This window comes from Stutzerimonas stutzeri, from assembly GCF_038561965.1.
GTDB lineage: Bacteria > Pseudomonadota > Gammaproteobacteria > Pseudomonadales > Pseudomonadaceae > Stutzerimonas > Stutzerimonas stutzeri_AA.
The window spans coordinates 4,679,741-4,791,658 of the sequence record NZ_CP139348.1 but is presented as its reverse complement, the minus strand read 5'-3'; the positions used below and the strand labels follow the sequence as shown (position 1 = coordinate 4,791,658).

Genomic DNA, 111,918 nt, shown 5'->3' with positions numbered 1-111,918 from the left:
ATTCTCGCCGCCGGCCAGGGCACACGTATGCGTTCGGCGCTGCCTAAGGTGCTGCACCCGGTAGCCGGCAAATCCATGCTTGGGCATGTCGTCGACACCGCGCGTGCGCTGCAGCCAAAGAGCATTCAGGTGGTCATTGGTCACGGTGCCGAACAGGTGCGCCAACGGCTGGGCGGCGATGACCTCAATTACGTGGTTCAAGCTGAGCAACTGGGCACCGGGCATGCCGTGGCGCAGGCACTGCCACACCTGTCAGCCGAGCGTGTGTTGATCCTCTATGGCGACGTACCGCTTATCGAAGTCGAGACATTGCAGCGCCTGCTGCAGAAGGTTTCGCCCGAGCAGCTGGCGCTGCTGACGGTAGCGCTGGATGACCCAACCGGCTATGGCCGGATCGTTCGCGACGAGCGCGGCGAGGTGCAGGCCATCGTCGAGCACAAGGATGCCAGCGATGCGCAGAAGGCGATTCGTGAAGGCAACACGGGCATTCTCGCTGTGCCAGGCAGCCGCATCGGCGAATGGTTGGGCCGCCTGTCCAACAGCAATGTCCAGGGCGAGTATTACCTGACCGACGTGATCGCCATGGCCGTGGCCGATGGCTTGCGCGTGGCCACCGAGCAGCCGCGCGATGCCATGGAAGTGCAGGGCGCCAACGACCGAATTCAGCTTGCCGAGCTCGAGCGGCACTACCAGCATCGCGCCGCACGCCGTTTGATGGCCCAGGGTGTAACGCTGCGCGATCCGGCGCGCTTCGATCTACGTGGTGAGGTCAGTGTAGGACGGGATGTGCTGATCGACGTGAACGTGGTGCTCGAAGGCACGGTGGTCATTGAAGACAATGTGCAGATCGGGCCGAACTGCGTGATCAAGGACAGTACCTTGCGCCGCGGCGCGATCATCAAGGCCAACTCCCATCTTGAGGGCGCGGTAGTCGGTGAGGGCGCGGATTGCGGTCCGTTCGCACGGCTGCGTCCCGGCAGCATCCTAGGTGCCAAAGCGCATGTGGGCAACTTCGTCGAGCTGAAGAACGCGACGCTGGGCGAGGGCGCCAAGGCCGGTCACCTCAGTTACCTGGGCGATGCCGAAATTGGTGCACGGACCAACATTGGCGCTGGCACCATCACCTGCAACTACGATGGCGCGAACAAGTTCAAGACGGTGATGGGCGAGGACGTTTTCATCGGTTCCAACAGCTCTCTGGTGGCGCCATTGACGCTAGGCGATGGCGCGACAACCGGCGCTGGTTCGACCATCACCGAGGACGTACCGGCGAACACTCTTGGGCTGGGCCGCGGGCGCCAGCGCAATATCGAAGGTTGGCAGCGCCCGGTGAAAAAAACGTAATTTGTCGTTGAGGCGGAACCGTTCTAAGCGGGTTCAGAGTGGGCTCGGCCCACCGACCCGCCGGATGAACCGGTTGGCCTGTACGCTTGCTCGCCGTACCGCAAGCTTGCGAGTTATCCATCCTTATGTTTTGATTCGCGGCATTAACTTTCGAATCGAAACATTCAAATGTCGAAACGCAACACTCCGCAACGCCGTCACGCCATTCTTTCGCTGCTTACCGAGCGTGGCGAAGTCAGTGTGGACGAGCTGTCGCGGCGTTTCGAGACCTCGGAAGTCACGATCCGCAAGGACCTTGCTGCGCTGGAGAAGAATGGCCTGTTGCTGCGTCGCTACGGCGGTGCTGTGTCGCTGCCCCAAGAGCTGATCGGCGACAGCGTGCATCCCGTCTCGCCGTACAAGCAAGCCATTGCCGGCGCCGCGGTTGGCTGCATCCGAGAGCACGCACGAATCATCATCGACAGCGGCACTACCACTGCGGCGATGATTCCGCAGCTAGGCCACAAGCACGGCCTGGTGGTGATGACCAATTCGCTGAACGTGGTCAACGCCCTGCGCGAACTTGAGCATGAGCCCGTACTGCTGATGACGGGGGGCACCTGGGATCCGCATTCAGAGTCGTTCCAGGGCCAGGTGGCCGAGCAAGTGCTGCGTTCCTACGACTTCGACCAGCTGTTCATCGGCGCCGATGGCATCGACCTGGAGCGCGGCACTACCACTTTCAACGAACTGCTAGGGTTGTCCCGAGTGATGGCCGATGTGGCACGCGAAGTCATCGTGCTCGCCGAGGCCGACAAGATCGGTCGACGCATCCCCAATCTCGAGCTGCCCTGGGGCAGCGTACACACCCTGATCACCGATGAGCGCCTCAGCGACGAGGCGCGCACCAGCATCCAGGCCCGTGGCGTCAAATTGATCTGCGTGGCCGTCGAAACCAATCTGGAGACCTGAGTATGTGTGGCATCGTTGGCGCCGTCGCCGAACGCAACATCACCGCGATCCTTCTCGAAGGCCTGAAGCGCCTGGAATACCGTGGCTACGACAGCGCCGGCGTTGCCGTGCTGAATGACAGCGGGACGCTGGAGCGCCTGCGCCGCAACGGCAAGGTCGCCGAACTGGAATTGGCTCAGCAGCAGACGCCGCTGGTGGGGCGCCTGGGTATCGCGCACACCCGCTGGGCGACGCACGGTGCGCCCTGCGAGCGCAATGCCCATCCGCACTTCTCCGGCGACGATCTGGCCGTGGTGCACAACGGTATCATCGAGAATCACGAGGCGCTGCGCGCCCAGCTCAAGGGCATGGGCTACGTGTTCCTGTCCGATACCGATACCGAAGTCATCGTGCATCTGCTGCACCATAAGCTCGAAACGCTCGGCGACCTGACCGCTGCGCTCAAGGCTGCGGTCAAGGAGCTTCACGGCGCCTATGGCCTGGCGGTGATCAATGCCAGGCAGCCGGACCGCCTGCTTGCCGCGCGCAGTGGCAGCCCGCTGGTGATCGGCCTCGGGCTGGGTGAGAACTTTCTCGCCTCGGATCAGTTGGCGCTGCGTCAGGTTACCGACCGCTTCATGTATCTGGAGGAAGGCGACATCGCCGAGATCCACCGCGATGAAGTGCGGATCTGGGACGTCGACGGCCAGCCGGTCCAGCGCGAGGCCGTGCAGTACCACGAAGGTGCCGAAGCGGCGGACAAGGGCGAGTATCGCCACTTCATGCTCAAGGAAATCCACGAGCAACCCAAGGTGGTGCAGCGCACCCTGGAAGGCCGGCTCGGGGACCATCAGGTGCTGGTGCAGGCGTTCGGACCGCAGGCCGCCGAGCTGTTCGCCAAGGTGCGCAATGTGCAGATCGTCGCCTGTGGCACCAGCTATCACGCCGGCATGGTGGCCCGGTATTGGCTCGAAGAGCTGGCTGGTATTCCGTGCCAGGTCGAGGTTGCCAGTGAGTTTCGCTACCGTAAGGTCGTGGTGCAGCCCGACACCCTGTTCGTCACCATCTCCCAGTCTGGGGAAACCGCAGATTCACTCGCAGCGCTGCGCAATGCCAAGGCGCGCACCGAGCAGGAGGGCCGTTATCTGGCCAGCCTGGCGATCTGCAATGTCGGTATCAGCTCCCTGGTGCGTGAATCGGATCTGACGTTGCTGACGCAGGCCGGCCCGGAAATCGGTGTGGCATCGACCAAGGCATTTACCACCCAGCTTGTCGGTCTGTTGTTGCTGACGCTGTCGCTAGGGCAGGTCCGTGGCACCTTGTCCCCGGTGCTGGAAGCGGAGCTGGTGGATGAACTGCGCCGCCTGCCGACCCGTCTGGGCGAGGCGCTGGCGATGGATACAACGGTGGAGAAGATCGCCGAACACTTCGCTGAAAAGCACCACACCCTGTTCCTTGGCCGCGGTGCACAGTACCCGGTGGCGATGGAAGGTGCGCTCAAACTCAAGGAAATCTCCTACATCCATGCCGAGGCTTATCCGGCTGGTGAGCTTAAGCACGGGCCGCTCGCGCTGGTGGATGCGGACATGCCGGTGGTCACGGTGGCGCCGAACAACGAGCTGCTGGAAAAGCTCAAGTCCAACCTGCAGGAAGTGCGCGCCCGTGGCGGCGAGTTGATCGTCTTTGCCGATCGTGAGGCAGGCATCGAAGATGGCGAGGGCACGTTCATCGTCAGCATGCCGCATATCCACGATGTACTGGCCCCGATCCTCTACACGCTGCCACTGCAGCTGCTGTCGTATTACGTGGCCGTCCTGCGCGGTACCGACGTCGACCAGCCACGCAACCTGGCCAAGTCCGTAACGGTGGAGTGATCGCAGGTTCTAGCCAGCAGAGAGCGCGCGCGAAAAATTAAAAGGCCCTTCGGGGCCTTTTACATTTAGCCGTATTCGCAGCCTCGCTCCACTACCGCGGCGTCGGCGAATAGCTCGAAGGTCGCTTGGGCAGCAGCCAGCATCGGCTCCCAGGCACAGCCGGGCGCCGCCTGTTCCAGCCGTGTGAGAAAGTTCGGCCAGAGCTTCGAGACGTCGCCATGCTCGAGGTAACGAACCGGTGCGCTCGGATCGGCCTGCCGTATCCGGCGGGCGAGTACGCGTCCGCCCAGCCGCGATCCTTCCAGCACATAGGCGACGCCCCAGCAGCTGGCGATGCCGCTTATCTGCGGCGCCTGCAGCGGCGGAGGGGAAGGGCAGTCCAGTTCAGCCAGATCGGCCAACAACGCATGACGACGTGCACGTGTCGGCCAGTCGTCGAGCAATTCGGCGATACCGGCCCGCTCCAAGGAGAGTTCCGTGGCGTTCAGCACGCGGGCGTGAGCACGTAGAAAGCGGCGATAGTCGTCCGGCTGATCCAGCGCGAAGCCGGAGAAGGCGGAATCGACCTGCTCGTGCAGCGTTGCCGTCGCCTGTCTGAGGCGCGCCCGTAGCTCAGCCATCGGCCAGGCTGCCTTCTCGTAATGCGAGGTGAATCTTGCTTGCCAACTGCTCTTCACGAAATGGTTTCTGGATGATCGAGTATCCGACCAGGCCCAGTTCGCACAGCTCGGCATAGCCCGTCACGAATATCACCGGCAGCTCGGGATAACGTACCCGCACCGCCCGTGCCAGCTCGCCGCCATTCATTCCAGGCATGGCGAAGTCGGCCAGCAACAGATCCACCTCGACGCCTGTGCCGAGTAGCTGCAAGGCATGCTCACCGCTTTCCGCTTCGGTGACTGCGAAGCCAAGGTTCTGCAGCATCTGCGCCGTCACCTCGCGCACGCTGTGATCGTCATCCACCAACAGAATACGGTGCTGACCATTATCCTGATGGGTGTCGGCGCTTATCGCGGCGCTCGGCTCCAGTGTTTCTGGCGGCTCGGTGCGGGGTAGGAACACCTTGACCGTGGTACCGGCGCCGGGACGGCTTTCGATGCGTGCACCACCGCCGGACTGCTTGGCAAAACCGAACACCTGGGCCAGCCCCAGCCCCGAGCCCTTGCCGACTTCCTTTGTAGTGAAGAACGGTTCGAAGGCCTTGCTTAGAACCTCTTCGCTCATGCCGGTGCCGGTATCGGTCACTGACAGCACGACATAGTCCCCTGGGCTCGGGTCCTCGGCGCGCAGCGCCGGTTCGGTAACCGCGACATTGCGCGTACCCAGGGTCAGTCGACCGCTGTCGCCCATCGCGTCGCGGGCATTGATCGCCAGGTTGAGAATGATCATCTCGATCTGCGTCGGGTCGACCAGTGCGTGCCAGATATTGGCCTGGGTGTCGGTTTCGATGCTGACGCTGCCACCGAGGGTGCTCTTCAGCAGGCTGAGCAGGCTGAGCAGGGTGTCGTTGAGGTCGATCGCAGTGGGTGTCAACTGCTGACGGCGGGCAAAGGCGAGCAGCTGGCTGGTCAGTGTGGCGCCGCGCTCGCCGGATTCGCGGATGTACTGCAGGCGTCGCAAGCTGCGTTCCAAGGGGGCGCCTTGTTGCAGGTCGTTCTGCAGAAAGCTCGCGCTGGTCAGGATGACGGTGAGCAGGTTGTTGAAGTCATGAGCGACGCCTGCAGTCAGCTGACCGACCGCTTCGAGGCGCTGCAACTGCTGCAATGTAGCTTCGACACGCTCGCGCTCCTGAATCTGCGCGCGCAGCTCACGGTTGGCTTCAGCCAACTTGTCGACCGCGGCGATCTCGCTGGTGATGTCGCGCGCCGCCGAATAGATACGGCCAGCGTCTGCTACCGCGGTCCAGGACAACCAGCGATAGCTGCCGTCGCGATGGCGCAGGCGATTGACGAAGCGATTGGTGACCTTGCCGCGCGCTACGCGAGCGTTTTCATCCAGGGTCGCTTGCAGATCGTCCGGGTGCACCAGCCAGGTCAGTGAATGCTGCATCATACGTTCGAGCGGAAAGTCGAACGCGAGCTCCCACATCGGGTTGAGCGCCACCGGCATCATGTCCAGGTGAGTCACTGCCAGCAGATCGCGTGACAACTCCCACGTGCGGTCGCGCTCGCGAGTTCGTTCCTGTACGCGCTCGCCGAGGGTTTCGTTCAGTTGCTTGAGTGTCTGGGTCGCCAGCTGTTGCTCAGTGATATCCATCACCACGCCAACGAAGCGCGTGCATTGCCCGCCTTCGAAAAATGCCTGGCCGCGGGTTTCCATCCAGCGCAGGCTGCCGTCATCGAACAGCACGCGGTAGGTGGTGCAGAACTCGCCTGCGTCTTCACCTGAAATGGCGCGGTCGATCTGTTCGCGTACCTGTCCGCGATCCTCCGGGTGGCAGAGCCGCTCGAACAAGGGCATGTCCACCGCTGTGTGAGTATCCAGGCCGAGCATCGCTCGACAGCGTGCGTCCCAGATCAGCGTTTCGCTCTGCGGCTCGTAGTCCCACATGCCCAGCCGCGCCGCGTCGATGGCCAGGCGCGCACGTACTTCCACTTCCCGCAGCGCCTGCTCGGCCTGCAGCCGGCGGCGACGTTCGTTGACTTCGGCGAGCGCCCGTTCCACCGCTTTGGGCAGGAAACCGAGGTTCTGCTTGAGCACGTAGTCGACGGCGCCAGAGCGCATCATATTGACCGCATGCTCCTCGCCGAATACCCCGGAGAGGAAGATGAAGGGCGTCTGCGGCGCTAGCCGCTGCGCTTCCTGCAACGCCTCGCTACCGGAGAAACCGGGGAGGATGAAGTCCGCCAGAATCAGATCGAACGATCGTCGCTGCAGTGCTTCCACGACACCGGCGTGGCTGTAGACCAGTTCGGTATGCAACGTGTAGCCACTGCGCTCCAGAGCCAGCTGGGCCAGTTCCGCGTCGTGCGGGCTGTCCTCGATGAACAGGACGCTGATGTTCTTTGACGCTGGCATATCTATCCAGTCGAGGATGCAGGAGTCGTAACGGCCCGCCAGACGGTGACGGGCAGAGGCTCGTTCAGTGCTTTTCTTCTTTGCTGCGTACGCGCTTGAGTCGCAGGGAACCAGGTGGCGGCTCGTTGAGCACCGCCCAGAAAATCCCGAGGTCGGAAATTGCAGCGACAAAATCCTTGAATTCGACCGGTTTGACCACGTAAGCGTTCACCCCGAGTTCGTAGGCTTTCATCAAGTCGGGTTCTTCCCGCGATGAGGTCAGCATGACCACCGGAATGCTGCGCAGCTCGGCGGTGTCGCGTACCGTTTTGAGCACTTCCAGCCCGTCGACCTTGGGCAGTTTGAGGTCGAGCAACAATACCGCTGGATTGCCATCGGCCCGCTCGGCATAGGTGCCGGTGCGCAACAGATAATCCAGCGCTTCGGCGCCGTCACGCATGATCACCACTTCATTGGCCAGCTGGCTGCGCTCCAGCGCGATCAGCGTGAGTTCCAGGTCGTGGGGATTGTCTTCAACCAGCAGTATCGGTTTCAGCATTCAAATGTCTCGGTCCGGAAGGGACGACGTATAGGTCAGTTTAGGTAGCGAGAAATAGAAGGTGGAGCCCTTGTCCAGCTGGCCTTCAGCCCAGACCTGGCCATCGTGACGCTCGATGATTCGGCGCACGCTTGCCAGGCCGATACCGGTGCCTTCGAACTCTTCCATGCGATGCAGCCGCTGGAATACGCCGAACAGCTTGCCGGCGTACTGCATGTCGAAGCCGACGCCGTTGTCGCGCACGTAGACCACGACCTCGCCGGAGCGTTGCTCGGCGCCCACCTCGATCACGGCCACATCGCGGGTGCGGCTGTACTTGACCGCGTTGTCGATGAGATTGCGCAACACCATGTGTATGAAGGCTGCATCGGCCACGACGATCGGCATCGGCAACAGGTGCCATTCGATCTGACGGCCCTCACAGTCAGGCGCCAGCTCCTCACGAATCGAGGCGACCAGGGCAGCGAGATCGACATCCGACAGACGCAAAGCCGAACGGCCCATCTGCGAAAAACTCAGCAGGTTGTCCACCAGGGTGCCGGCGAAGCGTGCCGCGTCGGCGATGTTGTCGAGAAAACGCACGCCGCGCTCGCTCAGCTGGCCTCCTTCGGTTTCGCTGAGCAGTTCGGTATAGCCAGCGATATGCCGCAGCGGCGCGCGCAGGTCGTGGGAAACGCTGTAGGAGAACGCCTCCAGTTCCTTGTTGCTGGCGCGCAGCTCGCCGGCCAGCTGGGCCATTTCCTCGGCCTTGCGCAGGACGATGCCGAGCACGGCGTTACGCAGTTCCAGCGCGCCTTCGATCACCACCTGATCCCAGGGTTGCGCATAGCCACGCAAGGTTTCCTGCCACTGCTCGAAGCTGTGCCGCGGGCTGAGCGCGCCGCTTTCGCGGTCGATGCGCTTCTCCGGCTGGCCGGCCCAGTTGACGGTCTTGATTTGCTCGCGGCGGAACCAGATCAGGTAATGCGCGTGCAGACGGGAGATGGAGATGGCCATGATCCCGGCGCTCTGCTCGGCCAAGGCCGGCATGTCTGGGATGTCACGACTGATGCAGTCGCTATGGAAAATCAATTGGTCGCGCCGTTCGCCCAACCAGCGCGTCAGCTGCAGGATCTGCTCGTTGTCGGGTGTCGTGCCGACGGTTTCGCATTTGTCCGCAGAAATGATCGCAGCGCCGTCAGCAGCAGCGAAGCCCAGCACGACTTCGGGCAGGTGGCGAAAGCCCGCGACCACGCTGTCACGGTCGGCCATGGCCGAAAGCAGATGCACGATCTGCTGGCGCAATCCCAGCTTGCGCTGTGACAGGGCTTCCGTTTCCCGTGCCTCGATCTGCAGCGAGAGGATGCGCCCGAGCAGCTCGCAGGCGGTACGGGTTTGGTAGCTGACCGCGCGAGGTTCGGCGTCATGGCAGGAGATCAGCCCCCACAGCCGGTCGCGGATGACGATGGAGATCGACATCGACGCCAGCGTGCCCATGTTGCGCATGTACTGCAGATGAACCGGCGATACGCTGCGCAGCGCGGCGAAGCTCAGGTCCAGCGGCGCACGCGAATTCGGATCGAGTGCCGGCACCAGAGGCGAGGGCGTGTAGTTGGCATCCTGAATCACGCGGATCAGGTTTTCCCGATACAGGCGGCGCGCCTGTTGCGGAATGTCTGCTGCAGGAAAGCACAGCCCCAGGTAGCTCGGGTAACCGGGATCGGCGACCTCCGCCAGCACCAGCCCGTTGTCCTCGGCGTCGAAACGGTACGCCTTGACGCGGCCGAAGCCAGTGATGCGCTTGACCTCTCGGACTGCCAGGTGGCACAGCGCTTCGAGTTCGCGCGTCTCCTGCAGTTGAACGACAAAGGTGCGCATCAACGGATACAGCTCATCGTAGGCCTGATGTGCGTTGTCGGCGCGCTCAAACTCGAGGATCAGGCGGCCGCCGTGGCGATGCCCGAGCAAGGCGAAGGTCTGATCGGCCGAACCCTCGAGGCGGAAGTTCACATCGCTCAGGTGGAACGGGTTGTGGTCATCGTCCGTCAGCACTTTCAGGCCGGCCTCGATACGCGGCGTCGGTAGCAGGGTGGAAAGCGGCTGGCCGAGCAGTGACTGGGCGTCGATCCCGAGCCAATGCCGGATGTTCTCACTGGCCTGCTGCACGCGCAGTTCGGGCTCGCTGACCACCAGCAGAAAACCGTGGGGCTGGATGCTGCCGGGAATATGGATGGGTTCGTCAGCGCATCGGTCGATGGCCTGGCGCAGGTCCGAGGCTTCGGTAGTGGTCATTGCGTGTCCTTGTTCAGGCCGGTACGGACCGGATATGACGGGCAGGCACCAATGCAAGTTGCTACCTAACGTCTGCGATTGTGCAGATTGATCGTGCGGGTTGCAGGGAAAGTCTTAACCGAGTGTTTTGCTTGGCTATGCACTTTAACGCGACAGAACTGGCTCGCCAATCCAGCGGACTGTATAAACGGGGCCTTGCCTGGGGGCATACGACAGGAGGTGGGTGTGGAAGAAGTTATCGAACAGCTGCGCGAACTCAACGAGCCGGTACCGGTGCCGCTAGAGCTGCCAACCGACGATCTGCTGGTGGAGATCGAAGAGCAGCTGTTGATCAATCTGCCGTTCGGCTTGCGTGAGTTCTTGCTTGAGGTCAGCGATGTGATTTACGGGCGCCTGGAGCCGGTCACCGCCACCGACCCGCAGTCGCATACCTACCTGCCGGAAGTTGCCGCCAACGCTTGGGACGCCGGTGTGCCGCGCGATCTCATCCCGATCTGCCAGGACGGCCGTGACTACTACGTGGTCGATCTGGACGGCGAGGTCACGCTGTGGAGCGGCGACGAGACCGAGCTGACCGAGGAAACCTGGGAGTCGGTCTGGCATTGGGCTCGCGACGTCTGGCTGGAAAGCTGAGGCGGATGAACGTCAGCATCGGCACGGCAGCTCGGCGACCGCCTGCTAAGCTGTGCGCCCGCCGGTCACTTTCCGAAATCCCATGCTGACTCTGAGCAATCTTTTCCTGTTCATGCTGCTGGCAGCGGCCGGCGCCTGGCTGTGGCACTCCCATGGCATACGCGAGCGTGCCCTGCTGGCGGTACGTCGGCACTGCAAGAAGGTCGATGTCGAGCTGCTCGACGGCAATGTCGCCTTTCGCAAACTGACATTGCTGGCCGATGCGCGTGGCCAGCGCCGGCTCGCGCGCATCTACGGTTTCGAGTTCACCGTCACCGGTGAGCAGCGCCATCCGGGCACCATTGTCATGTTCGGTGCGCAGGTCGGTCGTATCGAACTGGCCGCTCATCCATTCCAGCCCAAGGAGGAGCCGGGACGGGTGATCCAGCTGGACGACTGGCGCCGCCCAGGCGACTGAGCGCTCAATCGCGGATACGACAGCCTTCCATGGCGCGTTCCAGCTCGGCCTGTGGCTGAGGCTCGCTGAAGATCAGCTCAAACCTCGAATCTCTGCGCCACTCGCTGCTTTTGAACGTCAGGGCCTGGCCGTCCAGCGCATTGGCCGACTGCCAGCCGCTGCGGCCATGGACGACCAGCTTGGCGCGAAGCCAGGGCCAGCGCGACAGCCATTGCGCAAGCTGGTCGAGATCGAAACGCTGGCTCGGGTGCCAGCGCCAGCCGATGCTCCAGTTATCCGGTGTCGCCTGCACCTGGCAGATCGGCTGGGTGGGGTCGAGCCAGATATGCGGCAGCGTTGCCGGGCCCGTCGGCAGCGTGGCTACCTGCGATTGCTCGCTGGCTCGCGCGTCGATTCCCGGCAGCTTGTCGATGGGCAGCCGGCCTTGGCTGGTCCAGAACAGCGGGCGTTGCGGCAGTTTTTCAGTCAGTTCTTTGCGCGTTGTTTCGTCGAGCGATTCGCTCTTGTTCATCAGCAACAGACCGGCGTCAGCCAATGCATGTTGTTGGCTATCGGGTAGCGCCTGGCCGCGGCGCAGGGCATCGGCATCCAGCACCAGCACGGTCGGCTGAACGGCCAGCACCGTGAGCCACGGTGCCTGCCCGAGCTGGCGCAGCAGCTCGGCCGGATGCCCCAGGCCGGAGGGTTCGATCAGTAATCGATCCGGTTTTGCCTGCCGCAGCAGCCGGGCAAGCCCAACCTGGAATGGCACACCGTTGACGCAGCACAGGCAGCCGCCGGGGATTTCGGCCAGGGTAACGCCGTCTTCGCCGGTACTCAGCAGCGCGGCGTCCAGGCCGATCTGACCGAATTCGTTGATCAGCACCGCCCAGCGCTCGTCAGCCGGCTTCTGGCTGAGCAGCTCACGGATCAGGCTGGTTTTGCCGGCGCCCAGCGGGCCGGCGATGAGATGGGTCGGGATATGTTCGAGCATGGCGGCTATGGTGCGCATTTTGCGTTGCGGCTGGAAGGAAAAAAGCCTGCCCGTGATAAAGTCGCCGCGATTGGAAGAGGGATGAAATCGTGCGGTTACCGTTCTTGCTGACAGCCGTTTGCGGCGCGCTCGTTACTGGCGACGTCATGGCCGAGGCCTGCGTCATTCACAGCCACGACGACAGGGTAGAAGTGACGCTGTGTCAGGCGAATATCAATATTCCCGCCGAGCTGTTTCGCAGCGGCTTCTGTCAGCCGCAGCTGAAGGATCACGAGGTCAAGGTGGAGTTCGTCGAGCAGTGCCCGGATGGCGCGTTCGGCATCTGCCGCAATGCCCAGGTTTCAAACATGCCCTATCGCCAGGACATCCATTACTACGGCGTCGCTAGCGACGCGCGTTTTCTCCAGCCAGCATGCGAGCAGAACAGCCAGGGCGCATGGGCGGACCAATAGCTCAACCCCAGTATCCATGGGGGTTTCACGTGGAACCTAGGCCCATCGGCGCTCAGCGTGCCGGCTTCAGCGTGCCGCAGTCCTCGGCGACCCACCGCGCATGGGATTCGATCCGTGAGCTTCCGGTCTCGGTGCCCTGACGGTATTCACTGCTCACGGTACTGACGAATTCCTTGTTGCTGACAAAGCGCGTCTCACCCTGGCCGCGAGCGTCGGGGCATTCGAAGCGGAACTTCCACATCTTGTCGCTGCGCTCGGTGATTTCCTGGGTACAGGCCGGGTCGTCCTGGAAGGGCAGTTCGTCCGCCTCGACCTGTGCCTTGCTCAGGCAGATCTGCACGCCCTTGCTGCCCAGCTGTACGCCCTGTGCCGCCAGCATCTCTTCCATCATCCGGCGCTGATCGGCAGGCAGGTTCTGCATCTGCGCCAGCATCGCGTCCATGCCCGGCATCTGCTGTCCATCCACCTGAATGTCGCCGCTGCTGAATTCCCAGAGGCCGGGCAGGATCTTCTGTGCGTGGGCGGGCAGCAGGGTCAGTGACAGGGCCGCAAGAACGGCCAGGCGGGGCAGGTATGTCATGGTGCTTTCTCCGGCAATCGTTGGTTTCTTCAAGCCTAGCCGAGCTTCGGCAACGCGGCGCCAGGATCGCGGCCGATCATCTGGTCGATCAGCTGCAGCGATTGTTCGTGGATTTATGTTGTTGAGAAGCGTTAGCATTAAAGCCTGCAGCGCTCACGGGAGGCGGCATGGCCACTGAAGGTATGGTTCGGCAGCAGATGCTGCATCGGCTCTACAGCGATCATCACGGCTGGCTGAACGGCTGGCTGCGGCGCCAGCTGGGCTGCAATCAGCGGGCCGCCGACCTTGCACAGGATACTTTCGTGCGGGTAATGACCAAGGACGCGGACATGAGCGCCATCCGCGAGCCCCGAGCGTATCTGCATACCATCGCCAAAGGCTTGTTGATCAACCACTGGCGGCGTCGGCAGATCGAGCAGGCCTATCTCGACGCGCTGGCGCTGCAGCCCGAGCCGGTGGCGCCGTCGCCGGAGTCGCAGGCGCTGATCGTCGAAACCCTGCTGCAGATCGACGCCATGCTGGCCCAGCTGCCGGCCAAGGTCCGCAGCGCTTTTCTCATGTCCCAGCTGCAGGGCATGACCTATGCCGCAATTGCCGTCGAACTCGGCGTGTCCGAACGCATGGTTAAGAAGTACATGGCGCAAGCGATGTTGCATTGCTTGATGCTGGTAGCGGAGGACTGATGGGCATCGACTACCGCGTGCTGCAGGAAGCAGCGAAATGGTTTGCTGTGCTGCAGTCCGGTTCGGCCAGCGCTGGTGAGCGGGATGCCTGGGCTGCGTGGCTGCAGCGGCCGGAGCATGCCCAGGCCTGGGCCAGAGTCGAGCGCATCAGTGGCCAGTTCCAGCCGTTGGCAAGCGATGCCGTCGGGCGAACTGCTGGGGTCATGCTGCACGGCCACCAGCCGAGCCGGCGGCAGGCACTGAAAGTGCTATCCGTGCTTTGTGGCGGCGCTGCGCTCAGTCTGGCTGGCGGCTCGCTGCCGTGGCGACAGTGGTCCGCGGATGAACGCACCGCGGTCGGCGAAGTGCGCGATCTACGTCTGGCTGATGGCTCGCACCTTTGGCTCAATACCGATACGGCGGTTGATATTGCCTTTGACGCGAACGCGCGGTCGTTGGCGCTTTACCGCGGCGAGCTGCTGATTGATGCCCCCGCCAGCCAGCGTGCGCGACCGCTGCTGCTTAATAGCCGCGAAGGGCGTGTGCGCAGCGAGCAGGCAGCGCGCTTCTCGCTGCGCCAGGAGGACGGCAGGACCCGCCTGAGCGTGTTCACTGGCGTGGTGGATATCCAGCTCGATGGCTTTGCTACCACCCGCGTGAGTGCCGGCCAGCAGACCGACTTCGGCAGCCGTCATGTCGCCCCGCTGACGGCAGCCCGGGCCGAGCATCAAGCCTGGGCCAGCGGCGTATTGCTGGCCGACAACCAGCGCCTGGAAGACTTTCTCGCTGAGCTGTCGCGTTATCGCCACGGCTACCTCGGTTGTGACCCGCGGATCGCCGATCTGCGCGTAGTCGGAGCCTTTCCCCTGGGCGACACCGAACGTGTCCTGGAGGCCCTGGCGGCGACCTTGCCGGTGCGCATCGAGCGGCGCATGGCCTGGTGGGTCAGCCTCGAACCTGCCGCGAAGCGAGTCGATGCATGACGCAATACGGACGCGAATAAAAAATATTCGCATCCGCAGTTCCCTTTCTTGAATCTGGTCGGGCATAGGGCTAAATCCGTCACTCGAACAGGAACACCCATGCGCTCGACCGCCTTGCCGTTCATTCCCAATCGCTCCCGCGCCCTGGCGCTCGGCATTCGTGCCGCGCTGCTGTGTTTGCCGCTGGCTAGCGTCGTGCCTGGCGTTGCTCTGGCTCAGTCTGCGACCCAGCAGACGGTACGCAGCTACGACATCCCCGCCGGCCCGCTATCCAGCGCGCTTAGCCGCTTCGCCGGCGAGGCGGGGGTGTTGCTCTCGGTGGACGGCAGCCTGCTGCAAGGCCTGCAATCGAACGGGTTGCAGGGGCAGTACGGCGTTGACGATGGTTTCGCCGCGCTGCTGCAGGGCAGCGGCCTGCAGACCGTACGCGACGGCCAAGGCAACTACTCGCTGGCGCGCCGCACGGCGCAGACCGGCGCCGTCGAGTTGCAACCGATGACCGTAGAAGGCTTCGCCCTGGGCAACGCGCTGGGCTCGATGGAGGGCTATAACGCCACGCATAGCAGCGTGGCGACCAAGACCAGTATGCCGTTGGTGCGCACCTCGCAAAGCGTTTCCGTGGTAACGCGCGAGCAGATCGACAAGCAGGGTTCGATGACCGTTGCTGAAGCTGTGCGTTACACCCCGGGCGTACTCAGCAACCCCTATGGCAACACGCGACGCTACGACTACTTGGCGATGCGCGGGATTAATGATGGTTCGGTCGACAACATCATCATCGACGGCTTGAAGTCCATGGGTGATCCTGGCTCATACAGCAGCTTGCAGATTGATCCTTATTTCATCGAGCGTATCGACGTGCTCAAGGGGCCGTCTTCGGTTCTGTATGGCCGCAGCAATCCCGGTGGGTTGGCGTCGCTGACGACCAAGCGGCCGCAGTTCACCGATGCCGCTCGCATCGATCTGACTTACGGCAGCAACGACTATAAGAGCCTCGGCTTCGATGTCACCGGACCACTGAATGAAAATATTGCCTATCGCGTAGTCGGTGTGGCGAAAGACGCTGATAGCCAAGTCGACTATGTCGAAGAAACCCGCTACACGCTTATGCCTAGTCTGACGCTGAACCTCAGTGAAGACACCAGTCTCAATCTCTATGCCTATCTTCAGCGCGACCCCAACGGTGGGTATCACGGAAGTCTGCCGGCTTCCGGAACGTTGGATAAACGTAACGGCCGTCGCTTATCCGGTAGTTTCTTCGAAGGCGATCCGGATATTGAAGAGTTCAAGCGTACGCAGACCATGGTTGGCTACGAGTTCCAGCACCGATTCAACGATGTATGGAGTGCGCGGCAGAATGTCCGTTATCTGGATGCGGAAGTTGAAAACAGTCAGGTCTGGCAGAGTGGTTATTACGGCGCCACGAGCGACCTGCTATATCGCGGTTTCAGTGGTGGCGAGGAAAGTTTGCATGCATGGATAGTAGATAACATGCTGCAATCGGAGTTTGCCACTGGCTCAGCACTTCATACTGTCGTGTTCGGTCTGGATTATCAGTACACCAAGAACAAAACACTTGATGAATTTGATTTCACTTCGGTAAGCCCACTGGACATCGCTAACCCAATTTACCCAGATAACGCGTTGTCCGACCTCGCTGTCAGTAGTAATGCATTACGTCGACAGAAGCAGGCCGGACTATATGTACAAGACCTGATTGAACTGGGCAGTTGGAATCTTTCGTTAGGCCTACGCCAAGACTGGTATGACGTCTCGATCGATGATGCGGTTCGCGGCAAGGATGCAAATCAGGGCGAGAAGCTTAGCGGCCATGTCGGAGTGCTCTATGCGTTTGAAAACGGCATTTCCCCCTACCTGAGTTATTCGACTTCTTTCAATCCGACGTCCAACTATTCCAGTGGCGCTCAAATACTGGAGCCGACTACTGGCAAGCAGTGGGAGACCGGCGTGAAGTACCAGCCGGTCGGCAGTGACGACCTGTATACCCTGTCATTCTTCACGATCGACATGGAGAATCTATTCGCCAAGGAGAACAGTCTAGTCACTGATAACTTCTATAAAGGCGTCGGCGGTGTGAAGTCGCGAGGAGTTGAGCTTGAGGCTCGGGTAAGCGTAACGCAAAATCTGCGTTTGCTCGGCAGCGTCACGCTTAACGATGTGGAGTACAGCAAGAGTTATTACGCCTATAACTCGGCGGGTGGGGTTGTTGACGCAAAAGGCAACACCCCATATCAAACACCGGAGCGCATGGCGAGCCTGTGGGCTGACTACAATTTCGCCGATGAGCTGTTGGCGGGTTTGAACATTGGTGCTGGCGCGCGTTATGTCGGTTACAGCTGGGGCAACGATGCGCATGATTTCAAAGTGCCGTCCTACACACTGTTCGACGCCTCCATCGGCTATGACCTCGGTCGAGTCGGGCTGAAAGGCACATCCGTACGCCTCAACGCCAACAACCTGACCGATGAGTACTATGTGGCGTCCTGCTACAACGCGTCCTCGTGCTACCTAGGTGCGGAGCGCAATGTCGTGGCGACCATCACGCATCAGTTCTGATCAATAAACCAGCCGCCGGCCCTGACAGGCCGGCGGCTTTGTGCTTTCTGAAAGACGGACAACCGACGATGCGATCAATTCTCGTGCTTGTGCACCGCTACATCGGCCTGGCCACCGCGGTATTCCTGTTTCTTGCCGGCATAACCGGCAGCATCTTGGCCTTCCACCACGAGCTGGACGAGTGGCTCAATCCGGAGTTCTACCACACCACCAGCGAGGGGCCAGTGCTGGCGCCAGGGACGTTGGTCGAGCGGGTCGAGCAGGCCAACCCGCGCATGCAGGTCTGGTACATGGAGTTTCCCAGCGAGCCGGGTCACGCCGCGTTGATGGCGCTGGTGCCGCGCAATGATCCGGCTACCGGCAAACCCTTCGCTGAGCGCGCCGTAGTGCATTATCTCGACGTGGTAAGCGGCGAGCCCGTGGGCACGCGTTACTGGGGCGAATGCTGTTTCTCGCGCAAGAACTTCGTGCCGTTCATCCTCGAGTTCCACTACAACCTGTCGCTGCCGGGCAACTGGGGGCTGTGGCTGATGGGTATCGTGGCGATCGCCTGGGTGATCGACTGCTTCGTCTCGCTCGTGCTGACCTTTCCCCGTGGGCGGCCGTTTTTCAGCAAGTGGTGGACGGCCTGGAAGATCAAGCGTCAGCGGATGAATCATGACGTGCATCGTGCCGGTGGCCTGTGGCTATGGCTGCTGCTGGTGCCGGTGGCCGTTAGCAGCGTGGCGATGAACCTGCCGGAGCAGGTGTTCAAGCCCGTGGTTTCGCTGTTCTCCCCGGTGGAGCCGAGCGTCTACGAAGCCCGCGGGCGGATGCAGGCGGAGCAGCTGGGCACAACCGCCTACGACTTCCATCAAGCCTACGACTACGCCATGCAGCACGCCGCCGAGCTCGGCCTGACCGAGGCGATCACCGAGCTGTACTACAGCTTCGAATACAACTTCTACGGCGCCGGTTTCGGCGAGCACGACAGCAACCAGGGCAACGCCTGGCTGTTCTTCCATGGTACCGATGGGCGTCTGCTCGGCCAGGAGATTCCCGGTCAGGGCACGCTGGGTCAGCAGTTCCACCTGCTGCAACCGGCGATCCACGGCGGACGCATCCTCGGCCTGCCGGGGCGCATCCTGATTGCGTTGCTGGGCGTGGCGATTGCGGTGCTGTCGGTGACCGGCGTGGTGATCTGGTGGCGCAAGCGCCGGGCGCGCATCAGCGCGGCGCTGCGTGAACCGCGCAGAGGAAGTGCGGCCTCGGGTGATCCGGTCGGCGAGCCATGATGGTATGAGGCGAATCGAGGATCATCCCCTCACCTCAGCCCGCTCCCCAAAGGGGCGAGGGGGCGGGCGGTTAAGCCCAGTGCCAGGTGTCGTCTATACATGCAGATGAAGCGAGCCATGCCGGCGAGCTCGCGGCCTCACTGCGCCCGGTTGACCAGCTCAGGTAGTTGCTCAGCCAGCTTCTGCACCCGCAATGGCGAGCGGACAAAGCCCTGCTGGCGACCGTCCGGGCCGATGAGGACCAGATTGCCGCTGTGGTCGACGGTGTAGTTCTCCTTGCTGGTGTCGCCGGGGATGAAGGGGATGCCGACACCGTTGGCCAGCGTCTGGATATCGTCCAGCGGGCCGGTCAGACCCTGAAACCCGGCGTTGAAGTAGCCGAGATATTCCTTGAGCTGGGCCGGCGTGTCGCGGTTCGGGTCGACGCTGACCAGGATGATGTGCAGTTGCTCGCGCACCGCCTCCGGCAGCATGCCATTGAGTTGGCGCAGCTCGGCCAGCGTCGTCGGGCAGATGTCCGGGCAGAAGGTGTAGCCGAAGAACAGCAGCGTCCATTGCCCCCCAAGTTCGTCCAGCTTCACCGCTTCGCCGTCCTGATTGGTCAGGCTCAGCGCCGGCACCGTGCGGCTCTGTGGTAGCAGAACGATGCCGGCGTCGAGCAGCTGGGTGGGGTCGAGCTGACGCTGGCTGTTGAGCACCTTGTAAACCGTCAACCCGACGACCAGCGCGATCAGCGCAACGAGGATGAAGACGGTTTTCTGGATGCGGGTCATGAACGTCCTTAGGGCAGCTATCTAGAAATCGAGCAGCAGATAATGATCAACCAGCAGCGCGATGAACAGCGCGAACAGGTACCAGATACTGAATTTGAACGTCTTGATCGCCGCATGCGGCCGGCTGTCGCGGTATAGCGCAATGGCCCAGTAGAGGAAGCGCGCACCCAGAACCGCTGCCGCGGCGAGGTACAGCGGGCCGCTCATGTGGATGGCGAACGGCATGAAGCTGACTGCCAGCAGCACGACGGTGTAGAGCAGGATGTGCACCTTGGTGTAGTGCACGCCGTGGGTCACCGGCAGCATCGGCACGTTCACCTTGGCGTATTCGTCCTTGCGGTGAATCGCCAGCGCCCAAAAGTGCGGCGGCGTCCAGGCGAAGATGATCAGCACCAGCAGCAGCGGTTCGGCGGTCACCTGGCCGGTTACCGCGACCCATCCGAGCAGCGGCGGAGCAGCGCCGGCGAGGCCGCCGATGACAATATTTTGCGGCGTGGCGCGTTTGAGAAAGCCGGTGTAGATCACCGCGTAACCGATCAGCGAGGCCAGCGTCAGCCAGGCGGCGAGGGCATTGGTGAAGGCCAGCAGCAGGGCCAGCCCGCTGACGCCCAGGATGAAGGCGAAGGTCAGCGCTGCCGTGGGTGACACGCGGCCTTCAGCCAGCGGGCGCTTGTGCGTGCGTGCCATCACCGAATCGATCTGCCGGTCGACCACGTGGTTAACCGCGGCGGCACCACCGGCACACAGCGCGATGCCCAGGTTGCCGAACAGCAGCACCGTCCAGGGCACGCCGGCGCGGGTGGCGAGGAACATGCCCACCAGCGAGGTGATGAGCATCAGCAGCACCACCTTCGGCTTGGTCAGCTCCAGGTAATCGCGCCAGGTGGCCTGGGCGCTGCGTTCGCTGAGTAGAGTCGCCATGGGGGATCTCCTTGTGGTCATGCGCCGGGCAGGTCGAGCCGGCCCGTCTCGTTCGAAATGGATGCCGAATGCGTGGCGTGCTGAGCGGCGTGCGCGGGTTGGCGCAACCGGTAATTGGCCAGCACCAGCACCAGCAGCAATGCGGCGCCGCCGCCGTTGTGCGCCACCGCGACCGCTAGCGGCAGATTGAGCAGTACGTTGCTGATGCCGAGGCCGACCTGCAGCGCCAGCGCGGCGAGGAGCAGGGCGGCCAGCCGGCCGAGGCCGCGACGCCAGAGCATGGCGGCCAGCAGCAGCAACACCAGCGTCACGCACAGCGCGCCGATCCGGTGGGTGAGATGAATGGCGGTCCGCGCCTCGCCATAGAGCAGGCCGCCGAGGTAATTGGGACCGATGTCGTGATGGGTCAGGTTGAAGGCGTTGGCGAAGTCCATCCGCGGCCACCATTCGCCGTGGCAGGTGGGGAAGTCCGTGCAGGCCACGGCCGCATAGTTGCTGCTGACCCAGCCGCCGAGGGCAATCTGGATGATTACCGCCAGCATGGCGAAACCAGCAAAGGTACGCAGCCGGGTATCGACAACCGGCAGCGGAGCAAAGGCGCCGGATAACCGCAGGCAGAGCAGGAACAGCAGGCTCAGGGTCGTGAAGCCGCCGAGCAGGTGCGCGGTGACCACCTGCGGCCAGAGCTGCAGGGTTACCGTCCACATGCCGAATATGGCCTGGGCGATTACCACGGCGAGCAGCAGCAGTGGCAGTTTAAGCGGCTGGCCGGGCTCGCTGCGGCGGCGCAAGGCCTGCGCTGCCATGGCCAGGATCACCAGCCCCAGCGCGCCGGCGAAGTAGCGATGGATCATCTCGTTCCAGCCCTTGGCCACCTCCAACGGCGCCTCGGGAAAGCGCAGCGCGGCGATGTTCTGCTTGTGCTCGCTCATTGGCACCGCGAGGAAACCGTAGCAACCGGGCCAATCCGGGCAGCCGAGGCCGGCGTGGGTCAACCGCGTATAGGCGCCGAGCAGCACGACGACCACGGCCAACGCAGTGGCAATCAGGGCGAGGCGGTATCCGGGTTTGGCCATCGGTTTCTCCTTGGGCGGCCAGTTTGGGACCGCAGCGAAACGGCAGAGTGCGTCAGCCGATCTGCGAGATCTTCAGCAGGTATTTCAGGTCATCGAGAATCGCCTTGCCGTCGGCTTCGGCGTCATAGCGCAGCACCAGATTGCCGTGCGGGTCGACGATCCATAGCTGCGGCGTTGCCGGTGCGTCGGGGTTACGGGCATAGACGCTGGGGTCGAGAGCGTGGCGCTGCAATTGCGGGTATTCGCGGCGCAGGCGCTGTTCGTAGGCCTCGTCCAGGTTCGTCGCGCTGGCCAGGGCGTGGCTGGCGCGGGCGGCTTCACGGGCCAGGCCGATATTGATCTGGCGGGCCAGATAGACCAGCTCCTGGCATTGCGCCTCGCAGCTTTGCGGGGCAGTGACCAATAGCTCCCAGCGCCGTTCGGAGTCGGCTGCGGTCACCCCGATAGCCGCGCGGTCCTGGCCGTTGGCGATCAGTACACCGTCATAGCTGCGGGTTTGCGGTACCCAGAAACCGAAGCGGTACATCGCCGAGGCCAACAGCATCGGCCCCAATACCACGCCGATGATCAGCAGCAGTTGCAGCCGGCCGCGGCCACGTTTCGGCTCACGGCCGGCAAGGGTCGGATTCATCGTTTCCACTGTGTTTCTCCCGTGCCTGGTGCACGCCGAAGTAGATGAACAGCGCCAGCAGGGCGGCCGCCAGCGCGAACCACTGCGCGGCATAGCCCAGATGTTGCGACGGGCTCATGCTGGTGACCACCCAATCGGCGCGGTACGCGCTCGGGCCGGGTTCCAGGCGTAGCTCGTGGATCTCGCCTTCGCGGTCGGCCTGCTGCCACATCGCTTCGATGTCGACATGATTGATCAGGCGCGGCCAGCCCTCGGCTGTGCGATGACTGAAAACGAACGGCTTGCCCGGCGGTACGTAGACCCAGGCGGCGAGCTTCAGTGGCTGCGTCGGCGTGTCGAAAGCCGGCGGCACGCGGCGGTCCGGCCAGGGTATCCAGCCACGGTTGAGCATTACCCAGCGGTCGCTGAGCTCGTCATGAAAGGGTTGCAGCAGCTCGACGCCAACCTGTCCGTCACGGGTGCGGCTGTCGAGCAGGAAGCTGTGTTCGGCGTCGAAGCGCCCCTGCAGATGGACGCGGGCGAAGGCCGGCTCGTTAAGCCGCTCGATTTCATTGGGTGCCAGTGGTGCCGCCTGCTGGCGTGCTTCCTGCCGTTCCAGCAGGTCGCGTTTCAGCTCACCGCGCTCCAGTTGCCAGAAGCCCAGCCACACCAGCACCGGCAGCATGGTGAAAACCAGCAGGGTAGGCAGCCACCCGGGCCTGAAGCCGCTCATGGCCGTTGCCCTGATATGTCGATACGGCTGGCTATACTCCACCCCCAATACCCCTGTCGTGGAATCGCTCATGCTCAAGGCGGCGATCGTTCTGTTGTTAGTGGCCACGCTGGTCAGTCTGTTCAGTGGGATGTTCTTTCTGGTCAAAGACGAGGGCCGTACCTCCCGTGTCGTCACGGCCCTGTTCATCCGGGTCAGCCTCAGCGCACTGACCGTTGCGCTGATCGGCTGGGGTTTTTATACCGGCCAGCTACGCCCGGCTTTCAGCTTCTAGCAGGCTGTTGAAATGACCTGCGCTGCCATCGCTGCGTTGAGACATGCCGGGAAGCGGCGCGTTTTCGACTGTTGTGCACGTGCCACCTTGCTTGCGCTGCTGCCTCACGAACGTTTCAACAACCTGCTAACTCCTCGCTAGATCACGTAGACGAAGACGAACAGCGCGATCCAGACCACATCGACGAAATGCCAATACCAGGCTGCCGCCTCGAAACCGAAGTGCTGCTCGGGGCTGAAGTGCCCGCGCAGGATGCGCACCAGCATCACCGTCAAAATGATCGCGCCCATCGTCACGTGGGCACCGTGAAAGCCCGTGAGCATGAAGAAAGTCGCGCCGTAGATGCCCGAGCCCAGGGTCAATCCGAGTTCGGTATAGGCATGAATGTATTCTTCGATCTGCAGGATCAGGAACGCCACGCCGAGCAGTACGGTCAGCGCCAGGCCGATCTTCAAGTGCTGGCGGTTGTTCTTGCGCAGCGCATGGTGCGCCCAGGTCAGGGTGAAGCTGGAGGTCACCAGCAGAATGGTGTTGATCAGCGGCAACCCCCAGGCGCTGATGGTGCCTTCCGGCGCCGGGTAGAGCTTGGGGTCGGGGTTATTCAGCAGCGGCCAGCTGTACTCGAAGCCGGGCCAGAGCATGTTGCTGACGCCCTTGTCGCCTTCGCCGGCCAGCCAGGGCCCTGCCCAGTAGCGGATGTAGAACAGCGTGCCGAAGAAGGCGAGAAAGAACATCACTTCCGAGAAGATGAACCAGCTCATGCCCCAGCGGAACGAGCGGTCCATTTGCGGGCTGTACAGCCCCGCGCGGCTTTCCTTCACCACCGCACCGAACCAGCCGAACATCATGTAGGCGATCAGCAACGCCCCGACGAAGAAGATCATCGGCCCGCTGGATTCGTCGCGCCCGGCCTTGAGGTCGTTGAACCAGCTGCCCAGGCCGTAGAAGGTCACCAATAGGGCTACGGTGGCGATGATCGGCCATTTGCTTTGATCAGGAACGTAATACTGCTCGTGGGTGGTCTGTTGGCTCATTGCAGACTCTCCTTGGCCGCGGTCGCCGGCAGGGCGGCGACGGGGGGCTGGCGGGACGTGATGTCGAACAGCGTGTAGGCAAGGGTCAGGTTGTGCACGTCGGCGGGCAGGTCGCGATCGACGATGAAGCGCACCGGCATTTCGATGCGTTCGCCCGGCTGCAACACCTGCTGGGTGAAGCAGAAGCATTCGGTCTTGTGAAAGTAGGCGGCTGCCCGCGACGGCGAAACGCTCGGTATCGCCTGGGCTGTCATCGGCTTGTCCGTCGGGTTGTAGGCGACGAAGCGGATTTCCTGGCTGGCGCCCGGATGCACGCTGATCTGATCGGCTTGCGGGCCGAACTCCCAGCGCATCCCGGCAGCGTTGGTGGCGAGAAACTGCACCCTTACCGCACGCGCTTCATCGGCGCTCTGCACGCCGGTGTAGGCGCCAGCCGTCTTGCCGTTGATACCGAAGGCCTGGCACATGACGTCGTAGATTGGCACCAGCAGAAAGCCGAAACCGAACATGGCGAATACCACCAGCGTCAGCCGCAGTACCAGCCGGCGGAGGGGAAGCTCAGTGCTCATAGCAGGCTCCTCGGCAGGCGAACGGGGTGCCTGTCGTTTGGTACCCAATTACCGCGACTTGGTCGGCTGAGGCGGAACGCCGCGCGGCCCACCCTATAAGCAGGCGCAAACCCCCGTAGGGTGGACTTCAGCCCACCGCCACCAACGTTCAGACATGCTGATCGGCTCAAGCTAAATCCTGCCTGGCCCAGGCTGCCAGCTGACACCGGTGCGAGCCTCAGGAGTGGCACTTGCCGGATAGGCCAGATGCTCACGGCGTCAGCTCCCCGCCGGTGCCCTTGCGGTGTTCGTGCACATCGCTCATGTCCGGCGGCGTCTGGAAGGTGTGGTACGGCGCCGGCGACGGCACGCTCCATTCCAGGCCTTCGGCGCCATCCCAGGGCTTGGCCGGGGCCGGTGCGCCACCGCGAATGCACTTGATGACGATGAACAGGAACAAGAGCTGGGTGGCGCCAAACATGAAGGCGCCGACGCTGGAGACCATGTTGAAGTTGGCGAACATCATGTTGTAGTCGGGGATGCGCCGCGGCATGCCGGCCAGACCAACGAAGTGCATCGGGAAGAACGCCAGGTTCATGCCGACGAAGCTCATCCAGAAATGCAGCTTGGCCAGCGTCTCGTCATACATGTGCCCGGTCCACTTCGGCAGCCAGTAATAGGCCGAGGCGAAGATGCCGAAGATCGCCCCCGGCACCAGCACATAGTGGAAGTGGGCCACCACGAAGTAGGTGTCGTGGTACTGGAAGTCCGCCGGTGCGATGGCCAGCATCAGCCCGGAGAAGCCACCGATGGTGAACAGGATGACGAAGGCCACGGCGAACAGCATCGGCGCTTCGAACGTCAGCGAGCCGCGCCACATGGTCGACACCCAGTTGAACACCTTCACCCCGGTCGGCACCGCGATCAGCATGGTCGCGTACATGAAGAACAGCTCGCCGGTCAGCGGGATGCCGACGGTGAACATGTGGTGTGCCCAGACGATGAACGAGAGAAAGGCGATGGCGCCGGTCGCGTAGACCATCGAGGTGTAGCCGAACAGCGGCTTGCGGCTGAACGCCGGGATGATCGAACTGACCGCGCCGAACGCCGGCAAGATCATGATGTACACCTCGGGGTGGCCGAAGAACCAGAACACGTGCTGGAACAGCACCGGGTCGCCGCCGCCGGCCGCGCTGAAGAAGCTGGTGCCGAAGTGGATGTCCATCAGCATCATGGTCACCACGCCGGCCAGCACCGGCATCACCGCGATCAGCAGGAACGCGGTGATCAGCCAGGTCCAGACGAACAGCGGCATCTTCATCAACGTCATGCCTGGCGCGCGCAGGTTGAGAATGGTGGCGATCACATTGATCGCGCCCATGATCGAGCTGATGCCCATCAGGTGGATGGCAAAAATGAAGAAGGTCACCGATTCCGGCGCATAGGTCGTCGATAGCGGCGCGTAGAAGGTCCAGCCGAAGTTCGGCCCGCCGCCCTCCATGAACAGCGTGCTGACCAGCAGACCGAAGGCCGCCGGTAGCAGCCAGAAGCTGAAGTTGTTCATCCGTGGCAGGGCCATGTCCGGCGCGCCGATCATCAGCGGGATCATCCAGTTGGCCAGGCCGACGAAGGCCGGCATCACCGCGCCGAACACCATGATCAGGCCATGCATGGTGGTCATCTGGTTGAAGAATTCCGGCTGCACGATCTGCAGTCCCGGCTGGAACAGCTCGGCGCGGATCACCATCGCCATCGAGCCGCCGAGCAGGAAGGCGCAGAAGCTGAACCACAGGTACATCGAGCCGATGTCCTTGTGGTTGGTGGTCAGCAGCCAGCGCGACAGCCCCTTGGCCGGGCCGTGGTGGTGGTCATGCCCGACATGACCATGGTCGTCGATCACTGCACTCATCACCGAATCCTCTTACTGGGTGGCTTCTTCGGCCTGTTTGAAAACGAGCACGTCTTTCGGCGTGACCATGTCGTCGGTCTTGTTGCCCCAGGCGTTGCGCTCGTAGGTGATGACCGCGGCCAGATCGACTTCCGACAGCTGCTTGCCGAAGGCCGCCATCGCGGTCCCCGGCTTGCCGTTGACCACGATGTTGATGTGCGCTTCGATGTCGCCGGTAGCGATGGCCGAGCCCTTGAGTGCCGGGAACATCGGCGGAATGCCTTCACCGCCAGCCTGGTGGCAGGAGGCGCAGGCGGTCTGGTAGACCTTCTGACCGCGCTCGTTGAGCTCTTCCAGGGTCCATTCCTTACTGGTCAACTCGGCCAGCTTGGCCGCTTCGGCCTTCTTCTCGCCGAGCCAGGTGGCGTAGTCCTCGGCGGACTTGACCTCCACCACCACTGGCATGAAGCCGTGGTCCTTCCCACACAGCTCGGTGCACTGGCCGCGGTAGATGCCGGGCTGCTCGACGCGGGTCCAGGATTCGTTGATGAAGCCGGGGATGGCATCCTTCTTCACTGCCAGATCCGGCACCCACCAGGAGTGGATGACGTCGGCCGCGGTGATCAGAAAGCGCACCTTGGCGCCGACGGGGATCACCAGCGGCTCGTCCACCTCCAGCAGGTAGTGCTCGCCCTTGGGCGCCTGGTTGTTGATCTGGTCGCGCGGGGTGGTGAGGTTGCTGAAGAACTCCACATCCTCGCCCAGATACTTGTAGTGCCACTTCCACTGATAGCCAGTGATCTGCACGTCGACGTCGGATTCGCTGGAGTCGTAGATGTGGATCAGCGTGCGCGTCGCCGGAATCGCCATGCCCACCAGAATCAACAGCGGGATGACCGTCCAGAGCACCTCGACGCGGGTGTTCTCGTGGAAGTGAGCGGAGTGCTGACGCTTGGAGCGACGGTGCGCGATCATCGAATAGATCATCACGCCGAACACCAGCACGCCGATGACCACGCAGATCCAGAAAATCGCCATGTGCAGATCGAACACCGACCGACTGACGTCGGTGGCGCCGGAGCGCATGTTTACGTCCCAGGCCGCCTGGGCCTGGCCGAATATTGCCGAAAGCCCAAGCCCCATCCAGATGCATGGATGTCGAGACATTGCGGGTTCCCCTTATGATTCTTGTTATCCCGCCGACCGCCATCGCACCGCCGAAAATCGGCTGGCCGGGGATACCATTCCCGTCATGCCAGCTACGTTTTCGATCAGTCCGATTCTGCCCAGCGCTTCCACGAAACCTTCGTGGATGAGCTGGACGCTTGCACGCGCAGTCGGAACTCAATCAGGTACGCCTACGATTCGGAGTATAGACAGCGATCTCACTCTCGCAATTTAAGCGCGGGGCGTGTCTGGCTCGGGCTGTGTGGGGGCATCGTTCTTCTTCACCCCGCGCAGGTTCATCAGCGCCAGGCAGACCTGCAGCGTAATCAACGCCCAGGCCTCGGCGTGCCAGCCCCAGATCACCCAGAGCAGGTTGCTCAGCAGGAAACAGCAGAAGCCGACGAAACGCCGGCCGGGTTGCAGCGAGCCGATCAGCCAGGCGGCGATCACAGTGACCACCATGGCCGGCCATTGCAGCAGATTGATATAGACGTCCAATTCGATCCTCCAGAAACGCTGCCAGCGCGCCGCTTTGCGAGGTGCGCTGGCAGCAACGTGCACGCTATGCGCAGTCATGCCTGGAAGATGAGGGGGTTGAGCGCCTTGATTAGTTCCCGTTGTTCGCAGCGGCAAGATGCGCGGCCTGTCGACGACGACCTTCCACCCGCCGCGTTAGCGCGTGTGGCTCGATGATCAGCCGGGCGCCACTGGCCTGGTTGGCTCGCTGCCATTCCTCCAGCAACTCCATGCAGGCATGGTCGATGTATCGCAGATGCGCCATCGGCACATGCAGGCAAGCATCCTGCGGCACGGCCTCCATCGCGCGGGCCAGCTGTGGCACCTTCAGAAAGGTCGCCGCGCCCTGCATGCGCAGTTCGACCCGGCGGCCGTCCTGCACCACCGTGACCTTCAGCCGCGATGCCTGCCAGGCCAGTTGCGCCAGGGTCAGGGCAAATCCCACCAGCACGCCGGTCAGCAGGTCAGTGGCGACGATGGTCAGTGCTGTCGCGACATGGATCAGCATCGCCATGCGCCCATAGCGGCCAAGCTGGCGCAGCGCGTCGAGGTCGATCAGCTTGAGCCCGGTATAGACCAGCACACCCGCAAGGCTGGCCACCGGAATCTGCTCCAGCAGGGTAGCGAGCAAAACCACCGCCGCCAGCAGCCAGAGCGCATGCAGCATGGCCGACAGTCGTGTACGGGCACCCGCCTGCACGTTGGCCGAACTGCGTACGATCACGCCGGTCATCGGCAGTGCGCCGAGCACGCCGCAGAGCATGTTGCCGATGCCTTGCGCGGTGAGTTCGCGGTCGAAATCGGCGCGGGGCCCCTGGTGCATGCGATCAACCGCCGCAGCGGATAACAGGGTTTCGGCACTGGCAATAAACGCCACGGCCAGTGCTGCGACCAGCAGGCTGGGGTCGGCGAACGCCAGCAGATCGGCTGGGCGCAGCCAGCTGATGGCATCGGCAAGGTTATCCGGCACTTCGACACGTCGCACATCGAGGCCAAGCCACAGCCCCGTCAGCGTTGCCGCCGCGACACCGAGCAGCGCGCCTGGCAGCAGGCGCAGCCGTTGCGGCTTCAGCCGATCCCATGCCCACATGCAGGCAATGGTCAGCAGCCCGAGGGAGGCGGCGGCCAATCCGTTACCGCTACCGGAAAACGGCAGCGCGCCCCACAGCGCGGCGGGAAAGGCGCCAAGATTGTCCAATCCGGAGGCTTCCGGTTGCCCATCCATCATCACGTGCAGCTGCGACAGCACGATCAGAATGCCGATGCCGGCCAGCATGCCGTAGACGACCGCCGGCGCGGTCACCCGGAACCAGCAGCCCAGTTTCAGCCGTCCGGCCAGCAGTTGCAGGGCGCCGGCCAGCAGCAGGATAGGCCCGAGCATGGCCACGCCGTGTTGCTGCACCAGTTCGAACACCAACACCGTGAGACCGGCGGCCGGGCCGCTGACTTGCAATGGCGCACCGGCCAGCCAGCCGACCACCAGCCCTCCGACAATACCGGTGATCACGCCCTTTGCGGGCGGTAGCCCCGACGCGATAGCAATGCCCATGCACAACGGCAGGGCCACCAGAAATACCACCACCGACGCCATCAGGTCGCGCGGCAGCGTTGCTTTGATCGTTTCTGCATTCATTCGAAATCCTCACGCGGGGACGCTCCTGGGGCGCCCGCTGTAGCGGTAGCCAATGCCTGACGGCTGGCGGTTCAGGCCTGCAGATAGCGCGGCGCCGGTGTCGCCACCGGAAGCGGGCCGTCACCATCCAGCGGCGCGAAGCGGCCCGTCGTTGCGTCATAGGCGAGGATTTCGCTGGTCTCGATGCAATACACCCAGCCGTGAATCGACAGCTGGCCGCCGGCGAGGCGTGCGGCGACCGAGGGATGAGTGCGCAGATGGTCGAGCTGGGCCACCACGTTCTCCTCGGTAAGCACACCCAGCGCTTCGCCCGCGGCGCAGCTGCAATTCTGCTCGACCAGGCTGCGCGCCACTTCGCAATGCCGAAGCCAAGCCTTCACCGTAGGCATCCGTTGCAGCCCACCGGGGTCGAGCACCGCTTTCATCGCGCCGCAATCGGAATGGCCGCAGACGATGATGTGCTGCACGTTGAGCGCCATCACCGCGTACTCAATGGCGCTCGATACGCCGCCGTTCATCTGGCCGTAGGGCGGCACTACATTGCCGACATTGCGGGTGACGAACAGGTCGCCGGGCGAGCTTTGGGTGATCAGTTCGGGAACGATGCGCGAGTCAGCGCAGGTAATGAACATCGCACGCGGCTGCTGGGCCTTGGCCAGACTGGCGAACAGGGCTTGCTGCTCGGGATAGACCTCGGTACGGAAGCGGCGAAAGCCATCGACCAGATGGGCGAAGGATTCGTCGGCGCTTTCACCGCGTGCGGATGGGTCGTTGGCTTGGATGCGGGGAGTGAAGATTTCACGCATGGGCGGTCTCCTGAGGCAGGGCAAGGGCATGCCAGCACTCACACAGGCAGGTCACAGTCTGCGTGACTGGCTGGTCACATTTGCCTCGAGGCTAGCCATCAAGACTTAACTGAAACTGAACGAACCGCTCTAGTACGGCTATTTCTGACGAGACGCCGGTTACCAAAATGATGGCGCAGCCGTCTCTCGAGCGACGTCAGAGCAGTGACATCTGCGAGCCCGGCACAACGAAAAGACTGCAATCCAGGCCGTAATTCTGATCCCGGCGGTTGTAGCCCAAACGCTTGCAAGCCAGCTGGAAGCGCTGGGCCAGCAGCTGCGCAAACTGGCCCTCGCCACGCATGCGACTGCCGAAGCGGCTGTCGTAATCCTTGCCACCGCGCGACTGCCGCACCAGGCTCATGACATGCGCGGCACGCTGTGGGAAATGCTCCTGCAGCCACTCATCGAACAGCGTCGCGACTTCATGTGGCAGGCGCAGCAGCACATAGCCAGCCGAGCGTGCACCGGCCTCGCGCGCGGCTTCGAGCATGCGCTCCAGCTCCATGTCGTTGATCATCGGAATCATCGGCGCGCACATCACGCTGACCGGCACGCCCGCGTCATGCAGCGTGCGCAACACCCGCAGACGCGCCGTCGGCGAGGCCGCGCGGGGCTCCATGATGCGTTTCAGCTCGTCGTCCAGCGTAGTCAGGCTGACCGACACGCTGACCAGCCGTTGCTCGGCCAGCGGCACCAGCAGATCGAGGTCGCGCAATACCAGCGAGCCCTTGGTGATGATGTGCACCGGATGCTTGAAGCGCAGCAGGATTTCCAGCGCCTGGCGCGTCAGCCGTTGTTCGCGCTCCAACGGCTGATAGGCATCAGTGTTCACACCCAGGGCGATGGGCTGCGGAACATACCCCGGCTTGCTCAGTTCGGCTTCCAGCCGCTCGGCGAGGTTGGTCTTGGCGATCAGCTTCGTTTCGAAATCGATGCCTGGCGACAGGTCCCAGTAGGCGTGCGTCGGTCGCGCGAAACAGTAGATACAACCATGTTCGCAACCGCGGTAAGGATTCACCGAGCGATCGAAACCGACATCCGGCGACTGATTGCGCGTCAGTACCGACTTGGCGATTTCCCGGCGTACCTCGGTGGCACGGGTCGGCGGCACGTCCTGCTCCCAACCGTCGTCATAGGCCTCGCTGCGCGTGGGGGCGAAGCGATTGTCCGGATTGATTGCGGTGCCGCGGCCGCGTGGTGTGGCAAGGCGGAAGGTCATGTCGGATCATCAATTGAGTACTGTCTGGATATACAGTAATCGCTGCTTTGACTCCGCGCCAGCGCAGCTGATCGGTGGCGCTCGCTACCGCTCGTCGGTTCGCTGGGGAACATTTGCGCTTTGCTTCGGACAAAAGGGGGCGTTTGGGTATCGCTGGGCAGACCAGCGGCGCCCGAAGATAGAGCCGGCCGGCAGATAACAAGGACGATCGGGTGCCTAGACGCCCGATCCGGCAGTACCGGCATGCACGCTTCCCGTGCTCTCCCGCGTTTCAGCCACTGCCGTCAGCCAGGAGCAAACCATGCATCCCACCGGTTCCTTCCACGCCCGGGAAAACAATTTCGATTTCCTGCGCTTCTTTGCCGCCGCTCTGGTGCTATTCGCCCACAGCTATCCATTGGTCGGCCGCCGCGCAGACGAGCCGCTAACCCTGCTGACGGGGTACGAAAAGGGCGGCTCGATTGCCGTCGGTATCTTCTTCGTCATGAGCGGCTACCTGATCGCCTCGTCCTGGCTGGCCAGCAGCAGCCCGAAAAGCTTCCTGCTAAAGCGCGCGCTGCGCATCTTTCCAGCGCTGATCGTCGCCGTTCTGCTGACGGTTTTCTTCATTGGCCCGATGGTGACTCAGCTCAGCCTCACCCGCTATCTGGAGGCCGACGGCACCTGGACCTACCTGCAGAACATCTTGCTGGTGACGCGCTACGAGTTGCCTGGCGTGTTCACCAGCAACACCTACCCCGACGTGGTCAACGGCTCGCTGTGGACGCTGCCGCTGGAAGTGTTGATGTACATCGGCGTGATGATTCTCGGGCTGACCGGCTTCCTCAAGCGCCGGTTGATCTTCCTGCCGATCGCCGTGCTTGCCGTCGGACATTTCTGGCTGCTCGGCAAGCTCGGCATCGAGTCCTATTTCATCAAGAACATCTTCAAGCTGGGCCTGCTCTACTACAGTGGCTCGGCGCTGTTCCTCTATCGCGACGACATCCCGTGGCGCGGCTGGATCGCGGCGCTGTTGTTCGTTGCGCTGGTCGCGACCTTCCGCACCGCTATCGGCCCGCTGGTGTATTTCGTTGCGCTGCCGTATCTGGTGCTCTATCTGGCTTACGCACCGCTGCCCTTGGTCTCGCGCTTCGGCAAATACGGCGATTTCTCCTACGGCCTGTATATCTACGCGTTCCCCTTCCAGCAGCTGACGATCTACCTGTTCGGTCCGCAGGTTGGCGTGCTCGGCCTGACGTTGATTGCGTTCGTACCGACCGTGATATTCGCGGCACTGTCCTGGCACCTGATCGAAGCGCCGGCGATGAAGCTCAAGCGCCTGTTCGCCTCGCCGCCGCAACCGGGGCGGGCAACGCCCAAGGTCGAAAGCTGACCCGGCTTGTTGCAGAAAAGAACCCGCCGAGTGCGGGTTCTTTTTTATCAGCCGTGCGGCAATGGCTGCCCTTCATAGAAGTTGCCGGGCGCCAAGTGTTAACCGCGAGCGGGCGGCTCGGTGTTGAGGCTTGCGCGGTCAGGACCGCTGCCACAGAAGCCCCGCGCTATCGGCTGGCGTATATGCAGAAGTAGCACTGGAGGCTATTCGTAGAAGGGGACGGAGACCGAGTCTTGGCTGCGATACAGGCGACTCGCTGTGGTGTGTTTTTGCCTTCAGGACTTGGCTTACTGGCCATTCCCACCTGGCGCTAGTGCTGATCGACGCACCTGCAGGTCGCGGTAACCGGCTACGGGGTCGCCCTGTAATTCCAGCTGCCCAGCAAGGGCCAACTCGCGGGCGCGCCAGTAGAGGAAGAAGTCGGTGGCGAAGAAACCATCGCAATGCCCCATGACTTCAGCCATCGCACGTGCCAGCGGCGCGTACTCGTTCTTGCTGGCTGCTTCGAGCGCCACATCGATTGTCCGATAGCCTTCGCCCTGGAAGATCCCCTCGTGCCAGCGGCGAATAACATGCGGGTCGGCGCATTGCTGATGCCAGGCCGCAGCAAGCTCGGCTTGGCGCGATGCTGAAACGGCCTGCGGCCTGTACAGCGCGGCCAACGCTTCGGGCGAATGCATGGACACCGCCTTGCGTTGGCTGACGCTGCTGTCGCCCGTGCCGCAAGCCACTTCGTGCAGTGTGCAGGCAGAACCCTGCAGCGCCGCGGCGACCCGTGCCAGCAGCAGCTGCTCGGATGCACTGTCGCCGTGCCAGACGGTCACGGCCACGGCGTGGCCGGGCAGTTCGGCCAGCCAGACGGCGTCGGCGGCCAGATCACTGGCGAACGCCGGGCGCGGTGACACCTCGTCCGGCCAGACTCGCTCCCAGAACGCTGCACGAGCGGCGCAGGGCGCGCGGTCCACGTCGCTCAGCGGCCCTACAGCCAGGTCATCACGCAGCACTCGCACCTGGAATCCGGATTCGCACTTGGCCAGCAGCGCTTGCACGCTATCGCCAGCCAGGTCACCGCAGGTCAGGTGCAGCACGATGGTTACTCCGGCTTTTTCAGCTTCGGATTGGGGAAGAACTGCACCGACTGCACCTGTGGATTGGCCGGTTTGGGCTGGACCTTGTTGACCCTCGTGCCCAACTCCATCGGCACAGACTGGCCTTGAGCATTGAGGGTGTCGGCGTAGCCGCAGTCGATGCACTCGCGATGCGGCACGCCGTCGACGTCCCACATCTTGATGCAGTCGGTGCCGCTGCACGCCGGGCACACGGCCCCGGCGATGAAGCGCTTGGTGGTAACCCGGGTTACTTCGTCGTTCATGCCGCGGCCTCCGCTACCAGCCCGAGGTGGCGGAGCAGGGCGTCGATGGACGGCTCGCGGCCTCGGAAATCGACAAACAGTACCATCGGCTCCTGCGAGCCTCCACGGGCCAGGATGGCGTTACGGAAGGCACGGCCGGTCTCGGAATTGAACACGCCTTCTTCCTCGAAACGCGAGAAGGCATCGGACGACAGCACCTCGGCCCACTTGTAGCTGTAGTAACCGGCCGCGTAGCCGCCGGCGAAGATGTGCGCGAAGCTGTTGGGGAAACGGTTGTACGCCGGTGGTCGCATCACCGAGACCTCGTCGCGGATGTGTTCGAGCACTTCCAGCACGCTGCGGCCATCGCCGTGGGTGGCGTGCAGTTCGAAGTCGAACAGCGAGAACTCCAGCTGGCGCGCCATCACCATGCCGGACTGGAAGTTCTTCGCCGCCAGCATCATGTCCAGTTTGTCCTGCGGCAGACGCTCACCGGTCTGGTAGTGGCCGGAGATGTGCGCCAGGCCTTCGGGGTCCCAGCACCAGTTCTCCATGAACTGGCTCGGCAGCTCCACGGCATCCCACGCCACGCCGTTGATGCCCGAAGCGCCGGCATGCTCGACCTGGGTCAGCAGGTGGTGCAGGCCGTGGCCGAATTCGTGGAACAGGGTGGTGACCTCGTCGTGAGTCAGCAGCGCCGGGCGCTCGCCGACTGGCGGGGTGAAGTTGCAGACCAGATTGGCCACTGGCGTCTGCAGGGTGCCGAGGGCGGTGCGGCGCTTGTCGCGGGCGCCGTCCATCCAGGCGCCGCCGCGCTTGTTCGGCCGCGCGTACAGATCGAAGAAGAAACGCCCGACGTGCTGACCGTTCTCGGTGATCTCGAACAGACGCACTTCGGGATGCCAGCCGTCGAAGCCTTCCAGCTCGTGAATCTCGATGCCGTACAGGCGCTGGACGATGCTGAACAAGCCGGACAGCACCTTGTCGATCGGGAAGTAGGCGCGCAGTTCTTCCTGGTTCAGGCTGTAGCGCTGCTGGCGCAGCTTCTCGGCGTAGTAACCGAGGTCCCAGCTCTGCAGATCGTTCAGGCCCTGCTCCGCAGCGAAGGCGCGTAGCTCGGCCAGGTCGCGCTCGGCGAACGGCTTGCTGCGCACCGCCAGATCACGCAGGAAGCTCAGCACCTGCTCGGTGGACTCGGCCATCTTGGTTGCCAGCGACAGCTCGGCGAAGTTGCTGTAGCCAAGCAATTGCGCCAGTTCATGGCGCAGCTCGAGGATTTCCGCCATCACCGGGCCGTTGTCGAACTGCCCGGCATTCGGGCCCTGGTCCGAGGCGCGGGTGCAATAGGCGGCGTAGACCTCCTCGCGCAGGCTGCGGTTGTCGGCGTAGGTCATCACCGCGTAGTAGCTGGGGAATTCCAAGCTGATCAGCCAGCCGTCGAGGCCTTTGGCCTTGGCCGCCTCAGCCATCTGGGCCTTGGCTGAATCGGTGATGCCGGCCAATACCGCTTCGTCGGTGACGTGGCGGGTCCAGCCCTGGGTCGCGTCCAGCAACTGGTTGGAGAACTTGCTGCCGAGTTCGGCGAGCTTCATCTGGATGGCGCCGAAGCGTTGCTGCTCGACCGGCGGTAGGTCGATGCCGGACAAGCGGAAGTCACGCAGCGAATGATCGAGGATGGTCTTCTGCGCCACCTCGAAGGCGCCAGCCTGCGGGTTATTGGCCAGCGCCTGATAGGCCTCGAACAGCGCGCGGTTCTGCCCCAGCTCGGTGAAGTAAGCCGACAGCTTGGGCAGGCAGGCCTCATAGGCCGTACGCAGTTCCGGGCTGTTGCACACCGAGTTCAGATGGCCGACCGGCCCCCAGGCGCGGCCCAGACGATCGTTCAGCTCATCCAGGCCGACCACCAGGGTTTGCCAGTCGAGGCTCTCGGCCGGACGGCTGAGCAGCTCCTGGATCGCCACGCGGTTGTCGCCGAGGATGGTATCGATGGCCGGCTCGACGTGCTCCGGACGGATCTCGGAATAGGGCGGCAGGTCGAAGTCTTGCAGCAGGGGATTGTTCGCGCTCACGGGGGACACCTTGTGACGAAGAGGGTTGCAGGCCGCTCACTCGAGCGAGGCTGGACAGGCCAGCGCGCAGGCAGACGTCCTAGATGGACGCGCTGCAGCGGTTTTTCAACGCCGGGCGGCAAATCGTGCCGCCGACAAGCAGCCGGTTGTTACTCTGACCACGGCAGGCGGCATGCTGCTCAGCATTGGTCCGCAGCGGCAATGTCGGCCATCTTAATTACAATCGACCCTTCCCGCAGCCAAAGAGGTTTCTATCGTGGCGATACGCAGCTACCAAAACAGCATTCCGCAACTGGGCGAGCGCGTGTTCGTCGACGAGTCCGCCGTGGTCATCGGCGATGTCGAGATCGGCGCCGACAGCTCGGTCTGGCCGCTCACCGTGATCCGTGGCGACATGCACCGTATCCGCGTCGGCGCACGCAGCAGCATTCAGGACGGCAGCGTGCTGCATATAACGCACGCCGGGCCGTACAACCCGGACGGCTTCCCGCTGACCATCGGCGATGAAGTGACCGTCGGCCACAAGGTCACCCTGCACGGCTGCACCCTGGGCAGCCGCATTCTGGTGGGCATGGGCTCAATCGTGATGGACGGCGCGGTGGTCGAGGATGAAGTGATTATCGGCGCCGGCAGCCTGGTGCCGCCGGGCAAGACGCTGGAAAGCGGCTATCTCTACGTTGGCAGCCCGGTAAAGCAGGCCCGCTCGCTGACCGACAAGGAGCGCAGCTTCTTCAGCTACACCGCCGGCAACTACGTCAAGCTCAAGGACCAGCACCTCGCCGAGCGCGGCTGATCCCGCTCACTTGGCGAACAGCTGACCCATGTCCTTGAACGCCTTGAACTCCAGTGCATTGCCGCAGGGGTCGAGCAGAAACATAGTCGCCTGCTCGCCGACCTGCCCCTGGAAACGCACGTAGGGTTCGATGACGAAACGCGTGCCGCGCGACTGCAGCCGCTCGGCTAGCGCTTCCCAGGTTTCCCAGCCGAGCACCACGCCGAAATGCGGCACCGGTACGTCATGGCCGTCCACCGGGTTGCTGTGCGCCGCGTCCTGATGGGCCATCTTCGGCGCCTCGTGGATCACCAGTTAATGGCCAAAGAAATCGAAATCCACCCAGTGCTCACTGCTACGGCCTTCAGGGCAACCGAACAGCTCGCCGTAGAAGGCACGAGCGGCGGCGAGGTCGTATACGGGTATTGCGAGGTGAAAAGGCGATAGCGTCATGACTTGTACTCCGGGATGACAGGACGCATCGAGTGTAGAGCGTTTTCCAAAGGCCCGGCCTGGTAGCGTCATCGGTGGGCTTCAGCCCACCCTACAGCGCTGCACCGACCTCGTAGGGTGGGCTTCAGCCCACCAATAATGCGGACGCGGATTGGCTTGCCTTCAGCCCGCCAGCACCGAATCCACCAGCGCTTTGGCTTCGGCCTGGATACGCGCCAGGTGCGCGTCGCCTTCGAAGCTCTCCGCGTAGATCTTGTAGACGTCCTCGGTGCCGGATGGCCGTGCGGCGAACCAGCCGTTTTCGGTCTCCACCTTCAGCCCGCCGATGGCGGCGCCATTGCCCGGTGCTTCGGTGAGGATGCGCGTGATCGGCTGGCCGGCCAGCTCCTTGGCGCTGACTTGCGAAGCCGAGAGCTTGCCGAGGCGCGCCTTCTGCTCGCGGTTGGCCGCGGCGTCGATGCGCTGGTACACCGGCGCGCCGAAGCGGTCGGTCAGCGCCTTGTAACGCTCGCTCGGGTCCTTGCCGGTCACCGCAGTGATCTCCGCGGCGAGCAGGCCAAGGATCAGCCCGTCCTTGTCGGTGGACCAGGCGCCGCCTTTCTTGTCGAGGAACGAAGCACCGGCTGATTCCTCGCCGCCGAAGCCCAGGCTGCCATCCATCAAACCGTCGACGAACCACTTGAAGCCCACCGGTACTTCCACCAGGCGGCGGTCGATGCCGGCGGCGACGCGGTCGATCATCGAGGAGGACACCAGTGTCTTGCCGATGCCCGCCTCGGCGCTCCAGCCCGGGCGATGGGTGAACAGGTATTCGATGGCCACCGCCAGGTAATGGTTGGGGTTCATCAGCCCGCCGGAGCGGGTGACGATGCCATGGCGGTCGTGGTCGGTGTCGCAGGCAAAGGCCACGTCGAAGCGGTCCTTGTTCTCGATCAGCCCGGCCATGGCGTGCGGCGAGCTGCAGTCCATACGGATCTTGCCGTCCCAGTCCAGGCGCATGAAGCGGAAGGTCGGGTCGACCACGGTGGACAGCACCTCCAGCGGCAAACCGAAGCGCTCGGCGATGCGCGGCCAGTAGTGCACACCGGCGCCGCCCAGCGGGTCGACGGCGAACGTCAGACCCGAGCCGCGAATGGCGTCGAGGTCGATCACCTGTTCCAGCCCGCCGACATAGGCCTCGATGAAATCGAAGCGCTGGGTAGTTGCCGCCTTCAGTGCCTGGCGGTAATCCATGCGCTTGACGCCGTCGAGACCTGCGACCAGCAGTGCGTTGGCGCGTTCCTGAATCCACTTGGTCACGCCGGTATCGGCCGGGCCGCCATTGGTGGCGTTGTACTTGAAGCCGCCATCGCCCGGTGGGTTGTGCGACGGCGTGATGACGATGCCATCGGCCAGCCCGCTGCTGCGGCCGCGGTTGTAGTTGAGGATCGCGTTGGAAATCGCCGGGGTCGGTGTGTAGCCCGGCTCGCCGTTGGTTTCGCTGCAGCCGGCGTCGATGCGCGTCTCGATGCCATTGGCCGCCAGCACTTCCAGCGCCGAGATGAACGCCGGTTCGGACAGCGCATGGGTATCCATGCCCATGAACAACGGGCCGTCGATGCCTTCCTGGCGGCGGTAATCGCAGATCGCCTGGGTGGTGGCGAGGATGTGCCATTCGTTGAAGCTGCCCTTGAGCGACGTGCCGCGGTGCCCCGAAGTGCCGAACGCCACCTGCTGCGCCGGATCGGATGGGTCCGGTCGGTCGCTGTAGTAACGCGCCACCAGGCGCGGCAGGTGGGTCAGGGTGTGCGGGTCGGGCAGGCGTCCTGCGTTGGCGGCGATACTCATCGGTCAGTCCTGTGCGAGAAGGCGGTACGCCGGCCCAGACGGGCGCAGCGCGAAGCGAATGAAACGCCAGTCGGCGCCATTTATCCAGAGCTTCGACCGCGCGAGCGGCGGCGGTTCCGTGATCGGTGTTTTCCAGCCTGCGACGTTTTGGCCGATGGCGCTCGTCGCCCCGCTGGAACCTCCGCCAGGCCGCCCTTTCTTCTGCTTAGCGGCCCGCGTTCGCGAGCCCCTTTGACCTGGAGGTTCCCATGAACGAAGAACAGATTCGCCAGCGCGCCTACGAGATCTGGCAAGCCGAAGGCCAGCCGGAGGGAATGGAAACCGAACACTGGCAGCGCGCCCGAGACGAAATGGAGCCCTTCTACAAGGAAGGCGATGCGGAGGCTGGCAGTATCGAAAGCAGCGTGGCCATTCCAATGCCGAAATCGGGCACCGCAAGTTAGGGCTATCACCGTTCCGTCGTGAGCTGCGTTGCCCCGCCAGGTAAGGCGCAGGGCGCAGGTAAGCCGGTGCATTGCAGGCCTCGCAATGGCACCGGCACATCCCGGTGCGCGTAAGCGAAATGGCAGCGACAACAGGGCAGGGCGGCGAGGGCGCGGCAGCGTCGTCCCGCCCGAATCTGTTGCGACGTTCTCAGCTTTCCCATCCCGCAGCCTGGCGCGCTGGAGCCTGCCGAGGCGCGCTGTTAGAGTGCCGCCGCTTGCCAACCACCGGCTGACAGGACGTCTGCCCAGCCGCCGCACAGGATGCTTCCATGAAAAAGCTCGCGCTCGCCGTAGCCGTACCCCTGGCCCTCTTCGGGGCCGCCACCGTCTACACCAGTTTCCAAGTCGAATCGACCGCCCGTGATGCCGTCGACCAGGCCAACACCAAGTTGCGCGAAATGGGCGTCGGCCCCGGAGCCGATGTCAGCATCGCCCTGCTCAGCTTCGAGCGCGGCCTGCTGTCCAGCGCCGCGCGCTACCAGATCGACGTCAACATCCCGGATGACGAAGGCAACGACCGTCAGTACAGCCTGCTGCTGAACGATCGCCTCGAACATGGCCCCTTTCCCGTCTCGCGCCTGGCCCGCGGCCAGCTGATGCCGGTCGCTGCGCAGAGCCACTTCGAACTCGAGCGCACCCCGCTGACGCAGAACCTGTTCGATGCCGCCGCCGGCGCAGTCCCGCTGGTGGGTGATGTCACCATCGGCTACGACGGGCGCCAGTACGGCGACCTGCGCTCGGCCGCCTTCGACCTCAAGAGCGAAGACGGCACCGTTCGCGTTACGCCCGCCACCATCAGCTTCGAGGCGAGTGAGGACGGCAGCGACGTGCGCATGGATGGCCAGCTGGCCGAGGTCGATATCGACCTGCAACGCAGCGACAGTGGCAAGCCGGTGCGCATCAGCCTGCGCGGCATCGGCCTGACTGCCGACAAACGGGACTATGCCAATGGCATCGGCTTTGGCCCTTCGGCCTTCAATCTCGAACGCATGGAAATCCAGCTCGGCGACGAACCCGCCGTGGTTCTGCAGAACGCCTCGGTCGACGAAAAGCTGAGCCGTGGCAGCCGCGGCCTCGACCAGAGCATCGCCTACCGGGTCGGTGAAGTGACCGCCAAAGGCCAGAGCTTGCGCAACCTCGCCCTGGCCTTCAGCCTGCGCAACCTCGAAGAAAACAGCCTCCTGGCACTGGTCACCAGCTACCGGGAAATCCTCGACAGTGGCGCCACCCCGCAGGATGCGCTCGCCAGCATGACCATGGTCCAGCAGCAGGAACTGCAAACGCGGGCCCTGCAACTGCTCGAACACAAGCCCACCCTGGCGCTCGACGAGTTCGGCTTCGAAACCGCTCACGGCGCCGCCCGCCTGTCCATCGTGCTCGACCTGCAATCGCCGAGCGCAGAAGCCTTCACGCCCGACGCGATGATCACCAGCATGCTCGCCTCGCTCAAAGCCGAAGCCGGCATCGACAAGAACCTGGTGCGTGACATTGCCGGTCTGATCGCGCAGAACAACCAGCGCGGCGGCCAGCTCGACCCGGTGGCCTTGCAGCAGGAAACGGACGCCGCCACCGACCTCTTCAGCGGCATGGCACTCAACGCCGGCTGGTCCCGTCTGGAAGGCGAGCGCCTGGTCAGTTCGCTGCACTACGCCAATGACAAAGTGACCTTCAACGGCCGCGAAATGAGCGTGCCGGAGTTCATGGGCTTCGCCTTTGGCTCGGCGCAAAACGCAGGTTTGCTCGGGCAGTAAACGACGCTCCTCGCGAAACAGAAGCATGCGGCCCTGCTCATCGGAGAACCGATGGGCAGGGCCGTTTTGCTTCTCGCCGGCACGACAGCCGTGGTTGCCCAGACATCAATCGCCGCACTCAGTCGCGCGACGCGCCCATCCCAAGGCGCTCACTCAGATAATCCAGAAAGCAGGCGATGCGCGAGGCCAGCGCCGTATTGCGGTAGTACACCGCATTGATCGGTTGCCGCACATCGACACGCTGCCCCGCCAACACCTCTACCAGATCGCCGCGCTCGCGGTCCTTGTCGGTCATGAAATCGGACAGGCATACCAGCCCCTCGCCGGCCAGTGCCAGTTCGCGCACCGTATCGCCACTGGATGCGCGCAGCGCCGGGACGATCCGCCAGCTTTCGCCCAACGCATGGCGCAGCGGCCAGTCGTTGAGCCGGTCCGGCTCGGTAAAGCCGATCAGGCTGTGCCCGGCCAGCGCTTCGACGCTCTGCGGCATGCCATGCCGTTGCAGATAAGCCGGGCTCGCCAGTACCCGGCGCATGGTGTGGCACAGCGGTCGCGCATGCAGGCTGGAATCCGGCAGCGGGCCGATACGGATGGCCAGATCGGTACGCCGCTCCAGCAGATCGATGATGCGATCGTCGCTGTACAGCTCCAGCTCGATCTGCGGGTAGCGCGCGCGGAAGTCGCCGATCAGCGGCGCGATCACATGCAGCATGAACGGCGAGGCGGTGTTGATCCGCAACCGCCCGGCCGGTGTCTGCCGGCGCAGCGCCATCTGCTCCTCGGCCTCCTCCACGCTGGCCAGAATGCGCCGCGCCTGCGCCAGGAACACCTCGCCCTCCTCGGTCAGCTCAAGGCGTCGTGTGGTACGGCGCAACAGCGTCACCGCCAGCTTCTCCTCCAGGCGACTCAATGCCCGGCTGACGCCGGAGGCCGTCTGATCCAGCTGCACGGCCGCAGCGCTGATCGAGCCACTGTCGACCACGCTGACAAAGACGAGCATTTCGTCGAGGTTGGTTTTCATTATTGAATCGCATCAAAGATGGGCGCGCGCCCACGTAAGCAGCAGGTGCACGCCGGACCCGTGGGAGGCGCACCCTCGCGGCGATTGCAGGCCGCAGGCCTGTCCGAAATCAGCCGCGCTGGCTCTTCGGCGGATACGGTGGCGTGCGCATGAGTCTGGCGGGGAAGCCGCAAATCATCAACCGGACGCGCACAGCCGCGCTGCCAACCGGCGCCGCTGCGCGGCAAGCTCAGACACCGCTTTCGCCTGCCTCCGGCACATTCACCCCGTCCAGCGTGGAACGGCTGTCGCCTGCGCCATCGGTGATCACACTGAAACTGCCATCGGTTTCCAGCACCACCGCCTCGATGCCATCCAGCGCCGCCAGCCCCTGGCTGCGCGCCGCGGCACGTATCTCATCCTCGGTCACCCGTGCCGCGCGCAAGGCATCGCCGAGAAACCGCCCACGATAGAACAGCAGCGCCGGTTCACCCGTCACCGTACGCCGCACCCACGCCACCCGCACACTGGACCAGGTGACCGCGTACTGCAGCCCGATCAACAGCGCGAACGCCAGCACCCCCTCGGCCAGCGACACATCCCGGTTGAGCAGAATCGTCGCGAAGGTCGAACCCAGCGCCACCGTCACCACCAGATCGAACGCATTCATCTTCGACAACGTCCGCCGCCCCGACAGACGCAACAACAACACCAGGCTGATATAGGCCAGCACGCCCACAACAAGCGTGCGCATGAGCGTTGTTCCGCTACTGAAAAACATGCCTTCCACGATTACCTCCGCAAATTAGCCATGCAGGGTGGACAGGGTAGGTGGCGGGAAAGTGCAAACGGCGGAAATGGCGGTGCGTCAGGCGAAAGCGTGAAAAGTGAGGATTAATCCATCGGATGCTTTACCCATACGTAAGCAGTGACTAATGTGCCATCACGCGCAGCAATTGCACATTAGATCAAGATTCCGCTGTGACGCTACGAGCTACCGCTGCCCATTGCGCTCGCGGCTACATCATAAGGACCTGCACCGAGCGAAAGCTGGTGCATAAAAAGCAATACGGGCGCTGATATCGCTGTATTGCCCAAGCTAGAGCAGATCTGTGTGAAACGAAGAGAATGTTATACACCACGCCCGTTCGGCGTGTTATGCACCAATTGGTGTCTAATTATAGTTAGGGACTAATCATGGGTGCGATGTACTCTTCCTTTCCGCTAGATGAGGAAATAAAGTCTTGGCTGGAGGAACAATCAATTGAGTATCCTTCAAACCCTGAAGGAAGAAACCCAACGCTCGTAGAAATTAAGTCTGCAATCGCCAATCTCGAAGAATATACGATTAAGGAAACAGAGGTTGAAGTAGGTAAGCCGTGGCAAGCATTTATAGAAAACAAACATGATTCAGAAGGTAGTGACTGGGCAACCCTCAATATCATTTCCCTCACAGATGATCGAAACGAGATCTACTTTGAGAAAGGTTGCCCTAAATTGATTGTTAAATTCATGGTGTTTCTAGCAAAGCATACTGGCCCATTAGTTCTAATATGCGATGCCGGTGACCCTCCACTTGTTGTTACTGCGGAGGCTGATCCAAAAGCATTATTTGAGTCATGGGGAAATTAGCCCCTAACAACTGGTTCAAATCGCTCGCTTCGCTCACTGGGACGGGCTAAAGCCCGCCCCTTAACCAAACGTTATGCCCTTACCTAAGACCGAGACTCAGTAACCATGAAAAACAAGTTTCACATCGCATCCTTATTTCTTTTCGTGGCACTGACTGGATGCTCAGAGGATGCACCTGCCGACCCGGCAATGGGTGGTGTTATCAGCAAAGCTGTGGACGGTAAATACAATGTGGTGGTTCGTTACCGCGATGGCGAGATCGTAAGAGCAGAAGCTTCACTTAAAAACGCAACCAAAGGAACTAAAGCAACCCCATCAATTAAAGCTTCTTATACCTTTAACATTACGGGGTGTGGTGATCTCGACTTTCTTCAACCGTCAAGTCTGCAGCCCGCAGTTCTGATGGCTGACGACGCGTATACCGCCCAGCAAGAGCCTGACTGTCCAATATATTTTGGGAGCATGGAAAACTCTTGGAAAATTAACTAGCGCATAACAAGTCGCTCAAATCGCTCACTTCGTTCGCTGGGACGGCGTTCCGCCGCCCCTTAGCTTAATCGTTAGAGGCAATATGTCAGACACACAGCCAGACATAAATCAGATGAAAGAAGTTGAGTTTTACGCGGCAAATCTCAACGCTTGGTTCAACACCAGATTTGAGCACGATAAAAGTCTGCTGGCACTTAGTGCAGGCGCTGTTGGCTTACTTATAACATTAATATCAACGGTGGGCGTTAAGTCAGTAGAAACGTTGATTCTATATATCCTCTCATTAGCATGCTTCGTTGTTTGCCTTGGGGCGCTACTGTGGATATTTAGAAGAAATGCAAAGCACTTGGAAGACGTCGTAAGAGAAACAGCAATAGACGATCAGCTACTAAACACTCTAGATAGAGTGGCAGTTTCATCCTTTATGTTTGGCGTAGTACTTTCTTCGATAATCGGTATTTCAACCGCAATTAATTCATACATAGATGAGGCATCTGAAATGACTGACAAAACAAAAAATCAAGGCACTGTGTTTGTAAAAGACTCCGTAAGTGGCATAACCTCCATGCGGCCAAACAACGAGCCCGCCACATCTAGCGTGAGCGGCATAACAAATATGAAACCAGCCGCACCACAACCGAGTGCAGCACCTGCCAAGGGCGTTGACGATAAGAAGTAATCCTATTTGCGAGCGCGTTAATGCCTCTAACAAATGGTATATGGACTCTCCCCACAAGCAGTGAGGAATAGCTTTTTTCGATCCTGTCGTCAGCGCGGTTGCATTCGTATATCCGGCCTGTACTGGGCATTGCCCTGGCCATTCTGTAGTTCGCGCAGCGGGGGCCAAGCGTTCAAGCGATCACGAAGATCATGATTGTTATCTGGAAAAGGGGACAGATTTAATTTCCGCACATCAATTATCTATGAGTTAGTAAGCCCTACCGAAAGGCTGAAGACTATACACTCTTTGACGGACCGATATTCTGTAAAAAATCAGTCTTTTGAAGACTCTCTTGAGTATAGAGATGGTTCAGTGGTTGATGATTTATGGAAGAAAACAGCTAGATAGTTAGAATGCGAAAGGGCACGATTGCTTGAGTTTTTTGAGTTTGGGGGTTATTTAATGTTTTATGTTTATGAGGCTCGTTATTCTAGCGGAATTCCTTTTTATATTGGAAAGGGCTCGGGAAATCGCATTGAAGTGAGTTCTCTGAGATCCCATAATCCTGCGGTTGCATTCCAGATTGACGACATCAAAGCAAGGGGGCAATCTCCAAAGCTTGAGATCGTTTTTCAGACAGATAATGAGATCGAGGCCTTTAAGAAAGAGGCTGAGCTTATATCTCATTACGGTCGACTAGATCTAGGCATGGGTCCGCTGTTGAACAAAAACGCCGGAAGCGTTACTGAAGCTAGGGCTCAGAAAACGTTCAATCTTCGAATTGATGCGGAGGACCATTACAGAATCAAGACGTTCTGTGCGAAGCACAAGATCAGTCATAAGGATTTAGTTCTTGCCTGTGTTTTTAAACATATTGACCAGATAGAGGCAGGGAAGTAGATAGTTAGTAGTTAAAAGAGAAGATTTAATTATGACCAACATTCTTTTTTTGCTATAAATAAATTTTTCCTCGTTTGTTTGTAAGTCGTGCCACAAAAAATAAATTGACTTGACTACACGAAGAATGCATAAGAATCGTTCACACTACTCTCAGGCCCGGGCTAAAGCACGGCCCTGAGTATATCGTTAGACTTTAACCAACCCAAAAAGCATGAGATCAAAATGGACGAAAAAATCTTTTTCAATCAAGGGAATGTAAGCGTAAGCAACAGCCGATTTATTGTCGACGGTCAGACTTATGCAATGAGTAACGTAACCTCAGTAAAATCTGGTGTCACACCTCCAGATAGAGGCGCTGCCGTAGTCATTGCCGTCATAGGCTTGACTTGTTTATTTGGGAGCGGATGGGTCTTCGTAGCCGCTATAGTAGCGATAGCAATAGCTGTTCTGGCTTGGATAGGTAGCAAAGCAAAATACTCTGTAATTTTAAACACCTCGTCAGGTGAAAATCAGGCACTGGTAAGCGAAGACGAAGCATACATAGCCAATGTCATTGCCTCATTAAACGAGGCAATAGTAAGCCGCGGCTGATGCATCAAAGCGAATCTAACAATAGTTACGTAGGGTGGGCTTTAGATTACCGAAGCGGTCGAAGATTACTGGTGGGCTGAAGCCCACCCTACGGAAAAGCAGGAAAAGGGGACAGATTTATTTATCCGCAGGTTGCTAGGCTCGTAACACGCTGCCACTTTCTCCGGTGTAGCCCTCCACAAGATTGGAACCCATGCAGCTAACGACACTCCTCATCCCCACCTATACGCAGATGCTCAAAACCCTCTCCGGCTGGCTAAAGAAGGCGCAGGCACAGCTGCCGGAAGTCGAGGCGCAGGCGTTGTTATCCGCGCGGCTGGCGCCGGATATGTTTCCGCTGTCGACCCAGGTTCGCTTTGCCTGCGTGCAAGCGCGTGAGGCCGTTTGCCGGCTGAGAGGCGAGGCGTTTCCGGCTGCGATCAACGAGCTGCTGGACGAGGGGCGACAGGCGGGTGAGCGGCCGGGCACGCTGGCTGATGCCTATGCCCGGATCGATGAGACGGTGGCGTTGCTCGACGGCCTCGCAGCCGATGCGCTGGATATGGACGCGGACAAGCCAATCGCCCATGAGCTGGCAAACGGGATGATTTTCGACCTGACTGCGGACGAGTACGCCCGCGACTGGACGCTGGCGCAGTTCTATTTCCATGTGATGACCGCTTATTCGATCCTACGTAAGGAAGGGATCGAGCTGGGCAAGGCGGATTACGTGGCGCATATGCTGCCGTATCTGCGGCCGGAATCGATTCCGAAGGGGTAGCGGCTGGGCTTCCGTCCGTCACCGCGAAGGCAATGTTTCGGTATAGCCGCGCAGCCCGCCGAAAATTCGGATCACGTCTTCGGCCAGTCCAGGCTTGGGATGCGCCTCCGGGCCCGTCGAACAGTGAGGTGGCCTGAACCTGACGCGTGGAAAAGGCTTCGCCGTTTTCCACCCTACGCATGCCCATGCCTCGGCGGAGCAGGCAGGGGTGGTGGCGTAGGGTGGACAACGCTTCGCTTGTCCACGTGAGATCCGTCAGTCGCCCACCACTCATCGCTGAAGGCGCTGTGAGTGCTTGGCGATAACAGCTCGCTACGCGTGCTCTGGATGTTCCAGCCTTAGAAACGCTGTGAGCTCGGCCCTCTTCGCCATGGCGTCCTGGTAACCCAGTTCGATCAGCTCGCTGCAGTAGCCGGGTTCGAATAACAGGTAGCTCAACAGCCCACCGCCGCCTTCGCGCGTGCCGCCAGGGCCGCGCAGGAACAGCCGCAGGGCTGCGGGCAGCTCTTTCCGATGGCGGGCGGCGATCTTGTCCAGCGGTTGGCTGGGGGAAATCACCAGCACTTCGACGGGTGTCAGGCCGTAGGCGCGCTTGCGCTGTTCGACCGGCACCAGTTGCCCCAGCAGGTTGAGGCGCTCCAGCAGCTCGATATCAGTCTCGACGTTGTCGATGAAGGTGCTGTTGAGCATGTGCCCGGAGATTTGCGCCAGGCTCGGGATGGAGCCTGTCGGCCTCGGTGTTGGAGCGGTCTTGCTCTGGTCATCCACCGGGTTGCCACTGACCCCGACCACCAGCACACGCGTGGCGCCCAGGTGCAGGGCAGGGCTGATCGGTGCGGTCTGGCGTACCGCGCCATCACCAAAATATTCGCGGTTGATCTTTACCGGCTCGAAGATCAGCGGAATGGCAGTGCTGGCCAGCAAATGCGGTACTGCCAGGCGGGTTGGCACACCCACCCGACGATGGCGCAGCCATGGGTCGATGGCCGCATGTCCCTGATAGAAGGTCACCGCCTCGGCCGACTCGTAGCCGAATGCCGTCACCGCTATCGCGCGCAGTTGCCGATGGCGCATTGCCGCGGCGATGCCGGAAAAATCCAGTTCGCGTTCGAGCAGCCTGGCCAGTGGCGAACTGTCGAGCAGCGCAACAGGCACCTGCTTGCCGATACCGAGCACGCTGTGGCCGAGGAAACGGCTGGCCTGGCGCAACACGCCCGGCCAGTCACTGCGGTATACCTGATCGGTATGAAAGCTGCGCCAAATGGTGCTCAGCCGCCGCACCGCCTCGCGAAAATGCAGAGCGCCGCATGCGAGGCTGACGGCATTGATCGCGCCCGCCGAGGTGCCGACGATTACCGGGAACGGATTCCCCGACGAATCGGGCAGCAGATCGGCAATGGCCGACAGCACACCAACCTGATAGGCCCCACGCGCGCCCCCTCCCGAGAGGATCAGCCCTGTAATACCTGGGTTTTTTACAGCGTCCTCGGTCATCTTCGATTCCAATTCGAGGTTTTCGGTAGTGCGTGGGCTCGCCACAAGAACAAATGAACAGGCTCAGTCGCTTCGCTGGCGAAGGCGGCAGAGATCATCGATAAGGCAATAGGCTACCAATCTAAACACGCCCGTGTGTCCCGCCGCTGGGTTTCATGGGTGCGCTGTGTTTCGAGCTTTTACCCTGGGCATCGAAGACGGCAGCCTTTGCAGGTACAGCTTTCGGCGAGGTTGCTAAGGGCGCCAAGCGCGTCTTATCTTGCTAACCTCATTCTGTAACCCGCGTGCCAGAGCATGTGGGCTCGCCCTCGAACACAGCACCTGCCCCTCCGGTGCTATTCCATCGGCCGGCTTCGCCTGTCGGCCGCTACACGTCAAACGCCCGCCCACTCGCCAGAGCAGACCGTTGCCCATGTTGTTCAGTCGTTTCGAAAACCTGATCGATGTCTTCAAACCCAGCCCAGACGTTGCGCCGCCTGCCGGGATGCTGCGCTTCTATGCCCATTACCTGAAGCAGGTGTGGCCGTTGATGACCGCCGTGTTGGTGGTCGGCTTTTTCGCGTCGCTGATTGAGGTGGCGCTGTTCAGCTTTCTTGGGCAGTTGATCGATATGGCCCAGGAGACCGATGACGCGCGGACGTTCTTCGCCGAGCACCGTAACGAGTTGCTATGGATGGCGGCGGTGGCGCTGATCATCCGGCCCCTGGTCTGGGGCCTGCAAAACCTGCTGACGCATCAGGCGATCAACCCGGGGCTGACCAATCTGATCCGCTGGCAGAACCACCGCTACGTGCTCAAGCAGAGCCTGAACTTCTTCCAGAACGATTTTGCCGGGCGCATCGCCCAGCGCGTGATGCAGACCGGGCCGTCGCTGCGCGATTCGGCGATGCAGGTGATCGATGCGCTGTGGCATGTGGTGGTCTATGCCGGCAGCGCGCTGTACTTGTTCGCCGCGGCTGATGTGCGCCTGATCGTGCCGCTGGTGCTGTGGATCGTCGGCTACAGCGCCGCGCTCTGGTATTTCGTGCCGCGCATCCGCGCGCGCTCGGCGGCGGCGTCCGCGGCACGCTCGAAGGTCATGGGGCGGGTGGTGGATGGCTACAGCAACATCGCCACGCTGAAGCTGTTCGCCCATTCGCGGGAGGAGGAAAGCTATGCCCGCGAGGCCATGCAGGAGCTGCTCGGCAAGTTCCGACTGCAGTCGCGTGTGATCACCAGCCTGGATTTCCTGATCACCTGCATGAACGGCCTGCTGATCGTCGGCACCGGCGCGTTGGCGTTGTGGTTGTGGAGCGAGGCGCTGATCACGACCGGCGCCATCGCCCTGGCGCTGGGCCTGGTGATCCGCATCAACAACATGGCCGAGTGGATCATGTGGGTGGTCAACGGCATCTTCGAGAACGTCGGCACCGTGCAGGACGGCATGAAGAGCATCGTCCGGCCGCGCGATGTGCTCGACCCCGAGGACGCCAAGCCGCTGCAGGTGGAGCAGGGCGGTGTGCGCTTCGACGACGTGCATTTCCACTACGGCAAAACGGGCGGCGTGATCAGCGGCCTGAGTATCGATATTCGCCCGGGCGAGAAGATCGGCCTGGTCGGGCCGTCAGGTGCGGGCAAGTCGACGCTGGTCAACCTGCTGCTGCGCCTCTATGACCTGGAAAGCGGGCACATCCTCATCGACGGGCAGGACGTCGCCGAGGTCAGCCAGGAAAGCCTGCGCGCCAACATCGGCGTGGTTACGCAGGACACCTCGCTGCTGCACCGCTCGATCCGCGACAACCTGCGCTACGGCAAGCCCGACGCCAGTGACGAACAACTGTGGGCCGCGGCGCGCAAAGCGCGCGCCGATGAGTTCATCGCCACGCTGGACGACAGCCAGGGCGGCCTGGCCTTCGAGGCCATGGTCGGCGAGCGGGGCGTGAAGCTCTCCGGCGGGCAACGCCAACGCATCGCCATTGCCCGGGTGCTGCTCAAGGACGCGCCGATTCTGGTCCTCGACGAAGCCACCTCGGCGCTGGATTCGGAAGTCGAAGCGGCGATTCAGGAGAGCCTGGACACCCTGATGGAAGGCAAGACGGTGATTGCCATCGCGCACCGGCTATCGACTATCGCGCGCATGGACCGGCTGGTGGTGATCGACAAGGGCCAGGTGATCGAAACCGGCACCCACGCCGAACTGATCGCGCGTGGCGGGCTTTATGCGCGGCTGTGGCAGCACCAGACGGGTGGTTTTGTGGGTGTGGATTGATAAGGGCGGGCGCTGCGGGGCTGCTTAGCGGGTCCAATCCCTCGGCCCCCGCCAGCTCAGCTCAGCGTATGGGCAGAAGGGAGAACAGACGCTCTCGGCGTGAACAACTGACGGAGAAGTCGCGATGAATATTTTCCTTACCTCCTCCTTTGCTGAAGTCGTGGACTTGTTTGTCACGTTCACCAAGGGCGAGTGCAGCGGTAAGACGGTTACGTTGATTCCTACGGCAAGTCTTGCTGAGGAAGTTAATTCATACCTTATTGCGGCCAAGGACGCGCTTGTCAAAGCCGGTATGGTGATTGATGAACTCGAAGTTTCAACCGCAACTCAGGATGAGATCGTCAGCAAGCTTGAACGTGGCGATTACATCTATGTGTCAGGCGGAAACACGTTCTTTCTGCTGCAAGAACTGAAGCGATCAGGCGCCGACACACTGATCGCTGAACACGTCAGGGCAGGCAAGTGCTATGTAGGCGAGTCCGCTGGCTCCGCGGTGCTTGCCCCCAGCATTGAATATCTACAGAGGCTGGATGACCCCAGCGCCGCGCCGAATCTCGACTTGTATGCGTCGCTCGCATTGGTGGATTTCTACCCGCTGCCTCATTACGGGAACGCGCCGTTCGAAGAGGCGGTCGAGCAAGTATTAATCGAGTACTGCAATACCCTGGATCTTCGCCCTTTCAGCAATAACCAGGCGATTGCCATAGCGGGCGATCACATTGAAATTCAAACGAGCGATGGTTGAGCCCAGACCAATTTCAAGCGCTGCCTGCGGCGAAGGTCTGCTCTGTTGAACCCCATTAAGCCGCGAAACGGCCATGCATCCGATGCCAGTTCGTCGTCGAGCCATCTGAACCCTCCTGCGCCGCGTTCACTCGTACCTTTACCTGCACAGTCATCCATTTGGTAGGGGGACTCCGCCATGACCGATAGACAAGCCACCGTCCGCCACGATGCCGAGCAGCAACGCTATGAGTTGCTGGTAGATAACCAGCCGCTTGGCGTTGCCGCATACAGCGAGCAGGGCGAGCAGATGGTCTTCACCCATACCGAGGTCGACCCCAGCCTGTCCGGGCAGGGGCTCGGCAGTGTGCTGGCCAAAGGCGCGCTGGAGGATGCGCGGCGCCGAGGCAAGCGTGTGGTGCCGCAATGCGAGTTCATCGCCAAGTACATCGAGCGCCATGAGCAATGGCAGGATCTGGTCGACCCGGCCTGACCAGCACGTCTTCCTAGCGGGATTTATTTGCCGCGGGCGACGCTCTTACCTGAGTGATCGCTGCCGGCCCGATGCGCGCCTGCGCGGCATCGCTCCAGCAACCGGGTTTCGGCAGAGGGAAAGCGCGTGGATGGTCGAGAGTTTGTCTGGGCGCATTTCAAGCTCAATGCCGAGCAGCGTCTGCGTGGCTTCAACTTCTTCGTGGTGCTGGCGATCTTCGCCGATGGCGGTGTGCTGGCGGCGCTGGAGCGTGGGTTCTCGCCGGGGCTGCTGCTTCTGCTCGGTGCCTTTACCGTCCTGCTGGCGCTGGTGTTCTGGTTGGTGGATGCACGCAGCCGTCAGCTGCTGGAACTGACGATCGCGGGGCTCAAGGAGATGGAAGCCGAGTTCCCCGAGAGCTACCGGCTGTTTGCTGCCGATGCGCTGGGGCAAAGCCGGGTTATCAGCTACACCTTCGCCATTCGGGCGCTGCTGCTGGCACAGATGGGCTTCGGCCTGGGCGTGGTCGGCTACGGGCTCTACCAGTGGTGATGGCGCTGCGTGGCCATTCGACGCGGCACGCTGAGCCGCAGGCTGGGCCGGCCGTTTTGTACATCAGCCTGCGTGCCTCGCGCAGGTTGCTGGTGGGCTGAAGCCCGCCCTACGAGCCCGCCGGGCGGTGGAGCCGCTATTTGCTGGTCCCGTCCGCCTCGTTTGATCCGTCTTCGATTCGCCCTTTGCTGCGCGCGTGTCACCCGTCGATGTCTGCTCTGCCATGCCGAACGCTTGCGGCGCGAGCCCGGTCGGTATTAGCAACCACAGGGGGATTTGACGATGACGACTTCGAGCAATCTGGTTTGGGCCGCGCTGGCGATCGGGGCGGTGACGGGGATGCGCAGCATGTTGGCGCCGACACTGGTGAGCCGGGCGCTTAGCGAGCGGGATGATCTCGACGGTGCGGGCGAGGCGGCGCAGCTGTTGACCTCGGATACAGTGCAGACGTTTCTGCCCGTGCTCGCGGCCAGCGAGATGATCGGCGACAAGATGCCCTTTGCGCCGGATCGAACCATCGTGCCGTCGATGATGTTCCGTGCATTGTCTGGCGGCATGAGTGCGGCAGCGCTGGCGGGTGTGCGGCGCGAGCCGATGCTGGTGCCGGCGTTGCTCGGCGCGACGGCCGCGCTGGTCGCTGCCAAGGTTGGGCTGCGCTTGCGCAAGCCGTATCAACCTAGGCCGCTGGTCAATGCGGCGCTCGGCGCGGCCGAGGAGTGTCTGGCTCTGACCGTTGGCAGAGCCGGGTTGCGGCGGGCGTTGGCTTCGGATCGAGGCGGCCGCTAAGGGGGTTGTCAGTCCCCCTGGCTTCTACAAAGCGCGCAGCCACCCGCTACAGTCGAGTCAGAACCGCGCATTCAGGGCCACGTTCAGGTTGCGCGGTTCGCCGTACCAGAGCTGGCTGTAGAAGCCGATCTGCTCCAGGTACTTCTTGTCGAAGACGTTATTCAGATTGGCGGTGGCCGAGAGGTTTTCGCTGATCTGGTAGCGGGCCATCACGTCGATCAGGGTGTAGCTGCCTTCCTGCACGTCGACCGGGCCGTTGGGGCTTGGCGTGTTGTTGCGTGAGATGCCGCTGCGCCAGGTGGCGCCGCCGCCGAGGGTCAGGTCATTCAGCACACCGCTGAGGCGGTAGGTGGTGAACAGCTTGAACTGGCTGCGCGGGTGGGTTGTGTTGATCGCCTGTCCCTCGGCGTTACGGGCGATGAAGTGGGTGTAGCTGGTCGAGAGGTTCCAGACGTCGCTCAGCGCGCCGCTCAGCTCCAGGTCGAAGCCATCCACCACCGCGCCCTTGCCAGCCTTGTACGCCTGCTGGTCAGGTGCGCCTTCGATGGAAGCACCAGGTATCGCTTCGGCCAGGCCATCCTGCTTGGTGCGGTACACCGCCAGCGCGGCGTTGAGTTGGCCGTCCAGGTAGCTGGCCTTGATGCCCGCCTCGTAGCTGTCACCCGTCACCGGGTCGAGAAAGCTGCCGTCTGGCGCCCTCTGCGTCTGGTTGTTGAAGATGCTGGTGTAGCTCGTATACAGGCTGTAGATGTCGTCGAGGTCGTAGACCAGCCCGGCATAGGGGGTGATCTCGTCGCTGTAGCGATAGTCGCGCTGGGTGCCGTAGTAGTTCTGTTGCATCTCCCAGGTGCTGATGCGTGCGCCGAGGATCAGGTGCAGCGGGTCGGCCAGCGACAGGCGTGTTACCGCATAGCCGCCGGTCTGGCGAATATCGGCGGCGTCACCCGTGGCACGGGTGCTCGACCAGCGTGGCTCGGCGATGCCGGCGTTTGTCCAGTCGAGCCTGGATTCGGCAGTCGGGGCTGTGCCGGCAATCGGCAGGTACTGATTGACGCTGAATTCATCTTCGACACTCATGCCGCCGAACGCGAGTTCGTGGGTGCGCCCCAGCAACTGGAACGGGCCGCTGGCGGTCAGGTGCCAGGCGTCACGCGTGCGCTCGCCTTCGTATTTGAAAAAGCCGGCGCTCATGCCGGCATTGTTACGATCCGGATAGCCGCCGCGGTACAGGTAGCGCATGGCGTAGTCGGCTTCGGTGCGGCTGTAGGCGGCGCGCAACTTCCAGTCGTTATCCAGGCGGTGTTCGAGATCGACGAAGGCGGTATTCGACTCTGTACCGAAGTACGCCCACTTGGTGTTGTTGGACGTGGAGCGGCCGAAGTCCGTGCGCGAGCCATCGGCGTAGAACATGGGAATGCCGGAGCCCATGCCATCGGTGTTGTTCTTCTGGTGCTCCAGGCTCACGGTCATTTGTGTCCTGGGGGTCAATTCGGCACTGATCACGCCGTACAGGGTTTCGCTGTCGCGGCTCAGGTTGTCCATGAAGCTGTCGCGTTCGGAGTAGGCCGCCACCACGCGGGCGGCAACGCGGCCATCGGCGCTCAGGGGCGTGGAAATGTCGATGTCGCCGCGGTGTTTGTTCCAGCGCCCAGCACCTATCGAGCCACCGATGGCGAATTCCGGCAGGGGGCGTTTGCGCACGAAGTTGACCGCTGCCGATGGGTTGCCCGCGCCGGTCAGCAAGCCGGTGGAACCGCGAACCACTTCGACGCGGTCGTAGATCGCCGAGTCGAAATCGGTGGCACCGAAGTTCCAGAAGGTGCTGATCGGCGACAGCAAGCCATCGAACTGAAAGCTGTCGATAGTGAAGCCGCGTGCGGAGAAGGACAGGCGGTTGGTGTCGTTGCGGGTCATGGATACGCCTGGCGCGGTATTGAGAATGGCGGCGGTGTCGCTCAGGCCACGGTCCTCGATCTGCTGGCGGGTGATCACGCTGACCGACTGCGGCGTCTCGCGGATCGACAATGGCAGGCCGATGGCGGTGGACATCGCGCCGGTGGTGTAGCTGCCCGTGCCCTCGGTGGTCGAGTGCGGCGCGCGTTGCCCAACCACGTCCATGCCCGGCAGCGTCAGGCTGGTTTCGGATGTTTCGCCTGAGGCCGCTACCGGCTCGGAATCAGCGTTGGCCGAGAGGGCGGTCAACGCGCTGCCCATCAGCGCTGCGCGCATCATCCAGGCCAGGGGTTTGAGGGATGCTGATGGTGCAAGCGGCATGGGGTGTTGCTCCAGAGAATAATTATCAGTCGAGAATTATTCCTGTTTACGGCTGGCCGAACCTTTGCCGAATGCCGGGAAATCTATGCGCGGTGTCGAGCCGGTTGCGGTTCTGGCGATAGCTGCTCAGGCATCGCCACGCGGTGAGACGCCGAAGTGCTGCCGGTACGCCGTGGCGAAATTGCTCGCATGGCGATAGCCGACGTAGTGGGCGGCGTCCTGCACGCGCCAGCCCTGCTCCAGGCAGTGTTTGGCCACCGCCATGCGCCGCTCGCGCAGAAAGCCCATGACGCTGACACCGTAGGTTTGCTGGAACTTGTGGCGCAGTGCGCTGGGACTCATGCAGGCCAGCTGCGCCAGTTGCTGCAGGCTGTGATCGGCGCCAGGCTGCTGATACAGGTGATCGCGCACGCGGGTCAGCAATGCGCGGTCGCGTGGGGACAGCGTGTCGGCATTACGCGCCGGTGTATCCAGCGCACCGAGGCCGTAGGCCAGCAACTGCAGGGTCAGTCCTTCACTCAACAACCGCTGCAGGCTCCCTTGCCACTGGCCGGACGTCATCGCCTCCAGGCCTTGCAGCAGATGCTCCGGCACCGCCCAGCGCTGCGTTCTCGAACCCTGGGTGCTTAGTGTCTGGCGGAGCTGCTCGGCCAGGTGCTCGTCGGCCAGGCAGTCGGGGTCGCTGATCGAGAGGTTCAAACCACGCAGGTGGGGCTGTGCCTGATGCAGCGCTGATTGGCCGCGCCCGTTCTGGCAAAGCATGACGGCGCCGTCGCCGCTGCTCAGGTTTATCGGGCGGTTGCCGTTCAGCTGTGCCTGACCTTGCAGCAGCACCACGATGGACAGACAGGGCGGGTTCAGTGATTGCGCCTGGTAGCCGAGGAAGGTTTGTAACCTGGAACTCACCAGGGTTATTCCACGACCGACCTCGTGTTCGTCGATGCGACCCTGCACCAGGCAGGGATTATCGTCCTGCTGCGCCGCCGCCAGGCTATAGCGCACGGCATAGCGCTCACCGAGTTGGTGAAAGTCTTCCAGCGAATAGCGGGATCGGGCGGGGTGGTGAACAGGCAAGAGAGAATCGGCCGGCGAGCGAAACGGCGATATTAGCAATAATTCTCATTCGTTGGCCGTTGACCTGAGGCTGATCGGGCCCACGAGGCGACCATCTGGTTGCTGACCGCAAGTGAAGCGTGTTTCAGCTGCCCCCCGTTAGGACAGCGGACGAGCACTTTGCCGCCGCGCATGCTGTATCGATCAGCGGTATGGGTAGGCCAGCCCTGCCGGCGACCCAGCATGCAGAGGTCGCGTTAGACTCTGCCTCACTGCCCCTTCGATTCGGTGTCCCTTCGATTCGGGGCCAACCGAGATACAGGACGGCACGATGCTCCTCAGCAAACGCGATCAAACCCGCATGGAACGGCAGCTTTCCAGCTACCTGTGCGAGGCTTGCGAGGTGGCCAAAGCGGAGATCGTCGGATTCAGCTGGCTCACGCATGAGGTGAACTACGAGCGCTTCCCCGAGAGCCTGCAGGTCATCTGGATATTCGGTACGGGCGCGCAGAAGGCTGAAGCCCTCGACGCAGGTCAGGGCACACGCATGCAGCTGCTCACGCGAACGGCGCTCGAACAAGCGGGTATCGACTTCGACGCCATGAGCGCGCCGGTGCGCTTCGACAGCGAAGAAGCCTGTACACGCAGCGATGGCGGTAACTGGCAACGCCGCCTTGCGCGCAACGCGCCGACACGGCACTGACCGTGGGAAAGGACGTCGAGAATCCGTGCATATCCGTCTGCAAGCTCAGCGATGAGTTGTGTGTCAGCTGTGGTCGTACCAGGGACGAGATCCGCAAATGGAAGCGCATGAAGCGGCCAGACAAGAAGGCCGTCGTGGAGCGCGCGGCGCAGCGATTGAAAGCCCTGAAGAAAAAGAAGAAATGACCAGCCCCTCGGGAGCGCCGGACACCCATTGCAGGCGTTGAACGATGAGCGTCATGCCGCCGCGAGGCAGCGGCGACCCAATTGCAATCAATCCACCACGAACAACTTTGCGCCCACCTCGGTAAACGAACGATGCGCCTCGGAGCCATCGGCTACCTGGTAGCTCATTCCCGGCGTGAGGATGAAGCGGCGGCCGTCAGGCAGTTCGGTATGCAGTTCACCTTCCAGGCACAGCAGGATATGGCCCTTGCTGCACCAATGGTCCGCCAGATAACCCGGGGTGTATTCGACCATGCGCACGCGGATGGGGCCGAACTGGCGGGTGCGCCAGTAAGCGCTGCCGGTTTCGCCGGCATGTAGGGTGGGCTCGATGGTCGCCCAATCGGTGGTGCCGAAGGGGAGGTCGTTGATGTCCATGCTCGATGCCTGTGGTCAAGGGTGGGTGTGTTTCTTGTGGAGAAGTAGTGTGATCGGTGCTGGGCACTTGGTGGGCTGAAACCCACCCTATGAAAATCGAGCCTGAGCATGAAGCAGCGAGCGGTGCGGTGCATGCGAATCCTGATCGCGGCTTCCTGTCTGAACGGGCTGAGCGTGCACACCGCTTTGCATGGGCCAGGTGGGAGATACCGACGCTTCGCTGCCTGGGCCGAGCTTAAACCCTATGGGGTTGCGTGGTGTTCGTTGCCGTTGGATTCGTGCGGATTGCTCTGCAGCAATTGCGCATGGGCGTCCGGGTAGCGGTAGGCGAAGGTGGCATGTTGCGCGGCCAGTTCGGCCTGCATGGCGTCGCGCTCATGGGCTGGCAGCTTGGCCAGGTACTTGCGGGTGATGGCGTATTTGGCGGCCATCAGCTCGTCATGGGCTTCGCGCAACTCCGCTTCGTACGCTTTGGCGCGACGTTCGCGCAGGGCCGCCTGGTCGGTGTGCATGTTGCCGCCTTCGTGCAGCACGAAAGCGCTTTTCGAATCGCCTTCCGTTTGCTCCATAGCGGGTTGTGCGGCCCATGCGCTTGCGGTGAGCAGACAGAGCATCAGGCAGGACGAGACGGTTATCAGCGTTCCCATGGCATGGCCCTCGGCAAGACATGGCAGCGCTCAGGCCGCCCGGAAAGCCAGCATACGCCAGGCGCATCGAGCGCTCAGCACCACCTTTGTGCGCCAATCGTCGCAGGCTCTCGCCACGCTGCGTAAGCCGGGACGGTGCGCCTCTGTAGGGCGGGCTTCAGCCCGCGCTACAGTTTGTTCACTCAACCGAATAAGGCGACTGCGGTGCCGGGCTATGGCGGAATGACTACGGGCCGCATGAGCGGCCCGTGGGTTATGAGGCTCAGCCTCAGCTCGGTCGTTGGATCACGCAGATGCGGTCGCGGCAGAGCCCGGCGTCACGGGTGCCGACCCCCGGGGCGATTTCTGGCGCTTCGGTGCTGGTGCCGTGGCCGGTCGTGCCCGCGCCGGTCGGGGCGGTGGTAGCCGTGGTATCAGGGTAATCAGTCCCTGCCCGTTTGGCTGCGCCGCCGATGTCATAACGGCCGGTGTCGGCAGAGCTTCGGTTGCTGTAGTCGGTTGGCGCCGACGTGTGGCCGCCAACTTCTGCCGCAGTGCTCACCCCAGCGCCTTCACCGAAACGCTCGGTGGCTGACTGCTGCCCGGCTGTCGCCGCTCCGGTTCCGGTTCCGGTGCTAGCGCTGGTGCCGGGCGTAGTGAAGTGCTTATCCAAATGGCTGTCGCCACCGGTGGCGCCCGCATAGGGGCTGGTGGGGCCTGGGTAGCCATCGGCCGTGCCGGTGCCGCCACGTTCGTTGATGTCGATGGCGCCGTTGTACTCCAGTGCGTCGCGCGCCTTGGCCATTTCATCTTCATCGTGAACATCCACGGCAATCACCAGCGCGCCTCGGCGCACGGCGTCCGGATAGGCGTTGGCGTAGGCGCGATGCTCCTCGTGTGGCTCCTGGCCAAACAGCGATTTGAAGAAGTGCGTGACTTTGGATTCGTGGTGCGTGCGGTCCACCGTGGTTTCGGTGGTGGTGTAGGGCTCGTCGTAGGCATGGATGTCGGCACTGTCGGCGCCCACGGCGTGAATCTGTTCGCGCGCAATGCCACGGGACATCAGGTCGCCGCGGGTGCGGTTGGCGTCGGTCAGCGTTGCGAACGCTGCTACCAGTGTGTGTCTCATGATCCACCTCACGTTGTGTTGAACAACTGGGTTGTGAGCGCTTTGTGTCGCGATGGCGACGGCCTGGGTACTGATGATGGCTGCGTCTTCCGCGGATAAGGCGGCGCTCATGAAGTATTGGGTCGGAGCGCACCGGCATAGTTCAGCGTGGAGGATCAGCGGTCAGCGAGGTTGGCTGTCACAGCGGGTGAGGGTGGCTTTGCAGCTGAACCGAGAAAGGTGGGCGAAGCGGAGCGTTGTGTGGGAGCCGATGCGAGGCGAACGGATGCACCGTACTGAACTGCGGCTTTGGTGGTACACGGCAGCTTGTGAGTATCGGGACGCGCACCGGCACGGTTTGCAGGCGCAGCGGAAAGCGGCAAGGCCGCGAGGCGAGCGGTGGGTAATGCAGAAGGGGGACGCGTTGGCAGCGGGTGGAAAAGGCTGCGCCGTTTTCCACCCTGCCGGCTGGCTCAGTCGAGATCGGCCGCGCTGTGGCGCTCGGGTGCCTGCTCGGACTCGTCGCCCCAGGTGCGATTGACCTTGCGCCCGCGAATCACGCCCGGGCGCTCAGCCACTTCTGCAGCCCAGCGCTGCACATGCTTGTAGTCCTGCACGGAGAGGAATTCGCCAGCACCGTACAGCTCGCCAAGGGCCAGTACGCCGTACCAGGGCCAGATAGCCATGTCGGCGATGGTGTAGTCGTCGCCAGCGACGAAACGGCTGTCGGCCAACTGGCGGTCGAGCACGTCGAGTTGGCGCTTGACCTCCATGGCGTAGCGGTGGATCGGGTATTCGTATTTTTCCGGCGCGTAGGCATAGAAATGGCCAAAACCGCCGCCGAGGAAGGGCGCCGATCCCATTTGCCAGAACAGCCAATTCAGCGTTTCGGTGCGGGCGCGGATTGCCGTGGGTAGAAAGGCGCCGAACTTCTCCGCGAGGTAGACCAGAATCGAGCCGGATTCGAACACCCGCAGCGGTTCGCCTTCGACGCTGTGATCGGCCAGCGCAGGGATCTTCGAGTTCGGATTGATCTCCACGAAGCCGCTGCCGAACTGGTCGCCCTCACCGATGTCGATCAGCCAGGCGTCGTATTCGGCGCCCGTGTGGCCGGCAGCGAGCAGCTCCTCAAGCATGATCGAGACCTTCACGCCATTGGGCGTGGCCAGCGAATAGAGTTGCAGCGGATGCTTGCCGACCGGCAACGCCTTGACCTCCCGCGCCCCGGCAGTGGGGGCGTTGATGCTGGCGAACTTGCCGCCCGACGGCGCGTCGTGGGTCCAGACCTTCGGCGGTACGTAAGGGGTATCAGGCATGAGCAATCTCCTCGAGTGGCTACTGGGCACGTGCAGGGCATGCTACGCCCTCGGCCGGCGCTGTCGAAATCGAGCGGGTCGATATTGGTCATCGATGGAGGAGGGTTGGTTCGGGCGCGCACGGTTTGTGGAGTGCTTGGTCGCTCGGGCCTCCCCCCAGGGCGCTGCCATGCACGTGGCTAAGCCTTCTTTGGACTCGCTAGGCGTGCGGCGGATTATTGATCATCGCCAGCGATATCCGCATTCCGAACACTTTGAACACCGATTCCAGGGTCTTGAGCGTGGGGTTACCGTCGCCATATTCCAGGTGGTTCAGGGCACGCATGGAGATTTTGCACATCTTGGCGAAGCGGGCTTGGTTCAGGCCGGTGACTTCGACACGCAGCCGCCTGATGGCCTCATGCATAGACAGGGTACCGTCGCCGACCTGCTGACAGATCGATCGAATCAACAGGTCGCGTTCTTCGATATTCATCGTCTTCACAGCAACCCCCAGCGTTTCAGGTTGGATTCCAGCTGTAGCACCGGCAGGCGACCGGTCGCCTGTTTGATGGCAGGAGGAATCTCGGTCAAAAGATCGGGCAGGGCGAGCAACTCCCGTGCGGCTTGGCGCAACCGTTCATAAATGTCTTCGGGCTCGGCGAAGGATTTCAGCTGTTCACAGACGTCTCGCCACTGCGGTTCACCCAGCCGCTCCTCGCGCCATTTTGTGACGCGGCTGATACCTTCCGGGTCGAGCACCATGGGCGCCAGATCATAGATGGGCGCCAGTGCGAGCCGGCCGCCGCTACGGGTGATGGAGGTGTTTCTGCCGTGGTTGTCGGAATTGCCGAGGATGCGGTTGAGCAGGTCACGACGGACATACTCGAATATCAGGTCAGGGATCTCCGTCTGCTGGTCGGCCTCTGTCCACAGCTGCGCGAGCCTGGCGATAACGTCCTCATGTTGCATATGCGAACCGGGCCGGGCGTTGTTGCACAGTGAGTAGACGGATTCCATTGCGACGCGCTCGACCTTGCCGCCGCTGGCCCGCCGATCAAAGCGTGGCATCCACAGGCTCGGCTTGTCGGCTTCCTCGAGCATCAGCCCGTCCGCCGGAATGGTGTCCAGTCCCAGCTGGCGGATGGCCTGGTAGTAGTGATACTCGGTGCGCAGGATATCGCGGTCTCGCTCGCCGGCCTGGTTGCGTGCGAACTTCACCAGCCAGTGACGGTGTGCCTGCTCGTCGACCAAGGTGGCATCGGCATACAGGTGGCCCTGGGTGTCTTCGGTCATCAGCAGCTTGGGTGCTTCGCCGCCCGCACCGGTTGCGCCACCGATGGCTGCACCCTGCTCGTAGGCGTATTCGATAAACGCGCTAGTGCGCTCCACCACATCGGCGCGGTTGAAAGCGATGCTGCTTCCGGCATCGATGTGGCTGGTGGATTCCTTGACGCGTAGATGGCCGATGGGCGCCGGCGCACAACGTTCGAGCAGGAACAGGTTGAGATCCATGCCAGCCGGTCGCTCATGACCGAAGCGACGCTCCAGTGTTTTCCGCGCGGCCCCGGAGGGGATGATGTCGTAGACGAACGCGGGAAAGCCGTTGGTGTGGACGCTGTTCCAGCCCAGCCGGTGGCAGACGCTGACCGAAGCCTCGAACGGCGAATCGATCATATCCAGGTGGTCGAGCAGGTAATCCTGTACATAGCCGCTCACGCAGCGATGCCCATCTACCTGTCCCGAGTTGGCGAACTGTAAGACCAGCGCATCGTGCCAACTGTCTTCAAGGTAGGCCTGGATGATTAGCGAGTGGGGCATGGCGGCTTAGGACTTTGCAGAAGATTGCAAAGAACCATAGGTTGCTCGGGACTATTTTGCAATAGAAAGCAAACTCAAGGAGGGCGAGAGTATTGTTTTTGCACCAAAATGCAAAACCCGGAATTTAGATCGCCCGGACCCCGCTAGGCGCTGGCGTTTGATCCCGACAGGCGCATATGGATGAGCGCTGCCCGGTTGCCTTGCTGGTCGAGGCGCTCCTCGACGGCAAACGGCTCTTGAGTCATGGTCTGGCGCAATCGGGGCTGCGATACAAAAAAGCCGCTGCTCTGAAAAACGAGGCAGCGGCTTCGGTCTGGCGGTTGAGCGTCAGCCGCGGGCGCCGCGCACTCCGGCGCTGATCTCGCGACACAAGCCGAGCACACCTTCCACGGCTTGCTCGCTGCTCTTGGCATTGGCGATCTGGTCGATCAATGCCGAGCCCACCACCACGCCTTCGGTCAGCCGTGCAATCGCAGCGGCCTGCTCGGGCGTGCGGATGCCGAAGCCGACACAGACCGGTATGTCGGTGTGGCGCTTGAGCCGGGCTACGGCTTCTTCGACATGTTCCAGCGTGGCCGAGCCGGCACCGGTCACGCCGGCCACCGAGACGTAATAGACGAAGCCCGAGCTGCCGTTGAGTACGGTGGGCAGGCGCTTGTCGTCGGTGGTCGGGGTAGTCAGGCGGATGAAGTCGATGCCTGCGGCCTGGGCCGGGTCGCAAAGGTCTTCGTTATGTTCCGGCGGCAGATCGACCACGATCAGGCCGTCGACACCGGCTTCCACGGCTTCACCGAGAAAGTGTTCGACGCCCATCTTGTGGATCGGGTTGAAGTAGCCCATCAGCACGATCGGAGTGGTCTGGTTGCCCTGGCGGAATTCGCGAACCATCTGCAGCGTCTTGGCCAGATCCTGCTTGGCCGCCAGCGCACGGATGTTGGCGAGCTGGATCGCCGGGCCGTCGGCCATCGGATCGGTAAAGGGCATACCCAGCTCGATGATGTCGGCGCCGGCATCCGGCAGGCCCTTGAGGATGGCCAGCGAGGTGGCGTAGTCCGGGTCGCCGCCAGTGACGAAGGTCACCAGGGCCGCACGGTTTTCCTGTTTCAGCTGGTCGAAGCGCGTCTGCAGGCGGCTCATATATGTTCTTCCTGTTCGTCGTAGTGGTGCATGACGGTCTGCATGTCCTTGTCGCCGCGGCCGGAGAGGTTGATCACCATCAGGTGGTCCTTCGGCAGGGTCGGTGCGCGCTTGAAGACTTCGGCCAGCGCGTGGGCGCTTTCCAGGGCCGGGATGATGCCTTCCAGACGGCAGCACTTGTGAAACGCGGCGAGGGCTTCGTCGTCGGTCACCGAGGTGTATTCGACGCGGCCGATGTCGTGCAACCAGGCGTGTTCCGGGCCGATGCCTGGGTAGTCGAGGCCGGCGGAAATCGAGTGGGCGTCGATGATCTGGCCGTCGGCGTCCTGGAGGAGGAAGGTGCGGTTGCCGTGCAACACGCCAGGTACGCCGCCGTTGAGGCTGGCGGCGTGCTTGCCGGATTCGATGCCGTGGCCGGCTGCTTCGACGCCGATGATCTTCACGCTTTCATCGTCGAGGAAGGGGTGAAACAGACCCATGGCATTCGAGCCGCCGCCGATGCAGGCGACCAGCGAGTCGGGCAGGCGACCTTCCTGGGCCATCATCTGGTCGCGGGTTTCCTTGCCGATCACGGCCTGGAAGTCACGAACCATTGCCGGGTAGGGGTGTGGGCCGGCGACGGTGCCGATCAGGTAGAAGGTGTCGTGGACGTTGGTCACCCAGTCGCGCAGGGCTTCGTTCATCGCGTCCTTCAGCGTGCCGGTACCGGCGGTGACTGGAATCACCGTGGCACCGAGCAGCTTCATGCGGAAGACGTTGGCCTGCTGGCGCTCGATGTCGGTGGTGCCCATGTAGATCACGCACTGCATGCCGAAGCGCGCGGCGACGGTGGCGGTGGCCACGCCATGCATGCCGGCGCCGGTCTCAGCGATGATGCGCTGCTTGCCCATGCGCCGGGCCAGGAGGATCTGGCCGATGCAGTTGTTGATCTTGTGCGCGCCGGTGTGATTGAGCTCTTCGCGCTTGAGATAGATCTTCGCGCCGCCGCAGAACTCGGTCAGGCGTTCGGCGTAATACAGCGGGGAAGGGCGGCCGACGTAGTCGCGCTGGAAGTAGGCGAGCTCCTTGGCGAACTCGGGGTCCTGCTTGGCTTTTTCGTATTCGGCGGCCAGCTCGTGGATGAGCGGCATCAGGGTTTCGGCGACGTACTGACCGCCGAAGTGGCCGAACAGGCCCTTGGCATCAGGGCCGCTGCGGAATGAGGTCATGGTCATCTCCTGCGGGAAGGGGTGGCGGCACGCCAGGCATGAGCCCGACTTTGCGCGATGGGCAGGAAACTAACCGAGTCTGGCCCAGATAAAAAGCGATAAGATCGCCGCAACCTGTCAGGAAAACTCACTGATGAGCAAAGACCTTCCTCCCCTCAACGCATTGCGCGCCTTCGAAGCGGCTGCACGCCTGCAGAGCGTAAGCCAAGCGGCAGCTGAACTCAGCGTGACCCACGGCGCCGTCAGCCGGCAGATCCGCCTGCTTGAGGATGACCTCGGCGTTACGCTGTTTAGCAAGGAAGGACGCGGCATAAAACTCACCGATGCCGGGCTGCGGCTACGCGATGCGGCAGGCGAGGCATTCGAGCGTTTGCGCAGCACCTGTGGCGAGTTGCGCCAGCAAACAGTGGATGCGCCATTCGTGCTCGGTTGCCCCGGCAGCCTGCTGGCGCGCTGGTTCATTCCTCGGCTGGATCGGCTCTATCGCGACCTGCCAGAGTTGCGCTTGCAGTTGTCGGCCAGCGAAGGCGAGCTCGACCCACGCAAGCCCGGCCTGGACGCCACCCTGCTGTATGCTGAGCTGCCTTGGCCGGCTGACATGCAGGTGTTCGAGTTGGCCGCCGAGCGTATAGGCCCGGTGCTCAGCCCCTACCATCCGCGCTGCGCCGAACTGCGCAGCGCCTCGCCCGCGGCATTGCTTGATGAAGCGCTGCTGTATACCGCGTCCAGGCCGCAGGCATGGCCAGCCTGGGCGAAGGGCAACGGCCTCGATGCGAACGCATTGCGCATGGGGCAGGGCTTCGAACATCTCTATTTTCTGCTGGAGGCTGCGCTCGCAGGGTTGGGCGTCGCTATCGCGCCGCAGCAGCTGGTCGCCGACGATCTGAAATCAGGACGCCTACTGGCGCCGTGGGGCTTCGCCGAGACCAGTGCCAGGCTGGCCCTCTGGGTGCCGGCGCGGCGGCTGGATCGACGTGCCGAGCGCTTGGCCGACTGGCTGCGAGCTGAGCTGCATGGCGCAGACGGTGCCGTAGAGGGTTGAACTGTGGCTGGGCTCGTTCACGCCGCTCCTGCAAGGCAAAACCGCGCGGCGTGCCGAGGCGTTCGCAGGCGCTGCATGCCAGCTTGAACTCGGCCGATGCCATCGAGTCCTACGCCGCACGGCAGCGGAGCGATCAACGGATCGCAGCGGGTTCCAATGCCTTCTTCCGCCTCGAAAGGACTTTGCGAATGAATGCTTGCGCTTCTGTTGCGATGCTCGTGGCCAGCCTGCTGCTGGCTGGTGCTGCTCATGCTCAACCGATCGAACTGGACGGCATCGAGCTCTCGCGGGATGTGCCCTGTCTCGGCAAGGATGTGAACATCTCTGGTCACGCCAACAAGATCAGCCTCACCGGGAATTGCGGTGCAGTGGAGGTCTACGGAACGGACCATGAAGTCAGCCTGGAAACCGCATCTGCGCTGGAAGTTTCCGGTATCAACAATACGGTTACCGCGACCTCTGTTGGCCGGTTGGAGGTGGACACCAGTCAGAACCGCGTCCGCACGGCAATACTCGGGCATGGCCAGACGGCAATCGTCGAGGTGTCGGGTGCCGAGCACGAACTGGAGCTGGTGTTTGACGGCCCGGCGCAACTCTCTCTGGATGGTATCGACAACCGCTTGAAGTGGGGCGGCGACGAGCCGGCGTTGTCGTCGTCCGGCATCGGTCACAAGATCGACCGCCAATAACGCGGGTGCGTCTTTCCGGCTCAATGACAGGAGAAGGTGATGGGCAAGCGAGCGTTGGTTCTGGTGGATATCCAAAACGATTATTTCCCAGGCGGCAAATGGACCCTGCACGGCGTTGAGGCGGCTGCGGACAACGCGGCGCGTATCCTCGCTGTTGCACGGGCAGCGGGCGACCTGGTGGTGCATGTCCGCCACGAATTTGCCTCGGCAGATGCGCCATTTTTCACGCCGGGTTCGGACGGCGCGCGGATTCATCCCAAGGTGGAAAATCACGACGGCGAGCCGGTGATCCTCAAGCACAACGTCAACTCGTTCCGCGACACCGAACTCGAGGCGTTGCTAAGGGCGCGTGGGATCAGCGAGCTGACCATTGTCGGCAACATGAGCCATCTGTGCATCGATGCAATCACTCGCGCCAGCGCCGATCTTGGCTTCAGCGGCACGGTGATTCACGACGCCTGCGCATCGCGTGATGTGGAGTTCAATGGCACTAAGGTGCCGGCGGCTCAGGTGCATGCGGCGATCATGGCGTCGCTGGCATTCGGCTATGCCAATGTGCAATCCACCGAGGCGTACCTGACCGAGCGCCAGTAAAGCCTCAGGTAGACGCAGGCGCATCACCGCTGTACAGCCGCTGTGATGCGCTCGCGTTCGGTCGAGCAGGCATGCATGGTCGCGCGGCCAAAGCCAGCCGGCGACCAGGGCTCAGCTGGCCAATGCGGTCTCGGTGGCGTCCGCAGCCGCGACTTTGTCCGCTGCATAGCCGCGCGGGTTGCGGCTCTGCCAGCGCCAGGCATCGGCGAGCATGGTGGTCAGGTCCTTCTCGGCGCGCCAGCCAAGTTCGTTTTCCGCCTTGGTCGGGTCTGACCAGCATTGGGCAATGTCGCCAGCGCGGCGCGGTTTGATCACATGGGGCAGGGCGCGGCCCGTGACCTCCTCGAACGCGGTGATCATTTCGCGTACCGAATGCCCCTTGCCGGTGCCGAGGTTCCACGTGGAAACACCATGAATCAGCTGCAGGCGCTCCAGCGCTTTCAGGTGTCCCTTGGCCAGATCGACCACGTGAATGTAATCGCGGACGCCGGTGCCATCCGGTGTCGGATAGTCGTTACCGTAGACGCTCAGTTGCTTTCGACGGCCCACCGCCACCTGCAACATGTACGGCAGCAGGTTGTTCGGTACGCCGTTGGGGTCTTCGCCGATCAGCCCCGAGTCATGCGCGCCGATCGGGTTGAAGTAGCGCAGCAAACCGATGGACCAGCGCGGGTCAGAGTCGGCCAGGCCCTTGAGCACGTTCTCGGCCATCAGCTTGGACTGGCCGTAGGGATTGGTCGGCACGCCGGTGGGGCGGTCCTCGGTGATGGGCATTACCGGCGACTCGCCGTAAACCGTGGCCGATGAGCTAAACACCAGCTTGAAGATGCCGGCTTCGGCCATCGCCTGGCACAGCGCGATGCTGCCGCCGACGTTGGTTTCGTAATAGCGCAGTGGTTCGCGCACGCTTTCGCCAACCGCCTTGAGGCCGGCGAAGTGCATCACCGCGCTGATCGGATAGGCAGCGAACAGCGCCTTGAGCAGGGCGCGATTGCGCACGTCGCCCTTGACGAAGTGCAGCGGCCGACCGGCCAAGTGCTCGACTCGGTCCAGGGCCAGCTTCGAGCTGTTGCACAGGTTGTCGAGCACCAGCACTTCGTGCCCGGCCTGTAGCAATTCGAGCACTGCGTGCGAGCCTATGTATCCAGCCCCTCCTGTTACCAGAATCATGTTCTCTACCTCCGAAATCGCAGTCTTTTCGACACGCTCGGGACACTGCGGCTGGCCGTGGCTGGCGCTGCATGAGTCTCCGTAATTGGGTTCGGCGAAACGGAACGGGACGGCTACAACAAGCTGCGCGCGAGGGGTTCCGATGCCGGCTCTTAAATCAGGCGTCCTGCTGATAGGGACGAGACGAGGTTCGAGCGAGTTCCATTGACCCGCCAGCCGGTCGACGCCCGCGCTATCGGATGATTGGCGGGAACCCGTTACGGTGGATGCCGTCCATTACGAGCAGGCGGCGCAGGTTCGTAGGACGTTTCAAAAGCGTTTCGAAACCCGTGCCGCACGTTGAAACGCCTTACGCAGGGCAGCGCTGGCATCGGAGTGGCAGGTGACGGGCAGGAGTGCCTGGGCACGGTTACCGACATGAGGTGCTAGATGAGCTGGGCCGGCCCTTTCCAATACGACATCGGCAAATCCCGTAACGCGCAGCAGGCGCCAGCCGAAGTGGTCTTCGACGACCAGGTACCGACCTTGCTGTGCCTGTCGCATCTGCGCTGGAGCTTCGTCTACCAGCGCCCACAGCACCTGATGTCGCGCTTCGCTCGCGACTACAACGTGCTCTTCCACGAAGAACCGATTCCCACCGAGGATGCCCAGCCCTGGCTGGAAGTGCGTCCCGAGGAGAACGGTGTACAGGTGCTGATTCCACGTCTGCCGGCGGGCTGCGAGGGTGAGGATGCGAACCGCGTGCAGCGCCAGTTGCTCGATGGCTACCTGGAGAAGCTCGGCGTCAACCAGCTGATGCTCTGGTACTACACGCCGATGAGCCTGGCCTTTTCCGACCACCTGGCACCGAGCCTGATCGTCTACGACTGCATGGATGAACTCTCGGCATTCCGTGGCGCGCCACCACAGCTGGTCGAGCGCGAAGTGGAGTTGATGTGCCGCGCCAACCTGGTCTTCACCGGGGGCTACAGCCTCTACGAGGCCAAGCGCCAGCGCCACGAAAATGCCCACCCGTTTCCCAGCAGCGTCGATGTCGAACACTTCGCCGCGGCGCGCCGACCGCAGCACGACCCGGACGACCAGGCCGAGATCGCGCATCCGCGTCTGGGCTTCTATGGCGTGATCGATGAGCGCCTGGACCTCGAACTGATCGAGCAGGTCGCGCGAATGAAGCCGGACTGGCAGATCGTGCTGATCGGCCCGGTGGTCAAAATCGACCCGGCCGAACTGCCGCAACGCGACAACATCCATTACCTCGGCGGCAAGACCTACGACGAGCTGCCGCATTACCTGTCGGGCTGGGACGTGGCGATCATGCCGTTCGCGCTGAACGAGTCGACCCGTTTCATCAGCCCGACCAAAACCCCCGAATACCTCGCCGGCGGTTGCCCGGTGGTGTCCACGCCGATCACCGATGTGGTGCGAACCTACGGCGACACCGGCATCGTGCGCATCGCCGACAGCGCCGAGGCGTTCGTCGCTGCCACCGAAGCGGCCCTAGCCGACGCCCAGGACCGTGATGCGCTGTTGGCCAAGGCCGACGAAATACTCGGCGACATGTCCTGGGACCACACCTGGAGCTTGATGAAGGAGAAGATGCAATGCGCGATATGAGCCCGCAAGACAGTAATCCGGAGCGTCTAGGCGGCGGTGCCGGCGAAGAGCCGCAGGCGCAAAGGCGTGGCTTCGACTACCTCATCGTCGGCGCCGGTTTCGCCGGCAGCGTGCTCGCCGAGCGCCTGGCTGCCGGGCTGAACAAGCGCGTGCTGGTGGTCGACCGCCGTCCGCATATCGGCGGTAATGCCTATGACCATTACGACGAAGCCGGCGTGCTGATCCACCGCTACGGGCCGCACATCTTCCATACCAATGCGCAGCGCATCGTCGATTACCTCTCGCAGTTCACCGAGTGGCGCCCTTACGAGCACCGCGTACTGGCCCAGGTGGATGGCCAGGAAGTGCCGATCCCGATCAACATGACCACGCTGAACAAGCTCTACGGCCTGAACATGACCACCGAAGAGGAAGCGGCGGAGTTTCTCGCCAGCCGCGCCGAACCGGTGGAGAACATCCAGACCAGCGAAGACGTGGTGATCAACGGCATCGGCCGCGAGCTGTACCAGAAGTTCTTCCGCGGCTACACCCGCAAGCAGTGGGGCCTGGACCCGTCGCAGCTGGACAAGTCGGTCACCTCGCGCATCCCGACGCGCACCAATACCGATGATCGCTACTTCACCGACACCTTCCAGCAGATGCCCAAGTACGGCTACACCAAGATGTTCGAGAAGATGCTCGCGCATCCGAACATCAAGGTGATGATCAACACCGACTACCGCGAGATCCGCGACGAGGTGCAGTACGACCACCTGATCTTCTGCGGCCCCATCGATGAATACTTCGATTACCGCTTCGGCAAGCTGCCGTACCGCTCGCTGAAGTTCGAGCACAAGCAGCTCGAGCAGGAGCAGTTCCAGCCGGTCGGTACGGTCAACTACCCGAGCGAGGACGTGCCCTACACGCGCATCAGCGAGTACAAGCACCTCACCGGGCAGGTGCATCCACGGACCAGCATCACGTATGAATATCCGTCGGCCGAAGGTGATCCCTACTATCCGATCCCGCGGCCGGAAAACGCCGAACTGTACAAACGCTACCAGCAGCTTGGCGACCAGACACCGGGTGTGACCTTTGTTGGTCGGCTCGGCACCTACAAGTACTACAACATGGATCAGGTGGTCGGTCAGGCGCTGGCGCTGTACAAGCGCATCGAGGAAGCCGAGCTGGCAACGCAGCCGCAAGCGGTGCCCGAGCAACTCGGCTGAAGCGAAACGGTCGCTATGCATGAGACTTGCCGCCACGCGGTGGCCAATGCCGTGTGGGCTGCTATCGAGTCATCCATGAGGTAAACGATGCATCATCCCAGCCTGTTCAAGAGTTTTTTCCTCGGCGGTTTCGAGTGCTCGAACCACCGGCGCAGCGACGGCCGGCGTCTCGACCTGATCGCCGCGACGGGGCATGACCGCTGGGCCGCGCAAGACTATGCCGAGCTGCATCGGCACGGCCTGCACAGCGTGCGCGACGGGTTGCGCTGGCACCTGATCGAGCGCACGCCGGGGCAGTATGACTGGTCGAGCTTCCTGCCGATGCTGCAGGCGGCGCAGCGCCAGGGCACCCAGGTGATCTGGGATCTTTGCCATTACGGCTGGCCGGACGACATCGACATCTGGCGCCCGCAGTTCGTCGAGCGCTTCGCTCGCTACGCCGCGGCGGCCGCCCAGGTGATCAAGGACGAAACCGATGCAGTGCCGTTCTATGCGCCGCTCAATGAAATCTCCTTCTGGGCGTGGGCCGGCGGCGACGAGGCCTATTTCAATCCGATGGCGCGTGGCCGTGGCTTCGAGCTCAAGCACCAGTTGATCCGCGCGTCCATTGCTGCGATCGAAGCCATCCGTGACGTCGATCCGCGAGCGCGCTTCGTTCAGGTCGATCCGGCCATCCACGTAACCTCGCGCAATGATCGGCCCGGCCCGCGTCGTGCCGCGGAAGATTTCCGGCTGTCCCAGTTCCAGGTTTGGGACATGCTGGTCGGCGAGCTCTGGCCCGGCCTCGGCGGCGCGCCGCAATACCTCGATATCATCGGTGTGAACTATTACTCCGATAACCAGTGGTATCACGAAGATGGCTGCACGATCGACCGCGATAATCCTGATTATCGACCGTTCAGGGGCATTCTGCGGGAGATCTGGCAGCGTTATCAGCGGCCATTGCTGATCGCCGAAACGGGTGCGGAAGGTGATGTGCGCGGCGACTGGCTGCGCTACGTCAGCGAGCAGGCCGGGCTGGCCATGCAGGGCGGTGTACCGGTAGAGGGCATCTGTCTGTACCCGGTGCTGGATTATCCCGGCTGGACCGATGAGCGACATTGTCCGGTCGGGCTGTTCGGCTTCCCCGACGAGTACGGCAATCGCTGCGTGCACCAGGGGCTGGCCGATGAGTTGCGCCTGCAGCAAACGCGATTCACCCACGCCAGTCCCGCGCCGCAACCAGTTGCAGTCATGCCATGAACCAGGCGGCCGCTGTGCCAAACACCAAGCCGAGCGAGGTGCCGCTGCCCAGCCGGCCGGTCGCCTTTCTCTGGCACTACGTCTGTGCCCGGCCTTGGCATTTCAGCGGCTTGCTAGCGCTGATCATCGGCGCCGCCAGCTGCGCGGTGGCGGTGCAGTACGGCATGAAGCTGCTGGTCGATGCGATGGCGCAGGGCACTGCGGATCGCGGTTCGGCCAACGTCTGGTTGCCGCTGGGGCTGTTCATCGGGCTGATCGTCACCGAGAACGTGTTCTGGCGCCTGGGTGGCTGGCTCGGCTGCCGCACCGTGGTGGCCAGCGTGGTGGATATTCGCGTCGACCTGTTCAAGCACCTGACCGGCCATCCGATGCGCTATTTCACCGAGCATTTCGCCGGCTCGCTGGGCAATCGCATCTCCGCGCTGGGGGCCGCTGCCGGTTCGATCTACGGTGGGTTGGTGTGGAAGATCGTACCGCCGATCGTCGATTTTCTCGGCGCCGTGGTGGTGCTGTTCACCGTCGACTGGCGGATGGCGGTGGCGTTGATCGTCTTCGTCGCCATCGTCGCGGTGCTGATCACCGGCTTCGGCATCCGTGGCCGCTACAAGCACCAACGTTTTGCTGCGCAATCGGCACGGGTCGGCGGCGAACTGGTGGATGCGGTTTCCAACGTCTGGACCATCAAGGCCTTCTCCGCCCGCGACCGCGAGGCCGAACGCCTGGCCCATGAGATTAGTTACGAGGCCCGCGCCCAACGACGCAGCTGGATGTACCTGGAAAAAGCCCGGGTGATGCATGACATCTGCCTGTCGGTGATGGCCGGCGGCATGCTGATCTGGGCGATCCAGCTGTGGATCGGCGGCTCGGTGACGGCTGGCGATGTGGTGCTGGTCAGCGCGCTGACCTTCCGCATCCTGCATGGCTCGCGGGACCTGGCGCTGGCGCTGGTGGATGCCACGCAGCAGCTCGGCGCCATCGACGACACCCTGCGTATCATCGTGCAGCCCCATGGCCTGGACGACACCGATAACCAGCTGATGCTGGCCGAAGGCGACATCACCTTCGAACGCGTTCGCTTTGCCTACCCCGATCGCGGGGCCGTGTTCGAAGGGCTGGACCTGCACATACCGGCCGGGCAGAAGGTCGGCGTGGTGGGTTCGTCCGGCGCCGGCAAGTCGACCCTGATCAACCTCATCCAGCGCCTCGACGACGTGCAGGATGGACGCATACTCATCGATGGCCAGGACATTCGTGGCGTCAGCCAGGACAGCCTGCGCGAGAAGATCGCCGTGGTGCCGCAGGAAACCGCGCTGTTCAACCGCAGCATCCGCGAAAACATCCGCTACGGCCGTCCTGATGCCAGCGACGAGGAAGTCACCGAGGCGGCGCGCCGGGCCTTCTGCGACGGCTTTATCCGCGAGCTGCCGCAGGGTTACGACACCCTGGTGGGCGAGCGCGGCGTGATGCTTTCCGGCGGTCAGCGTCAGCGTTTGGGGATCGCCCGCGCGTTCCTCAAGGACGCACCGATCCTGATCCTCGACGAGGCCACTTCGGCGCTGGATACCCAGTCCGAAGGCGAGATCCAGGCGGCGCTGAACAACCTGGTGCACAACCGCACCGTGGTCGCGGTGGCGCATCGGCTGTCCACGCTGTCGAGCTTCGACCGCATCATCGTGCTGCGCGATGGAGGCATCGTCGAGGACGGCCCACCGCAGGAACTGCGCCGCCGCGGTGGCGAATTCGATGCGCTGTGGCGCATGCAGGCCGAGGGCTTCGCCCAGGAAGCCGACCCGAGCGCATGAAGCGCGCCGCCGTCAACTCGCGCAGCCTGCGCTCGCTTGGCTACGACCCCGAGCGGCAGGTGCTGGAAGTGGAATTCAGCAGCGGCGCGCTGTACCACTACGAACAGGTGCCACCCGAAGCGGTGCAAGCCCTGCTCGACGCCGACTCGCTGGGTCGGCATTTCAACCAGGTATTCAAGCCGCAGCACTACGCGTATCGACGCATCGAGTGATCGGTAGGGTGGGCTTCAGCCCACCAATGAGCAGTTACCGGTGGGCTGAAGCCCACCCTACGAGTGCGTGCGGAGCGCTGACCTGTTCGCAGCCTACGAGCTCCGAGCAGAATGCCGCGCAGTTGACCTTGATGGTTGGTGAGCTGCACCAGCGCTATCGATGCATCGAGTGCGAGTGCAAGCGGTAGGGTGGGCTTTAGCCCACCAATGGGGCCATGGTTGCCGGTGGGCTGAAGGCTATTCTGCGAGTCCATGCAAAGTGCCGCCCAGCCCATCCTACGTGTCCGCGCGCAGCGCCCCGCGCCGTGACTGATCGTCTCCACGCAGCCGTGGCCGGCGCTACGCATCGATGGGACGCTGGAGGGTCCTCGTTGGCTCCTTGGGAGGTGCCAGCGCAGGAGCGGGGCGCCTTTGATGAATCCAGTCTCATTCGCTCGCGTGCCGTTCACCCGCTCCGCTGAACTTCCGAGCCGCAACGCGGGCCTCAATCAACAGGATGCGTCATTACCGAGCGGAGGCTCTCCAGACCAGAAGGGGATTGTTCAATGTCGGATCATCACACGTACAAGAAGGTTGAAATCGTCGGTTCCTCGCGTAACAGCGTCGATGAGGCAATTCAGAACGGCATCGCCGAGGCCAGCAGTTCGCTGCAGAACGTCGAATGGTTCGAGGTCGGCGAGATTCGTGGTCACGTCGAGAACGGCAAGGTCGGGCACTTCCAGGTCACCATGAAGGTCGGCTTCCGCCTCGCCAACAGCTGATCTGCCGCTCAGGCGACCCGGCAGCGGCTGCACGGTCGCCTGCCCGGGATGCCGGCCTTATCCGTGGCTGGTGGGCGCTTGGCCGCGGCTGCGTTCGTAGCGCCGCAACAGCGGCTGTGTGCTCAGGCCGTGTACCACGATGCTCAGCACCACCACCGATATCACCAGGGAAATGATGGCGTCCGTTTCGGACGGCAACAGGCCGTGGGTCACCGCGTAGCTCAGGTAGTAGAGACTGCCGATGCCGCGAATGCCGAACCAGCCTGCCGTCAGGCATTGCGTGCGATCCAGATAGCGGCGCGGCATCAGCAGCCATACGCTAAGCGGTCGGATCACCACGAACAGCGCCAGTGCCAGCGGCACGGCGCGCCAATCCCAGTGCACCGAGACCAGTACGCCGAGCATGGTCACCAGCAGCACTTCCAGGCTGCGCTCCAGTTGGCCGCCAAAGGTCAGGATGTCGCCCATCATCACGCCGGCGGCGACTTTGGGCTCGGCTATCTTCTGCCCCTCCAGTGGCAACTCCCGTGGCGTCAGCCCACCTTCGGCAAGGTGCGGCACGGCGTGGGCAATCAGCTCTTCGGACGGCGTTTCCGATTCGTGCGCGGCATCCTTTTCGGCATGACGCAGGCCCAGCCCGGCAGCGAACACCGCGAGAAAGCCCCAGGCACCAATCAGCTCGGCGCCAACGTAGGCCAGCGCGATCAAGGCTAGCGCCAGCGAATCGTTGGGCGACATCGAGGTGTCGGCATGCCGCGCGCGCAGGAAGATCGCCAGCTTGCCGATCAAGCGGCCCAGCAGATAACCAAGTGTTAGCCCGGCGGGTACGGCCCAGATCAGCCGGTGCAGCGCCCAGTCGCCAACCCAGCCCGAAGAGACGCTGCCTTGTTCGATCAACAGCAGGCCGAAGACGACGAAGGGGAACGCGGTGCCGTCGTTGAAGCCGGCCTCGCCGGACAGCCCGTAGCGCACGTGGTCGCTGTCGCGTGAGTTGTTCACCTGCACCAGGCTGGCCAGCACCGGGTCGGTGGGTGCCAGAATCGCGCCGATCAGCACGGCAATGCCCCAGTGCAGCCCGAGGACGTAATGACAAAAGGCGGCGACACCGGCGATGCATGCCAGCATTACTGGGCCGGCCAATACGTACGCGCTCTTCCAGGCCGGGTGGCTCAACGGCATGCGCAGTTTCAGCCCGCTGACGAACAGTGACACCAGCACGGCGATCTCGGTGAGGTGTTCCATCCAGCCGGCGATGTGCAGGAACTCCATTTCCCACAGGCCCACGCCGAGCTGGCCAATGAGCAGGCCGAAACCGAGATAGATCAGCGAGGTCGTCACCGGTAGCCAGCGCAGGTACGCCGAGGCCAGGGCAAGGATGAGCAGCAGGACGCCAAGAATGGCCATCCATTCGAGAAAATTCATCAGGTTGTCCGATGGCGAGGCGCGAGGTGCGCCCGGAGGGTTGTGCCATTGGAGCGGAGGCTGGCGGCAGGGTTCGTCGCCGGAGTCGAGGAAGGTCGCCGTCGGTCAGGACGGCGGCACGCTACCCGAGTCGATTGCCGTTTGGCTCGCGACCCGACGGAAGCGCGGCAACTGGCGCCATGCGGCGTGCGGGTTTGGCAAAGGCGCGACCGTTAGCGGCCTCCGACACCTGGCGCAACGCCCCGGCGGGGCGGCCATTTGGCGTGGCATCGCAGCCCAGGGGGAACGGCAACAGACCCTAGCGCAACCCGGCGACGATCTCGAAGGCGCGGTGGCGGTCGGCGGTTTCGTAGAGGTCGCAGGTGAAGATCAGCTCGTCGGCCTGGGTCTGCTCGAGCAGCACGTCGAGCCGCGCGCGAACCTTTTCCGGACCGCCGATCAGCGCCAGGCCGAGGAAATCGCCCACTGCCTGTTGTTCGTGGGGCAACCACAGGCCCTGCATGCTCTGCACCGGCGGGCGCAGCACCAGGCTCTGGCCGCGGATCAGCGAGAGGATGCGCAGGTAGACGCTGGTCACCAGGTATTCGGCCTGCTCGTCACTGTCGGCGGCGATCAGCGGTACGCCGAGCATCACATAGGGTTTGTCGAGCACCGCCGATGGCTTGAAGTTGTCGCGGTAGAGTTTGATTGCCTGGTGCATGTAGCGCGGCGCGAAATGCGAAGCGAAGGCGTAGGGCAGGCCCTTGGCCGCGGCTAGCTGCGCGCTGAACAGGCTCGAGCCGAGCAGCCAGATCGGCAGGTTGCTGTCGACGCCGGGCATGGCAATGACGCGCTGATTGGGTTGGCGTGGGCCGAGCAGCAGTTCCAGCTCCTCGACGTCCTGCGGGAAATCGTCGGCGCTGCCCATGCGGTCGCGGCGCAGGGCATGGGCGGTGAACTGATCGGCGCCTGGCGCGCGGCCGAGCCCCAGATCGATGCGACCCGGGTAGAGCGCTTCCAGCGTGCCGAACTGCTCGGCGATCACCAACGGTGCGTGATTGGGCAGCATGACGCCGCCGGCACCAAGGCGGATGCGCGAGGTGTTGCCAGCCAGGTAGCCAATCAGCACGGCCGTTGCAGCGCTGGCGATGCCGTCCATGTTGTGGTGCTCGGCGACCCAGAAGCGCTCGAAGCCGAGCTGTTCGACGTGGCGCGCCAGGGCCAGAGCGTTATGCAACGCCTGGGCTGGCGTGCCGTCGTCACGGATGGGGGCCAGGTCGAGTGCGGAAAAACGGGTCTGGGCAATACGGGACATCGGTTACCTCATGCAATGAATGCGCTCGGTGCGCAGGCGGCTCAGCGGCAGTGCTCGGCCTTGGCCTCGGCCACCACGTTGCGCTGTTCGTCGCGCAACCAGCCCTGCGGGGTGAAGCCCAGCGAGCGGGCCTGGAATAGGTAGCGCTGGCCGGGCTGGAAGTCGTCGTAGCGGATCACCATGGTGCAGCGCATGGTGTGGGTTTCGCCAAACAGGCCGAAGGCGCCGCCTGTCACTTCGAATTCATAGCGTGCCTCGAGTTCATGCGCGCCCGGCGGGACCTGAAAATAGCGACCGTCGGGGGTGCGTTTGCCGTCCAGTTGGTCGGACATGAAGATGTCGCTGGTCTGCGCGGTCATGTCGACCCAGGCCATGTTCGGGTCGGGTTGCGGCAACGGCCCCGCACAGCCGGCTAGCAGCAGGGCAAACAAGGCGAGGGTGAGTGACTGACGCATGGCGGAATCCTCGGCGAATGGCTGGGCAAGGCGCGCTGGCGCCTAGCCGATGCCGCCGAGGGTGCGCCAGATGACGGCGCATTTCAACGCGGGTTCAGCGGCCGGCGAGGTCGCCGCAACCCTTTTCCTCGGCGCGTGCCAGCACATACTGGTGCTGATCGTAGAGCTTCGCCCAGGGGCGGAAGCCATAGCCGCCGGCGACCAGGCGATAGCGGGCGCCAGCAGTGAACCTGTCGTACTCCAGGGCCAGCTTGCAGTCCCGCGCCAGCGCGCTGCTGCCCGGCCCGATGTTGGCACCGTCGACGTCGAAGCGGTAGCGCATCTCCAGCTTGCGGCTGCCGGGCGGTACCTGGAAATAGCGTGGATCATCCAGCGTCCGGCCATCGACGGCCACGGCCTGCAGCTGGGTCTCGCCGTTCGGATTGAGGTCGACCCAGGCTTGTTCGGGGTCGGGTTTGGGCATCATGGCAGCGCAGCCGGTCAGGCTGGCGACGAACAGGACAAGGAAGAAACCGCGCATGTGCAATGCTCCAGCCGAAACCATCCGGCCCGGCGAGAAATCGAATGAGGAAGCCTGATAGCCGCGGGTTGCATTTGGCGGCATGGCCTTTGTAGGGTGCGCTACGCGCGCTGGCGCGAACCCGACCACTGACCGGTTCATCTGATGTCCAAGCCCAACGCCGCCTTGATCGACATCCGCAACCTGCGCTGGGTTCCCCTTTTGCTTGCCGTCTGTCTGAATGGTTGTAGCTATTACGGCCAGCTTGCGGTTGGCCAGTTCGAGCTGCTGCGCCAGCGAGAGCCCATCGAGGCGCTGATTGCCGACGAGGCGCGCGATCCCGCGCTGCGGCAACGGCTGACCGAGGTGCTGCTGGCACGCACATTCGCCACCCAGGCGTTGGCGCTGCCGGACAACCGCAGCTATCGCCTCTACGCCGAACTTGGCCGGCCATATGTGGTGTGGAATCTGTTCGCTACCGAGGAGTTCTCGGTAGCGCCTGTGGAGCATTGTTTCCCCATCGCCGGCTGCGTGGCCTATCGCGGCTATTTCCGCCAGGGCGCTGCCCGCGCTGAGGCGGCACGGCTGCGGATGGCCGGGCTGGATACCCATGTGGCGGGCGTTGAGGCCTATTCCACCCTCGGCTGGTTCGCCGACCCGCTGCTTAGCTCCATGCTGCGGCGCAACGACGAGCAACTGGCGGCACTGATCTTCCACGAGCTGGCCCATCAGCAGCTCTACCTGCCCGGCGACACGGCCTTCAACGAGTCCTACGCCACCTTTGTCGAGCGCGAGGGGCTGCGCCAGTGGCGTGCCAGCCGCGGCTTGCCGGCGCAGGACGAGCAAAGCCGGGCGCGCTATCGGCAACTGGTGCAGCTGTTGCTCGACAGCCGCGAACGGCTGGCCGGCATTTATGCATCAGGCCAGCCACCAGCACGGTTGCGCGCGCTCAAACAGCGCGAGTTCACCGAGCTGCGCCAGCGCTACCGGACGCTGCGAGACGAGCAGTGGGGTGGCGATGCGCGCTTCGATCGCTGGTTCGCCCAACCGCTGAACAACGCCACGCTGCTGCCGTTCGGCCTGTATGACCGCTGGGTGCCGGCGTTTGCCGCGCTGTTCGAGCAGCACGGACGTGACTGGTCGCGCTTTCATACGGCGGTCGCGGCACTGGCCGAAGTATCTGCCGACGAACGGGAAACCAGACTCGCGCAGCTGGCTGACTGAACAAGCGAAACGGTGCGCTCTGTTGCCGTGGGCGTTACGCGCCGTTATGGCTCTTGCGCCGAAAATCCCCGATATACCGTTCATCGGCAGCGATACGCCTGTCCGCTGAACGGTGCGAATCGTTTTTTGAGCTCTCCGGTCATTTTTACTAGGTCGCCGATTTAACCGGCGGCGATCCCTCATGCCTGATACCCACGCATAACAACGGAGGCTCCATGGAGACCATTTCCGGAATTCTCGACAACAAAGGCACGCCACTGGAGAAGCAGAAGTTCACATGGAAGGAAATGGCCGGCAAGCCGATCAGCAAGCTTGATGACGATGCGTTTACCCGTGTACGCATCATCCTCATGAACGGCGTCGAAACCGACGCGCTGCGCCTCAAGCATGGCATCGCCCGCTTCAACAAGGAGCTGCGTCTGCCGCTGGCGGAGATCCGCCGCACCGAGCAGCACCAGGCCACCATGATCAACTGGCTGATCGGCGCCGACCATTCGCCGCTGGAAACTACCGTGGCCTACGAGCAGGTCGCCATCGAGGTGACCGCCGCCGTGGCGCAGAACGAGCCCGACCCCTACCAAGCGCAAACCTATCGTTTCGGCCTGTTGGAAGACTTCGACCACCTGTACCGCTACTCGGCGATGCTTGATCGCCTCGAGGGCAAGGATGCCAACAACATCCTGCAGGGCTACACCGACATCGTTCCCGGGCGGAAAACCTCCGAGCACCACCGCCATCCGGAAAACGACATCCGCGACAACTACGAAAAGACCACCGCGGCGCTGATCACCAAGATCCATGCGGCGCTGATCACCGGTGCCGAGTACCAGACCCACGATTACTACCAGAACATCGGCCCGCTGTTCGCCGACCCGCTGGCGCGCCAGCTGTACGCCGAGATCGCCTCGGTGGAAGAGCAGCATGTAACCCAGTACGGCTCGCTGTCCGACCCCAGCGAGAGCCATATCGAGAAGTGGCTGGTGCACGAGGCGATGGAGGTCTACATGTACGCCAGCTGCGCCGAGCAGGAAAGCAATCCACGCATCAAGGCCATCTGGGAGCGCTTCCTCGACTACGAGCTGGGCCATCTGAATGTTGCCTGCGAATGGTTCAAGAAGATCGAAGGCCGCGACCCGGCAGAGATCCTCGGTGGCCCGCTGCCGAAGATGGTCGAGTTCAAGAGCCAGCGCGATTTTGTCCGCCAGGTGCTGGCCGCCGAGGTCAATCTGCGTACGGCCGGGCCGGTCTATGTGGACAAGGCCAAGGAACCGCAATCTTCCCTTGATTACCGCAACCACCTCGCCTCGGAAGGGCTCGCCTCGGACATCGTTTCGGCGGGTTACCAGTGGGCGCCGGGTGGCGAACTGATGCGCAAGGCTTCCTGAGGAGACGAACATGGCTACTGCAGCGAAAGTGGGTACCAATTTCACCGGCATACAGATGTCCCCAAAGGACACCAAGCGCTTGCTCGATGCCGTTAACGAGATTCATCCGGACGTACCGGGCGATGAGCGCGGCATGCTGGCCGAACGTGCCGAGCGTGCCGCCGAGGCCGACCGTATCGGCTCCGTGCCGGTGCCGGGATCGGCCAAGGGCATGCTCAAGACCGGCTTCGACATGATGCGTGGCAAGAGCCCCGAGGTATTCCTCGACAAGCTGGGCGAGCGCCTGGCCTACGAGCGTAATGGGGTGCGCCTATACGAGGCGATGATCGCCAAGGTCAAAGGGCTCGATACGCCGGATTCGGCGCTGATCGACACGCTGGTGCATATCCGCGACGAAGAACACGAGCACATGATGCTGGTGCATCAGTCGATCGAAACCCTGGGTGCCGACCCGACGGCGCAGACTCCCTGCGCCGATGTGGTTGGGGCCATGGCGCTGGGCATCGTCAACGTACTGACCGACCCGCGGACCAACGTCGATCAGTGCCTCAACGCACTGCTGACGGTGGAGCTGGCGGACAACGCTGCATGGGAACTGCTGATCGAACTGGCACAGGCGGCGGGGCATCCGAACATCGCCGACAGCTTCGTGAAGGCCAAGACCCAGGAAGACGACCATCTGGTGAAGATCAAGACGCTGATGCGTCGGGATCTGATCATGCAAACCAAGTAACAGCGTGCGAGCGGGACGCTTTGGCGCACACCACCGAAAGGGGTGTGCGTCTTTTTTATGGGCGGGGGAAATGAGCGTTGCGCCGACTTGAGGCAGTGATGGTTCCCATGCTCCTGCGTGGGAACCTGCTTTCTGCGTTCCTGCGCCACTGACGCGGAGTATCCCCAACCGCGTTCCCGCGCCGGAGCGTGGGCACAATCAGCAACGTCTTCAGCTCTTGCCGATTGGCGAGGTGCTTGGGAGCTTGGTTTCGCCCTGCTGGGCGAGTCACTTTTTCCAGGCGCGGGAAAAAGTAACCAAAAACGCTTTGCCCCTGCATCCGGCCCTGCGCTTCGCTACGGGTTCGTTCACTACGCCGCCGTTCCGAGGGTCGCCGTACAAGGGCCATCCATGGCCCTATACGGCTCTCGCCGCATCCCTGCGGCTCGCCCCTCTCCACGACGGCTTCGTTCACCCTCCTGAAGGGGCGTTTGGAGCCGCCTGATGGGCCGTGCGATCAGAACAAATGGACCGATTTCCCTCGGCATTTAGATGTTCGCTGATAGCTCCAAGCTCCTACGCGTGGGCCCAGCCTCGAATTTTGCGTTGGGAGCGCGAAAAAATTTCTACGGCCTGCCCATGCAGGAGAGTGGCCTCCATCGTCCGGTTGCTTGGCTATTTGTGCACGAGTCATCAGGCGACACCATTCGCCCCTTTCAGGAGGCCGAGTGCAATCGTCGTGTAGGGGTGCGAGCGGCATGGATGTCGCGAGAGGCGTAAAGGGCCATGGATGTCCCTTGTACGCCGGTCCCCGGAGCGGCGATGGAACGAGGGAAGTCGAGCGCAGCGAGGCCCGAATGGAGGGGCAAGCGTTTTTGCTTACTTTTTTCGCGACTGAAAAAAGTGAGTCGCCCAGCAGGGCGAAACCAAGCCCTCAAGCAGCTCAAAAAATAGTTATGCGCTCAGAACCGCATCCATCCAAGCCGCCATCACTGTCTCCTCGAACCAATCGAAGAAACAAAGAAAAAGGAGTGCCGCCTGCGCGAACACCCCTCTTCAACGATCACCGGCGAGCCGGTCAATCGTTCCCGACACTCGCCGTTTGCACGGTACAGCCCCAGACTTCCAGCGCCGGCTGGTCCGCTTTTGGCGGGCCGAGCCATTCGCTCATCGCGTGGCAACGCTGGTCAAAACACAGTTGGTAATCCCCTGCTTCGGGGGTTCGCCCCAGGCGCAGGAGTGGTAACGGTGGCATCTGGCGCTGGTAGTGCCAGGCCCCGTCACGCAGTTCGGCGTCATCCGGAATTTCCATCCCGGCACCAGAACCCTTGACCCGCGCTTCGCCGAGCAGCAAGCCGCCCGGCGTCACGCGGTAATCCTCTTCCCAGCGAATCTTCTCGATGGTGTGGTTCCACGCCAGGGTGAAGGCGGGTGTGGGCACTTCGGCCCACACCACACCGGCCAGCCCCAGGCACAGGCCGATCACGCAGTCGCCGGCTCGGCGCGGCGAGCGCGCCAGATGTGCTGGACGAGGAACAGCGCGCCGAGGGCGAAGCCGATCTCATCGCTGATCGGCATCGCCAGCACCATCGAGGCGGCTGCGGCGAAGGCCAGCAGCTTCTCCCACAGCGCCATGGGCCGTTGCAGATAACCGGTGAACACGGCGCCCCACAGGCCGACGGCGAAGGCCGCCTTGAACAGCATGTACAGCGTCGCGCCCCAGTCGCCGCCCTGCATCATCAGCGCCGGGTTGTACACCGCCATGAACGGCACGATGAAACCGGCAATGGCAATGCGGATGGCCCACATGCTGATCTTCAGGCCCCTTTCCTTGGCGATCGGCGCAGCGGCGAAGCAGGCCAGCGCCACCGGCGGAGTGAGGTCGGCCATGATGCCGAAGTAGAAGACGAACATGTGCGAGACGATCAGCGGCACGCCCAGGTCCAGCAGCGCGGGTGCGGCGATCGAGCTGGTGATGATGTAGTTGGGGATGGTCGGGATGCCCATGCCCAGCACCAGGCAGGTCAGCATGGTCAGCAACAGCGAGAGGAACAGGTTGTTCTCGCCGACCGCCAGGATGTAACCGGCAAAGGTCGAGGCCACGCCGGTCAGCGAAACCACGCCGATGATCACGCCGACCAGGGCGCAGGCAATACCCACCGGCACCGCGTGGCGTGCGCCTTCGACCAGCGCATGCAGGCAGATTACGAGCGTGTCGCGCCCGCCCTTGATGAACCAGCACACCGCCACCAGCGCCGCAATAACCGCGAAGATCACCCCGATACCGAGCTGGAAGAAGCCGGCGCAGAGCAGGCCGAGTGCGATCCAGAAGGCGATGCGCAGACCGAACGACGACACCTTGAGGATGATCGCCGAGCCGAGGATGACGATTGCCGTCAGCGCTAGGCCAATGGTGCCGGCAAACATCGGTGTGCGTCCGGAGAACAGCAGCCAGACCAGCACAACCAGCGGAATCAGCAGATACCAGCGCTCCTTCACCGCGGCCATGGCGCTCGGGCATTCATCCTTCGGCAGCCCCTTGAGACCCGCGCGCTTGGCTTCCAGATGGACCATCCAGAACACCGAGCCGAAGTAGAGCAGCGCCGGAATCAGCGCGGCCTTGGCGATTTCGACGAAAGGCACGTTGATGGTTTCGGCCATGATGAACGCCACCGCGCCCATCACCGGCGGCATGATCTGGCTGCCCATCGACGAGGTGGCTTCGACGCCACCGGCGAACGCCGGGCGATAACCGAAGCGTTTCATCAGCGGAATGGTGAACTGGCCGGTGGTGACCACGTTGGCCACGCCCGAACCGGTGATGGTGCCCATCAGTGCGGAGGACACCACCGACACCTTGGCCGGGCCGCCCAGCTTGTGGCCGAACAGGCCCATGGCGAAGTCGGTGAACAGCTTGATCATGCCGGCCTGCTCGAGGAACGAGCCGAACAGGATGAACAGGAAGATGTAGGTCGCTGAAACGTAGGTCGGTGTGCCGTACAGGCCTTCGGTACCGAACGACAGCTGGTTGACGATCTGGTCCAGGTAATAGCCGCGGTGCGCCAGCTCGCCCGGCAGGTACTCGCCGAACAGGCCGTAGGCCAGGAACAGCCCGCAGATGATCGGCAGGGCGATGCCCATGACCCGGCGCGCGGCCTCGAATACCAGCACGATCAGCGTCAGGCCGACCACCATGTCGGCAGTGGTCATATCGCCGGAGCGCTGGATCAGGTCGGCTTCGAAATACCACTGATAGAAGAAGGTGGCGAAGCCGGCCAGGCCCAGCAGCCAGGCCAGCGGCTGGAACGGCTTGCCGTCGCCGCGGGCCGGGTAGCAGAGGAATACCAGCAGTAACAGGAAGCCTACGTGACCGGCGCGCAGCACCTGGCTGGTCACCGGGTGAAAGGCGGCAGTAACGATCTGGTAGATGGAGAACAGCAGGGCGACGTAGAACAGCGCCCTCGGCCATTCGCTGGGGCTGGCATGCAGCCCTTGGCTTTCGCTCATGGGAATCACTCTCTCACTGCAAGGGGATGCCTGTAGAAGCAGGCTTGCCAACGAGGCAAAGCGGGCAAGCCTGCGTGTACAGGGAGCGGGCTGGACCGGCGGTCAGGCCTGATCCAGCTCGTCGGTCAGCGCTGGGTTACTTGAGTACCCCGGCTTCCTTGTAGAAGCGCTCGGCACCCGGGTGCAGCGGAATCGGCAGGTTCTGGGTGGCGTTTTCCAGCTTGATGTCCTTGGCGGCCGAATGGGCGTTGCCCAGCGCGGTCAGGTTGTCGAACATCAGCTTGGTCATCTGATAGGCCACTTCGTCGGAGACCTTCTCGTGGGTCACCAGGATGTTGGTGATGGCCACGGTGGGTACGTCGTCGTCCTGACCGTCATAAGTGCCGGCCGGGATCACGCCTGCCAGATAGGCATCGCTGGCGATCTTCTCGACCACTTCGGCCGGGATTTCAACGAAGGTCACCGGCATGGTGCTGGCCAGGTCGCGGATGGCGGCCATGCCCAGGCCCGAGGACTGCAGGGTGGCATCCAGCTGACGGTTCTTGATCAGCTCGACGGACTCGGCGTAAGGCAGGAATTCGACGCGGCCCATGTCCTTGTAGTCCAGACCGGCAGCCTTGAAGATCGCGCGGGCATTGAGCTCAGTGCCAGATTTCGGCGCGCCGACGGAGATGCGCTTGCCTTTCAGGTCGTCCAGCGTCTTGATGCCGGATTCGGCGCTGGCGACGATCTGGATGTAGTTGTTGTAGGTGCCGGCAATGGCGCGCAGGCGCTTGAGCGGAGCCTTGAAGCCGGCGTCCTCGACACCGTTCCAGGCGTCTTCGACCGAGTCACCCAGAGAGAAGGCCAGCTCACCACGACCGGCTTGCAGCAGGTTGAGGTTTTCCACCGAAGCCTTGGTGGCCTGTACCGAGGTCTTGGCGCCGTCGATCTTGTTGTACTGCTGCGACAGGGCCACGCCGATCGGGTAGTACACGCCGCTGGTGCCGCCCGTGAGGATGTTGATAAAGGTCGGTGCGGCGACCGCCGCGGTGCTGGCAGTGAAAGCCGCAGCGGCAGCGAGCAGGCCCAAGCGTTTGGTCAGTCTCATGGTGGATCTCCGTTCGTTTTTATTGGTTGACGCAGCATGTTGACGATAGACGATGCCGCGTTCGTCGAATGCGCCGGACGATCAAGCAGAGATGGCGATGGCGCCGAGGCAATCTCGGCAGGTGGATATCGCTGGAGCTCTTCTTGTCGTTGGATTCGTATCGAGCACATTGCCATTAGCAGAAGCCGTGCCAGCCGACGCGCAGGCCCTGGGACGTGGGTTGTTGCTGACTGATTCGGGGTTTGTCGGCGGAAAACCGCTTATTGAGGTGGGCGCCTCGGCAAGAAACCGCTTATCGGCGCTGACTGAAGGCAGAAACTTGCCCGCCGCAGCGCATTCGAATGCAGACACTCTGCGACGGAGGGCTCGGCATGAGCGCGGAAATCAGTGCGAAAGACCTGGGTATCGACATGAGCGAGGGTGAGGGTGCGTTGTTCAAGTGGTTCCTCGCCAGCTTTCTGTTCGGCAAGCGCATCCAGCAGGACATCGCCGCCGAGGCCTACCGCGTCCTTGTCGACAAGCACAAGCGCGATACCCCGCGCAAACTGGGTAACTGCAGCTGGCAAGAGCTGGTGGATATGCTCGGCGAAGGGCATTACGTGCGCTACGACGAATCCACCGCCGAGCGCCTGCTCAAGCTCTGTGAAAAGCTCAATCAGGAATATGGCGGCAAGTTCGGACGCATCCATGAGCTCAGCGAGAGCCGCAAGGACTTGGAAAAGCGTCTGGCCGACTTCGAAGGGGTCGGCCCCAAGACCGTGGAAATCTTCATGCGCGAGGCGGCCAAGGTCTGGTATTGACCGGGCGCTGGATGGCGCTTGCCAGCGGCCGCCGAAGGTTTACAGTGGCGCCATCGCACCGCCGAAGCTCGCCATGCGCATTTTTCTGCTAGCCCTCAGCCTGTTCCTGCCCATCGCTGCCAGCGCCGCGCCGGCGCCCTATTACCAATGGCAGAGCAAGCTCGACGGTACCGTCATCTGTCGCCAGACCTCGCCGGGCGAGGGCTGGGAGCAGCTCGACGGACGGCCCTTCCGCGACCTCAACTGCAGCATGCCGGCCGCACGGGTCGAGCGGCCCAGCAGCGTACCGGGCTTCCGTCCGCAGCCGGGGCGGTGAGCTGACCGACATTCGGGGGCTGCATAGCGAATGCTGATGCTTCTCCATGGGGAGGCGTTTCGGCGATTGCTTTCTAAGCACTGTAAATCGGTGGGCTGAAGTCCACCCTACAACGCACCCACCATCGTCTCCCAGGCTGGCCGGGCGCTGCTGCGCGCCTCCGCCGCAGGGTGGGCTTCAGCCCACCAACGCGCCAGCTCAGCGCGATGGCAGGTGTTCATCGATCAATGCCAGCAGGCGCTCAACGCTCTCGGCGATCGGTGTGGAGTTATCCAGGCGGATGTAGTCGTCCAGCTCGCCGGCGAACAGTGCGTTGCGCGCCAGTCGCGATTCGATCTGTTCGTCCGTTTCCCGCCCGCGTGCTTCCAGGCGTCGGCGCAGCACGTCCTGCTCGACGCTGAGCAGGACGGCGAGCAGATCCGGGTAACGCTGCCGTGCCTGCGGGAGATAACCACGCGAGCCATTGACCAGCACGTGCTCACCCGCGGCCAGCCATTCGTCGATTTCGGTGGGAATGCCATAGGCCAGGCCATTCGCGCGCCAGCTCAGAGCAAATGCCTGCTGGGCCTCGAGTCGCTCGAACTCCGCCTGGGTCACCGGCCGCGCCGCCTCGCCGGTGGCTTCGGCTGAGCGAGTGATCACCCGCCGCGCAACACGCACGTGGCGTTCGGCCAACGCTGGACGGGCGGCGTCGAGCAGGCTGTCTTTGCCGGCGCCGGATGGCCCGATCAGGTAGATCAAGCGACCTTGCATGAGGGGCTCCGAAATGTCGTGGGCGAGCGAGGGGCTGCCAGTATAGGGCGAGCCCTCGCTGGCAGGCGTGCCGTATGACAGACCATTCAGGATCGATCCATGCACGCGGCACTTTGCCTCGACGGCTCGGCCCCCCTAAGCTGAACGCGGTCACCGCGCCACGTGCTGCCGCGTCGCCTATACGACGGTCAGGCATTTAGAGAAAGAGGAAGAGCATGAAACAGAAGATCGTATTCATCACCGGCGCCACTTCCGGCTTCGGCCGTGCAACTGCCCGCCGCTTCGCCGAGGCTGGCTGGGCGCTGGTGCTGACCGGCCGGCGCAGCGAGCGCCTGGAAGAGCTGCAGAGCGAGCTGTCGAGCAAGGTGCCGGTGCACATCGCCACTCTCGACGTGCGCCATGCCGGCGCGGTGAAGGAGGTGGTCGAACAGTTGCCCGCCGAACTCCGCCAGATCGATTGCCTGGTCAACAACGCCGGCCTCGCCCTGGCGCCGCAGCCCGCGCAAAAGGTCGATCTGGCCGATTGGCACACCATGATCGACACCAACATCACCGGCCTGGTCAACGTCACCCATGCGCTGCTGCCGACGCTGATCGAAACGGGCAAAGGCGCCAGCATCGTCAACATCGGTTCGGTGGCCGGCCATTGGCCTTATCCGGGTGGCCATGTTTATGGCGCGACCAAGGCCTTCGTTGAGCAGTTCGGCTACAACCTGCGCTGCGATCTGCTCGGCACCGGCGTGCGCGTCACCGACATCGCTCCGGGCATGGCCGAAACCGAGTTCACCCTGGTTCGCACCAAGGGCGATCAGGACGCCAGCGACCGCCTCTACCGCGGCACCACACCGCTGACCGCCGAGGACATCGCCGAGCAGATTTTCTACGTCGCCACTCTGCCGGATCACATCAACATCAACCGCCTGGAAGTGATGCCGACGCGTCAGGCCTGGTCGCCGTTCAATATTGATCGCGACAAGTGAGGCTGGCGATTTGCCGTATCGCTAAAAGGTGAAGTGTGTTTCCAGCGCGTAACCATCGAGCGCGGGCACCACGTTGAACTGGTAGCTCTGCGGGTCGCCACGCTCGAGCAGAAGGTTGAAGGCAAAGGACGAGACGAAGTTGCCCAGCGCGATACCCGCCAGCACGTCGGTGGGGTAGTGCTGGTCGGCTTCGATCCGGGCCAGCCCGGTCAGGCCGTCGAGCGTATGCAGGCCGATCTTCGCGGCGTCTCGGAGCGTGGCATCCATCTCGATGTAATCCAGGTTGCGCCGCGTCAGCGTGTTCTGCGCGGCGCTCGTTGCGCTGTGGCGTGACGGAAAGGCATCGTCCGGCACTCCATCGGGCCGCTCGCGCCCGGATGCAAGCTTGAGCCGACCGGCCAACTCGTCGACGCTGGCCTTGCTGGCCACGAACGCCCCGAGGTTGGCCGCCTTCCAATCCAGCGCGTCGGTGAAGGGTGTTTCCGCAGGCGCGGCAAACACAAGACTGGTCGCGTACAGCAATGTGCCGGCCTGCAACAGGCGATTGCTCGCGTCTTCGCCCTCTTCGCCAAACAAATAATGATGCTTGGCCAGCGAGCGCTGCCACTGACGATCCCAACCGCCCGCAGCGATAACCGCCGCCCCTGCCAGCGGCATCCAGGTCGCGTTGTCGCGTGCGGCACGTCCAGCGGAGTCGGTCCAGTGGTCCCAGGACATGAGGTTTTCGCCCAGGGTTTCAGCCGAGCAGGCACCGCTGAGCAGCGCTATGGCTGCGGCCAGCACCAGGCGATACGGGTTGCATCGCCATTGGGCGCGACGGCGGGTGGAACCTGGCAGCGAACGGAATTCGGGCATTACCGGCATCACATCAAGAGGGCGTGTCGGCAGGCTAGCGCTCGGTGGATCAAGGAACCGTCAAGGCGATGTGAAAGATTCGTTAACAGCGTTTGGGCCACAGAGCATCGCGGGGCACAGAAAATATCAGGTGTATTCCATGCGCCAGCCGCTCTGGGACGCGAACCGTTACGTCTAGCGTAACGGTCTGGCATTCAGCTTGATTGATGACCCTTCGGTCATCTTCCTACTGTGCACTCCACAAAGCGGAAAACTGTGGAGTCAGCATGACAACAACAATATCCCCACCGCCGCAGTGGTCGCGTCGTCGCGCTGAAAAAGCCCGGCGTCTCGACCAGGTGCGCAACCTCGCCGATGGCGTGGTGTTGCCGAGCGACAAGATCGTCGCCGCGCTCGAAGCGCTGATCGCCCCCGGTGATCGGGTGGTGCTCGAGGGCAACAACCAGAAGCAGGCGGATTTCCTCTCCCGCTCCCTGGCCCAGGTCGACCCCGGCAAGCTGCACGACCTGCACATGATCATGCCCAGTGTCAGCCGCGCCGAGCACCTGGATCTGTTCGAACGGCAGATCGCCCGCAAGCTCGACTTCTCCTTTGCCGGTCCGCAGAGCCTGCGCATCAGCCAGCTGCTCGAAGACGGCTTGCTGGAAGTCGGCGCCATCCACACCTACATCGAACTCTATTCGCGTCTGCTGGTGGACCTGATCCCCAACGTCGCGCTGGTGGCCGGCTTCCAGGCCGACCGCCACGGCAACATCTACACCGGGCCCAGCACCGAAGACACGCCAGCCCTGGTCGAGCCGACCGCATTCAGTGATGGCATCGTCATCTTCCAGGTCAACGAGATCGTCGACGAGCTGCCGCGCGTGGACATCCCGGCGAGCTGGGTCGATTTCGTCGTGGTGGCGGACAAGCCGTTCTATATCGAGCCGCTGTTCACCCGCGACCCGCGCCACATCAAGCCGGTGCACGTGCTGATGGCGATGATGGCGATCCGCGGCATCTACGAAAAACACAACGTGCAGTCGCTCAATCACGGCATCGGTTTCAACACCGCCGCCATCGAGCTGATCCTGCCGACCTACGGCGAATCCCTCGGCCTGAAAGGCAAGATCTGCCGCAATTGGACGCTCAACCCGCACCCGACCCTGATCCCGGCCATCGAGACCGGCTGGGTCGAAAGCGTGCACTGCTTCGGCACGGAGCTAGGCATGGAGAATTACATCGCCCAGCGCCCGGACGTGTTCTTCACCGGCCGCGACGGCTCGATGCGTTCCAACCGCATGATGTGCCAGCTGGCCGGGCAGTACGCCGTGGACCTGTTTATCGGTGCAACGCTGCAAGTCGATGGCGACGGGCATTCCTCCACCGTTACCCGTGGTCGCCTGGCCGGCTTCGGCGGCGCGCCGAACATGGGCCACGACCCGCGCGGTCGTCGCCATCCGACCCCGGCCTGGCTCGATATGGCCATGCCCGGCGGCGAAGCCCCGGTGACCATGCTCGAGCGCGGCAAGAAGCTCGTGGTGCAGATGGTCGAGACGTTCCAGGAAGGCGGCAAACCCACTTTCGTCGAGCAGCTCGACGCGGTCGAGGTGGCGAAGAAGAGCGGCATGCCGCTGGCGCCGATCATGATCTACGGCGACGACGTCACCCACCTGCTCACCGAGGAAGGCATCGCCTACCTGTACAAGGCGCGCTCGCTGGAAGAGCGCCAGGCGATGATCGCCGCGGTGGCCGGCGTCACCAGCATCGGCCTGCGGCACAACCCGAAGGACACCGCGCGCATGCGCCGCGAAGGGCTGATCGCCCTGCCGGAAGACCTCGGCATCCGCCGCAACGACGCCACCCGCGAGCTGCTGGCGGCCAAGAGCATCGCCGAACTGGTCGACTGGTCCGGCGGCCTCTACAACCCGCCTGCCAAGTTCAGGAGCTGGTGATGAGCGCACTCATTGCAAGACAGGCGCAGCCGACACTGGCTGAGCGCCTGGCAGACCTCGCGGTGCAGGCGCTGATCGACGAGGCCGACCTGTCGCCCAAGCCGGGTCTGGTCGACCGGCGCGGCAACGGCGCGCATGACGATCTGCACCTGGGACTGATGCACGCCTCGGCCCATGCGCTGTGGCCGGCGTTCAAGGCGATGGCCGAAGCGGCGCAGGCGATTGGCGAAGTTGGCCAACCGTTGCGCGAAACCCTCGGCCAGCTGGGCCGGGACGGCGAAGCCGACATGCTCCGTGTCACCCATGGCGTGAATACTCATCGCGGGGCGATCTGGGCGCTGGGGCTGCTCAGCGCGGCGGCGGCGCTGGAAGCCGATGCACCCGACGCGCGGGGCATTGCGGCAACTGCCGCGGCACTGGCCCGGCTGAGCGATCCTGCTGCGCCGGTTACTTCCGACAGCCACGGCGCGCGGGTCTGCCGCACCTATGGTGTGCTCGGTGCGCGGGAACAGGCGCAGCACGGCTTTCCCGCCGTCATCGGACAGGGCCTTCCGCAACTGTTGGTGAGCCGCCGCAGCGGGGCCGGTGAGCAGAACGCTCGGCTCGATGCGCTGCTGGCGATCATGACCGAGCTCAGCGACACCTGCGTGCTGCACCGCGCCGGCCTGGACGGCCTGAACCGCATGCAGGCCGGCGCCCGCGCCGTGCTCGATGCCGGTGGCGCCGCAAGCCTCGCCGGCCGCCGACAACTGCGTGCATTGGAAGGCGAGATGTTGTCGCTGCGTGCCTCGCCCGGTGGTGCCGCCGACCTGCTCGCCGCCACCTTATTCCTCGACCGTCTGACGCCTCATGCGTCGGCGCCGACTGGGAGCAATTGAACATGGAAACCCTGTCTTTCGAATTCGCCGCCGGGCAACCCGCCCGCGGCAAGGCCCTGGTCGGCGTGGTCGGCTCGGGCGATCTGGAAGTGCTGCTCGAACCCGGCCAGGCCGGCAAGCTGGCGATCCAGGTGGTCACCTCGGTCAACGGCGCCGAGCAGCGCTGGCAGCAACTGTTCGAGCGGATGTTCCGCGAGCAGAACCTGCCGGCACTGAACATCGATATTCACGATTTTGGGGCCACGCCCGGCGTAGTGCGTCTGCGTCTGGAGCAGGGACTGGAGGAGGTCGGCCATGACTGATGTGTCCGCTAACACCGTGGCCCGTTTACTCGAGTCGCGCAGCTTCGTCGAACTCGGCGCCCGCCAGCGTGCCCGCGCTCTGCTGGACGAAGGCAGCTTCCGCGAACTGCTCGATCCGTTCGATCGCGTCACCTCGCCCTGGCTGCCGAAGCAGGGCATCGTCACCCAGGCCGACGACGGCGTGGTGGTCGCCAAGGGCACCATCGACGGCCAGCCGGCGGTGATTGCCGCCATCGAGGGCGCCTTCCAGGGCGGCAGCATGGGCGAGGTCGGCGGCGCGAAGATCGCCGGCGCGCTGGAGCTAGCGGTCGAAGACAACCGCAAGGGCATCCCGACCCGCGCCGTGTTGTTGCTGGAAACCGGCGGTGTGCGCCTGCAGGAAGCCAATCTGGGCCTGGCAGCCATCGCCGAGATCCAGGCGGCCATCGTCGAGCTGCGCGACTACCAGCCGGTGATTGGCGTGGTCGCCGGTTCCGTCGGCTGCTTCGGCGGCATGTCCATCGCCGCCGGGCTGTGCAGCTACCTGGTCGTTACCCGTGAAGCCCGCGTCGGCCTCAATGGCCCGCAGGTGATCGAGCAGGAAGCCGGGCTCGACGAGTACGACTCGCGCGACCGCCCCTTCATCTGGAGCCTGACCGGAGGCGAGCAGCGCTACGCCTCGGGTCTGGTGGACGCCTACGTCGCCGACGACACCGACGCCATCCGCGCGCAACTGCATGAACTGTTCGCCCTCGGCAAGCCGCTGCAGCCGCGCAGCCGTCGCCATGCCTGGTTCCTCCAGCGCCTGGCCGATGTCGATACCCGCACGCAACTCGATGCCGCCGCCGTGCGTGCCCTCTATGAAGGAGATGCCCAATGAGCCGTGGACTGAACTGGTTGCAAGCCCTTGCCGGCGGTCAGGCCCTGGCGGGCTATCCGGCCTCGGTGAAGGTGGTCGATGGCAGCCTCGGTAATCGCGCCGCCCGCTATATCGCCGTGGTACCGGATGCCGAGAATCCCTTCCCGCGCGCGCGCAACGGCGAGGTCGGCCTGCTCGAAGGCTGGGCGCTTGGGCAGGCGCTGGACGAGGTGATCGAAGCCGATCGCGACAAGGCCGACAAGCGTGTGGTGGTCGCCGTGGTCGATGTGCCGAGCCAGGCCTACGGCCGCCGTGAAGAAGCGCTGGGCATTCATCAGGCGCTGGCTGGTGCGGTGGACGGCTATGCCCGTGCCCGCCTGGCCGGGCATCCGGTGGTTTCGCTGCTGGTGGGCAAGGCCATGTCCGGCGCCTTTCTCGCCCATGGCTATCAGGCCCAGCGGATCATCGCCCTGCGCGACCCCGGCGTGATGGTGCACGCCATGGGCAAGGCCGCAGCCGCCCGCATCACGCTGCGCAGCGTCGAGGAACTCGAAGCCCTGGCCGAATCCGTGCCGCCGATGGCCTACGACATCGACAACTACGCGACCCTCGGCCTGCTCTGGGAAACCCTCTCGGTGGACAGCATCGAGCAACCCTCGGCGGCCGATCTGGCGCGTGTGCGTGACTGCCTGAACAAGGCCGTCGCGGACATCGGTAGCAGCAGCGACTTGCGTGGCCGCCTTGGCGCGCCGAACCGCGAAGCGTCGTCGCGGGTGCGCGAGCTGTTGCGCGCGCAGTGGTAGCGAACACCTGAAGCGGCGGTATCCGCCGAACCGATCAGCGACTCGACAACAACAATCACGAGGAGGCTGTAGATGCACGACATTCCACGCCCCCACGACCTGCTCTGGGGCATGCGCCCCGAGCAGCTGCCGGTCGATGCACCGGCCTGGGCGATCGCCGTGCTCAGCGCCGGCCAGCCAGTGGTGGTGCGGCGTGCCGTCGTGGCACCGGGATTGGTGGCGATTGGCTTGCGTGGTGCGACGCGTGATCAACGTCTGGCCGCGCTGATGCCGGTCGAGGCGATCAGCCGCCGCGTTGCGCCGGAAGATCTGCTCGGCCGTCAGGCCAGCGAGGATCTACCGGTGTTTCGCGTGCTGGCCGAGCTGCGTCCCCGGCTCGATGCGCTGGGCCATTGCTGGGGCGTCACCGGCTCGGCGGGCTTTCAGCTCGCCACCGGACTCCCGACGGCGCATCCGGACAGCGATCTCGATCTGCTGCTCAGAACCGATCATCCGCTGCCACGCAGCGAAGCGCGCCCGTTGCTGCAGCTGCTGGAGCGCCGCGCCTGCCGCGTCGATTTGCAACTGGAAACCCCGCTGGGCGGCGTGGCGCTCAGCGAATGGGCGAGTGGCGCGGCGCGGGTGATGGTCAAGACTGCGGACGGCCCCCGGCTTGTCGGCGATCCCTGGCATGCGGAGCGTGCGGCATGAGCAGCCTGTTCGCTTTTCCCGGCCAGGGTGCGCAGAAACCCGGCATGCTGCATCGCCTGCCCGATGCGCCGGAAGTGGCCGAGACGCTGGCCGAGGCCTGCGCTGTGCTTGGCGAGGATGCGCTGGCGCTGGATTCGGCCGAGGCGTTGCAATCGACCCGTGCCGTGCAGCTCTGCCTGCTGATCGCCGGTGTGGCCGGAGCGCGACTGTTGATGCGCGATGGCCAGCGACCGGATTACGTCGCCGGGTTGTCCATCGGTGCCTACGCCGCCGCCGTGGTCGCCGAGTCGCTGGATTACGCCGACGCACTGCGCCTGGTCGCGCTGCGCGGCGAGCTGATGCAGCAAGCCTATCCCGAGGGTTTCGGCATGACCGCGATCCTCGGTCTGTCACTCAGTGCGGTTGAAGGCCTGCTGACGGAAGCCGGTGGCCCGGTGCACCTGGGCAACATCAATGCCGACAACCAGATCGTTATTGCTGGCAGCGACGCCGCCATGGCTGCGGTCGCGGCCCGGGCCAAAGCGCTCGGCGCATCCTGCGCGCGGCGCCTGGCGATGAGCGTGCCGTCGCACTGCGCGCTGCTACAAGCGCCGGCAACGCAGCTCGCTGAGGCCTTCGCCAAGGTCAGCCTGCGTGCGCCGCGCATTCGTTATCTCAGTGGCTCGTCCGCACGGCCGGTGTTCGACGCCGAACGCCTGCGCGACGACCTGGCCTTCAACATGTGCCGCGTCGTCGACTGGCACGGCACCCTGCGCACTGCCTACGAGCGCGGCGTGCGTTTGCATATCGAACTGCCCCCCGGCTCGGTACTGACCGGGCTGGCGCGGCGGGTTTTTGAACAGGGTACGCTGATCGCATTCGACGGCGCCCGGCTCGACACACTGGACGCCTTGCTGCGTCAGGAGGGCAGCCAGAGCCGATAGACCGCGTGCACATTCAGCGCGAGCCAGCCTTAACTCGCCGACTGATCGATGGATAAAAACAACTACCTCGACAACACGCGCCCAGCCCTCTGCAGGCGGCGCAACCAAAAAGGACAAGAACAATGATCATCTTTGGTGTGGCCTTTCTGGCCTTGTGTACCCTCACCGGCATCTTCGTCGGCGAGTTGCTCGGCAAGGCGATCGGCGTGCCGGCCAACGTCGGCGGCGTTGGTATCGCCATGGTGCTGCTCATTCTGATCGGCAGCTATCTGAAGAAGCGAGGCCTGTTCAATCCGGAGTCGGAGCAGGGCATCAAGTTCTGGAGCGCCGTGTACATCCCGATCGTGGTCGCCATGGCCGCGCAACAGAACGTCTACGGCGCGCTTGCCGGCGGACCAATGGCGATTCTTGCCGGCGTCGCTGCGGTCGCGCTGGCCTTCATGCTGGTCCCGGTGCTCGATCGGATCGGTCGAAAAAAGCTTGAGGCCGACCCGACACTGCCGGCTGATCCAGCCAAGCCGCTCACCAGCAGTGGACGGGGGTAACGGCCATGTACGAATCTCTCATGAAAGTAATCACTGGCTACGGCCTGATCAGCGGCTTCGCCATCATCGGCGCCACCATGTGGATCTCCTACTGGCTATCGGACAAGCTCACCAAGGGCCGCCTGCATGGCTCGGCGGTGGCCATCCTCATCGGTCTGCTGCTGTCGTACATCGGTGGCGTCGTTACCGGTGGACAGAAGGGTTTGGTGGATATCGCGCTGTTCTCCGGCATCGGCCTGCTCGGTGGAGCCATGCTGCGTGACTTCGCCATCGTCGCCACCGGTTTTGGCGTCAGCGTCGACGAGCTCAAGCGGGCTGGCATGGTCGGCGTGCTGGCGCTGTTCATCGGTGTGCTGGCCTCCTTTGTCGCTGGCGTGGCAGTTGCCTTCGCGTTCGGCTACACCGATGCGGTAAGCCTGACCACCATCGGCACGGGCGCTGTGACCTACATCGTCGGCCCCGTCACCGGCGCGGCGATCGGCGCCAGCTCCGAAGTGATGGCGCTGTCCATCGCTGCTGGCCTGGTCAAGGCGATCGTGGTGATGGTCGCGACGCCCTTTGTCGCGCCCTACATCGGGCTGAACAACCCGCGCTCGGCGGTGATCTTCGGCGGCCTGATCGGTACCTCCAGCGGCGTCGCCGGTGGCCTGGCTGCAACCGACCCGAAGTTGGTGCCCTACGGCTGCCTGACGGCCGCGTTCTATACCGCACTGGGCTGCCTGCTTGGCCCGTCGCTGCTGTTCTTCGTCATGCGCGGGTTGCTTGGCTAGCGCGCCGATACTCACCCCCATCGTCATCCGCAACGCGCTCTTCGGAGCGCGCTTGCATTCACAAGGAAGGTAGAAAAATGAGCACTCTTAAGGTCAGTCATAAGCTGATTCTTGGCTTTGCTGCCGTACTGGCGCTAACCCTGACCGTTGCTCTGATCGGCATCTACGGCATGGATGCATTGGTGTCGCGCAGCGAAAAAGCACAGAGCGCAGGCCGATTGCTGGATGAGGCCAATCGGATTCGCTATGCACAGGTCAGCTTCGAAACACGCGGCGATCCCCTGCATGTGGAAGCAGTCGAGCAGTCGGTAGCTCGCATCACCGAACTCGTCCAGCAGCAGAGGGCCGAGTTTAGCGATCCGCAGGACCTGCAGCGCCTGGAAACGATCGCCAGTGATGCACAGCATTACCGCGAACGATTTCTTGAGCTGGCTGCGCTCTGGGAGCGAAAGGTGAAGACGCGTAGCAGTTGGGTGGACGCCGGCAATACCTCCGACGCCCTGATCGCCGAGCTTGAGTCGCGCTGGGCCGGTACCCCGGATAATCCGGTCATGCACGAGAGTCCGCGCACCGCAGCCATCGGCCTGCAAGCCGGTGAAGTGTCCAAGCACAACCGAATGGTGCGCTTCATGGTGCGTGGGTATCTGATGACCGAGACCGAGCAGTCCCTGCTACAGCTACAGCAACAGTTCAAGACGCTGCAGGCTGCGGTGGATCGGCTGGATATGCAACTGGCCGGAGCACCGGGGACGGACCTGCAACCATTACGGGAGTCGGTGGCAACTTACATTCGCCAGTTTGGCCAGCTGCCACCCATCGTCGCGGCACAGGTGCAGGCGCGCGGGGAGATGCAAAGCATCTTCGACAGCATCTACCGCAATACCAGCCAAATCGTGCAGGCACAAACCGACAAACGCAGCGCCGAAGCCGGCGAGAAGAAGGCGCTGCTGCTAGGCATTACCTTGCTGGCGATCGTCTTGGGGCTGGTCATCAGCTGGCTGATCGTACGTCAGCTCACGCAGCCGCTGGCCCAGGCCGTGCGCATCGCCGAGCGCATCGGTGCGGGCGATATGACCGACCAACCGCGGCAGCGGCGTAGCGATGAGTTTGGCCAACTGCTCGATGCGCTGGACCGCACCCGTGGCAATCTGCGTGACCTGATCGGGCGCATGAGCGGCATCACCGGCCAGTTGGCCAGTGCCGCGGAGGAGCTCTCGGCGGTGACCGAGCAGACCAGTGCCGGCATCCAGAGCCAGCGCCTGGAGACCGATCAGGTCGCCACCGCCATGCACGAGATGGCCGCGACCGTGCAGGAGGTGGCGCGCAATGCCGACGAGGCGTCCAGCGCTGCTCAGCATGCGGACCGCCAGGCAGCCCAGGGCGATGTTGTGGTGCAGCGGGCACTGGCGCAGATCGACCGCTTGTCCTCCCAGGTCGGCTTGTCGGCCGAGGCGATGGCACAACTGAACCAGGAAACCGCGGGCATCAGCACGGTGCTTACGGTGATCAACGGCATTGCCGAACAGACCAACTTGCTCGCCCTCAATGCCGCCATCGAAGCGGCCCGCGCCGGTGATGCCGGACGCGGTTTCGCCGTGGTCGCCGACGAGGTGCGCGGCCTGGCGCAGCGTACCCAGCAGTCCACGGCGCAGATCGAGGAGCTGATCGGCAATCTGCAGAAGGGCGCGCTGCATGCCTCGTCGCTGATGGACAGCAGCCGCGGCCTGGCCGGCGAGACGGTAAGGCTGGCGCGTGATGTCGGCGACGAGCTGCAGGCTATTACCCGCACGATCTCGACCATCCAGGCGATGAATATGCAGATCGCCACGGCCTCCGAAGAGCAAAGTTCGGTAGCCGAAGACATCAACCGCAGCGTGCTCAGCGTGCGCGATGTGGCCGATCAGTCCGCGGCTGCCGCACAGCAGACCGCGGCCTCGACGGTGCAGCTGGCACGCCTGGGCAGCGAGCTGCAGGAGCTGACTGCGCGCTTCCAGGTCTGAAGCGATTCCGGCAGTGCGTGCATGGCGTGACCTGATGCTCTCGCCACTGGGCCTCTCGTCCGTTGGCGCAAGGTCGGGGGTTACAGCGGCGTTATTTTCTGGCAGGGTGTTTCTGCGATTGCGTGACGATTTGCCACAGCTGGCGATCGACGCGAATCAATGTGATTGCGGGAGAGACTGCCACATGGCAGCGCCGAAGGAGCAACCGCCCCGGAAACTCTCAGGCAAAAGGACCGCTATCACTGCTGACACTCTGAAGAGCCGCCCGGTTTTCGTCGTCGGGCGCACCGAAGGAGCAAGCGAGCCGTCACGCGCTCGTGAATCTCTCAGGTCCAGAACAGAGGGGGCGCCCGCCGCGCGTTGGGCGCACGGGCTATGACCCCCTTGACGTTCTGGAGCGACAACAATGAAAACAATCGCAGTCATCGGTGGCGGTATCACCGGCGTCACCACCGCCTATGCCCTGGCCAAGCGCGGCTTCTCCGTCACCCTGCTGGAAAAGCACCGCTACGCGGCGATGGAAACCTCGTTCGCCAACGGCGGCCAGCTGTCCGCCTCCAATGCTGAGGTCTGGAACCACTGGTCGACCATCGTCAAAGGCATCAAATGGATGCTTAAGAGCGATGCGCCGCTGCTGGTCAATCCCAAGCCCAGCTGGCACAAGCTCTCCTGGTTCGCCGAGTTCATCGGCTCGATTCCCAACTACCGACAGAACACCGTTGAGACCGCACGCCTGGCCATCGCCGCGCGCGAGCACCTGTTCGCCTGGGCCGAAGCCGAAGGCATCGACTTCGACCTGAAGAAGAAGGGCATTCTGCACATCTACCGCGACAAGGCCGGCTTCGAACATGCCGGGTTGGTTTCGCGCCTGCTTGCCGAAGGCGGCCTGCCGCGGCGCAGCGTGACGCCGGAGGAGATGCGCGCGATCGAACCGACCCTGGCCGGCACCTATTACGGCGGCTACTTCACCGAATGCGACTCCACCGGCGACATCCACAAGTTCACCCATGGTCTGGCCATGGCGATCGAGCGGCTCGGTGTGCGTTGCCTGTATGGCGAGGACGTGCAGGCGGTGGCCACTGACGGCAAGCGCGCGACCGTGACGCTGGGTGGGTTTGCCGGTGGTGAGCGCCTGGAGTTCGATGGCCTGGTGATCTGCGCCGGCACCGCCAGCCGCGCCCTGGCAGCGCAGCTGGGCGACCGGGTGAACATCTATCCGGTCAAGGGCTACTCGATCACCGTCAACCTGAGCGACGAGATCAGCCGCGCCTCGGCACCCATCGTCAGCCTGCTCGACGACGAGACCAAACTGGTCAGCAGCCGTCTCGGCGATGATCGTTTCCGCATCGCCGGCACCGCCGAGTTCAACGGCTACAACCGCGACATCCGCGCCGATCGCATCCGTCCGCTGGTGGACTGGGTCAATCAGTGCTTCCCCGGCGTGAATACCCGCAGCGTGGTGCCCTGGGCCGGCCTGCGGCCGATGATGCCGAACATGATGCCCAAGGTCGGCCGCGGCAGCTCGCCATGCGTGTTCTACAACACCGGCCACGGCCACCTGGGCTGGACACTGAGCGCGGTCACTGCGGACATGGTTGGCGATGTGGTGGCGCAGAGCCTGGGCCGGGCGGCTCCGGTCGCGTCCGAGCAGACAGCCGTCGCTTAACGCAATCGGCCGTAGGGTGGAAGACGGCGAAGCCTCTTCCACCGCTGCGCGCCAGATCGGCGCTGTGCCATGGCCGGCTTCACGCGAGGCGCAGGCATCTGTGTTCCGGCGTGCCGTTGAGTGTCCTCGTGAGGCTCCGGCGTATCGCGATTCTGCGGTGTGGAAAAAGACTGTGTGGATAAGCTTCGCGTTATCCACCCTACGTTTCGCCGTACACAGCGGAGGTAGGGTGGAAGACGGCGAAGCCTCTTCCACCACGGCGGCGACGAGCATCCCGCACTGACTGGCTATATGCCGATACATGGAAAACCGCTTCCCGGGTTTTGCGCCCTGAGCTGCTTCAGCTCGGGTGTTTCAGGCTATACATCCTGCATTCGGCCAGGAGCGCTAGCAGGTTGGGATCACGCTCCTTCGCCTTGAGGAACACCACGCCGATATGCTGCTGCAGGCGATAGCGCGCCTCTAGTGGGATCAGCCGCACCCGCGATTCGTAAACCATCCCCACACGCCCTGGCAGCAGCGCGTAACCGACGCCGGAATTGACCATGCTGAGCAGGGTGAAGATATCGTTCACCTGCATCGCCACCTTCGGCTCGAAGCCTGCTTGCTGAAACACTCGATTGCCATCCTGATGGGTGGCGAAGCCTTGCGACAGCGTGATGAAGGTGGCATCACGCAGCTCCTTCAGATCCACCTCTGGCTGATTTGCGAAGGGAGAGTCGGCTGGTGCGGCGAGGAAGATGTCGTCGGAAAACAGCTGCACCTGGGCACAGTCTGCGTCGGCGACGCTCTCGTTGAGCGACACCAGGATCGCGTCCAGCTCCATGTTTTTCAGCTTGTAGAGCAGGTCGACGTTGGAGCCGAGGATCAGGTCGATGTTGAGTTCGCTTCGGCGCAGTTTCAGACCCATGATCAGCTGTGGCACGGTTTTCACCGTCAGCGAATACAGCGCGCCGAGCTTGAAGCGCTCGGCCGAGAAGCCGGCGGCCTCGCGGGTCTGGCGCACTGTTTCGAGCACATCCTTGACCAGCTGCTGGGCGCGCTCTTCCAGCACGTAGGCGCTTTCCAGCGGGATCAGGTTGCGCCCCTCGTGCTTGAACAGCGGGCAGCGCAGGGCGCTTTCCAGCGAATGGATGGCGCGATGCACACTGACGTTGCTGGTGTTCAGCTCCACCGCGGCCTTGCCCAGATTGCCGCTGCGCATGAAGGCCAGAAACACTTCCAGCTTCTTCAGGGTCAGTTCTTCGTCGATCTGCATGGCGCAAGCTCCGCGGGCGGGTCGACGATTATGCCGGACGAGGGCGCACTGCGGCGCCTTACCAGCGCAGCAGGCGCGGGCCGAGCAGGGCGCCGAGCACGCCGGGCAGCAACATGCCGAGCAGGTACCAGAGCGCCCAGAACGGCACCGCCATCTCCGGGCAGTGCAGGCTGTAGGCGAGCGCGGCGATGCTGCCAGCGAGCAGGCCGGCAGCACCGCCAGCCAGACGCGGGCGCGTCGGCGCCAGCCCGCGCAACGCCCAGAACGCGGCGACGAGGGCGGGGATCGACAGTAGCGCGATATTCGCCAGGCACTCGCGCCAGGTGTTGCCGAGCAGCAGCGGCACGCGCGCCTCCGCAGGGGCCGTGAGCAGGATCACCAGCGCGGCGATCCAGACGATCACCACCGGCGCGGCCAATAGCGCCCAGCTGCGGCCCACCCGCGTGCCGGGGCGCGCCATGCGTGTGGTCAGCTGCAGGGCACCGAGCAGCAAGGCTGCCGGCAGTGCCAATTTGGCCCAGAACAGCGGCGTCGTGGCGATCAGCGTCAGGTCGGAACGGACGCCGTAAATGATCACGATCAGCAGCAGCGCGCCTATCAGTCCGCACAGCAGCGCCGCGGCAAAGCGCTTGGCAACGACGTGCCGATCCACCGGTGCAACGTCGCTGGCGAGCAGGCTAATCAGGTCATCGGTTCTCATGCGCCACCTCGAATCTTCGCCGCCAGGGCCTTGAGCCCGCGATGGATGCCGACCTTGATCGCCGAGCTGGAAAGCCCGGTCAGACGCGCGGTTTCTTCCACCGAACGGCCCTCCAGTTTGACGTGAACGATGGGTAACCGCTGGCGTGCCGGCAGCTGCTCGAGCAGCTTGCCCAGGTCGCGGCGGGCCTCGGCCTGCTCGTTGTCATGTATGGCAAGCAGCTCGTCGGCTTCTTCCGGCCAGCCCGTCTGCGCGGGTTGGCGGCCACGGGCGCGGAAGTGGTCGGCCAGTTTGTAACGGCAGATCGCCTGCACCCACACCGTCAGTGGCTGCTCCGCACGATAGGTCTGCCGCGCATTGTGTACGGCCAGCAAAACCTCCTGCAGCACATCTTCCAGCTCGTCCGGCTGCTGCAGGCGACGGCGCAGGAAACCGCGCAAATGCCCGCCGAGCTGGTCGAGGAATGCCCGATAAGCCCTCGCATCGCCATCCAGTCCGTGCAGCAGCAGCGCCCGCAGCTCGTTTTCGCGGGCCTGGAGTGTCTCCTGAGAGGTAGTTCGTTCCATCGGCTGCCTTGGTTACAGGTGGAACCACAAAATTGCCTGCCGCCCGTCGGGCAGGGTCACGGTAGAGGCGCCGCGGGAAATCTCAAAATAATTTTTGCCTCGCTGTAACCGCTGGGAACTACGCAGCGAATTACCTGACGAGCCATCTGCAGATTCGCCGATGGCCGCTCAATGATTGCGGAGAACAACATCATGAAGACTCTCAACCTTGCTGCCGCCGCCCTCGCCCTGGCTTCGATCGCCGCGGGCGCCCAGGCTGGCGAAAGCGACAAAGGCGACATGGAAAAATGCTACGGCGTCGCGCTGGCCGGTCAGAACGATTGCAAGGCTGGGGCCGGCACCAGTTGTGCTGGCAGTTCCAAGCGCGATTACCAGGGCAACGCCTGGAAACTGGTGCCCGCCGGTACCTGTGCCTCGATCGAGACGCCCAAGGGGGTGGGCTCGCTGACCCCGGTCGAGCGCTGAGCGTAGCGTGCCGGCCATGAAGATTCTTGGAGCAGGGCTTGGGCTCAAACCCGACCATTACATGGACGCCTGTGCCTGCGTGGCGGACGGGCTGTGGTTCGAGGTCCATCCGGAAAACTACATGGTCGGCGGTGGCCCGCGGCTCGACTGGCTGGAGGCGGTGGGTGCGCGGCACCCGCTGTCGCTGCATGGTGTGTCGCTATCGCTGGCCGCCGACTGTGCGCCGGACGAGACGCATCTGCAGCAGCTCAAGGCGCTGGCCGAGCGTGTACGGCCGGCGCTGATCTCCGAACACCTGGCCTGGTCGAGCTGGCGCGGGAATTATCATCCCGACCTGTTGCCATTTCCCCGAACGACGGCGGCGCTGAAGCGAATCGCGGCGAACATCGAGCGGACCCAGGACGTGCTTGGTCAGCGCATCGCCATCGAGAATCCCAGCCACTATTTGCACTTCGAGCAGCACGAGTGGGACGAGATCGACTTTCTCGCCGAACTCAGCCAACGCACCGGCTGCGGGCTGCTGCTGGACGTCAACAACGTGCAGGTCAGCGCGCACAACCTCGGTTTCGATGCGGCCGCCTACCTGCAGTGCTTTCCGGCCGCGCCGATCATGGAGATCCACCTGGCCGGGCACAGCCAGGATGGCGCGTCTTCGCTGCTGATCGACTCCCACGATGCACCGGTGGCCGCGGCGGTTTGGGCACTCTATCGGCAACTGATCGCGCGTGTCGGCCCGCGCCCGACGCTGATCGAGCGTGACGACAAGCTACCGGCATACGAGACGCTGCTGTCCGAGCGAGGCCGCGCCCAGCAGCTGCTCGATGAAGTGGAGACTTGTAAATGAGCAGCACGCTGGCGGCATTTCAGGACGCCTTCGTTGCGGCGCTGGCCGGCGCGCCCGATAGTGCGGCGGGCGAGGTCGCTGCGCTGGCCGCGCAGCCAGGTTTCGCGGTGTACCGCAATACGCTGATCAAGGGCTGCGTTGATGCGCTGCGCGCCAATTTCCCTTCTGTCGAACGGCTGGTGGGGGAGGAGTGGTTTGCTGCCGCCGCGACTCTGCATGCCTGGCAGACGCTGCCGCGTAGCGGCCCGTTGCTCGAATACGGTGAGGATTATCCTGCCTTTCTGCAGCACTTCGAACCGGCGCGGGAGCTGCCCTACCTGTCAGGTGTCGCGCAGCTGGACCGGCTATGGCTCGAGGTATTCAGCGCCGTGGAACAACCGGTCCTGACGCTCGCTGCCTTGGCGACACAAACCCCGGAGCAGCTGGCCCGGCAGACGCTGGTGCCGCGTGCTGCGCTGCGCTGGCGGTGGTTCGCCGAGCTGCCGGTGTACACCATCTGGAGCTGCACTCGAGAGCAGCGCGAAGTGTCGGCGGCGATGCTCTGGTGGGGTGAAGGGGCTCTGCTGAGTCGAAGCGCCGGCCGGATCGGCTGGCAGCCACTCGAGCGCGCTGGTTGTGTATTTCTCGACGCCTGCGCCGCTGGCGTGTCGCTGGAGCAGGCCTCGGAACTGGCACTGGCGATCCAGCCAGAACTCGACTTCAACGACCTGCTCGGCCGGCTGCTGACCGCGGGAGCGTTCGCCGCCCTGGTGGCGACGGCTCAACCCGACTGAGGACAATCACCATGGTCACTTCCCAGCGTCGACAAAGCAGCGCGATCCAATCTTCCAGCCTGCTGCGGCGTCTGCTGCAACAATGGAATCGCCTTGCACAGACGCTGCAGCAGCTGCTCAGCGATTCGCTACTGAGCGTGGCGGCACGGTTGGCCGTAGCGGCGATTTTCCTCCTCTCCGGGCGCACCAAGGTGAGTGGCGTGCTGGACATCACCCCGGGCACTTTCGAACTGTTTCGCAGCGAATACGCCTTGCCGTTGCTGCCGCCGCATATCGCGGCGCACCTGGCGACCTATGCGGAGCACCTGTTCCCGCTATTACTGGTGCTCGGCCTGTTTACCCGGCTGTCGGCGCTGGCGCTGTTGTTGATGACGCTGGTGATCCAGCTCTTCGTCTACCCCGACGCCTGGTCGACCCACCTGAGCTGGGCCGCCCTACTGTTGCTGCTGATCGGACGAGGAGCCGGCCGGTTCTCGCTGGATCACCTGTGGGGGATTCGCTAGCGCCGGCTCGGAGCTGCGGCGTCAGGCCGGAACGACATCCTCGTCCTCGGGAACCTCATCGGTAACGAACACGGTGGCGTGATCGCTAAGCGCGTCGTCGATGCGCAGACCGAAATAGAGGGCGTCGTTGGCGTCCCAGAACGCCTCGACCTGCTCAAGCGAGGCCTGCTCCAGCAGGACCTGGCCGGTGTGTTCGAGGATGATGGAATAGCGTCGATTGGCGGACATGTAAGTGACTCTGATTCATCGGAATGCTGCGGGCGCAGCTGTGATGTCATTTTGTCACTTTGCGCGGATTAATCCCTATCCGTTCATCGCCCGCCGGCGTTTGGCCGCCGAACGGTTGTCCTGGCTCATAGGCTGGTTCTAAAACCGCATGGATATTAACTTACTGAAAAATACGCATGGGGAGAAACGGCCAAATTGGCCTATCAATGGAAGCAAATTTGCATTTCCATTGGAACGCCCTGTGAGGACGATAATATCCAAGATGGGTCTGGCTTTGGTTAAGCATGAACGTGTCGTTAAATATTGAGCCGAAGCAATTCAGTTCAATATGCTTATTCCAAATTGATGGCCAAGAAAGCCAATAAACATGCTAGTCCAATAAATTATAAGGCTGATGCAAGTAAAGTAAAGCCATACGGCTAAGCTGTTGCCAATATCGGGTCGTTTCAAGCCCAAAGTATATTGAAAGCTATATCGATGCATTCGGCAAAAACTATCAAAGGGACTATACGACTCCCATCCTACATTGGGCTTGATAGAAAAATACGGGTCGAGTCGGCGAATTCCATGAAAGCAGATGTAGATTCCGTTGAAGCCCCCAGTGACGGCAAGCAGGATCCAAGAAAAAACTATGACTCGTTCAAGTGTCGAGGCGTCACTCATCTTGATCTGTTGCCAAAAACTCGTGTATGAACGCGCTAAGAGCGGTCACTCAAGATATTTATGCCGAATTGATGGCCAAGAAAGCCAATAAACATACTGATCCAATAAATAATAAGACTGATGCAGGTAAAATAAAGCCATGCGGCTATGCTGTTGCTAATATCTGGCCGTTTTACGCCAAAAGTATATTGAAAGCAATATTGATGCATTCGACAGAAACTATCGAAGGGGTTATGTGACTCCCATTCAATATTTGCTAATTGAGAAAAGTATGGGTCAAGTCGACGAATTCCATGGAAGCAGATGTATATTCCGTTGAATCCGCCGGCTACGAATAGCACTAGCCACCCGAGAAAGAAAATTCGTTCTAATATCGAAACGTCGCTCACCTGTTCACTCTTTGATAAATATCGCCGACATATTCGCCAAAGCCTCCGCCGCCCGACCCGCCGTTATAGGCCCCGGCAGCGGGTCAGGCGACCCAGGGGACTAGGCAATGGCACCGGCGCTTCGTGGCGTGCTGGCCGCCAGCCGTTCTGCATTCTGGTTGTCCTCGATGGCACGCCATTGTGCCACCAGCTCTGGCAGGTCCTGCCGCTCCGCGTGTTCCCCAAAGACACTGCGTAGTGTCACCACCCGCTCCGTCTGGGCTAGCAAGCGCTGTTGTGTACGAGTCAATGCGGGGCTTTGTTCGGCTCGAACGCGCTCGCCTTGCTCCACCGCATCGGCGTAGATGGCGCGCAGTTCGATATCCGTCTTGCCGTAGAAGCGCATTATCCCCCTGCGCCTGATTTCCCAGCGGAATTCATTGAAGGAGCGCGCTTGCCAGTTTTCCAGTAGCTGCGCGGTACTCAGGACTTGGGCGTAAATGTCGCGAACCTCAGCGTCCGTGAACAGCCTGCCGTTGCGCTGCTCTACGCTGACAGTCCAGCGCAGCAGGTTGGCCAGCGCCGCTCGCGCATAGCCGCTGTCGCTCGAATGTTGGGAACCTGCGAGCGCAACGCGCTTCGGCATATCTCCATCCAGGCCGATTTCGCCGATGGTACGAGCGCAGGTCTGCTCGGCAATCATCGCGCAGCCCGGCTGCCACAGAATCGCCGTCTCGCTGCCCGCGCCAGGCTTGCGCGGCATGAAATGCCATTGCTCCCCGTGATGCTCGTATGGATCACCTTGAAGGTTGACTATCCCCGCTAGCAGCAGCGCAATGCCGATAGCCGGTGAGCTATACACCAGAGCTGCACCGGGGAGTGCCAGCTTCCATTCGGCATCCATCCACGGCAGTGGAAGCGCAGGTATGGGGTCGTTGTGATTGACGATACGGTGGTGCGTAAGAGAGTAGGCGGCCTTGACGAGGGCTGCGTTGCCGGCGCGTGGTGCGCCGAAGGTGTAGAGGATTAACTTCGGTTTGGTGGGCTTGCGCCGTAGCCATTCGGCCAGCAGGAGTGCAATGGCCCCGCCTAAGCTGTGGCCACATATGATCAGCGTTTGTTCGCCGGTATAAAAGGCATTTAGGTAGCGCTCTACGAATGGCTTTGCAGCCTGAAAACCTTTGTAGAAGCCGCGGTGTGCTTGGCCTTCACCTTCTTCGTATGGCACCTGGCGGGCATCTGCGTCTCGACTGGCGTCGGCCAGAAACTCCTGCGTGCCGCGGACGGAAATCAATACGATCTTGTCGTTATGGGTGATGAACGCTTGGGTGTTGGTATCTGTTTCGTTATCCGTGTCGTGCAAGAAGTGCACATCTTCGGGATTTCGCCAGCCCTCCTGGGCTTCCTTTTCATAGCGCGCCGGATCGTAAGGCATGATTTCGAGGCGCTTCGAATAAGGCACTTCTTCACAGAGCAGGTGATAGGGGGACGCGATGTTGAATTGCGTTGGCCGAATCCGGCTCCCTAGCTGGTTCTGAAGTACGTATCCGATGCTGCCAAGCGCTGAATAGGGTGGCGGTGCTGAAGAGTAAGGATTGGTAGAGGTACTGAATGGGGCGTAGGCGAAGGCGCTCATGACCGCAAGGTGATAGGCATTCAGCGCGCAGAAATCAGCGCCGCGGGAAAGCAACGGACTGTAGGCACGTAGCGCCTTTATCTCGATGAGATGATGTCTGTTACAACCAAGAGCAACGCCTGGCTGGTCTGCTGCTGAGCCTGCGTTCTGTTTTAGTTCCGATGGTGTCGTCCAATTTTCGTCTGGTGTCGGAAGATGACTTTTACTCGCGACGAAATCGCTGACTTCGGCTCGTATGAAATAAGCGTCTTCTTTTGCTGCGCGTTCTCGCGCTAGATAGGTTTGTCCATCAGTGCGTCGAGGCCCTGCGGGTGATTGCTCCGCTGCGATTTGTATAGCTGTCAGCGGTACCTTGAAAACCTCTCTAATAGAAAGCTCTTCGTACCAAGGATCAATGAAGGTCGTTGCGGGTTGCGATAGTTCGAGCACTATAATGCCAAGATGTACATCCGTAATCTGAGCGAACCCATCGCTGTCTAAAAGCCCCTCGTTAACTTGGCCTTGATTATCAACTAGCCTGTAAGGCAATCCAGCGTAAGGTGAGCCCTCTCCATGCTCATCCACAAGACGGAAGCTGACCCAAGCGTTTTTCATAGGGCAGCTTAGTTGCTCTGTTGTTCCGGTCATCCTTGATTATTCCGTGCAATTTGGATAAATGGTGCACTCTATGTTGTTGTTTCTGTATGTCTTAAACACTGGCGGGTCTTGGCACTGCTGCCAGCCCTCCTTAGGTAGACACGGCCTCCACCCTTCGGGAAATTCTATCCAGGTATTATCCCGATAAGGTTCTTCTCTAGGATTTACCGTAAAAGTCAATATGACGGTCTGCTGGGGTAGCTGTTTTCTGTTTAGTCGAGCTCCTGCTCCCTTGCAGCTCAGTAGTTTTGATATCTCCAGGTTTAATTTGCTCTCTTGGAA

The 111,918-nt window shown here is 62.8% G+C and carries 111 protein-coding genes, 1 pseudogene and 1 riboswitch (2 of these 113 only partly in view); of the genes and pseudogenes, 59 read left to right on the top strand and 53 right to left on the bottom strand.

The genetic code is table 11. The features are described 5' to 3' along the window. From glmU to glmS, 3 genes are all read left to right on the top strand, one after another. Positions 1-1,344, top strand: the 3' portion of a protein-coding gene (gene glmU / locus SM130_RS22180) for a bifunctional UDP-N-acetylglucosamine diphosphorylase/glucosamine-1-phosphate N-acetyltransferase GlmU (protein ID WP_102826752.1). It extends 18 nt beyond the left edge of the window; 1,344 of the gene's 1,362 nt are visible here — the last part of the coding sequence; its start codon lies beyond the left edge, outside the window; its stop codon occupies positions 1,342-1,344. A gap of 168 nt (positions 1,345-1,512) precedes the next feature. Then, entirely contained in the window at positions 1,513-2,295 is a 783-nt protein-coding gene (locus SM130_RS22175) for a DeoR/GlpR family DNA-binding transcription regulator (protein ID WP_102826753.1), read from the top strand. 2 nt (positions 2,296-2,297) lie between these two features. Further along, on the top strand, positions 2,298-4,148 hold the full coding sequence (gene glmS / locus SM130_RS22170; protein ID WP_102826754.1) for a glutamine--fructose-6-phosphate transaminase (isomerizing): 1,851 nt from the start codon (positions 2,298-2,300) through the stop codon (positions 4,146-4,148). Positions 4,149-4,213: 65 nt separating this feature from the next. Here the strand turns inward: glmS and SM130_RS22165 are convergent, their stop codons facing one another. The 4 genes from SM130_RS22165 to SM130_RS22150 form a co-directional block, all read right to left on the bottom strand. Next, entirely contained in the window at positions 4,214-4,768 is a 555-nt protein-coding gene (locus SM130_RS22165; protein ID WP_102826755.1) for a biliverdin-producing heme oxygenase, read from the bottom strand. Continuing rightward, complete coding sequence (locus SM130_RS22160; protein WP_102826756.1) at positions 4,761-7,166, bottom strand: response regulator; 2,406 nt, start codon at positions 7,164-7,166, stop codon at positions 4,761-4,763. Before SM130_RS22160 ends, SM130_RS22165 begins: the two co-directional genes overlap by 8 nt. 64 nt (positions 7,167-7,230) lie before the next feature. Beyond that, a complete protein-coding gene (locus tag SM130_RS22155; RefSeq protein ID WP_102826757.1) occupies positions 7,231-7,704 on the bottom strand; it encodes a response regulator in 474 nt (157 codons plus the stop codon). Continuing rightward, positions 7,705-9,975 (bottom strand): ATP-binding protein, encoded by a 2,271-nt coding sequence (locus SM130_RS22150; RefSeq protein ID WP_102826758.1) that lies wholly within the window; start codon positions 9,973-9,975, stop codon positions 7,705-7,707. 225 nt (positions 9,976-10,200) lie between these two features. Here SM130_RS22150 and SM130_RS22145 point away from each other — a divergent pair, with 225 nt between their 5' ends. Together SM130_RS22145 and SM130_RS22140 are read left to right on the top strand one after the other, a co-directional pair. After that, the gene (locus SM130_RS22145) at positions 10,201-10,608 is read left to right on the top strand and encodes an SMI1/KNR4 family protein (RefSeq protein WP_102826759.1); all 408 of its coding nucleotides are present in this window, start codon (positions 10,201-10,203) and stop codon (positions 10,606-10,608) included. An 82-nt stretch (positions 10,609-10,690) separates the two neighbouring features. Next, positions 10,691-11,065 carry a DUF3301 domain-containing protein gene (locus SM130_RS22140; protein ID WP_102826760.1) on the top strand — a complete coding sequence of 125 codons (375 nt, stop codon included), beginning with the start codon at positions 10,691-10,693 and terminating at the stop codon, positions 11,063-11,065. A 4-nt stretch (positions 11,066-11,069) separates the two neighbouring features. Here SM130_RS22140 and SM130_RS22135 read toward each other — a convergent pair whose 3' ends face one another. Then, a complete protein-coding gene (locus tag SM130_RS22135; RefSeq protein ID WP_102826761.1) occupies positions 11,070-12,056 on the bottom strand; it encodes a CobW family GTP-binding protein in 987 nt (328 codons plus the stop codon). Between the two features lie 71 nt (positions 12,057-12,127). Here SM130_RS22135 and SM130_RS22130 point away from each other — a divergent pair, with 71 nt between their 5' ends. Further along, the gene (locus SM130_RS22130) at positions 12,128-12,490 is read left to right on the top strand and encodes an NADH:ubiquinone oxidoreductase (protein ID WP_102826762.1); all 363 of its coding nucleotides are present in this window, start codon (positions 12,128-12,130) and stop codon (positions 12,488-12,490) included. A 52-nt stretch (positions 12,491-12,542) separates the two neighbouring features. On the opposite strand, the gene SM130_RS22125 is transcribed toward SM130_RS22130, so the two are convergent. Continuing rightward, positions 12,543-13,070: a DUF3617 domain-containing protein gene (locus SM130_RS22125; RefSeq protein ID WP_102826763.1), complete on the bottom strand. Its 528-nt coding sequence runs from the start codon at positions 13,068-13,070 to the stop codon at positions 12,543-12,545. A gap of 167 nt (positions 13,071-13,237) precedes the next feature. On the opposite strand from SM130_RS22125, the gene SM130_RS22120 reads away from it, so the two are divergent. The 4 genes from SM130_RS22120 to SM130_RS22105 all read left to right on the top strand — a co-directional run bounded on the left by SM130_RS22120 (position 13,238) and on the right by SM130_RS22105 (position 18,566). Then, positions 13,238-13,753 carry a sigma-70 family RNA polymerase sigma factor gene (locus SM130_RS22120; protein ID WP_102826764.1) on the top strand — a complete coding sequence of 172 codons (516 nt, stop codon included), beginning with the start codon at positions 13,238-13,240 and terminating at the stop codon, positions 13,751-13,753. Beyond that, positions 13,753-14,715: a FecR domain-containing protein gene (locus SM130_RS22115; protein ID WP_102826765.1), complete on the top strand. Its 963-nt coding sequence runs from the start codon at positions 13,753-13,755 to the stop codon at positions 14,713-14,715. Before SM130_RS22120 ends, SM130_RS22115 begins: the two co-directional genes overlap by 1 nt. Before the next feature lie 99 nt (positions 14,716-14,814). Next, a complete protein-coding gene (locus tag SM130_RS22110; protein WP_102826766.1) occupies positions 14,815-17,292 on the top strand; it encodes a TonB-dependent siderophore receptor in 2,478 nt (825 codons plus the stop codon). 68 nt (positions 17,293-17,360) lie between these two features. After that, a complete protein-coding gene (locus SM130_RS22105) occupies positions 17,361-18,566 on the top strand; it encodes a PepSY-associated TM helix domain-containing protein (RefSeq protein WP_102826767.1) in 1,206 nt (401 codons plus the stop codon). A 137-nt stretch (positions 18,567-18,703) separates the two neighbouring features. Here the strand turns inward: SM130_RS22105 and SM130_RS22100 are convergent, their stop codons facing one another. Genes SM130_RS22100 through SM130_RS22080 form a run of 5 tightly spaced genes read right to left on the bottom strand, consistent with a single transcriptional unit; the run spans position 18,704 to position 22,679 of the window. Continuing rightward, positions 18,704-19,339, bottom strand: a complete 636-nt coding sequence (locus tag SM130_RS22100) for an SCO family protein (protein WP_102826768.1) — start codon at positions 19,337-19,339, stop codon at positions 18,704-18,706. A 21-nt stretch (positions 19,340-19,360) separates the two neighbouring features. Continuing rightward, positions 19,361-20,260, bottom strand: coding sequence for a heme o synthase (cyoE, locus tag SM130_RS22095; protein WP_102826769.1), 900 nt, complete (start codon positions 20,258-20,260; stop codon positions 19,361-19,363). A 17-nt stretch (positions 20,261-20,277) separates the two neighbouring features. After that, entirely contained in the window at positions 20,278-21,336 is a 1,059-nt protein-coding gene (locus tag SM130_RS22090) for a COX15/CtaA family protein (protein ID WP_102826770.1), read from the bottom strand. A 52-nt stretch (positions 21,337-21,388) separates the two neighbouring features. Further along, complete coding sequence (locus tag SM130_RS22085) at positions 21,389-21,967, bottom strand: hypothetical protein (RefSeq protein ID WP_102826771.1); 579 nt, start codon at positions 21,965-21,967, stop codon at positions 21,389-21,391. Continuing rightward, complete coding sequence (locus SM130_RS22080) at positions 21,942-22,679, bottom strand: SURF1 family protein (RefSeq protein ID WP_102826772.1); 738 nt, start codon at positions 22,677-22,679, stop codon at positions 21,942-21,944. Before SM130_RS22080 ends, SM130_RS22085 begins: the two co-directional genes overlap by 26 nt. 70 nt (positions 22,680-22,749) lie before the next feature. Here SM130_RS22080 and SM130_RS22075 point away from each other — a divergent pair, with 70 nt between their 5' ends. Beyond that, positions 22,750-22,953 carry a twin transmembrane helix small protein gene (locus tag SM130_RS22075; RefSeq protein WP_102826773.1) on the top strand — a complete coding sequence of 68 codons (204 nt, stop codon included), beginning with the start codon at positions 22,750-22,752 and terminating at the stop codon, positions 22,951-22,953. 137 nt (positions 22,954-23,090) lie between these two features. Here the strand turns inward: SM130_RS22075 and SM130_RS22070 are convergent, their stop codons facing one another. The 8 genes from SM130_RS22070 to SM130_RS22035 form a co-directional block, all read right to left on the bottom strand. Then, entirely contained in the window at positions 23,091-23,987 is an 897-nt protein-coding gene (locus SM130_RS22070) for a cytochrome c oxidase subunit 3 (RefSeq protein WP_102826774.1), read from the bottom strand. After that, a complete protein-coding gene (locus tag SM130_RS22065; protein ID WP_102826775.1) occupies positions 23,984-24,556 on the bottom strand; it encodes a cytochrome c oxidase assembly protein in 573 nt (190 codons plus the stop codon). The genes SM130_RS22070 and SM130_RS22065 overlap by 4 nt, the downstream gene beginning before the upstream one ends. Positions 24,557-24,806: 250 nt before the next feature. Next, positions 24,807-26,444, bottom strand: coding sequence for a cytochrome c oxidase subunit I (ctaD, locus tag SM130_RS22060; RefSeq protein ID WP_102826776.1), 1,638 nt, complete (start codon positions 26,442-26,444; stop codon positions 24,807-24,809). A 12-nt stretch (positions 26,445-26,456) separates the two neighbouring features. Continuing rightward, positions 26,457-27,590, bottom strand: coding sequence for a cytochrome c oxidase subunit II (gene coxB / locus SM130_RS22055; RefSeq protein ID WP_102826777.1), 1,134 nt, complete (start codon positions 27,588-27,590; stop codon positions 26,457-26,459). Between the two features lie 231 nt (positions 27,591-27,821). Beyond that, on the bottom strand, positions 27,822-28,088 hold the full coding sequence (locus SM130_RS22050) for a hypothetical protein (RefSeq protein ID WP_102826851.1): 267 nt from the start codon (positions 28,086-28,088) through the stop codon (positions 27,822-27,824). 109 nt (positions 28,089-28,197) lie between these two features. Further along, positions 28,198-29,739, bottom strand: coding sequence for a SulP family inorganic anion transporter (locus tag SM130_RS22045; protein WP_102826778.1), 1,542 nt, complete (start codon positions 29,737-29,739; stop codon positions 28,198-28,200). A gap of 71 nt (positions 29,740-29,810) precedes the next feature. Continuing rightward, positions 29,811-30,545 carry a carbonic anhydrase gene (locus SM130_RS22040; RefSeq protein WP_102826779.1) on the bottom strand — a complete coding sequence of 245 codons (735 nt, stop codon included), beginning with the start codon at positions 30,543-30,545 and terminating at the stop codon, positions 29,811-29,813. Positions 30,546-30,741: 196 nt separating this feature from the next. Further along, positions 30,742-31,806: a PA0069 family radical SAM protein gene (locus SM130_RS22035; RefSeq protein WP_102826780.1), complete on the bottom strand. Its 1,065-nt coding sequence runs from the start codon at positions 31,804-31,806 to the stop codon at positions 30,742-30,744. A gap of 301 nt (positions 31,807-32,107) precedes the next feature. Here SM130_RS22035 and SM130_RS22030 point away from each other — a divergent pair, with 301 nt between their 5' ends. Beyond that, a complete protein-coding gene (locus SM130_RS22030; RefSeq protein WP_102826781.1) occupies positions 32,108-33,178 on the top strand; it encodes an acyltransferase family protein in 1,071 nt (356 codons plus the stop codon). Between the two features lie 287 nt (positions 33,179-33,465). Here SM130_RS22030 and SM130_RS22025 read toward each other — a convergent pair whose 3' ends face one another. From SM130_RS22025 to prlC, 3 genes are read right to left on the bottom strand one after another with little or no spacing between them, the layout of a single operon-like run. Beyond that, positions 33,466-34,266: a DUF1835 domain-containing protein gene (locus SM130_RS22025; RefSeq protein ID WP_102826782.1), complete on the bottom strand. Its 801-nt coding sequence runs from the start codon at positions 34,264-34,266 to the stop codon at positions 33,466-33,468. A gap of 5 nt (positions 34,267-34,271) precedes the next feature. After that, positions 34,272-34,550 (bottom strand): YheV family putative zinc ribbon protein, encoded by a 279-nt coding sequence (locus tag SM130_RS22020; protein WP_023445743.1) that lies wholly within the window; start codon positions 34,548-34,550, stop codon positions 34,272-34,274. Next, complete coding sequence (gene prlC, locus SM130_RS22015; RefSeq protein ID WP_102826783.1) at positions 34,547-36,598, bottom strand: oligopeptidase A; 2,052 nt, start codon at positions 36,596-36,598, stop codon at positions 34,547-34,549. The genes SM130_RS22020 and prlC overlap by 4 nt, the downstream gene beginning before the upstream one ends. Positions 36,599-36,854: 256 nt before the next feature. Between prlC and SM130_RS22010 the strand changes: the two genes are divergently transcribed. Beyond that, positions 36,855-37,391 carry a gamma carbonic anhydrase family protein gene (locus SM130_RS22010; protein ID WP_102826784.1) on the top strand — a complete coding sequence of 179 codons (537 nt, stop codon included), beginning with the start codon at positions 36,855-36,857 and terminating at the stop codon, positions 37,389-37,391. A gap of 6 nt (positions 37,392-37,397) precedes the next feature. Here the strand turns inward: SM130_RS22010 and SM130_RS22005 are convergent. After that, a pseudogene (locus tag SM130_RS22005) lies at positions 37,398-37,823 on the bottom strand (VOC family protein). A gap of 162 nt (positions 37,824-37,985) precedes the next feature. Continuing rightward, entirely contained in the window at positions 37,986-39,650 is a 1,665-nt protein-coding gene (gene pgm / locus SM130_RS22000) for a phosphoglucomutase (alpha-D-glucose-1,6-bisphosphate-dependent) (protein WP_102826785.1), read from the bottom strand. A gap of 248 nt (positions 39,651-39,898) precedes the next feature. Between pgm and SM130_RS21995 the strand changes: the two genes are divergently transcribed. Both SM130_RS21995 and SM130_RS21990 read left to right on the top strand, forming a co-directional pair. Beyond that, a complete protein-coding gene (locus SM130_RS21995; RefSeq protein WP_102826786.1) occupies positions 39,899-40,093 on the top strand; it encodes a DUF2934 domain-containing protein in 195 nt (64 codons plus the stop codon). A 311-nt stretch (positions 40,094-40,404) separates the two neighbouring features. Next, entirely contained in the window at positions 40,405-41,886 is a 1,482-nt protein-coding gene (locus SM130_RS21990; protein ID WP_102826787.1) for a YdgA family protein, read from the top strand. 118 nt (positions 41,887-42,004) lie between these two features. Here SM130_RS21990 and SM130_RS21985 read toward each other — a convergent pair whose 3' ends face one another. Beyond that, positions 42,005-42,907 carry a LysR substrate-binding domain-containing protein gene (locus SM130_RS21985; RefSeq protein ID WP_102826788.1) on the bottom strand — a complete coding sequence of 301 codons (903 nt, stop codon included), beginning with the start codon at positions 42,905-42,907 and terminating at the stop codon, positions 42,005-42,007. Between the two features lie 229 nt (positions 42,908-43,136). Further along, complete coding sequence (locus SM130_RS21980; RefSeq protein WP_102826789.1) at positions 43,137-43,676, bottom strand: DUF421 domain-containing protein; 540 nt, start codon at positions 43,674-43,676, stop codon at positions 43,137-43,139. A gap of 407 nt (positions 43,677-44,083) precedes the next feature. Between SM130_RS21980 and SM130_RS21975 the strand changes: the two genes are divergently transcribed. The 6 genes from SM130_RS21975 to SM130_RS21950 all read left to right on the top strand — a co-directional run bounded on the left by SM130_RS21975 (position 44,084) and on the right by SM130_RS21950 (position 47,919). Further along, on the top strand, positions 44,084-44,518 hold the full coding sequence (locus SM130_RS21975) for a hypothetical protein (RefSeq protein ID WP_146029761.1): 435 nt from the start codon (positions 44,084-44,086) through the stop codon (positions 44,516-44,518). A 105-nt stretch (positions 44,519-44,623) separates the two neighbouring features. After that, positions 44,624-45,007, top strand: a complete 384-nt coding sequence (locus SM130_RS21970; protein ID WP_146029762.1) for a hypothetical protein — start codon at positions 44,624-44,626, stop codon at positions 45,005-45,007. A gap of 112 nt (positions 45,008-45,119) precedes the next feature. Further along, positions 45,120-45,686, top strand: a complete 567-nt coding sequence (locus SM130_RS21965) for a hypothetical protein (protein WP_342369074.1) — start codon at positions 45,120-45,122, stop codon at positions 45,684-45,686. Between the two features lie 411 nt (positions 45,687-46,097). Next, entirely contained in the window at positions 46,098-46,568 is a 471-nt protein-coding gene (locus SM130_RS21960) for a hypothetical protein (RefSeq protein ID WP_146029764.1), read from the top strand. 222 nt (positions 46,569-46,790) lie between these two features. Then, positions 46,791-47,159, top strand: coding sequence for a DUF6232 family protein (locus SM130_RS21955; RefSeq protein ID WP_102826791.1), 369 nt, complete (start codon positions 46,791-46,793; stop codon positions 47,157-47,159). 193 nt (positions 47,160-47,352) lie between these two features. After that, positions 47,353-47,919 carry a DUF1993 domain-containing protein gene (locus SM130_RS21950; protein WP_102826792.1) on the top strand — a complete coding sequence of 189 codons (567 nt, stop codon included), beginning with the start codon at positions 47,353-47,355 and terminating at the stop codon, positions 47,917-47,919. Positions 47,920-48,231: 312 nt separating this feature from the next. Here SM130_RS21950 and SM130_RS21945 read toward each other — a convergent pair whose 3' ends face one another. Beyond that, positions 48,232-49,413: a patatin-like phospholipase family protein gene (locus SM130_RS21945; RefSeq protein WP_102826793.1), complete on the bottom strand. Its 1,182-nt coding sequence runs from the start codon at positions 49,411-49,413 to the stop codon at positions 48,232-48,234. Positions 49,414-49,825: 412 nt separating this feature from the next. Here SM130_RS21945 and SM130_RS21940 point away from each other — a divergent pair, with 412 nt between their 5' ends. From SM130_RS21940 to SM130_RS21920, 5 genes are all read left to right on the top strand, one after another. Then, on the top strand, positions 49,826-51,661 hold the full coding sequence (locus tag SM130_RS21940; RefSeq protein WP_102826794.1) for an ABC transporter ATP-binding protein: 1,836 nt from the start codon (positions 49,826-49,828) through the stop codon (positions 51,659-51,661). Positions 51,662-51,785: 124 nt separating this feature from the next. After that, positions 51,786-52,406: a Type 1 glutamine amidotransferase-like domain-containing protein gene (locus SM130_RS21935; RefSeq protein WP_102826795.1), complete on the top strand. Its 621-nt coding sequence runs from the start codon at positions 51,786-51,788 to the stop codon at positions 52,404-52,406. Positions 52,407-52,583: 177 nt separating this feature from the next. After that, a complete protein-coding gene (locus SM130_RS21930; protein WP_102826796.1) occupies positions 52,584-52,877 on the top strand; it encodes a GNAT family N-acetyltransferase in 294 nt (97 codons plus the stop codon). Positions 52,878-53,003: 126 nt separating this feature from the next. Then, positions 53,004-53,408 (top strand): hypothetical protein, encoded by a 405-nt coding sequence (locus tag SM130_RS21925; protein WP_102826797.1) that lies wholly within the window; start codon positions 53,004-53,006, stop codon positions 53,406-53,408. A 282-nt stretch (positions 53,409-53,690) separates the two neighbouring features. Next, positions 53,691-54,194 (top strand): DUF4126 family protein, encoded by a 504-nt coding sequence (locus SM130_RS21920; protein WP_102826798.1) that lies wholly within the window; start codon positions 53,691-53,693, stop codon positions 54,192-54,194. 57 nt (positions 54,195-54,251) lie between these two features. Here SM130_RS21920 and fauA read toward each other — a convergent pair whose 3' ends face one another. Continuing rightward, complete coding sequence (gene fauA, locus SM130_RS21915) at positions 54,252-56,468, bottom strand: TonB-dependent alcaligin siderophore receptor FauA (protein WP_102826799.1); 2,217 nt, start codon at positions 56,466-56,468, stop codon at positions 54,252-54,254. A 126-nt stretch (positions 56,469-56,594) separates the two neighbouring features. Continuing rightward, positions 56,595-57,542 carry a helix-turn-helix transcriptional regulator gene (locus tag SM130_RS21910; RefSeq protein ID WP_146029765.1) on the bottom strand — a complete coding sequence of 316 codons (948 nt, stop codon included), beginning with the start codon at positions 57,540-57,542 and terminating at the stop codon, positions 56,595-56,597. A 310-nt stretch (positions 57,543-57,852) separates the two neighbouring features. On the opposite strand from SM130_RS21910, the gene SM130_RS21905 reads away from it, so the two are divergent. Next, complete coding sequence (locus tag SM130_RS21905; protein WP_102826801.1) at positions 57,853-58,224, top strand: hypothetical protein; 372 nt, start codon at positions 57,853-57,855, stop codon at positions 58,222-58,224. A 2-nt stretch (positions 58,225-58,226) separates the two neighbouring features. Beyond that, on the top strand, positions 58,227-58,409 hold the full coding sequence (locus SM130_RS21900; protein ID WP_102826802.1) for a DUF1289 domain-containing protein: 183 nt from the start codon (positions 58,227-58,229) through the stop codon (positions 58,407-58,409). A gap of 87 nt (positions 58,410-58,496) precedes the next feature. Here SM130_RS21900 and SM130_RS21895 read toward each other — a convergent pair whose 3' ends face one another. From SM130_RS21895 to trpB, 8 genes are all read right to left on the bottom strand, one after another. Further along, a complete protein-coding gene (locus SM130_RS21895; RefSeq protein ID WP_102826803.1) occupies positions 58,497-58,826 on the bottom strand; it encodes a DHCW motif cupin fold protein in 330 nt (109 codons plus the stop codon). 242 nt (positions 58,827-59,068) lie between these two features. After that, positions 59,069-59,473 carry a hypothetical protein gene (locus tag SM130_RS21890; protein ID WP_102826804.1) on the bottom strand — a complete coding sequence of 135 codons (405 nt, stop codon included), beginning with the start codon at positions 59,471-59,473 and terminating at the stop codon, positions 59,069-59,071. A gap of 268 nt (positions 59,474-59,741) precedes the next feature. Continuing rightward, positions 59,742-60,581 carry a hypothetical protein gene (locus SM130_RS21885; protein WP_102826805.1) on the bottom strand — a complete coding sequence of 280 codons (840 nt, stop codon included), beginning with the start codon at positions 60,579-60,581 and terminating at the stop codon, positions 59,742-59,744. Between the two features lie 452 nt (positions 60,582-61,033). Further along, positions 61,034-61,876 (bottom strand): glutathione-dependent disulfide-bond oxidoreductase, encoded by an 843-nt coding sequence (gene yghU, locus SM130_RS21880; protein WP_102826806.1) that lies wholly within the window; start codon positions 61,874-61,876, stop codon positions 61,034-61,036. Between the two features lie 199 nt (positions 61,877-62,075). After that, positions 62,076-62,351: a helix-turn-helix transcriptional regulator gene (locus tag SM130_RS21875; protein ID WP_102826852.1), complete on the bottom strand. Its 276-nt coding sequence runs from the start codon at positions 62,349-62,351 to the stop codon at positions 62,076-62,078. 5 nt (positions 62,352-62,356) lie between these two features. After that, entirely contained in the window at positions 62,357-63,676 is a 1,320-nt protein-coding gene (locus tag SM130_RS21870) for a type II toxin-antitoxin system HipA family toxin (protein WP_102826807.1), read from the bottom strand. A 327-nt stretch (positions 63,677-64,003) separates the two neighbouring features. After that, complete coding sequence (gene trpA, locus SM130_RS21865) at positions 64,004-64,813, bottom strand: tryptophan synthase subunit alpha (protein ID WP_102826808.1); 810 nt, start codon at positions 64,811-64,813, stop codon at positions 64,004-64,006. After that, positions 64,810-66,027 carry a tryptophan synthase subunit beta gene (gene trpB / locus SM130_RS21860; protein ID WP_102826809.1) on the bottom strand — a complete coding sequence of 406 codons (1,218 nt, stop codon included), beginning with the start codon at positions 66,025-66,027 and terminating at the stop codon, positions 64,810-64,812. Before trpB ends, trpA begins: the two co-directional genes overlap by 4 nt. Positions 66,028-66,154: 127 nt before the next feature. Between trpB and SM130_RS21855 the strand changes: the two genes are divergently transcribed. The 3 genes from SM130_RS21855 to SM130_RS21845 all read left to right on the top strand — a co-directional run bounded on the left by SM130_RS21855 (position 66,155) and on the right by SM130_RS21845 (position 68,346). Further along, on the top strand, positions 66,155-67,063 hold the full coding sequence (locus SM130_RS21855) for a LysR family transcriptional regulator (RefSeq protein WP_102826810.1): 909 nt from the start codon (positions 66,155-66,157) through the stop codon (positions 67,061-67,063). 188 nt (positions 67,064-67,251) lie between these two features. Beyond that, on the top strand, positions 67,252-67,752 hold the full coding sequence (locus SM130_RS21850; RefSeq protein WP_102826853.1) for a DUF3060 domain-containing protein: 501 nt from the start codon (positions 67,252-67,254) through the stop codon (positions 67,750-67,752). A gap of 39 nt (positions 67,753-67,791) precedes the next feature. Beyond that, positions 67,792-68,346, top strand: coding sequence for a cysteine hydrolase family protein (locus SM130_RS21845; protein WP_102826811.1), 555 nt, complete (start codon positions 67,792-67,794; stop codon positions 68,344-68,346). 111 nt (positions 68,347-68,457) lie between these two features. Here SM130_RS21845 and galE read toward each other — a convergent pair whose 3' ends face one another. Beyond that, positions 68,458-69,516, bottom strand: coding sequence for a UDP-glucose 4-epimerase GalE (gene galE / locus SM130_RS21840; RefSeq protein ID WP_102826812.1), 1,059 nt, complete (start codon positions 69,514-69,516; stop codon positions 68,458-68,460). 429 nt (positions 69,517-69,945) lie between these two features. On the opposite strand from galE, the gene SM130_RS21835 reads away from it, so the two are divergent. The 6 genes from SM130_RS21835 (at position 69,946) to SM130_RS21810 (ending at position 76,355) form a co-directional block, all read left to right on the top strand. After that, positions 69,946-71,130: a glycosyltransferase family 1 protein gene (locus SM130_RS21835; protein ID WP_102826813.1), complete on the top strand. Its 1,185-nt coding sequence runs from the start codon at positions 69,946-69,948 to the stop codon at positions 71,128-71,130. Next, positions 71,118-72,338 (top strand): UDP-galactopyranose mutase, encoded by a 1,221-nt coding sequence (gene glf, locus SM130_RS21830; protein ID WP_181019302.1) that lies wholly within the window; start codon positions 71,118-71,120, stop codon positions 72,336-72,338. Before SM130_RS21835 ends, glf begins: the two co-directional genes overlap by 13 nt. Before the next feature lie 87 nt (positions 72,339-72,425). Beyond that, the gene (locus tag SM130_RS21825) at positions 72,426-73,580 is read left to right on the top strand and encodes a beta-glucosidase (RefSeq protein WP_102826814.1); all 1,155 of its coding nucleotides are present in this window, start codon (positions 72,426-72,428) and stop codon (positions 73,578-73,580) included. Then, positions 73,577-75,382: an ABC transporter ATP-binding protein gene (locus SM130_RS21820; RefSeq protein WP_102826815.1), complete on the top strand. Its 1,806-nt coding sequence runs from the start codon at positions 73,577-73,579 to the stop codon at positions 75,380-75,382. Before SM130_RS21825 ends, SM130_RS21820 begins: the two co-directional genes overlap by 4 nt. Continuing rightward, positions 75,379-75,594 carry a KTSC domain-containing protein gene (locus SM130_RS21815; RefSeq protein WP_102826816.1) on the top strand — a complete coding sequence of 72 codons (216 nt, stop codon included), beginning with the start codon at positions 75,379-75,381 and terminating at the stop codon, positions 75,592-75,594. The genes SM130_RS21820 and SM130_RS21815 overlap by 4 nt, the downstream gene beginning before the upstream one ends. Positions 75,595-76,139: 545 nt before the next feature. After that, the gene (locus SM130_RS21810) at positions 76,140-76,355 is read left to right on the top strand and encodes a dodecin (RefSeq protein ID WP_015275102.1); all 216 of its coding nucleotides are present in this window, start codon (positions 76,140-76,142) and stop codon (positions 76,353-76,355) included. A 57-nt stretch (positions 76,356-76,412) separates the two neighbouring features. Here SM130_RS21810 and SM130_RS21805 read toward each other — a convergent pair whose 3' ends face one another. The 4 genes from SM130_RS21805 to SM130_RS21790 all read right to left on the bottom strand — a co-directional run bounded on the left by SM130_RS21805 (position 76,413) and on the right by SM130_RS21790 (position 80,046). Then, the gene (locus SM130_RS21805; RefSeq protein ID WP_102826817.1) at positions 76,413-77,777 is read right to left on the bottom strand and encodes a cation:proton antiporter; all 1,365 of its coding nucleotides are present in this window, start codon (positions 77,775-77,777) and stop codon (positions 76,413-76,415) included. Between the two features lie 298 nt (positions 77,778-78,075). Then, entirely contained in the window at positions 78,076-79,071 is a 996-nt protein-coding gene (locus SM130_RS21800) for an LLM class flavin-dependent oxidoreductase (protein WP_102826818.1), read from the bottom strand. A 41-nt stretch (positions 79,072-79,112) separates the two neighbouring features. Then, on the bottom strand, positions 79,113-79,526 hold the full coding sequence (locus tag SM130_RS21795; RefSeq protein ID WP_102826819.1) for a hypothetical protein: 414 nt from the start codon (positions 79,524-79,526) through the stop codon (positions 79,113-79,115). Between the two features lie 94 nt (positions 79,527-79,620). Beyond that, a complete protein-coding gene (locus tag SM130_RS21790) occupies positions 79,621-80,046 on the bottom strand; it encodes a hypothetical protein (RefSeq protein WP_102826820.1) in 426 nt (141 codons plus the stop codon). A gap of 144 nt (positions 80,047-80,190) precedes the next feature. Here SM130_RS21790 and SM130_RS21785 point away from each other — a divergent pair, with 144 nt between their 5' ends. From SM130_RS21785 to SM130_RS21775, 3 genes are all read left to right on the top strand, one after another. Continuing rightward, positions 80,191-81,249, top strand: a complete 1,059-nt coding sequence (locus SM130_RS21785; protein ID WP_102826821.1) for an aminopeptidase — start codon at positions 80,191-80,193, stop codon at positions 81,247-81,249. Between the two features lie 215 nt (positions 81,250-81,464). Beyond that, entirely contained in the window at positions 81,465-82,634 is a 1,170-nt protein-coding gene (locus tag SM130_RS21780; protein ID WP_102826822.1) for a hypothetical protein, read from the top strand. A gap of 10 nt (positions 82,635-82,644) precedes the next feature. Continuing rightward, positions 82,645-83,367 carry a ferritin-like domain-containing protein gene (locus SM130_RS21775; RefSeq protein WP_102826823.1) on the top strand — a complete coding sequence of 241 codons (723 nt, stop codon included), beginning with the start codon at positions 82,645-82,647 and terminating at the stop codon, positions 83,365-83,367. A gap of 1,057 nt (positions 83,368-84,424) precedes the next feature. Here SM130_RS21775 and SM130_RS21770 read toward each other — a convergent pair. From SM130_RS21770 to SM130_RS21760, 3 genes are all read right to left on the bottom strand, one after another. Beyond that, entirely contained in the window at positions 84,425-84,832 is a 408-nt protein-coding gene (locus SM130_RS21770) for a DUF1850 domain-containing protein (RefSeq protein WP_102826824.1), read from the bottom strand. Continuing rightward, positions 84,829-86,853 carry a TRAP transporter permease gene (locus SM130_RS21765; protein WP_102826825.1) on the bottom strand — a complete coding sequence of 675 codons (2,025 nt, stop codon included), beginning with the start codon at positions 86,851-86,853 and terminating at the stop codon, positions 84,829-84,831. Before SM130_RS21765 ends, SM130_RS21770 begins: the two co-directional genes overlap by 4 nt. Positions 86,854-86,989: 136 nt before the next feature. After that, positions 86,990-87,943 (bottom strand): TAXI family TRAP transporter solute-binding subunit, encoded by a 954-nt coding sequence (locus tag SM130_RS21760; protein WP_102826826.1) that lies wholly within the window; start codon positions 87,941-87,943, stop codon positions 86,990-86,992. A 371-nt stretch (positions 87,944-88,314) separates the two neighbouring features. On the opposite strand from SM130_RS21760, the gene SM130_RS21755 reads away from it, so the two are divergent. Beyond that, the gene (locus tag SM130_RS21755; RefSeq protein ID WP_102826827.1) at positions 88,315-88,743 is read left to right on the top strand and encodes a DNA methylase; all 429 of its coding nucleotides are present in this window, start codon (positions 88,315-88,317) and stop codon (positions 88,741-88,743) included. Positions 88,744-88,816: 73 nt separating this feature from the next. Further along, on the top strand, positions 88,817-89,059 hold the full coding sequence (locus tag SM130_RS21750) for a hypothetical protein (protein WP_102826828.1): 243 nt from the start codon (positions 88,817-88,819) through the stop codon (positions 89,057-89,059). 198 nt (positions 89,060-89,257) lie between these two features. On the opposite strand, the gene phnN is transcribed toward SM130_RS21750, so the two are convergent. Next, positions 89,258-89,812, bottom strand: coding sequence for a phosphonate metabolism protein/1,5-bisphosphokinase (PRPP-forming) PhnN (gene phnN / locus SM130_RS21745; protein ID WP_102826829.1), 555 nt, complete (start codon positions 89,810-89,812; stop codon positions 89,258-89,260). 215 nt (positions 89,813-90,027) lie between these two features. Here phnN and SM130_RS21740 point away from each other — a divergent pair, with 215 nt between their 5' ends. Next, positions 90,028-90,792, top strand: a complete 765-nt coding sequence (locus tag SM130_RS21740; RefSeq protein ID WP_102826830.1) for an SDR family oxidoreductase — start codon at positions 90,028-90,030, stop codon at positions 90,790-90,792. 21 nt (positions 90,793-90,813) lie between these two features. Here SM130_RS21740 and SM130_RS21735 read toward each other — a convergent pair whose 3' ends face one another. Further along, complete coding sequence (locus SM130_RS21735; RefSeq protein ID WP_181019303.1) at positions 90,814-91,647, bottom strand: phosphatase PAP2 family protein; 834 nt, start codon at positions 91,645-91,647, stop codon at positions 90,814-90,816. Positions 91,648-91,913: 266 nt separating this feature from the next. Between SM130_RS21735 and mdcA the strand changes: the two genes are divergently transcribed. The 11 genes from mdcA to SM130_RS21680 all read left to right on the top strand — a co-directional run bounded on the left by mdcA (position 91,914) and on the right by SM130_RS21680 (position 102,996). Next, positions 91,914-93,581, top strand: a complete 1,668-nt coding sequence (gene mdcA, locus SM130_RS21730) for a malonate decarboxylase subunit alpha (protein ID WP_102826832.1) — start codon at positions 91,914-91,916, stop codon at positions 93,579-93,581. Continuing rightward, on the top strand, positions 93,581-94,459 hold the full coding sequence (locus SM130_RS21725) for a triphosphoribosyl-dephospho-CoA synthase (protein ID WP_102826833.1): 879 nt from the start codon (positions 93,581-93,583) through the stop codon (positions 94,457-94,459). Before mdcA ends, SM130_RS21725 begins: the two co-directional genes overlap by 1 nt. A gap of 2 nt (positions 94,460-94,461) precedes the next feature. Next, the gene (locus SM130_RS21720; RefSeq protein ID WP_014818584.1) at positions 94,462-94,761 is read left to right on the top strand and encodes a malonate decarboxylase subunit delta; all 300 of its coding nucleotides are present in this window, start codon (positions 94,462-94,464) and stop codon (positions 94,759-94,761) included. Then, entirely contained in the window at positions 94,754-95,620 is an 867-nt protein-coding gene (locus SM130_RS21715; protein WP_102826834.1) for a biotin-independent malonate decarboxylase subunit beta, read from the top strand. Before SM130_RS21720 ends, SM130_RS21715 begins: the two co-directional genes overlap by 8 nt. Beyond that, the gene (gene mdcE, locus SM130_RS21710) at positions 95,617-96,402 is read left to right on the top strand and encodes a biotin-independent malonate decarboxylase subunit gamma (RefSeq protein ID WP_102826835.1); all 786 of its coding nucleotides are present in this window, start codon (positions 95,617-95,619) and stop codon (positions 96,400-96,402) included. The genes SM130_RS21715 and mdcE overlap by 4 nt, the downstream gene beginning before the upstream one ends. Before the next feature lie 72 nt (positions 96,403-96,474). Beyond that, positions 96,475-97,092: a malonate decarboxylase holo-ACP synthase gene (locus SM130_RS21705; RefSeq protein ID WP_102826836.1), complete on the top strand. Its 618-nt coding sequence runs from the start codon at positions 96,475-96,477 to the stop codon at positions 97,090-97,092. After that, positions 97,089-98,015 (top strand): malonate decarboxylase subunit epsilon, encoded by a 927-nt coding sequence (gene mdcH, locus SM130_RS21700; protein WP_102826837.1) that lies wholly within the window; start codon positions 97,089-97,091, stop codon positions 98,013-98,015. Before SM130_RS21705 ends, mdcH begins: the two co-directional genes overlap by 4 nt. 122 nt (positions 98,016-98,137) lie before the next feature. Next, a complete protein-coding gene (gene madL, locus SM130_RS21695; protein ID WP_102826838.1) occupies positions 98,138-98,560 on the top strand; it encodes a malonate transporter subunit MadL in 423 nt (140 codons plus the stop codon). Between the two features lie 5 nt (positions 98,561-98,565). Continuing rightward, on the top strand, positions 98,566-99,330 hold the full coding sequence (gene madM / locus SM130_RS21690; RefSeq protein WP_058065382.1) for a malonate transporter subunit MadM: 765 nt from the start codon (positions 98,566-98,568) through the stop codon (positions 99,328-99,330). Positions 99,331-99,407: 77 nt separating this feature from the next. Continuing rightward, the gene (locus SM130_RS21685; protein WP_102826839.1) at positions 99,408-101,330 is read left to right on the top strand and encodes a methyl-accepting chemotaxis protein; all 1,923 of its coding nucleotides are present in this window, start codon (positions 99,408-99,410) and stop codon (positions 101,328-101,330) included. 158 nt (positions 101,331-101,488) lie between these two features. Further along, positions 101,489-101,576: riboswitch (glycine riboswitch) on the top strand. Between the two features lie 160 nt (positions 101,577-101,736). Further along, positions 101,737-102,996: a D-amino acid dehydrogenase gene (locus SM130_RS21680; RefSeq protein WP_102826840.1), complete on the top strand. Its 1,260-nt coding sequence runs from the start codon at positions 101,737-101,739 to the stop codon at positions 102,994-102,996. 340 nt (positions 102,997-103,336) lie between these two features. Here the strand turns inward: SM130_RS21680 and SM130_RS21675 are convergent, their stop codons facing one another. From SM130_RS21675 to SM130_RS21665, 3 genes are read right to left on the bottom strand one after another with little or no spacing between them, the layout of a single operon-like run. Then, on the bottom strand, positions 103,337-104,254 hold the full coding sequence (locus SM130_RS21675) for a LysR family transcriptional regulator (protein ID WP_102826841.1): 918 nt from the start codon (positions 104,252-104,254) through the stop codon (positions 103,337-103,339). Positions 104,255-104,312: 58 nt separating this feature from the next. Beyond that, complete coding sequence (locus tag SM130_RS21670; protein WP_102826842.1) at positions 104,313-104,954, bottom strand: DUF1109 domain-containing protein; 642 nt, start codon at positions 104,952-104,954, stop codon at positions 104,313-104,315. Continuing rightward, positions 104,951-105,520: a sigma-70 family RNA polymerase sigma factor gene (locus SM130_RS21665; protein WP_102826843.1), complete on the bottom strand. Its 570-nt coding sequence runs from the start codon at positions 105,518-105,520 to the stop codon at positions 104,951-104,953. Before SM130_RS21665 ends, SM130_RS21670 begins: the two co-directional genes overlap by 4 nt. Positions 105,521-105,712: 192 nt before the next feature. Between SM130_RS21665 and SM130_RS21660 the strand changes: the two genes are divergently transcribed. The 4 genes from SM130_RS21660 to SM130_RS21645 are packed head-to-tail and all read left to right on the top strand — an operon-like array spanning position 105,713 to position 108,105. Beyond that, complete coding sequence (locus SM130_RS21660) at positions 105,713-105,985, top strand: DUF2282 domain-containing protein (protein ID WP_102826855.1); 273 nt, start codon at positions 105,713-105,715, stop codon at positions 105,983-105,985. A gap of 16 nt (positions 105,986-106,001) precedes the next feature. Beyond that, positions 106,002-106,829 carry a DUF692 domain-containing protein gene (locus SM130_RS21655; protein ID WP_102826844.1) on the top strand — a complete coding sequence of 276 codons (828 nt, stop codon included), beginning with the start codon at positions 106,002-106,004 and terminating at the stop codon, positions 106,827-106,829. Beyond that, the gene (locus SM130_RS21650) at positions 106,826-107,602 is read left to right on the top strand and encodes a DNA-binding domain-containing protein (RefSeq protein ID WP_102826845.1); all 777 of its coding nucleotides are present in this window, start codon (positions 106,826-106,828) and stop codon (positions 107,600-107,602) included. The genes SM130_RS21655 and SM130_RS21650 overlap by 4 nt, the downstream gene beginning before the upstream one ends. A gap of 11 nt (positions 107,603-107,613) precedes the next feature. Continuing rightward, positions 107,614-108,105, top strand: coding sequence for a DoxX family protein (locus SM130_RS21645; RefSeq protein WP_102826846.1), 492 nt, complete (start codon positions 107,614-107,616; stop codon positions 108,103-108,105). Between the two features lie 21 nt (positions 108,106-108,126). Here SM130_RS21645 and SM130_RS21640 read toward each other — a convergent pair whose 3' ends face one another. Beyond that, positions 108,127-108,333: a hypothetical protein gene (locus SM130_RS21640; RefSeq protein WP_102826847.1), complete on the bottom strand. Its 207-nt coding sequence runs from the start codon at positions 108,331-108,333 to the stop codon at positions 108,127-108,129. 689 nt (positions 108,334-109,022) lie between these two features. Here SM130_RS21640 and SM130_RS21635 point away from each other — a divergent pair. After that, positions 109,023-109,235, top strand: coding sequence for a hypothetical protein (locus SM130_RS21635; RefSeq protein WP_181019304.1), 213 nt, complete (start codon positions 109,023-109,025; stop codon positions 109,233-109,235). A 250-nt stretch (positions 109,236-109,485) separates the two neighbouring features. Here SM130_RS21635 and SM130_RS21630 read toward each other — a convergent pair whose 3' ends face one another. After that, positions 109,486-111,594, bottom strand: a complete 2,109-nt coding sequence (locus SM130_RS21630; RefSeq protein ID WP_258006894.1) for a lipase family protein — start codon at positions 111,592-111,594, stop codon at positions 109,486-109,488. Positions 111,595-111,633: 39 nt separating this feature from the next. Continuing rightward, a protein-coding gene (locus SM130_RS21625) for a hypothetical protein (RefSeq protein ID WP_256044984.1) crosses the window boundary here: on the bottom strand, positions 111,634-111,918 show its 3' end. Its footprint extends 459 nt past the window's final position; only the last 285 of its 744 coding nucleotides appear in the window; the start codon falls outside the window, past its right edge; the stop codon is at positions 111,634-111,636.

Coding starts and splice junctions, on each gene's coding strand:
- SM130_RS22175 (WP_102826753.1), top strand. CDS start 1,513: ATGTCGAAACGCAACACTCCGCAACGCCGTCACGCCATTCTTTCGCTG.
- glmS (WP_102826754.1), top strand. CDS start 2,298: ATGTGTGGCATCGTTGGCGCCGTCGCCGAACGCAACATCACCGCGATC.
- SM130_RS22165 (WP_102826755.1), bottom strand. CDS start 4,768: ATGGCTGAGCTACGGGCGCGCCTCAGACAGGCGACGGCAACGCTGCAC.
- SM130_RS22160 (WP_102826756.1), bottom strand. CDS start 7,166: ATGCCAGCGTCAAAGAACATCAGCGTCCTGTTCATCGAGGACAGCCCG.
- SM130_RS22155 (WP_102826757.1), bottom strand. CDS start 7,704: ATGCTGAAACCGATACTGCTGGTTGAAGACAATCCCCACGACCTGGAA.
- SM130_RS22150 (WP_102826758.1), bottom strand. CDS start 9,975: ATGACCACTACCGAAGCCTCGGACCTGCGCCAGGCCATCGACCGATGC.
- SM130_RS22140 (WP_102826760.1), top strand. CDS start 10,691: ATGCTGACTCTGAGCAATCTTTTCCTGTTCATGCTGCTGGCAGCGGCC.
- SM130_RS22135 (WP_102826761.1), bottom strand. CDS start 12,056: ATGCGCACCATAGCCGCCATGCTCGAACATATCCCGACCCATCTCATC.
- SM130_RS22125 (WP_102826763.1), bottom strand. CDS start 13,070: ATGACATACCTGCCCCGCCTGGCCGTTCTTGCGGCCCTGTCACTGACC.
- SM130_RS22120 (WP_102826764.1), top strand. CDS start 13,238: ATGGCCACTGAAGGTATGGTTCGGCAGCAGATGCTGCATCGGCTCTAC.
- SM130_RS22115 (WP_102826765.1), top strand. CDS start 13,753: ATGGGCATCGACTACCGCGTGCTGCAGGAAGCAGCGAAATGGTTTGCT.
- SM130_RS22110 (WP_102826766.1), top strand. CDS start 14,815: ATGCGCTCGACCGCCTTGCCGTTCATTCCCAATCGCTCCCGCGCCCTG.
- SM130_RS22105 (WP_102826767.1), top strand. CDS start 17,361: ATGCGATCAATTCTCGTGCTTGTGCACCGCTACATCGGCCTGGCCACC.
- SM130_RS22100 (WP_102826768.1), bottom strand. CDS start 19,339: ATGACCCGCATCCAGAAAACCGTCTTCATCCTCGTTGCGCTGATCGCG.
- cyoE (WP_102826769.1), bottom strand. CDS start 20,260: ATGGCGACTCTACTCAGCGAACGCAGCGCCCAGGCCACCTGGCGCGAT.
- SM130_RS22090 (WP_102826770.1), bottom strand. CDS start 21,336: ATGGCCAAACCCGGATACCGCCTCGCCCTGATTGCCACTGCGTTGGCC.
- SM130_RS22085 (WP_102826771.1), bottom strand. CDS start 21,967: ATGAATCCGACCCTTGCCGGCCGTGAGCCGAAACGTGGCCGCGGCCGG.
- SM130_RS22080 (WP_102826772.1), bottom strand. CDS start 22,679: ATGAGCGGCTTCAGGCCCGGGTGGCTGCCTACCCTGCTGGTTTTCACC.
- SM130_RS22075 (WP_102826773.1), top strand. CDS start 22,750: ATGCTCAAGGCGGCGATCGTTCTGTTGTTAGTGGCCACGCTGGTCAGT.
- SM130_RS22070 (WP_102826774.1), bottom strand. CDS start 23,987: ATGAGCCAACAGACCACCCACGAGCAGTATTACGTTCCTGATCAAAGC.
- SM130_RS22065 (WP_102826775.1), bottom strand. CDS start 24,556: ATGAGCACTGAGCTTCCCCTCCGCCGGCTGGTACTGCGGCTGACGCTG.
- ctaD (WP_102826776.1), bottom strand. CDS start 26,444: ATGAGTGCAGTGATCGACGACCATGGTCATGTCGGGCATGACCACCAC.
- coxB (WP_102826777.1), bottom strand. CDS start 27,590: ATGTCTCGACATCCATGCATCTGGATGGGGCTTGGGCTTTCGGCAATA.
- SM130_RS22045 (WP_102826778.1), bottom strand. CDS start 29,739: ATGAATGCAGAAACGATCAAAGCAACGCTGCCGCGCGACCTGATGGCG.
- SM130_RS22040 (WP_102826779.1), bottom strand. CDS start 30,545: ATGCGTGAAATCTTCACTCCCCGCATCCAAGCCAACGACCCATCCGCA.
- SM130_RS22035 (WP_102826780.1), bottom strand. CDS start 31,806: ATGACCTTCCGCCTTGCCACACCACGCGGCCGCGGCACCGCAATCAAT.
- SM130_RS22030 (WP_102826781.1), top strand. CDS start 32,108: ATGCATCCCACCGGTTCCTTCCACGCCCGGGAAAACAATTTCGATTTC.
- SM130_RS22020 (WP_023445743.1), bottom strand. CDS start 34,550: ATGAACGACGAAGTAACCCGGGTTACCACCAAGCGCTTCATCGCCGGG.
- pgm (WP_102826785.1), bottom strand. CDS start 39,650: ATGAGTATCGCCGCCAACGCAGGACGCCTGCCCGACCCGCACACCCTG.
- SM130_RS21995 (WP_102826786.1), top strand. CDS start 39,899: ATGAACGAAGAACAGATTCGCCAGCGCGCCTACGAGATCTGGCAAGCC.
- SM130_RS21990 (WP_102826787.1), top strand. CDS start 40,405: ATGAAAAAGCTCGCGCTCGCCGTAGCCGTACCCCTGGCCCTCTTCGGG.
- SM130_RS21985 (WP_102826788.1), bottom strand. CDS start 42,907: ATGAAAACCAACCTCGACGAAATGCTCGTCTTTGTCAGCGTGGTCGAC.
- SM130_RS21975 (WP_146029761.1), top strand. CDS start 44,084: ATGGGTGCGATGTACTCTTCCTTTCCGCTAGATGAGGAAATAAAGTCT.
- SM130_RS21970 (WP_146029762.1), top strand. CDS start 44,624: ATGAAAAACAAGTTTCACATCGCATCCTTATTTCTTTTCGTGGCACTG.
- SM130_RS21965 (WP_342369074.1), top strand. CDS start 45,120: ATGAAAGAAGTTGAGTTTTACGCGGCAAATCTCAACGCTTGGTTCAAC.
- SM130_RS21955 (WP_102826791.1), top strand. CDS start 46,791: ATGGACGAAAAAATCTTTTTCAATCAAGGGAATGTAAGCGTAAGCAAC.
- SM130_RS21950 (WP_102826792.1), top strand. CDS start 47,353: ATGCAGCTAACGACACTCCTCATCCCCACCTATACGCAGATGCTCAAA.
- SM130_RS21945 (WP_102826793.1), bottom strand. CDS start 49,413: ATGACCGAGGACGCTGTAAAAAACCCAGGTATTACAGGGCTGATCCTC.
- SM130_RS21940 (WP_102826794.1), top strand. CDS start 49,826: ATGTTGTTCAGTCGTTTCGAAAACCTGATCGATGTCTTCAAACCCAGC.
- SM130_RS21935 (WP_102826795.1), top strand. CDS start 51,786: ATGAATATTTTCCTTACCTCCTCCTTTGCTGAAGTCGTGGACTTGTTT.
- SM130_RS21930 (WP_102826796.1), top strand. CDS start 52,584: ATGACCGATAGACAAGCCACCGTCCGCCACGATGCCGAGCAGCAACGC.
- SM130_RS21920 (WP_102826798.1), top strand. CDS start 53,691: ATGACGACTTCGAGCAATCTGGTTTGGGCCGCGCTGGCGATCGGGGCG.
- fauA (WP_102826799.1), bottom strand. CDS start 56,468: ATGCCGCTTGCACCATCAGCATCCCTCAAACCCCTGGCCTGGATGATG.
- SM130_RS21905 (WP_102826801.1), top strand. CDS start 57,853: ATGCTCCTCAGCAAACGCGATCAAACCCGCATGGAACGGCAGCTTTCC.
- SM130_RS21895 (WP_102826803.1), bottom strand. CDS start 58,826: ATGGACATCAACGACCTCCCCTTCGGCACCACCGATTGGGCGACCATC.
- SM130_RS21890 (WP_102826804.1), bottom strand. CDS start 59,473: ATGGGAACGCTGATAACCGTCTCGTCCTGCCTGATGCTCTGTCTGCTC.
- SM130_RS21885 (WP_102826805.1), bottom strand. CDS start 60,581: ATGAGACACACACTGGTAGCAGCGTTCGCAACGCTGACCGACGCCAAC.
- yghU (WP_102826806.1), bottom strand. CDS start 61,876: ATGCCTGATACCCCTTACGTACCGCCGAAGGTCTGGACCCACGACGCG.
- SM130_RS21875 (WP_102826852.1), bottom strand. CDS start 62,351: ATGAATATCGAAGAACGCGACCTGTTGATTCGATCGATCTGTCAGCAG.
- SM130_RS21870 (WP_102826807.1), bottom strand. CDS start 63,676: ATGCCCCACTCGCTAATCATCCAGGCCTACCTTGAAGACAGTTGGCAC.
- trpA (WP_102826808.1), bottom strand. CDS start 64,813: ATGAGCCGCCTGCAGACGCGCTTCGACCAGCTGAAACAGGAAAACCGT.
- trpB (WP_102826809.1), bottom strand. CDS start 66,027: ATGACCATGACCTCATTCCGCAGCGGCCCTGATGCCAAGGGCCTGTTC.
- SM130_RS21855 (WP_102826810.1), top strand. CDS start 66,155: ATGAGCAAAGACCTTCCTCCCCTCAACGCATTGCGCGCCTTCGAAGCG.
- SM130_RS21850 (WP_102826853.1), top strand. CDS start 67,252: ATGAATGCTTGCGCTTCTGTTGCGATGCTCGTGGCCAGCCTGCTGCTG.
- SM130_RS21845 (WP_102826811.1), top strand. CDS start 67,792: ATGGGCAAGCGAGCGTTGGTTCTGGTGGATATCCAAAACGATTATTTC.
- galE (WP_102826812.1), bottom strand. CDS start 69,516: ATGATTCTGGTAACAGGAGGGGCTGGATACATAGGCTCGCACGCAGTG.
- SM130_RS21835 (WP_102826813.1), top strand. CDS start 69,946: ATGAGCTGGGCCGGCCCTTTCCAATACGACATCGGCAAATCCCGTAAC.
- glf (WP_181019302.1), top strand. CDS start 71,118: ATGCGCGATATGAGCCCGCAAGACAGTAATCCGGAGCGTCTAGGCGGC.
- SM130_RS21825 (WP_102826814.1), top strand. CDS start 72,426: ATGCATCATCCCAGCCTGTTCAAGAGTTTTTTCCTCGGCGGTTTCGAG.
- SM130_RS21820 (WP_102826815.1), top strand. CDS start 73,577: ATGAACCAGGCGGCCGCTGTGCCAAACACCAAGCCGAGCGAGGTGCCG.
- SM130_RS21815 (WP_102826816.1), top strand. CDS start 75,379: ATGAAGCGCGCCGCCGTCAACTCGCGCAGCCTGCGCTCGCTTGGCTAC.
- SM130_RS21810 (WP_015275102.1), top strand. CDS start 76,140: ATGTCGGATCATCACACGTACAAGAAGGTTGAAATCGTCGGTTCCTCG.
- SM130_RS21805 (WP_102826817.1), bottom strand. CDS start 77,777: ATGAATTTTCTCGAATGGATGGCCATTCTTGGCGTCCTGCTGCTCATC.
- SM130_RS21800 (WP_102826818.1), bottom strand. CDS start 79,071: ATGTCCCGTATTGCCCAGACCCGTTTTTCCGCACTCGACCTGGCCCCC.
- SM130_RS21795 (WP_102826819.1), bottom strand. CDS start 79,526: ATGCGTCAGTCACTCACCCTCGCCTTGTTTGCCCTGCTGCTAGCCGGC.
- SM130_RS21790 (WP_102826820.1), bottom strand. CDS start 80,046: ATGCGCGGTTTCTTCCTTGTCCTGTTCGTCGCCAGCCTGACCGGCTGC.
- SM130_RS21785 (WP_102826821.1), top strand. CDS start 80,191: ATGTCCAAGCCCAACGCCGCCTTGATCGACATCCGCAACCTGCGCTGG.
- SM130_RS21780 (WP_102826822.1), top strand. CDS start 81,465: ATGGAGACCATTTCCGGAATTCTCGACAACAAAGGCACGCCACTGGAG.
- SM130_RS21775 (WP_102826823.1), top strand. CDS start 82,645: ATGGCTACTGCAGCGAAAGTGGGTACCAATTTCACCGGCATACAGATG.
- SM130_RS21765 (WP_102826825.1), bottom strand. CDS start 86,853: ATGAGCGAAAGCCAAGGGCTGCATGCCAGCCCCAGCGAATGGCCGAGG.
- SM130_RS21760 (WP_102826826.1), bottom strand. CDS start 87,943: ATGAGACTGACCAAACGCTTGGGCCTGCTCGCTGCCGCTGCGGCTTTC.
- SM130_RS21755 (WP_102826827.1), top strand. CDS start 88,315: ATGAGCGCGGAAATCAGTGCGAAAGACCTGGGTATCGACATGAGCGAG.
- SM130_RS21750 (WP_102826828.1), top strand. CDS start 88,817: ATGCGCATTTTTCTGCTAGCCCTCAGCCTGTTCCTGCCCATCGCTGCC.
- phnN (WP_102826829.1), bottom strand. CDS start 89,812: ATGCAAGGTCGCTTGATCTACCTGATCGGGCCATCCGGCGCCGGCAAA.
- SM130_RS21740 (WP_102826830.1), top strand. CDS start 90,028: ATGAAACAGAAGATCGTATTCATCACCGGCGCCACTTCCGGCTTCGGC.
- SM130_RS21735 (WP_181019303.1), bottom strand. CDS start 91,647: ATGCCCGAATTCCGTTCGCTGCCAGGTTCCACCCGCCGTCGCGCCCAA.
- mdcA (WP_102826832.1), top strand. CDS start 91,914: ATGACAACAACAATATCCCCACCGCCGCAGTGGTCGCGTCGTCGCGCT.
- SM130_RS21725 (WP_102826833.1), top strand. CDS start 93,581: ATGAGCGCACTCATTGCAAGACAGGCGCAGCCGACACTGGCTGAGCGC.
- SM130_RS21720 (WP_014818584.1), top strand. CDS start 94,462: ATGGAAACCCTGTCTTTCGAATTCGCCGCCGGGCAACCCGCCCGCGGC.
- SM130_RS21715 (WP_102826834.1), top strand. CDS start 94,754: ATGACTGATGTGTCCGCTAACACCGTGGCCCGTTTACTCGAGTCGCGC.
- mdcE (WP_102826835.1), top strand. CDS start 95,617: ATGAGCCGTGGACTGAACTGGTTGCAAGCCCTTGCCGGCGGTCAGGCC.
- SM130_RS21705 (WP_102826836.1), top strand. CDS start 96,475: ATGCACGACATTCCACGCCCCCACGACCTGCTCTGGGGCATGCGCCCC.
- mdcH (WP_102826837.1), top strand. CDS start 97,089: ATGAGCAGCCTGTTCGCTTTTCCCGGCCAGGGTGCGCAGAAACCCGGC.
- madL (WP_102826838.1), top strand. CDS start 98,138: ATGATCATCTTTGGTGTGGCCTTTCTGGCCTTGTGTACCCTCACCGGC.
- madM (WP_058065382.1), top strand. CDS start 98,566: ATGTACGAATCTCTCATGAAAGTAATCACTGGCTACGGCCTGATCAGC.
- SM130_RS21685 (WP_102826839.1), top strand. CDS start 99,408: ATGAGCACTCTTAAGGTCAGTCATAAGCTGATTCTTGGCTTTGCTGCC.
- SM130_RS21680 (WP_102826840.1), top strand. CDS start 101,737: ATGAAAACAATCGCAGTCATCGGTGGCGGTATCACCGGCGTCACCACC.
- SM130_RS21675 (WP_102826841.1), bottom strand. CDS start 104,254: ATGCAGATCGACGAAGAACTGACCCTGAAGAAGCTGGAAGTGTTTCTG.
- SM130_RS21670 (WP_102826842.1), bottom strand. CDS start 104,954: ATGAGAACCGATGACCTGATTAGCCTGCTCGCCAGCGACGTTGCACCG.
- SM130_RS21665 (WP_102826843.1), bottom strand. CDS start 105,520: ATGGAACGAACTACCTCTCAGGAGACACTCCAGGCCCGCGAAAACGAG.
- SM130_RS21660 (WP_102826855.1), top strand. CDS start 105,713: ATGAAGACTCTCAACCTTGCTGCCGCCGCCCTCGCCCTGGCTTCGATC.
- SM130_RS21655 (WP_102826844.1), top strand. CDS start 106,002: ATGAAGATTCTTGGAGCAGGGCTTGGGCTCAAACCCGACCATTACATG.
- SM130_RS21650 (WP_102826845.1), top strand. CDS start 106,826: ATGAGCAGCACGCTGGCGGCATTTCAGGACGCCTTCGTTGCGGCGCTG.
- SM130_RS21645 (WP_102826846.1), top strand. CDS start 107,614: ATGGTCACTTCCCAGCGTCGACAAAGCAGCGCGATCCAATCTTCCAGC.
- SM130_RS21640 (WP_102826847.1), bottom strand. CDS start 108,333: ATGTCCGCCAATCGACGCTATTCCATCATCCTCGAACACACCGGCCAG.
- SM130_RS21635 (WP_181019304.1), top strand. CDS start 109,023: ATGAACGCGCTAAGAGCGGTCACTCAAGATATTTATGCCGAATTGATG.
- SM130_RS21630 (WP_258006894.1), bottom strand. CDS start 111,594: ATGAAAAACGCTTGGGTCAGCTTCCGTCTTGTGGATGAGCATGGAGAG.